The following is a 103964-nucleotide window of genomic DNA, read 5'->3' as shown; positions in this document are numbered from 1 at the left end:
CAAGCTCTCTGGCCAGAGTTTTCTTGGGGCGACCGTGTAAAAGCCCCTCGCAGGCTTGTTCTCTAATGGAGAGTGGGATGGACATGGTTTTGGGCTCCTTTGTGTCCAAAAAACCAATACCACTTCAGGCCGCACAGACGAAAAAGCCGCGGAACCCGGAGGGGCTTCGCGGCCTTTGAGGCGCCGTGCGGCATACGGACTGCGCCTCGAGAATTTGGTGGAGAAGAGGAGGATCGAACTTATCAATAAAATAAGTATGTTGTAAGGATTAAATTTGTCTTCCCATACTGATTTCCATACTAAAAACGTCAGTAGGGATTTACCCTAATCAAGCGTTTAAACGTCTTGCCTGCGCTCCTATTCTGCTCCTCGCGTTGACATTTTTGGTTGATGGCTAGAAAAAACCTCAAGAACCATCGAAACCCCCACGCGTCCGAAAAATTTGATGTTCGTCCGCGAAAAATTGCTCACCTGCACGGTCCCGGATCGGTCGACCGGGTTTTCGGATCCCCCCTTACCCTCGAGGCCTTGGCAACAGCGATATCGGTCGGCAAGTGCATGCCTCGAAATCTTTAGGAATTGCACGCGCAAAAATCTTTCTACGTGCACGGTCCCGAAACGAAGCGAGGGGAGTTCGGACCCGCCCCCTACCCTGCTGCTCTTGCAACGGACGCTGCGCGGGGGTTTTCAAGCTTTTTGCCCGGAGCTTCGAAGAATTGCCAAACGGATTGCGATAGGACATGTCGACGAAGCTCGGGCAGATGGTCGGTCTAGTCAGCATCGACCGGAGTGACGTCGGCCACTCTGGTCGAGGTTACGGACGCAACGGGAGAGCGCTGCCGCATCTCCTTCAGCTTGAGCAGCATGCCGAGCGTGCGCTCGAAGGTCCGGTTCAAGTGGGTTTCGTATCGTGATAAGGAATCCAAGTTTCCGTAGGCGACCGAATCCCCAAGAGCCTGCTGCCTGATTCTCGCGGCGTTGTTAATGATCTTCTCTTCTTCTTCGAGCGAGGTACGCAGCTCGCCTTCGAGGAAATCACTGACGGCCTCTTTGGATTCGCCGTCCCGGTCGTACTCGTACCAGAGCGCAAGACAACGCTCGTCGAAGCACTCCACGGCTTTTTCCGCAGCATGCTCCCCGCCCTTTGAGAGGATGTCCCGCGCCTCGTAGAGGCAGCTTAAGGAAATGGCAAAGGCCTTTACTTTTTTCTTGAAGTCTTCTTCCGAAAGTCCCACGATTTCCCGGATCGAATACCCCCGGTCGATCGGGATCCCTCCTATGCCGTCGAGGTGAAGCGAGAACGGCAGGGCGGAATTCGCCAAGCTCCGTTCCTGAGTGAGAGCGCGGTCGAGGCCGCAGTTGATCTTGGCCCGCTCGGCGCTGAGCACCCGCCGTTTCCTCCAGACGATCGACGCGAGCTCCTCGACGAGAATCCCCTCGGTGATGCCCTGCGGCTGGTACTCCGCCTGCAGCCCCCGCAGGAGCTCGTCGTATTCCCCGCGGGATTCGTGCGGCAGTATCAACTCCTTCGACAAGATGCCGTGCTTGACGGCATTCAGGCGCGAGGTCGCATATCCCGCGGAGCTTTGTTCATCCTTGCTGATGACGTCAGTCATTTCTTTGCTCTCCTTAGTTGCTGTTGCCATTTGATTTGTCCGCCTCCTTCGCGGCCGTCGGTTCGTAAACTTCGATTTCGTACGCGAGCTGCTTCCTGAAGGGCGAAGCCTTCACGAGCTTGTAGCCATCGACTTGGGTGCCCTCCTTCTGCTTCAGCCACCACCCCAAGCGCTTGCGGTTCAAGTTTCCGTACTGGTAGAACTCTTCTTCGAGAGCTTCCCGAAGGTCGCCGCTGTGCTGCTGCTCGGCATGATTGGCAATCATCCGGACCGTAATGGGGCTGTTGTGGAATTCGTCCCGGAGCGCAGCGAAAACCCGGCCGATATACATCCGCTCGGGGTCCTCCCGCATGCTTTCGAACATCCTTTGCGCCGGGTCATTTCGGCCGAGCCACAGGAGGGGCTGTCGGCACCAGTCAGACCATTGCGAAAAGGAGTTGACCGAGGGTACCGTCTCGCATTTCGGACATCTCGCCAGCCGCCAAGCGGCGATAATCGTCAGGGCGCAGCTGACCAACTTGCCCCGGTTGTCTCTTGCCTCATCGAGTAGATTTGGGCGGTTAAAGACATGATTCGCCGGGATTTCATCCTGTGGATTAAGATTGATCGTGACCACCCGCCGAGTCATATCCTGCACGGGCCCGACGTTGTTCCCGCTCGAAAGAAGCAGCGTCCGGGTGCTGACGTTCGCAGTCTTGCTGGAACCAAGAATGCGTCCGTTCATATAGGGCTCGGTAAGCGCGATGCAAAGGCTCTTGAAAGCGCGGATGTCTTCCGTTAGGTTGTCGAAGTTCAGGAGAGGAGGCGCCTCAAGGAACCGCGACAACAGGAACTTACGGCATTCCTCGTCGTCCTTTGGGAATGGCGAAGCGGGTGGATCGTCTGGCGTTGCGAAGACCGCGATCAGGCTAGAAAGATACGATTTGCCCGAGCCCGGGACGTGGGCCATGACGTGGTACATCGGAGCAATTCGAAGCTGCGGCCGCACCACGGCGGTCAGCATAGCAGACAGGGCGGCGCTCTTGTCGCACTTGGCCTCGAAGGGAAATTCTTCAAGAAAACTCTCAAGCATCTGGCAGGCGCGCTCAGCGTCCTCCTTTGTCGGATTCTCGATGATTTCGAACTGGGCCGGATCGAAGTCGCCGTAAATGCCATTGTCCGGGTTAAATCCCGGGGCCCCGCAAATGCTCCCGTTCGAGCTGATGACCGGTTGCCTCGAAATCCCGATTAGTTCGGGCAAGGCTGTCTGTTCGTGGTCATCGAGGATGGCGAGCAGGTACTTGGTCGGTGGGTCGCAGGGGACCTCGCATTTGCTTCGCCCGTCGTAATGCAGCCAGCGGGTCAGCCGGCACAGCTCGATAAGCAGGCTCTGCTGGGTGGCAAGAAGCAGCCGCACGCCGCCCTTTTCTTTCGATCGGACAATCGACGCCACTTGGCCGCCCCGCCTGAAGTATTTCCCGGTCTTCGCGAGCTCTTCCTCGGCGGCGAGCACGATGCGGTTGACTTCGCCCGGTCGCGTGGTGATTCTGGCCTTGAGGCATGCGTCCTCGGCATCCAGCCCGAGGAACTTCAGCAGGTCGTCGATATGCCTTTCGGCGCAGTGCCCGTGCATGCACTTGAATGAGCCGATCGGGTGGTTGTCGTCCGGCTCCCAGTAAGCGGCGCCCGAATCGATTTCGTCGGTGTGCTCGCTCTTCCACGGGCAGGAAATCTCATACTTGCCCTTGTCGATCTGTCGCCGGATAAGGCCGCGCTCTTGAAGTGCCTCGAGCACCGGATTAACGGCCTTTGCAGGGGCGTAGACGGCGTTCCCGGGTGCTTGTGGATCAGAGTGCCTCGAGGCTTCTCGGCGGGCTGTAATGGCCGTTTTGGGGGCTTCTTGAGGCGCTTCCGGAAGGGTGCTTCGGGAGCGGAGGTCCAGCCCTTGCCTGAGCTCCTCGACGGAGTATTTCCGGGCAGGTTCCCATATACGAAGAGCGCACGTAAATGGCGGGGTGTACTTGCCGTTTAGCCCAACAGGCAGCCGCATCAGGCGCGTCGCAGGGCCGGTCGCGCCGGGGTCGCTGAGGCCGGCTGCGATGATGGATTCCGTTAGGGCATCCGCGTCCGCAACCGCAGTGATGGGCTCGGACAAGATGAAGCCGATCTGGAAGTTCCCAGAGGACGTTTCCAATGCCCACGACGGGGCGAGCGTGATCCGATCGAAGGGAATTTGTGCCTTCTGTTTCTCGGGGTCAACGCGCTCCGTGACATCGTCGAGGACGACCGCGCACTGTGCGGCGAAGTTTGCTTTTTTCCTTGAGTACCGGCCGTCGGCGGGCTTGAAGGCCGATATCGTGAAGTAGTTGTTTGTTCCGGCGCTCTCCGGCGGCGTCTTTATGACTCCCCAGTTGCCATTGCCAGCAGGACTGCCAGCAAAACCAACATATAAGGGCTGGACATCAGCACCCACGTCGGGAGTGCTTCGAAGCGACGCAAAAACAGTCTCAAGGAATTCAGCATTGGAAATCTCGATGGGGGTAGGGGAGAGTTCACTCGCCGTCAGGCGGTATGGCGTTCTGTTTTCGGAGGTCATGCAGCACCTCCTGCGGCGAGGGCTTCCCGTGCGGCGATCTGATTGCGCACCAGCTCACGGATTTCGTCTTCGCTTTTGCCTGCGATACGGGCGAGATTGATGGCATCGATTTCACTTGCAGGCCAAGCGACGGAACGGAGGCCGAGGCGGACGGGCGGCGGGAGCAGCCCTTCGGCGATGTAGTGGTAGAAGGTCGACCGAGGAAGGCCGGTGGTGGCCTGAGCTTCTTTAGCTCGGATGAACTTGTAGGTCATCATGAGACTCCTTAGGAGTTGTTAAGTGATGACCCAATTGAGCTCTTGCCATACTATGGCAAGTCAATATGGCAAAATATTATTTTTAACTTATTGTTTTGTATTCAATTTTTTGAATTTTTGCTATACCTGCGTTTCTCGCGTCGCTTCCTTTCGGCTGTGACGATCCGTCGGACGTTGCTCGGGCTTTCGCCGTTTTCCTGCGCCATGTACTTGTAGCGGTCTTCCATTTTCGGAAACTGCTTTTTTAATTCCTCGAAACGCCTGTAGTATCGGGCGTATCGCTCCTCCGTGGGCTCTTCGGTACCTCTTGTGGCCGGAGCTAAGTTCCAGACTTCTTCCGCCAGCACTGTGAAGCGCGTCCCGGTCCAAGCAAGGGCCTCCGCCAGTGCGCACTTGTTGTCATCGATGCAGAGGGTTACCGGCGCCCCGGCCTCGATGCTGAGCCTGCTGCCCTTGAGATAGCACGCGAGGAACTCCCCGGGAGTTTCGTTGCGCTGGGGCTCGCGTCCGAGGGTATGGGCGACGAAGTCGGCAATCGAATGAAAATCCGGAACGCAGGCCTTGAGGTCATCTTTGGCGATGGGGATGACCGCAATGTCCTCGCGCCCGCAGTATCCGAACAGGTTTCCGGCCTCGTCCCGCTCGACGCTAAGCACGCAGCGTTCTGGGCAGTCTTCGGGGCACTCGAAGGTAGTCTGGTAGCCCGCGAGCTTTAATAATTTTTGCTCGAGGAGCGCGTGGACCTTGGCTTCGTCGAATTCCGACGCCAGCCGGTTAAGCTGCAGAGGGCGGGGCGAGGTCAGGTCGTCAATGTCATGGAAGAGATACGACAACAGCGCGTCAGTTGGTTTCTTCGGCATACTCGGCCTCAGCGTCCTGCGGCGGCTCCTCAAGCCCGTTTTCGATCAACAGCTCGTGCAGGGCTTCGTCCGACGGGTCGCTGTCGATGCGCTGCATGGGCCCCTCCTCGAGCCGGATCCGGCGCGTTCTAGGCGGTCGTCCGGGCAGCTGGTACTTCATGTAAAAGACGGCCGAGAAGAGCCGCAGGAAGCCTTCCCGGCCCTTGAACAGCAGCGCCAGCTGCCTGTACAGGTCGGCCATCCCGTCCTTGTTCTTGGGGGCGACGATGTTGATTTTTGTGCTCGGGTTCCGAGGATCGGAGAACTTGAGCTCCGAGAGCACGAAGGACTGTATCGGCCCAGTAGGGTCGAGGACGAAGTTGGGCGGCGTTGCCTGCAGCAGCTGCCTGATGTGGAAGTTTGACTGGGGTGCCTCCTTCGGCAGCCCCGGCATGCCGAGGATGTCGCGGCAGAAGGCGTCGTGGAGCGTTAAGCCCACTTTCCCGAAGCCCTCGACGTTGACGCGGAGGGTTCCCGCTTCCGGGTTGTAGATGAAGGCTAGGCGTCGGACCGGCCTGCGTGCATATTGCTGTATGTCGCCGTCCGTTGTCCATTCCTCAGATGATTCCAAGAAGTCTGAGAAAGTCGCGACAAGGATGCTGTTCTGGTTCGTGGAGTCGTATGCGGCGACGCGGCAGTAGCGCCCGCGCATTTGCCTAGCAAGGATCTTCCGGATGTCCTCGGCGAGGAGGCTGCGAGCGGCCTCGGACGAATTGACCGTCTGTTTCCAAATACCGGAGTACTGCTTCCAGCCCTTGGCCCGAGTGGAGTCGATCAGATAGCGGGTGCATGCCCGTTGGTAAATATAAGGGTCATGGATGAAAACCGAAAGCATGACCCCTTGAATTCCTGCGACGCGGTCAATGGGCAACCAGTCTGGGCGAGGGCCGAAGATCGAGGCCTGCAAGGCCGTTTCCCCGGCCTCTTCTCGAAAGCCGTTAATTTCATGGAAGACGACTTGAAGTTTTTTAAGTTCCGGATGATCTGCCCTTAATCGCTCCCATTCGTCCGTGCACTTGTCAGCCGAGCGCAAGGCTGCCAAGTTGGCATCGTTGACGTCGTATTTCGTAAGAGCTTGACGCAAGATGTCGTCGGGGATTTTCCTGCAGAAGCTATCCAGAACAAAAGTCGCCATAGACTTCCTTTTTGACGGTTTACGAAGAAAGGCGAGCAGTCAGCTCGTCCACCTGAGAGAACAGCTGCTCCACCTTCGCGACGATGCGGCGCTGCTCGGCGAGGGGCGGGAGGGGGACGCTCAGAGAGCCAAGAGTTTTTGCATTGATATTTGGTTGCCCTGTTCCTTTAGAGCCTGATGCAACTTGTTGCCAATAAAACGGGCTACCAAGGAAGCGCTGAATATAGACGGGCGAGGCTAAACGCTCGGAAACCCTAATGCGAAGTAGGTAAGAAGCAAAAACGGTTTTTTGGTTAACAAAATCGACCAAAAAGCTTTTCCCTATAGTCCCACCAGTTCGTGCGATTAAGATGTCGCCAGAATCTAACAAGAATTTGTTTTCCTTGTCTTTTTCTATTTTGCAGTACGGGACGGTATCCCAATTAACGCCGGCAGTTGTAATGTCAGTTATTCGAAGAAACTTGGCATTTCCTTCTGCAGACGCCGAGGCTGTATAGCCGTATTTAATAGGGGCGCTGCTTATTGCTGTGAGCTTTACCCACTTCCACTTCGCCGGTATCTCGAACGGCGCCACCTTCGGCGCCTCGCCGATCTGCTCGACCTCGGGCTCGTCGTCACGCTGCGGCACCAGCTTGCCCTGTATGGCCTTCTGCAGCACCGCGGCCTTGAACTGCTCCGGGAAGTCGTGCGTCAAGCGGCCGAGGCGCTCCTGAACGCGGGACAGCGGCTCCAGCAGTTCTTCGAGCTTCGCGACGATGCGGCGCTGCTCGGCGAGGGGCGGGAGGGGGACGCTCAGAGAGCCAAGAGTTTTTGCATTGATATTTGGTTGCCCTGTTCCTTTAGAGCCTGATGCAACTTGTTGCCAATAAAACGGGCTACCAAGGAAGCGCTGAATATAGACGGGCGAGGCTAAACGCTCGGAAACCCTAATGCGAAGTAGGTAAGAAGCAAAAACGGTTTTTTGGTTAACAAAATCGACCAAAAAGCTTTTCCCTATAGTCCCACCAGTTCGTGCGATTAAGATGTCGCCAGAATCTAACAAGAATTTGTTTTCCTTGTCTTTTTCTATTTTGCAGTACGGGACGGTATCCCAATTAACGCCGGCAGTTGTAATGTCAGTTATTCGAAGAAACTTGGCATTTCCTTCTGCAGACGCCGAGGCTGTATAGCCGTATTTAATAGGGGCGCTGCTTATTGCTGTGAGCTTTACCCACTTCCACTTCGCCGGTATCTCGAACGGCGCCACCTTCGGCGCCTCGCCGATCTGCTCGACCTCGGGCTCGTCGTCGCGCTGCGGCACCAGCTTGCCTCGAATCGCGAGGCTGATAAGGGCGCTTTTTACGGCTTCGATATTCATCAGTTGCCCTCCTGCGCGAGCACCTTTCGGATTTCGGCAAATGCAGCGTCCGCCTCGGCCTGACACTTTTTCCACTCTTCGCAGTAGTCGTCGAGGATTTCTTCGGGGGTCCGAGTGTCTTCTTCGGGCTTCGCATAGCCGCAGAGGTCGAGACTGAAGCCGTTTGCTTCGATCTCCTTCGCGGTGTAGAGGCGCGCCTTGTCGGCGCCGTCCTTCGTGAGTGGTTTCCGGTCGACCCACCACGCTTCAAGCCCTTTAAGGCTTTCCTTGGTCGCGGGGCGGGTCTTCGAGAACCGTTCGACTCCCTCAGGTGTATCGACGCGGTAGAACCACGTCTGCTCCGTCGGGTGCGTCCGGTCGAAAAACAGGACGTTCGTCCGGATCGAGGTGTAGGGGGCGAAAATGCCCTCCGGCAGCCGTACGACGGTATGCAGATTGAATTCCCGCAGAAGCTTCTTTTTGATTTCGGTCTTGTTGCCCGTGCCAAACAGCAGGCCGTCCGGGACGATTACGGCCGCCCGACCGTTCGTCTTCAGGCGCTCCATCATCAGCACGAGAAACAGGTCGGCAGTTTCGGAGCTCTTCAGGTCGGCGGGGAAATTGTTCTGGATGCTCGTCTTCTCGGTCCCGCCATACGGGGGGTTCATGAGAATGACATCCGCGAGCTCCTTCTGCTCAAAGGGGCTGTTGTCGAGGTCGTTGGCGAGCGAATTCCTGTGGTCGATGTTCGGGTTGACGATGCCTTCGAGGATCAGGTTCGTGCAGGCGAGCAGGTATGGCAGCGGCTTCTTTTCGACGCCGTAAATCGTCCGGTTGTCGATTTGGTCGCGGTCTTCGTTGGTCTTCGCCTGACGGCGCAGCACGTTCATTGCCGAGACAAGGAAACCGGCGGTGCCGCACGCTAGGTCGGCCACCCGGTCCCCGAGCGTCAAGTCAACGTGCTCCGCCATGAAGTTCGTCAGGATTCTGGGCGTGTAGTACTCGCCGGCGTTGCCGGCGCTCTGCAGGTCATGCAGGATGGCTTCGTAAACATTCCCGAAGTTCTTCGTCTGCACGGGGTCCGTGAAGTCGATTTCATTCAGGGTCTTCGCAACCTCAAAGATGAGGGAGCCGTCCTTCATGTAGTTGTGGACTTCCTGAAAGACGTCCCGCACCACGCTCTTGCGGCGCGGGGTTTCCGGGGTGATCGGCAGGGACTGAAGGGCCGGAAAAAGCTCGTTGTCGATGAAGTTCCGCAGCTCGTCGCCGATTCTCCCATCTTCGGTGACTCCCGTCAGGGCCCAGTTATGCCAACGAAACTGCTCCGGGATGATGGACTGGTAGGTCGGGTCAAGGGCTTCCCACTCCTGCTCGCGGTCGTCATAGGCCTTGAGGAAAAGCATCCACGTCAGCTGCTCGATGCGCTGGGCGTCGCCGCTGACGCCCGCGTCCTGCCGCATGATGTTCTGAACTCTCTTGACGAAATTCCCAAGCCCAAGATTCGTTGCCATGCCTGTTCCTAAAGAATGCCTTTAATTCGGTGCGTAGATGCTGCGGACCAGCCGCTTGACTGACTGGAGGTATCCGTTCCGTCCGCCAAAAGCTCGGAAGATTTTCACGATCCCTCCGTCGTCGCTGAAAACGGGGTTCTTAAGTACCTCAACGCTCTCGATCTGGGAAACCCCCTGCCGTGCGTACAGGTCGAGGAGTTTCTCCATGATCTTCTTGGCGGCGCCTTGGTACTGGTCGAGCAGCGTCCCGTCCTGCACTCGCTTCGCCCTGAGGCTGCGCGGGAAAATGTGCTTTTCTCCGTATGCGAGGTAGCAGATGATGTCGAACTCATCTGCGTCGGGCATGTGGAGGTTCTTGCGCAGCTCGTCGAGGAAAATGCCGTTTTCAAGCAGCACCCTGTCGATTTCCTTTTTCTCCTCGGCGCCGTTCCAGACCTCGAGGAACTTGTCTTTCGTGTCAAAGAGCTGCAGCAAGTTGCGACGCGTGTAGTCGATCAGCTTTTCCGTGATGAGCTTGCCGTTCCCGTCGAGATACTGGACCAGCTGCGAATCCACCCGGATATCGACGTCATGCACTTCGTAAATCAGGTGCGTGTCGTCCGAAGGCGGCAGCTTCGGTTCCGGAGGCTCCGAGTGTGGGTGGGGCTTCTTGTTCTTGTCGCCCTCGCTCGCGGGCGGGTCTTCCTGATCTGGGTTCCAGTCTGTCGATTCCACCGGTCCGTCGAAGTCGGCGTCGTTGAATAGGGCGGTTACCCCCCGGAAGTCGAGGATCGTGAAAAAAGTCTTCCCATGGGTCCGGTCAAGGCGAGTGCCGCGCCCGATGATCTGCTTGAACTCCGTCATCGAACGAATCGGGGCGTCGAGCACGATGAGCTTGACCGTCGTAGCGTCCACGCCGGTCGTCAGCAGCTTGCTCGTGGTGGCTACGACGGGATAGGCCTTCTTCGGGGAGGTGAAATTCTTCAGTTGCTTGACGCCCTCTTCGTCGTTTGCCGTCATCCGGACGGCCCACAGCGGATTCGCGGTCATCATGTCGCGGTTAAGCGAGCGCATTTCCTCGAGCATGACCCCGGCGTGGTGCTGCGTCGTGCAAAAGATGATGGTCCGGGACATCCGCCCGATATGCTCAAGGTACTTCGTGACGGTTTCGGCGACCGCATGCGTGCGGTTCCGGATTTCGATTCGGGTGCCGAAATCGGAAAGGGTGTACGTGCGTTGCGGGATCAGTTGCCCGTTGTCGTCAACCTCGCCCTCGCGGGGGGTCCAGCCGGTCTTGTCCTTGTCGAAGACGATGTTCACCACCTTGTACGGCGCGAGGAATCCGTCCTCGATACCCTGCTTCAAGGTGTAGGTGTATATGGGGTCGCCGAAGTAGGCCGCGTTGTCGGCGCCGTCCTTTTTGTTCGGCGTTGCCGTCAGGCCGATTTGCACTGCGCTTCTGAAGTATTCGAGGATTTCCCGCCATGAGCTTTCCTCGCGGGCGCTGCCCCGGTGGCACTCGTCGACTACGACAAGGTCGAAGAAGTCGCGGGGGACCTGCTTGAAGACGTCTAGCGTGGAATCGGCGTCCTTGTCCTCCTCCTCGACGCCGCGATTGCTTTTCTTCAGCTGCTGGTACAGCCCCATGTAGACTGCGGCGCCGGTATCAATCGTCCCGCGGGTGATTTTCCGGACAGTGTTCCCGAAGGGCGTGAAAGTCTTGTCGATCGCCTGATCAATGAGCTGGTTGCGGTCGGCGAGATACAGCACCCGCCTCGCAGCCTTGGCCTTCAGTAGCCGCCAGATGATCTGGAAGGAAACAAAGGTCTTGCCGGTCCCGGTTGCCATGACAAGAAGCACGCGACGACGCTTCCCGGACAGGACGGCGTCGACCGTGCGGTTGATTGCCACCATTTGGTAGTAGCGGGGCTTCCGGCCGTCGGTCGACGTGTAGTAGAGGGATTTTTCCTCTCGGCGCCGAACTTCGCCGCTATTGGGGATCCCGCGGGCGTCGCACCACTCGTCCCAAAGTGCCTCGGGCGTGGGGAACTCATCAAGCCTCAGGTGCTCGACGCTGTAAGTCGGATATAGCTTGACCTTTATGAATTCATCCCCTGCCGAAGCAAAGGCGAAGGGTACGTCAAGCGTTGCAGCGTACCGTGCGGCCTGATCTATACCGTCCTGAGCCGTTTTTCCGAAGCGTTTGGCCTCGATCACGGCAATCGGGCGGTTGTTTCCGTGCAGGAGGATGTAATCAGGCCGGTTGCGGGAGTCGTCCGGAGGGATGCTCTTCGCCTCGTTGGTGCCGGGGACAATCTGCATGCGGTCAGCCCGAAGACTGTATTCGAAAAGCATGTCCTCGGCCTTCCAGCCTTTTCCGGTCAGCGCAGGGGTGATGTACCTAGCCTTAGTGTCTTCTTCCGATAGGTATTTTGTCGTTCCCAAAACTCACCCCCTGCAGCAGGACATTTGCTTGCCGAAAAACCTCGGTACTGTCCAACAAGGTCTTACTACGTCTTTATACCCTTTTTACCCGAGTGGAGTATGGGTCTTGGAAAAGTATCGATTCCTTGTTGCGGGCAGGCGCCGCCCTGAAAAGTAGGCAACAGGCGGCCGTCGTCTCACAGGGAGGGGGTTTTGTTGTTTTTTTACCTTTTTCTCAGAGATTCAAAAAAACTGTCAGTGCTGTGTATGATCCCGTAGCTTATCCAAGTAGGAATAACAGTACTCACCCCAAGCCTCCACGATCGCCCGGCGTTCGTTTTCAAGAGGAGCCCGGTCGTAGGCGCCGTGGTAGGCGTCGTCCTTCGAGTGCAGCAGGCAGAGCTCTACAGCTTCCTGATCAAAGCGCCTGTTGTTCCCTAGGGCGTCGTCCTTGGCCCATGTCCGGAAGGTGGCTCGGGCGGTCCCGTGCTGCGTTATCCGCTGCGGTGAGCCCATCTTCCGGGACTTCACGGGGTCTATCCAGCCGATCCCGTCTTCGGCCTTCCGCTTCAGGTGTAAGCGCTTCAAAATCGCCCCGAGGGCTGCGTCCCCGAGGGCTGTGCCCCGGTTGCTGGGGAAGACCAAGTCGGACCCCGAGAGGTGCGGCAGCGATTCAAGCAGGGCGACGGCCCGCGAGGACAGGAAAATCGTGCGGTCCCGGTTCGGGCTTTTCATCTTGTCGTTGTCCAGCGGCACCCGCCAGATTCGCTCCTCTAAATTAAATTGCTTCCACTCGGCGAGCCGAACGGCCTTGGAGCGCGTTGCCGTAAGAAAGGAAAACTGAAGTGCTCGCGCGGAAGTCGACGGGGCGAGGGCGTCAAGCTCCGCCATCAGCCGCGGGAGCTCCTCTACGGAGCAGGCAGCGTAGTTCTGGCGCTCCTTCCGCCCGATCTTGTATGACTCCATGAGGACGCCGAGGGCGCCGTCCATGGAAGCGGGGTTGACCTGATTCTTACGCTTGTGGAGCGCGATCGCCCACCGGAGGATCTGTTTTATATAGGTCTTCGCCTTGTCGGCCGTGCGCGGGATGGTCTTCCAGATAGGCGCGAGGCATGCTCGGACATCCTCGGGCGTGATGTCCTCGATGTCCTTGTTGCCGAAGGCGGGGTAGACGTGCTTTTCAAGAACCTGCCGGGTGCTCGCCTCGCGGCGCTGGTTCCGGGCCCACTGCCCCTGCTGAATTTGCTCCGCCATCCACTCTTCGGCGATCTGCTTGAAGGTGACAGGGTTCAAGGCGCGTTCCTTCGCCTCGCGTTCCGCTATGGCCGCCGCGGCCTTCGCCTTCTTCTCGGCAATCGGGTCGACGCCCTGCTCGATCTTGTCCCGGGCTTCCCGGGCCAGCTTCCGCGCCAAGGCGAGAGACATCCGAGGGTAAGTCCCTAGTCCCAAGTCATGGCTCGCCCCCGCGATCTTGTAGCGGAGGATGTACCAGCCTATGCCGTGCCGCTTCCTGAGATACAGCCCCTTGACTCCGCCGAGAGAATGCGTCCCGTCGGGGAGAGCCTTCACGGCCACAGCCGTTAATTCCTTAGCGATTTTTGGCATTTAGTATGGAAAGAAGATGACCTAACTCCTTTCCCATTATATTTTCCATACTAAAAGCGTGGATTCCCCGGGAATTCCTTGGACTGTTTTGGAGCTTGTTTTAAGCTAAGTGATTGAAGATAAAAGAAATCCCAGACGTCATAAGACAGTCTGGGACTTAGATTTGGTGGAGAAGAGGAGGATCGAACTCCCGACCTCAGCGATGCGAACGCTGCGCTCTCCCAGCTGAGCTACTTCCCCGGTTTCTCATACGAGAGGTGATGTATTTTACACGTTGCCAGGAAAAAAGCAATTCCTGCTCCTGCGTCCTGAACTGTCCCCAGAAAGTGTCTCACCTTCTGGGGACAGTTCAGACAGTTCATCCTGCCCGGCTTATTTTTTCCAGACGCCTTTGCGAAGCACGACGCGGTAGCCGTCCGGATCCTCATAGGCGGCCGTCGACGGGTCTGCGTAGAGCTGGGGGTTGGTCACCTGCCGGAAGCCGTTTTCGAACATGCGGGCGAGCACCGCCTTCCACTCCTTGTCATCGGGAATGGAAAACACGATGAAGTGATTGAGCGTCGGGGCGCGCGGCACGTCCTCGGTCTCGCGCTTCTGGGAAAACTCCAGCTGGTAGGGCCAGTCCCTGTGGCCGCAGATCACGCCGTCCCATCCGTTTTGCTGCTCGTAGCGGTCGAGGATCTCGAAGCCCAGGCCCGAACAGTAGAAGGCGATCAGTTTCTCAAGGTTGTTGGTCGAACGCGACAGGCGCAGTTTTGGCACGGAATCCATGGAATCCTCCGAAAAAGAGAAGGGCTACGGAGACATTATGGACGGCGAATCACCGCAAGGCAAAGGCAGACCCGCCCGGCGCCGTTAAACTGGAAGCATGCCTAACGGGACTTTTTCCCCTTGAACAGCCAAAATGCAGCAGATTGATTTTCACTTCAACGTGGGCAGCCGCCTGCAGTACGCCTGCCTCTTCGTGCGCAAGGTCTGGAAGATGGGCAAGTCGGTGGCCGTCTGGAGCTCGGACTCCGCGCGGCTCGCGGACTTCAACCGCAGGCTCTGGGCCTTCGACGACCTGTCCTTCGTCCCTCATGCGATGGCCGGCTCGCAAGACGCGCAGGAGGCCAGGGTCGTGCTGAGCGAGGATCCCTCGCGGCTGCCCGACTCCGACGTGCTGCTGCTGCTCGACGAGTCGGTGCCTCCCGACTTCGAGCAGCTCTTCAGGAGGTTCGACCGCGTGGTGGACATCGTCTCCTCCGTGCCGGAGGAAACCGCCGCCGCACGCGCGCGCTATAAAATCTACCGAAAACTCAACTGCCCGCTGAAGGCTTACGACCAAGGAAGCCGCTGAAAGACATGACAGAACCTTATTCCTCCGCCCGCGTCATCCCGACGCTCTCGCGACCCATCGTGGCCTCCTGGAGCGAGCTCGAAGCCTGCTCGAGCCGGGCCGGGGCGCTGCCCGAGATGGAGCCCGCCGAACCCTCGCGCGAGCCGTCCCTGGAGCCCGCCCCAGCCCCGGAGCCGGACCCCGCGCCCCGCAGCGCGCAGCCTTCGGCCTCCTTCTTCCGCGTGCCTTCGTTCTCGGGCTCCGGGGCGGCCGAGCGCATTGAGCCGGCCCCCTTAAGCCCTCCTGCAGCGCAGCCCGCCGCGCACCCGGCCGCGCCGGCCGAGCGCGAGCCGGTCCGCTTCAGCGGACTGTCCCGGCGCGAGACCCCGCGGCCCGTGCGCTCGCTTTCGACCGAGGAGCTCATCGCCTACCTACAGCCCCGGATCCAGCGCTCGATTCTCGAGCAGCTCGACCCGGTGATCGAGCAGGCCGCCCGCTCGGCCGCAGCTTCGGCCGCCGACCGCATCCGCAACGACGTCTCCGGACGGCTTGACCTCATAGTGAAAAACGCCGTTTCCGAGGAAATCGCCCGGTATTTCAGAAACTGACGCCGCGCCAGGGCGGAAATGCGATAATTCCCCCTCATTACCCCTTTGGATTCAAGACATCTGATTTTCCAAGATGACATCTGCTAACACCTCTGAACTCGCCAAGAGCTTCGAGCCCGCCGACATCGAGGCCCGCTGGTACCCGGAATGGGAAAGGCGCGGCTACTTCCGCGCGGGCCTTGAAGCCGGCCGCCCGGCCTTCTCCATCCAGCTGCCCCCGCCCAACATCACGGGCATCCTGCACATGGGGCACGCCTTCAACCAGACCGTCATGGACACGCTCACCCGCTATCACCGCATGGCGGGCTACAACACGCTGTGGCTGCCGGGCACGGACCATGCGGGCATTTCCGCCCAGATCGTGGTCGAGCGCCAGCTCGAGAAGCAGGGCATCAACCCGAAGTCGCTCACCCGCGAGCAGTTCGTCGCCAAGGTGCTCGAATGGAAGAAGTTCTCCGGCGGCACCATCCTCAAGCAGATGCGCCGCCTCGGCGACTCGGTCGACTGGCAGCGCACCTACTTCACGATGGACGAGAAGCTCTCGCGGGTCGTGCGCGAGACGTTCGTGCGCCTGTACCGCGAGGGCTTGATCTACAAGGGCACCCGGCTGGTGAACTGGGACCCGAAGCTGCAGAGCGCGGTCTCCGACGTCGAGGTGGAGCCCGAGGAGGAAGACGGCTTCCTCTGGGAAATCCGCTACCCGGCCGCTGACGGCGGCCGCGACGTCGTCGTCGCGACGACGCGGCCGGAAACGCTCTTCGGCGACGAGGCGATCGCAGTGCACCCTGAAGACGAGCGCTACAAGGATCTCGTGGGCCACAAAGTGCATCTGCCGCTGTGCGGCCGCGACATCCCGGTGATCGCCGACGCCTACGTCGACCGTGAATTCGGCTCGGGCTGCGTGAAGATCACGCCGGCCCACGACTTCAACGACTTCGAGGTCGGCCGCCGCCACGGCCTGCGCTGCCTGTCGATCCTCACTAAGGACGCGAAGATCAACGAAAACGCCCCGGCCAAATACGTGGGCATGGACCGCTACGAGGCCCGCAAAGCGGTGCTCGCGGACCTGAAGGCGCAGGGGCTGCTGCTGGGCGAGAAGAAGATCCGCCACATGGTGCCGCGCGTTCCGCGCACCGGCGAGATCGTCGAGCCGATGCTCTCCGAGCAGTGGTACATGGCCATGAGCAAGCCCGCGGGCGAGCACTCCACCCATCCCGGTAAGAGCCTCGCGCAGATCGGCCTTGAGGCGATGGAATCGGGCGAGGTGAACATTTTCCCCGAGCAGTGGAGGAGCGTCTACCGCCACTGGCTCACCAACATCCAGGACTGGTGCCTGTCGAGGCAGCTGCTCTGGGGCCACCAGATCCCGGCCTGGTACGACGCAGACGGACACTGCTACGTCGCCGCCTCGCTCGAGGAGGCCCAGCGGCAGGCCGGCGAAGGCGTCGCGCTGCGCCAGGACCCCGACGTCCTCGACACCTGGTTCTCCTCGGCCATGGTGCCGTTTTCCACCCTGGGCTGGCCCGACCCCCAGGGAGACGACAAGAAGGCCTACGAGCTTTACCTGCCCTCGACGGTGCTCGTGACGGGCTACGACATCATCTTCTTCTGGGTCGCCCGCATGGTGATGATGACCAAGCACTTCACGGGGCGCGTGCCGTTCAGGAACGTCTACATGCATGGGCTCGTGCGCGACGCCGACGGCCACAAGATGAGCAAGAGCGAGGGCAACACGATCGATCCGCTCGACCTGATCCAGGGCATCGACCTTGAGGGGCTCATCAAGAAGAACACGATGGGGCTGCGGCGCCCGGAGAAGGCGCCCCAGGTGATCGCCAAGCTGAAGAAGAACTTCCCGAACGGCATGCAGGCCTACGGGGCGGACGCCCTGCGCTTCACGATGGCGGCCTACGCGACGCTCGGCCAGAACGTCAACTTCGACGTGAAGCGCTGCGAGGGCTACCGCAACTTCTGCAACAAGCTGTGGAACGCCACCCGCTACGTGCTGATGAACGTCGAGGGCCGGGACTGCGGCCTGCAGGGCGGAGAGATGAAGCCCGGCTTCATCGACCGGTGGATCGAGGGCGAGCTCTCGCGCACGATCCGCACGGTCATCAAGTCCTATGAGGGCTACCGCCTCGACCTCGCCGCGAACGCGATCTACTCCTTCGTCTGGGACGAGTTCTGCGACTGGTACCTCGAAGCGGCCAAGGTGCGGCTCACCTCCGGCAGCGAGGCCGAGCAGCGCGCCACCCGCAACACGCTCGCGCGGGTGCTCGAAGCGACGCTGAGGCTCGCCCACCCGATCATCCCCTTCATCACCGAAGAGCTCTGGCAGAAGGTCTCCGTCGCGGCCGGACGCCGGGACCCCGGCGAGACGACCTCCGTGATGGTGGCCCCGTACCCGAAGCCCGGAGACTTCGCGGAGTGCCCGCAGGCCGACCGCCGCATGGCCGTCACGAAGAAGATGGTGGAGGCCGTCCGCGCGCTGCGCAGCCAGATGCTGCTCGCGCCCTCGAAGCGCGTGCCTCTCGCGATCCAGGGCCCCAGGGACGAGGCCCGCGAGATCGCCCCGTACCTGAAGGGCCTCGCACGGCTCGAGTCGGTGGAGCTCGTCGACAGCATCGACAGCATCAATCCGGGCTCGATCGCCCCGGTTTCCATCGTCGAGGACTGGCACCTGATGCTCGTCATCAAAATCGACGTAGCCGCCGAGCACGACAGGCTCACGAAGGAAATCGCGCGGCTCGAGGGCGAAGTGCGCAAATGCCGCGCGAAGCTCGGCAACGAGCGCTTCGTCTCGAAGGCCCCCGCCGCGATCGTGCAGCAGGAGAAGACCCGGCTCGAGGACTTCTCCAAGGCGCTCGAGAAAAACCGCGAGCAGCTCTCGAAGCTCCCCGCGGCTTGAGGCGGGGCGAAGCCCGCCCGCGCAAGGGCTGATGCCCTTGCGCGGGCGCGCAGCCTCCGCCGCACGCGCTCGCAGCGCACCGGCCCCGGGGCTTTCCCCCGGGGTTTTGCTTTATCCCACTACTGAGGAACCCACCGCCATGCAGGTTGAAAAACTCCTGAAGCCCACCTGGATGATTCCCGTCGTCCCCGAAGGGGTCGTACTCAAAAACCATGTGCTTGCCGTGAGCGAAGGACGAATCGCGGCGATCGCCCCCGCTTCCGAGGCCGGGCAGTTCGAGGCCCGCGAGACCGTGGAGCTGCCCGGGGAGGTGCTGCTGCCGGGGCTGGTCAACCTGCACTCGCACGCGGCGATGAACCTGCTGCGCGGGCTCGGACCCGACCTGTGCCTCCAGGACTGGCTGCAGAAGAAGATCTGGCCCGCCGAGGGCCGCTGCATGGGGCCGGAGTTCGTCTACGAGGGCAGCCGGCTCGCCGGCGAGGAAATGGTCCAGTCGGGCGTCACCTGCACCAACGACCATTACTTCTTCCCGGCCGATGCCGCGCGGGGCCTCACAGAGGCCGGGATGCGCTGTGCGGTCTCGGCCTTCCTGATCGGCTTCCCCTCGGCCTGGGCGAAAACCGACGACGAATACCTGAAAAAAGCCGAGGAAGTGATCCAGCAGTTCCGGGGCAACCCCCGCGTGCACGTGACGGTGGCCCCCCACGCCCCCTATACGGTGGGCGACGAGTCCATGCGGGCGCTGGCCGGCCTGTCGGAACGCTACGGGCTGCCGGTGCACATTCACATCCATGAGACAGCCGCCGAGATCCGCGAATCAATGGAAAAATACGGCTGCCGCCCGATCGAAAGGCTCCGGCGGCTCGGCATCGTGAGCAGCCGCCTCATCTCCGTGCATTCGGTGCACCTGAACGACGAGGACATCGGCACCCTCGCGCGGGCCGGCGCCTCGGTGTGCCACTGCCCGAGCTCCAACCTGAAGCTCGCAAGCGGCTTCGCCCCTGTCGAGCGGATCATGAAGGCCGGCATCAATCTGGGCATCGGCACCGACGGAGCGGCCAGCAACGACAAGCTCGACATGCTCGCGGAGACCCGGCTTGCGGCCATGCTCGCCAAAGCCACGGCAGGCGACCCGACCGCCGCCCCGGTCCACAAGATGTTGTATGCGGCTACGATGGGCGGGGCGAAGGCGCTCGGCTGGGACAAGGAGATCGGCTCCCTCGAAGCTAGTAAAAATGCTGATGTTTTCAGCGTTCTTCTTGAGGAAATTACCAGTGTCCCGGTACTTGAACCGGCCGCGCAGTTGCTTTACAGTGCCGGTAGGGAAAATATTACCCATGTGTGGATAGATGGCCGGCTGGTTGTCGAAAAACAGCAAACCATCCGTTCCCTCTCGGGGATGTCCCGTAGTCGAGCACTCTCCATTGCCCATAAGTGGCAAAATACGGTAGAGCCATAGCTTGGAAGACAGGTCTTTCCTGTAAAAAGGAGAGCGGCTGTTTCCCGAGGATGCAGGCAGTGATCAGCGATAGGGTCGTACCCTGCTCATCTGCTTTTGGGATTATTAATGGTTCCCGGAGACGGGGGCCGAAAAAAAAGGAAAGAGGAAAAAATGAACACTTCCGCGAAGATTGGTGGTCTGCTGGCTGCCGTCATGCTCGCCGCTTCTGGTTCTGTCATGGCTGCTGAAACGGCAAATCCTTATGTCATTTCCAGCGACGGCAAGGTTGTGATGGATCCGTACGGCCTTTGCTGGCGCACCGGCTACTGGACCCCGGCTCTCGCCGAAGCCCAGGGCCTTAAAGGCTTTGGCTGCCAGTGCGACAAGGAAATCCTGAGCAAGGCTGCCTGCACCGCTCCGGCTCCGAAGGCTGCTCCGGCTCCGAAGGCTGCTCCCGCCCCGGCTCCTGCTCCCGCCCCGGCTCCTGCCGCCGCCCCGAAGCGTGAAAAGGTCACCCTCTCCGCCGACACCCTGTTCGACTTCGACAAGGCCACTCTGAAGCCCGCCGGAAAGGCGAAGCTCGATGAGCTGGTCTCCCGCCTCGCCGGCGTGGATCTCGAAGTGGTCAACTCCACCGGCTACACTGACCGCCTCGGCAAGGCCTCCTACAACCAGAAGCTGTCCGAGCGCCGCGCTAAAGCCGTGAAGGGCTACCTGGTCAGCAAGGGCGTGAGCGCCAACGTGATCAAGACCGCCGGCAAGGGCGAGGCTGATCCTGTTGTGAACTGCCCGAACCCCTCCAAGAAGGGCAAGATCAAGAACTTCAAGCAGCTCGTCAAGTGCCTGCAGCCGAACCGCCGTGCTGTGATCGAAGTGGTCGGCACCCGCGAGGCCAAGTAATCTCTCTCCTCCGCACGAGGATCTGAGATAAAAAAATCCGCTCCTTCATGGAGCGGATTTTTTATGCCCGTCTTTTCCCCGGCCGGCTCCGTCCGGCGCCCTCCCTGCAAAAATGCCCTCTTCTTCGACAAACTGCCGGTGCGTCCTGTTCGACATGGACGGCACCCTCGTGGATTCCGTCCGCGATCTTGCGGCGTCCGTCAACGTCCTGCGCCGTGCGAAAGGCCTTGAGGCCCTGCCGCCCGAAAAGTACCGGGCGGCGGCCTCGGAGGGGTCTGTCGCGCTGTTGCGCGCGGGGCTCGGAGTCACGCCCGCATCGCCCGGCTACGAACAGCTACGCCAGGCCTTCTTCGAAGACTACGAGCGCAGGTGCGCCGCAGCGCCCAGCCTCTTTCCCGGCATTGCGGAGCTCCTCGGGGCGCTCGAGCGCGCGGGGATTGCCTGGGGCGTGGTCACGAACAAGCCCGAGCCTTTCGCGCGCAAGATCGTCCGGGCGCTCAAGGCCTTTGAGCACTGCGGCTGCGTGGTGGGCGCCCGACCGGGGCTTCCTCCAAAGCCCGCCCCGGACGGAGTCCTGCTGGCTCTGAGCGGGCTCGGGGCAGAGCCCGCTCAGAGCGCGCTTTGCGGCGACGACCCCCGAGACCTCCTGGCGGCCCGCCGGGCGGGCGCGGCGCCCGTGTTCGCATCCTGGGGCTACTACGACGGCGGCCGCGCCGCAGTCGAGGAGCTCGCCCCCCTCGCGGTGCTCAGGGACCCGGCCGACCTCCTTAAAGTTTTATCCAAGATTTGAAACAATTCTTGTCCAGGCCGGCGATCGGAAGCGCCCCGAAGAGTCCGTTCTGACACCGCACGCCCCCAAAGGCATTAGACTTTTCTCAACTGCCGGCTCCGCGCATCCCGCGCCAGCCGGCCTCATCGGCATTTGCGAAAGGAAGGTTCGAGGATGAGGCTCAACCGGGTTTCAAAGGTTGCCATTGGCGTGGCGGCTGCGTACGGCATTTATTCAGCGCTGGGCTGGTGGGCGCTGCCGTCAGGCTTGAAGTGGGCGGCCTCCGGGCCTGTCTCGAATCTGCTCGGGCGCAAACTCTCGATCGGAGAAGTCCGCTTCAACCCCTGGACCGTAGAGCTCACGGCACGGGACATACGGCTGTCGGGCCGCTCGGAGGCCGACAAGCCGGTCACCATCGGCAGCCTCTACGCCAACGTGGCCGCCCTGTCCTCCATCACCCGCTTCGGAGTCGTGCTCGACGCCCTGTCGGTCGACCATCTGAGCGGCGCACTGAGCGTGGACGAAAACGGCGTCACGAACTTCCAGGACGTGATCGACAGCATTCACAAGCGCCTTCCGCCCCAGCCCGAAAAGCCCGGCGAGGAGCCTTTCCGATTCAGCCTCAACAACGTGAGGCTTTCGAATTCGGACTTCCGCATCTCGATCCCGTCCCACGGGGTCGATGAGCAGATCACGGAGATCAACCTTGGCATTCCCTTCATCGGCTCGATCGGCTCGGACCGCAACATCAACGTCCTGCCCGAGCTCAGGCTGAAGGCGAACGGCTCGGCCTTTGAGGCGCACGGCCGCTCGCTGCCCTTCAAGGACACCCGCGCCACGCAGATGCATTTCGACCTGAAGGACTACAGCCTGCCGCACCTCGCGCGCATGCTGCCGCTCAACGCGGCCGTGAGCAGCGGCTCCGTCACGGCGGCGGCCGACGTCACCTTCGCGCAGGGCACGGCCAAAACCCCGGGCACGATCCTGATCGACTTCAGCGCCGAGGCGAAGGACTTCGCCATGGCTCTCAACGGTGCGCCGGCGGCCAACTCGATTGCCTTCAGCTCGCTCAAGGTCGACTCGGCCGAGATCGACCTCATCAACCATAAGGCCGAGGTGAAGTCCGTGAGCCTCGAGTCGCCGTCCGTGCGGATGCAGCGGCTCGCCGACGGATCGCTCGACTGGAGCGGCCTCTTCAAAACCGCTTCCGCCAAGGCCGATGAAAAATCCGCGGAAGACGCAGAGGCTGAAAAGAAGAAGGGCGGCTCAGATTTCGCCTGGGTTGTCCGCAGCGCGGCGCTCGAAAAAGGCCGCTTCCTGCTGGAAGACCAGGCCGCGCACGGAGCCCGCATCGACGCGGACAGCCTTACGGCCGCCGCCACCAACATCACGATGAAGGAGGGAGAGACAACGCCTTTCGAGGTTTCCGCCAGGCTGCTGGGAGGATCCCTGCGGGCCAACGGCGGCATTGAGCTCGGGGCGCTGCGCGGCAAAGCCTCCGTCGACGCCCAGCGGCTCGCCCTTGGAAAACTTTCAGGCTATGCGCAGAACGCAGGCTGGAGCCTTGACGGACAGGCCACCCTGAAGACGAACCTCGACTTCGATCTGAGCTCAGAGCCCCTTTCGGTGCACGCTCAGGGCGACCTCGGCCTGAAGAAGGCCGCGCTCGCGCAAAACGGGGGCTCCTCCCTCGACATCCGCCTGGGATCGGCCCGGGCCGCGCAGTTTGACGCCGCCTATAAAAAAGACCTCAGCCTGAAATTCGCGAAGCTCGACCTCGGAGAAGGGCACTTCGCGCTGCCCGAAAGCGGCTTTTCGGTCGACACTTCGGCCGCGGCCCGCAACCTGGAACTCGGCTGGGCCGCGGAGTCCGGCCGGATTGATCTCAATGCTCGCTCGCTCGCCCTCACCACGCCCGAGCTGAAAGCCGGCACCTTTGAGGGCAGGCTCGATAAGTTCAATGCGGACAGCCTGCGGGCGGGCTGGGACGGCCGGACGGAGAACGCCACCGTCTCCGGAATGAAGCTCTCCGCGGAGGGCACCTCGCTCAAGGCAGGCTCCTTCAGCGCCACTGCGCGCGGCAGCGACGCCCAGAACCTGTCGGTTCTCTGGAAGGGAAAGGCCAAGACGCTCGGCGTCACCGCAAAGGCAGCCTCGGTCTCAGGCAGCAGCTTCAGCGCCTCGCCCGTTCAGGGAGGAACCGACCGGATCGGACTTGAGGGCCTGCGCGTCGCAGTCGACACGAATCCGAACGGCGCAGTCGACGTCGGCGCGGAGCGCGTGAACTCCCAGCCCTCGCACATCGAGGTGGCCGGGGACACGCCGGTCAAGGCGAGCCTGAGCTCGCTCACCGTTTCGGGCAGCTCCTTCAGGCTCGCCGACCGGATCACCTTCTCCGCGCCCGAAATCAGCGCCGACGGGGTGAAGTCCACGGTCGATCTGTTTGACTTCAACACCGAGCATGCGGTGTTGCGCGGCGCGGCCTTTGAAAAAGCCGCGGAGACTTCCCTCAGCCTTGACAGCGCCGACCTCGCCAAGGCCCAGGCGATCTCGCCGGTGAACGCCGCCCGCGTCTCCACGCTCTCCGACACGCTGTCCGTGCGGAAGTTCAACTGGCAGAGCGGCGCTTCGGGCCACCTCACGCTGGAATCGGCCTCGGCCCGCTCGAGCGCTTTCCAGGTCGAGGGCGGCGGCGCCCGGTTCGGGCGCGTGGATCTCGCCTCGGTCACGGGAGTCAACGCGCCGGCCAGCGGCACCGTGAACATCGGCCGCATCGCCATTGAAAAGCCCCGCTACAGCATCTCGCGCGATGCCAAGGGCAACCTCGACATCGATCCGCTTCTGGGCAAGAGGGGATCGGCCGAAAAGGCGAAGCAGACCCGGGAGGAAATCAAGAAGAAGGTCGCAGCCGAGGAAAAGCGCATCGGCCGCCAGCCCAACCAGCCGGTGAGAGTGGGCGAGTTCTCCATCAAGGACGGAGGCTTCACCTTCGTCGACAAGCTCGTGCGGCCGGCCGGGCAGTTCCGCTTCGGCAGCCTCAACGTAAGCGTGAAACCCGTGGTCTACGGGGGCGGCAACACGCCCTCCACCCTCACCGCGAGCGCCCTCATCAACGGCTCCTCAAAGCTCAGCATCACCGGCAGCGGCTCGCCCTTCGTCGACAAGGGCAAGCTCACCGCCAAGGGCACCCTCACGGCGGTTTCCATGCCGTTTTTCACACCCTACAGCGTCCACTACGTCTCCTACCCGATCCAGAAGGGCAACCTCAGCGTGAAAAGCGACATCACGATGACCGACAAGACGAAGATCAAGGCGGACAACCACGTCGTGATCGAGCAGCTCGGCTGGGGCCCGTACATCCCCAACGAGACCTCCATCAGCCTGCCGGTCACCCTGGCCACCTCGCTGCTCACTGACAGCAAGGGCAACATCGACTTCGATCTGCCGATTTCCGGCGACCTCGCTGATCCGCAGTTCTCGCTGAGCGACCTCGTGCTCACGGGGCTGAAGAACCTGATCATCAAGGTGGTCGCCTCGCCGGTGAACCTGCTCGCCTCGCTTGCGAACTTCAGCGCCAGCTCGTCTTCCAAGCCCGTCCTGGTGCCGTTCCTGTCGGGCCAGAGCAGGCTCACGGCCGACCAGCAGAGCACGGTCACCCAGATCGTGAAGGCCCTGAAGGAGCATCCTGACGCGAAGCTCGAGATCACGCCGCTCATCAACCAGAACGGCGACAGCGAGGCGCTTCACCAGAGAACCTACAACGGACTGCTGAAGGTCGCCCAGTCGACCATGCCTGAAAAAGAACGCAGCCGCGAAGCGGCCGTGCGGGCGCTTTTCGCGATGCAGTTCCCGAAAGAAGACCCGAAGGGATTGTCCGTGTCCGAGATGGAAAGCAGGCTCTACAAGGCGGTCGCTCCTGACCGCTCGAACATCGGGCGGCTCGCCGATGCGCGCTGCAGGCACATAGCCAGAGCCGTCTCGGAGGCCGGAATCAAGGAGAACCGGATCTTCATCACCGGCCCCGAGTTCGACAAGAAGTCAACGGTGGGAGGCGTGAAGCTGCGCTTCGTGCGCTGAAAAAACAGCCCTGCCTTCCGGGCGGGGGAAGCGCTTTTCCCTCCGCCCGAAGGGCTGTGCGGGAGGTCCTCAGCCCGCCGTGAAGGCGTCGCTGTAGATGCGGTCCGGGGCGATCCCGGCCGCCTTGAGCGCCGCCGTGGCGTCGGCCACAAGCCTGCCGCTGCCGCACATGTAGGCGTCGAACCCTGAGGCGTCAGGATGATCCGCGAGGAAAGCGTCCTGGACGTGGCCGCGCCGCCCGTCCCAGTCCGCTTCGCGGCTGAGCACGGGGCAGTAGTGGAACCAGTCGTGCTCGCGCTCCCAGCGGCGGCAGAGCTCGTCCATGTAGAGATCGGCCTTCGTGCGGCCTCCCCAGTAGAGGTAGACCTGGTGGGGCTTCGCGGCGGGCAGCCGGATGTAGTTCTCGATCATCGCCTTGGCCGGCGCAAAGCCCGTGCCCGTCATGAGGAAGGCCAGGTCGTGGTCGGTTCTCTTGTGCAGACGGAATTCGCCCGAGGGGGTCGTGACCCGGAGCATGTCGCCCGCCTTGAGGGGGCTTGCCGTGACGCCGAAGAACCGGTCGGTGAACCGACCTCCCTTCACGTGGCGGATGTGCAGCTCGATCACGCCCGCGACGTTGTCGCAGGCGATCGAGTAGCTGCGGCGCTCGTCGCCCTGCACGATGTCCACAAACTGCCCCGGCGTGAACACGACGGGGGCGCCTGCCGGGCGCAGCACGACGCGGATCACGTCGGGAGCGAGCCGCTCGCAGCTCTCCACCTTCATGTCGGACGCGGCGACCAGCCGCTTCCAGGCGATCTCTATCTCGGCATCGCTCAGCGCCGAGGACGAGCAGCAGAGAATGTTGGGGCCGGAGGCCGGGCGCCCTTCGCTCGAACCCGGGGCGTAGGCGAGAAACGACCCGGAGGCCACCTTAGCGCTGCAGGCCCCGCAGAAACCGCTGCCGCAGGCGTGCGGCAGCTCGATGCCGGCCCTTTCGGCCGCCTTGAGAATTCTCTCTCCCGGCTCAGCCGGGAAGGAAACGTCCGAACCCTTGATCCTGATAGTGTATGTCATCGTGTAATAAGTCCTGTTGTCTTGCCCGGCGGCGCAGCGATGCCCCTGCCGCCGGCCGGGCGTCCCCTCTTAGCATATCATTGTGTCTTAATTCCAAAGCGTCCCTGCGGCCCGGCGCGCCGTCTTCAGGGCATGAACGGCCGGCCAAGAGCCCGCCACGCACTCTTTCAGACAGAGGAGAATTCACATGAACGGTGTCGTTGAACAGCTTCAGGCTTCAGCCGCCGCCGCGGAAATCCGGCGGATGAAGTCCCTGCGCCCCCTCGTGCAGTGCATCACAAACGACGTGGTCCAGGAAGTGACTGCCAACGTGCTTCTGGCCTGCGGCATGTCGCCCGCCATGGTGCCGGGGCTGGAGGAGTGCGCCGAGTTCGCCCGCGGCGCGGCCGACGCGCTGCTTTGCAACGTGGGCACGCCGAACCGGGAGAACGTGCAGGCCATGAAGCTCGCCGCCGCGGCCGCCGCGGACGCGGGCAAGCCCTGGACTCTCGATCCGGTGGGGGCGGGCGGCACCGCCTGGCGCGACAAGGCGATCGAGGAGCTGATCGCGCTGCGCCCCACGGTCATCCGCGGAAACGGTTCTGAGATCCTCGCCGCCGCAGGGTTCGAACACCGCTACAAGGGAGTCGACTCGCTCGACTCCAGCGCCTCAGCCCTGGAGGCCGCGCAGACGCTCGCGGCTCGCTCCGGCTCCGTCGTCTGCGTGACCGGCGAGACGGACTACGTGACCGACGGCCGCCGGACGGTGTCGGTCTCGGGCGGCTGCGCCATGGTCACGCTCGTCGTGGGCACGGGCTGCGCGCTCTCGGCGATGACCGCAGGCTTTGCGGCCGGAGCGTCCGACCCTGTCACGAGCACCGCGACCTGCTGCCTGCTCGCCAAGCGCGCGGCAGAGCGCGCGGGGCAGACGGCCCGCGCGCCCGGATCCTTCCACAACGCCTACCTCGACGCGCTTTACCTGCTCTCGCCCGAGGAAGCGGCCGGGCTGATGAGCGCCTGAGGCAAGCGATGAACAGCGTGAACCTCGAACTCTATCTCGTCCTCGACCCGGTGCTGTGCGGTGGCGAAGATGGCATGATCCAAACCGCTCTTGAAGCCGTGCAGGGCGGCTGCACGATCGTGCAGCTGCGGGCCCCGGCCTGGAAAAAGCGCCGGATCGCCGAATGCGGGCGCGCGCTTCTGAAAGCCCTGGCACCCACGGGCACGCCGCTGATCGTCGACGACCACGTTGACGTCGCCCTCGCGATCGGAGCCCAGGGCGTGCACGTGGGCCAGCAGGATCTGCAGCCGCGGGACGCCAGACGGCTGATGGGGCCGCGCGCGATCATCGGATACTCCATCTCCAGCGGGCGCGAGCTGTCGCTTTGCACCCCGCTCGTGCAGGAGGGCGCCGTGGACTACCTCGGCATCGGCCCGGTCTGGGCCACCGCGACGAAGCCCGACGCGGCGGCTCCCCTCGGGCTTGCAGGCTTTACCGCGCTTGCCGCCCGCAGGCCCTGCCCCGCGGTCGCCATCGGAGCGGTGAACGCCGGCAATGCGGCCTCGCTTGCCGAGGCCGGCGCAGACGGCCTTGCCGTGGTCTCAGCCATCTGCGGGCAGCCCGACCCCAGGGCGGCCGCCGCTTCGCTGCTGCACGCCTTCCGGCAGGGGCTTTCCCGCTAAAATGAAGTAATTCGGGGCGCTGCAGGAAGCCGCCTGAAGGCTCCTGCCGCTCCCCTCCCCCCTTTCCGCAAGGACCGCAGGATCATGGCTTTTTTTTCTGGAAAAATTCCCGGCAGGCTGAAGTACCCCATCGAGACGGCCCGGACCGTCTGCCTCGTCAAGGCAGTCGAGACCTCGGAGGCCGGAAAGAAGTACTGGTCGCAGGAAGAAGCCTCGCAGGTCACGCGGGACCTGCTCTCGGAGACTTCCCGCTCGACGCCGCCCGCCCGCTTCATTGAAGAGCGCGCGCAGCTCGCCTACTCGCGCATGGCGAAAAAGTCGTACGCCCTGCGGACCATGAGATTCGGAGGAAGCCCGGCCCTGGGCTACCTCATCTCGGCGGCGATCATTCTCTGCGCCTACCTGATCGGCGCCTTTTCAGAGCGGTTCTTTTCCTCCGGCTCTGAGGTGAACCTCTTTTCTCCCGTTTATGCCGCGCTCTGCCTCTGGAGCCTTTTCATCTACGCGCTGATGATCATCTACGGCGCGCTCAGCCTCGCGCGCCGGCGGCACATGGAGCTGCCCCTGCGCACGCTGCCCGCGCGGCTCACCTCGGGGCTTGTCGCGCCGAGGCTGATCAGCTCGGGCCTACGGCGGGCGTTCCTTGCCGTCTGGGCGCCCGCCTGCCTGAGGCTCGCGCAGTTCCGGATCGCGCGGGTCTTCCATTGGGCTTTTCTCGCGCTTACGGCCGGAGTGGCCTCAAGTCTCATCGTGCGGGGGCTGAGCGGCACTTACGTCATCGGCTGGGAGCTGCCGCTGTTTGACAGCGCGCCCGACCGGGTCTGCGAGCTCTTCGGCCGCCTCTGGGGATGGATTCCCCAGGCGCTCAACCTGCCGCCCCTGCCGGACGTGGAGGGCGTGGCTGCCATGAGGCTCGACCGCATTGCGGCCGCCCCTGAAGCCGCCTCCCAGATCGCGCCCGCCTCGGCCTGGATGCCGCGGCTTTTCCTGCTGGCGCTTGTGCTGATCGTGATCCCGCGGCTTCTGCTGATCGCCTGGGACAGCGCGGCGCTGCGCCTGCTCAAGCGCCGCGTCGCCATTCCCGTGGATGACTATTTCCGCGCCCTTCTCGAACCTAGGGAGGAACCCGCCGGGGAGGCGGCCGCCTCCGAGCCCGCCCCGGAGTCTGCGGTCTCCGGCGGAAACGGCGCCGTCCAGGCTGACCAGACTTCTCCCGCCGCCGCACCGAAGGAAGAAGCCCCCGCGAAGCAGGAAGGCGGCTCCTGAAAAGCTTCTTTCAAAGGAAATCCACTTTCCCGAGACTCCGGCCCGCGCTCAAAGGGGCCGGAGATTTTTTATTGACCCGGCCCGTCTCTGGGAGCAGGGCTGCGGGCTGGGGCGGCGCTCAGCTCCGGAAGGATCCGAGGGTCCCAAGGCCGCCCCGTCCCCTTCCAGGGCGCCGCCCCGGGAATCCGCCCTCTTTAAAAAAGCTCCGGCGGCAGGCCCGGGCCGCAGAGCCGCCGCCTCCCTGCTGCAGTTCCGCCCGTGAGGAAGCAGGGCTCCAGGCAAAAGATCGGGTAGAGAGTGACCTCACGGTCACTCCCTCCCACACCGCATTGCCCCGGTGAGGGCTGCGGACATGCCGTTCGGCATCCGGCGGTTTTCAAACGTAAGAGGCGGGCTTACTGCATACGGCCTCTGCTGACTTCCTTGTCGATATGCCTTGGCCTCTCGACCGCGGCAGCCCTGCGGCATCGTCAAGGATCTCCCCAGGTCTCACACGTGCGCTTTGCTTCCTGCCTGCTGGATCTACGCCGGCTCCTTCCGTATCGATATGGGGTTAACAGAATGTGGCCTGCTCTCCCGGAGTCGCCGCCTCATATCCAGTTCCTGTTCGTCAGGCTGACGGTTTGCTATCGGCTTCCTTCATCAGTTTGTTACCTCCCTGACTCTGCCGAGTCGCTAGTCCTTCCCTCGATCGGGCGGACGGTGGACTTTCACCACTCACCACTGGTCACACGTGCGCTGCTGGGCGCACCACAAAAAAAATCCGGCCCCCCGGAAAAACCGGGAAAGCCGGATCAGGCACAGGCTCCGAAAACGCCCCTTTCCCCGGGCCCACCGAAACCGGCCGCGGGCGGAAGGGAAAGGCAGCGCCGTCCCTTTTAGGGCACCATCTCGGAAATCTGCTGCTTGCGGGGCTTGTGCACGAGGTCCTCGCGCTTCACCTTCAGATACATCGCAAGAGCAGCCGCCACGAACACGGAAGAGTAGACCGAGCAGCAGATGCCCACCGTCAGGGCGAGGGCGAAATAGTGCAGGGCCGGCCCGCCGAACAGGTACATCGAGATCGTCATGCACAGCGTCGAGGAGTGCGTGATCACCGTACGGGAGATCGTCGCCGTAATGGCCGAGTTGATCACCTCGATTGTGCTCGCCCGGCGCATGGTCCTGAAATGCTCGCGGACGCGGTCGAAAATAATCACCGACTCATTCACGGAATAGCCGAGCACTGCGAGGAGACTCGTAAGCACCTGCAGCGAAAACTCCCACTGGAAGAAGGCAAACAGGCCCAGCACAATCACAATGTCGTGCAGGTTGGCGATCACGGCCGAAACGGAGAACTTCCACTCGAAGCGGAAGGCGAGGTAAACCATGATGCCCAGCACGACAAGCGCAAGAGCGGTCGCCCCGTCGGTGGCGAGCTGCTGGCCCACCTGCGGCCCGACGAACTCGACGGAATGCTGCACCACGCCCGGGGTCTGCTCTGAGAGCACGGCCATCACCTGCTTGGCTTGCTCGCCGGAGCTCTCGCCCTTCTTAAGCGGGACGCGGATCAGCACGTCGCGCGCCGTCCCGTAGTTCTGGACGGAAGCTTCAGGGGAAATCTTCTCCACCAGCAGCTGCCGGACCTTGTCCGTGTCGGCCGCCGCAGGATAGGTCACCTCCATCGTCGTGCCGCCGGTGAACTCAATGGAGAAAGCGAGTCCGCGGGTGACGAGGAAGAAGACCGCGAGGCAGAACATAACGATCGAGAAGATATTCAGGTAAATCGAATACTTCATGAAGGGGATCGTTCTGTGGATCCGGAAAAATTCCATTTTGTCTCTCCTCCCTTACTGTCCGGAACCCGTGGTGCCGGCCGCGCCGGACTTCTTGGCGTCGGGGCGCCAGATTTCGCCCACATGGATCTTCTTCAGGTGCTTCTGGCGGCCGTAGATGAGGTTCACCAGGCCGCGGGATACGAACACGCCGGTGAAGATCGAGGTGATGATGCCCAGACAGTGCACGACGGCAAATCCGCGGATCGGGCCGGAGCCGAAGATGAGCAGCGCGATGCCGGCAATGAGCGACGTGACGTTCGAGTCAACGATGGTGCCGAAGGCGCGGTCGTAGCCTTCCTTAATGGCCACCTGCGGGGTCTTCCACGCGCGCAGCTCCTCGCGGATGCGCTCGTTGATCAGCACGTTCGCGTCGACTGCCATGCCGATGGAAAGCGCGAGGGCGCCAATGCCCGGCAGCGTGAGCGTCGCCTGCATGAGCGACAGGATCGCGATGATGAGCAGCACGTTGAAGAACAGGCAGAAGGCGGAAATCAGACCGAAGACCTGATAGTAGAGCGCCATGAATATCGCGACGACGATGAAGCCGTAGACCGACGAGCGGAAGCCCGCCTCAATATTGGCCTGCCCGAGGCTCGGACCCACGAGGCGCTCCTCGACGATCTCCATCGGGGCCGCAAGGGATCCGGCGCGCAGCAGCAGCGCCGTGTCGGTCGCCTCGATCGTGGTCATGGCCCCGGAGATCTGCACGTGCCCGCCGCCGATTTCCTGGCGGATCACAGGCGCGGTCACCACCTGTCCGTGACCCTTCTCAAAGAGAATGATCGCCATACGCTTGCCGACGTTGTCGCGGGTCACTTCCTTGAAGATGCGGGCGCCCTTGTTGTCGAGCGTGAGGTTCACGGTCGGCTCCTGGGTCTGCGGGTCGAAGCCCGGCTGGGCGTCCTGGAGGTTTTCGCCGGTGAGCACCACGCGGCGGCGCACGAGCACTTGGTGGTTCTCGCGGTCGCTGAAGAGCTCGTCACCGAAGGGGACGGTGCCGGAGGCCATCTGAGTGTAGGCTTCCGGCGTGTCGTCCACCATGCGGATTTCAAGGGTCGCGGTGCGTCCGAGGATGTCCTTCGCCTTGGCGGTGTCCTGCACGCCCGGCAGCTCGACCACGATGCCGGTGGCGCCCTGCTGGGCGATCACCGGCTCGGCCACGCCGAGCTCATTGATTCGATTGCGCAGCGTTCCGATGTTCTGCTTGATGGCGTAGTCCTGGACGTCGCGGATCGCCTTCTCGGACATTGTCGCGCGGACGACGTAGTCGCTGCCGTCGCGGCCGGCGGTGAAGGTCATGTCAGGCTGCGAGAGGCGCATCTGGTCGTAGCCGCGGTCGCGCTGAGCCTCGTCGGCGAACTTCACGACGATCTCGCTGCCGCGCCGGTCGATTCCCGTCTGGCGGATGTCCTTGTCGCGCAGCAGCGTGCGCAGGTCGGCCGCATTGGACTCGACGCGCTTTTCGATGGCCGCCTTCATGTCAACTTCGAGGCGGAAGTGCACGCCGCCGCGCAGGTCGAGGCCGAGGTAGGTGGGCTTGCCGCCGATCGCCGCGAGCCAGTCGGGCGTGTTCGGCACGAGATTCAGGGCAATCACGTAATCCGCGTTGCTCGGGTCGGGATTGAGCGCCTTCTCGAGCGCCTCGCGGCCCTTGAGCTGCAGCTCCGTGTCGGTCACGCCGAACTTCACACGCACGCTGGAGCTCACCTGCTGCGAGCCCTCTTCGAACTTAACGCTCTCAGTCTTGATGCCTGCCGCTTTGAGCGCCGCTTCGACCTGCGTCATCGTCTGGGCCGTCACCTTCACGGTTGCCTTTCCGGAGGAGACCTGGATGGCAGGCGACTCGCCGAAGAAATTGGGCAGCGTGTAGAGAATGCCGATGACGAGGGCGAACAGGATGACAATGTATTTCCAGATTGGATAACGATTCATCTTGACTACCCCAAATCCGGCGCGGGGCGCGCCGAACCTGAAAAAAACAGAGCAGGCGAACCCGGGGCGGATTCACCTGCAGCCGGGGCTGCCGCCCCGTACCGGGGCCGGAACCCCGGCCTGTCCTTGAGCTTGGGAAGAGTTCTGAGGCTCAGAACTTCACCGTGCCCTTGGGCAGGACGTTGGCCACGGTCTGACGCGACAGCTGCAGCGTCACGGCCTTGCCGTCGACCTCAGCGATCTGGATCTTGATGTTCGCGTTGTCGAGCGCCGTCACCTTGCCCATGAGGCCGCCGGCGGTCATCACCTCGTCGCCCGTCTTGAGCCCTTCCACCATCTTCTGGTGCTCCTTGGCGCGCTTCTGCTGCGGCCGGATCAGGAACAGCCAGAAAACGACGATGATGAGGATGAGGGGCACGAACTGCATCGCGGCAGCGGCGGCGCCGCCCGCAGCGGCATCGGCCGCCAAGGCATCGGTAATGAAAAGCATGAATACTCCGGTTTTAAATGGGCAGCCCGCCCCCCAATGGAGGACGCGCGGGCCGCAGAAAAAAATAATCTGCTGATTATAAAAGAAGGAGTGGCGGGATGCAGGAAGACCGCGCACTCCCTGCGGCCGAGGACTCAGTCGATCCCGCGGCTGCGGTCCTCGTAGAACTTCGCCTTCCACTGCTCGAAGCACCCCTTGTCGAGCGCATCGCGCATCTCCTGCATCAGCGTGAGGTAGAAGTGCAGGTTGTGGATGGTGTTGAGCCGAGCCCCCAGGATTTCGCCCGCCTTGTGCAGATGGTGCAGGTACGAGCGGTCAAAATGCCGGCACGTGTAGCAGCCGCATCCCTCGTCAAGAGGCTTGAGGTCGGCCGCGTAGCGCGCGTTCTTGATCTTGATGTCCCCGTAGCGCGTGAAGAGCCAGCCGTTGCGGGCATTGCGCGTCGGCATCACGCAGTCGAACATGTCGATGCCGTTGGAGACCCCTTCGACCAGGTCCTCGGGGGTGCCCACTCCCATCAGGTAGCGGGGACGGTCCTCGGGCAACTGGTGCACGATCTCGGACTCGATCCGGTTCATGACCTCCTTGGGCTCCCCCACCGAGAGGCCGCCCACAGCGTAGCCGTCGAATCCGATGTCGGTCAGCCCCTGGAGCGACTCCTCGCGCAGCTTCTCGTACATGCCGCCCTGCACGATGCCGAACAGGGCGTTGGGATTGCCGAGCCGCCGGAACTCATCGCGGCAGCGCCGCGCCCAGCGCAGCGACATCCGCATGGAGTCGGCCGCCTCGCGCTCGGTGGCCGGGCGGCCGTCGATCTCGTAGGGCGTGCACTCGTCGAGCTGCATCACGATGTCAGAATTGAGGCAGGTCTGGATCCTCATCGACTCTTCGGGCGAGAGGAAAAGTCTGCGGCCGTCAATCGGGGAGGCGAACTTCACGCCCTCCTCGGTGATCTTGCGCAGCCCCTTGAGAGAAAACACCTGGAAGCCGCCCGAATCCGTGAGGATCGGCCGGTCCCAGTGCATGAAGCGGTGCAGCCCGCGGTGCAGCCCGATCACATCGAGGCCGGGCCGCAGCCACAGGTGGAAGGTGTTGCCGAGGATGATCTGGGCTCCGTTGTCAAGGAGCTCCTCGGGCGTCATGGACTTCACCGTGCCGCAGGTGCCGACCGGCATGAAGATCGGGGTCTGCACCACGCCGTGGTTGAGGGTGAGCTCGCCGCGCCGGGCCTTGCCCGAGCGCGCGAGGACTTTAAAGGATAATCCCATGTGCGGGTGCTCCGTTAAGAGGCCTGAGGCGCGTTTTCGAGGAACATGGCATCGCCGTACGAGAAGAAGCGGTAGCGCTGCTCGATCGCATGGCGGTAGGCCGAGAGGATGCGCTCGCGCCCGGCGATGGCCGACACCAGCATGACGAGCGTCGACTTCGGGAGATGGAAGTTCGTGATCAGCGCATCGATCGTGCTGAAGCGGTAGCCCGGCGTGATGAAAAGCGTCGTGTCGCGGGAGCCCGGCCGGATGCGGCCCGGGGCCACCGCCGCAGCTTCCAGCGTACGCAGCGAGGTCGTGCCGACGGCCACCACGCGGCGCCCCTCGGCTTTCGCGCGGTTTACTTTTTCGGCCACCTCCTCGCTCACCGAGTACCACTCGGAGTGCATCTTGTGCTCGGAGATTTTCTCCTCGCGCACCGGCTGGAAGGTCCCCGCGCCAACATGCAGCGTCACGTAGGCCTCCTCGACGCCCTTCGCGCGGATCTCCTCGAGCAGCTCCTTCGTGAAATGCAGGCCGGCGGTCGGTGCGGCAACGGCGCCCGGGATTTTCGCGTAAACGGTCTGATACGTCGACTCGTCGGCCGCGTTCGCGTCGCGCTCGATGTAGGGCGGCAGCGGCGTCTTGCCGAACCGGTCGAGGCAGGACAGCACCGCCTCAGGGAACTCGAGCTCGAAGAACTCGCCCTCGCGCCCGAGCACCTTCACCTCGAGCCGCTCCCCCCGGGGGTTTTCAAAAACAACGGACGAGCCGGGCTTGGGCGACTTGCTCGCGCGGATCATCGCGATCGCGCTTTTCTCGCCCGTCACGCGCTCGATCAGGGCCTCGATCGCCCCGCCCGTCGCCTTGTGGCCGCGGAGCCGGGCCTTGATCACGAAGGTGTTGTTCATGACCATGAGGTCGCCGGGGCGCAGCAGCTTCACGATGTCGTGGAAAACCAGGTCCTCGAGGCCCCCCTGCGGAATCACATGCAGCAGCCTGCATTCATCGCGGTTTTCAAGGGGATACTGTGCAATAAGCTCCTGGGGGAGCTCGAAATCGAAGTCGGAAAGATATTGTTCGGTCATGGCTTGACTGGCCAGAGGTAAGGAAAGGGGGCTCATTATAAACGGAAGGAAGGCGGAAGGCCTTGCCGCCTCCCTGCCGTTTTGGCATAATCCAGAACCTGCTCCCGCCCGGGTGGCGAAACGGTAGACGCAGCGGATTCAAAATCCGCCGGTTAACAGCCGTGAGGGTTCGAGTCCCTCTCCGGGCACCATATTTCTAATAAAATCAAAAGTTTAAATAGTTTTTGATTTTCTCCTTTCCTCCCCGCCGCAGGCCAGAGGCCTCCTCCCTTAAAGGTGCGCCGCAGCCCGCCTCCGAAAAACGTCTCCGGCCCAGCCCCCGCTCCAGGAGTTTTTCCGCGCGGCCCACGGGCCGCGCAGGCCGCCCTACAGGAACTGGGCCCCGATGATCCCCATCAGCATGAGCGGGATATTAAACACGAGAAAGGTGGGCACGCAGGTGTCCCAGATGTGGTCGTGCTGGCCGTCCGCGTTCAGGCCGCTCGTGGGCCCGAGCGTGCTGTCCGAAGCGGGGCTGCCCGCGTCACCCAGGGCTCCTGCGGCGGTCATCAGCAGCACGGTGGCCGGCAGAGAAAAGCCCACGGCCGCGCAAAGCGGCACGTAGATCACGGCCAGGATCGGAACGGTACCGAAGGAGGTGCCGATGCCCATCGTCACGATGAGACCGATCACGGTGATGATCACGGCCGCGAGAATTCTGCTCGAGCCGATGAAGGGCACCACGCCCTCGATGAGCTCCTTCACCGCGCCCGTCTCCTTGAGCACCGCGGCGTAGCCGCCCGCGATCAGCATCACAAAGGCGATGAGGCCCATCATCGAAATGCCGCTGTCGATCCGGGAGTCAAGCTCGCTGAAGCGGAAGGCCTTGCCCACCATCATCACGGTAAGGCCGAGCAGCGCCGCAAGCGGCAGCGACTCGAGCGTCACCTGCACCACGACAGCGAGCAGGATCGCGGCGAGCGTGACCCAGTGCTTCGCGGTGAGCCTGCCGCCGCGAGAGGCTTCCGCGAGCGTGGCGTCGAGCGGCGCGTCGCGGTAGGCGCGGGGCCGCCGGTAGAGCACGAACACTGCGAAGAGCAGCCCCGCGAGCATGGACAGCCCGAGCAGCCAGGCCACCGATGCGACGTCCGAGACTGTGGTCTTCATGCCGCTCGAGGTCATGCTGTCGGCGACGATGCCCTGGAAGATGAGCCCGAAGCCCACGGGCAGCGAAATATAGGGCGCGGTGAGCCCAAAGCCGAGCGAGCAGGCGATCGCGCGCCGGTCGAGCTTCATTTTGTTCATCAGCGCGAGCAGCGGCGGAATGAGCAGCGGGATGAAGGCGATGTGCACCGGCACCACGTTCTGCGACAGGCAGGAGATGAAGGCGATCGTGAGGCAGAACGCGACGGGCCGGTGCGCCATGTGCCGCCCCAGCCAGTCGACAAGCAGCTGCATGAGGCCGGTCTTCGCGATGGAAACGGCGAACGTGCCGAGAAGAATGTAGGAGAGAGCAGTCGTCGCGTTGCCCGAAAAGCCGTTGGCGAGCACCGTCATCGTCTTGGTGAGCCCGAGGCCTCCCGCAACGCCCGCCGCGATCGCAGCGATGAGCAGCGAGATGAGAACGTTCACTTTGGCGAGACAGAGCGCGCAAAGCAGGACGACGGAGAGAATGATCGGATTGAGGACGAGGTCCATCAGCAGCTCCCGTTTGTGAAGAAATGTATCTCAAGCATACCCGAAGGCTCCCCCTTTCAGCATCAGGCCGGAGGCGGCAGCTGCTGCGGGCGGGCGTCTGAGGCGAGGGGGAACCAGAGCGTGATCCGGGCTCCGCCCTCAGGAAGGTTCTCGGCCCGAATGCGTCCGCGGTGAGCCTCGACCGTGAGGCTCGCGAGCGTGAGCCCGAGCCCGGCCTGCTCGGCGCCCTCAAGCGCCTCAGCATCGGTGCCCTCGCTGTTGATCAGCCGCAGCAGGAACTCAGGCAGCCCGCGGCCGTGGTCCCGCACGGAGAACTCGACCCCGCCCGAGGCGCGCTGCACGGAGACGGCCACCGCGGTGCCGCGCGGGGAGAACTTGTCGGCGTTGTCTATCAGGCACTCGAGCGCCCGCCGCACCAGCATCGGCTCGAGCTCCAGCTCGGGAACCTCGTCCCGCACCACGGTCTCTATCGTCTTGCCGTAGCCCTGGGCCCAGGCCCGGCGCGCCACCTCGTTGAGCAGCTCCGGCACTGAAACTCGCTCGGTGCGCAGCTTCACGTTGCCCGCCTGCAGCCTGGAGAGCTCCTTCAGGTTGCCGGTGAGCCTCTGGAGCATCGAGGCCTGGGAGCGGATCGCCGCCGCCCCTTCCTTTTCATAGGATGTCCCCGGAGGCGCCTTGAGGATGCGCTCCGCGGTCTTCGCGATCAGGGCAACGGGCCGCGAGAGATCCTGGATCACCGCTCCGATCAGAGCGGCCCTCGTGCGCTCGGCCTCGCCCTTCACGAGGGCGTCGCGGGCGATGCCGGCGTAGTCGATGCGCTCGAGCGTCTGCGCGATCTGCGCGGCGCAGGCGTCAAGCAGCCGCTTGTTGTCGGGGTCGGAGAAAAGAAAGGCGCCCGAGGGGCGTATCGCGAGCACGCCCCAGCTTTTCTTCGAGGCGAGCAGCGGCACGGTCCGTTCGGGCGAGGCCGACAGGGTCTGGGTGCCCAGGCCCGCCTCCTTGCCGTGGTCGAAGCTCCACTGCGCGACCTCGATATCCGCGTCGCCCGCCGAGTCGACGTAGGCGAGCTCCCCGGTCCGGTCGGGCAGCGCGAGCCTGATGTCGGACTTGAGCAGCGGCGACAGGTGCGTCCTCACCACCTTCGAGACCTGCCCGGGGGTGAGCGCGGTGGCGAGCTCGCGCGCGAGCCCCGCCACCGCGGAGCTTCGGAAGTCGCGCGTGCAGGCGAGATCCGCCTCGCGCCGCAGCCTCTCGGACATGTGCCCGACCCAGACCGCGGTGAGCAGCACCAGCCCGAAGGTGAAGAGGTACTGGGGATTGTTCGCCGTGAACTCAAAGACCGGGGGCATGTAGAAGTAGTCAAAGCAGAAGCCCGCCGCCACCACGGCCCAGACGGCCGGGCCGATGCCCCACAGGGCCGAGACGAACACGGCGAGCAGGAACACGACGATGATGACGTTGGCGGGCTCGAACACGGTGAGCAGCGCTGCGGCCGCGGCCATGTCGACCGCGCAGGCGAGCGTCGCCCAAAGGTAGTTCACCGGCGGGACCCCGCCCGAGGCGAGCAGCTCTGAGCGCCTGCGCTCCCTCGGGGTCTCGAGGGCGATCTGCACGATGTCGAGGTCCGGGTAGGAGCGCAGCAGCCGATCCGCGAGGCCCGGCTTGAAAAGCGAGCAGATCGTGCGCGCCCTCGCCCCGAGCACGACCTTGGTGACATTGCGCTTTCTCGCGTACCGGGCGATGAGCCCGGCCTGATCGCTGCCCGAGAGCACCGTGGTCTCGGCCCCGAGCTGCGCGGCGAGGTTGAGGTTGTCGAAGCTCCTTTTTCGCAGCTTCATGTCCGAGGCGGCCGGATCCTCCACATGCACCGCGATCCACTCGGCCTTCATCCGGTTCGCCATCCGCGCGGCCTCGCGCACTACGCGCGCGCTTTCCTCGCTCGAGCCCACGGCAACCAGAATCCGCTCCTGGGCCTCCCAGACCCGGTCGATCGAGCGCTCCTCGCGCCACGCCCTCATCTGCGCGTCGACGCGGTCGGCGGTGCGGCGCAGCGCGAGCTCGCGCAGCGCGATGATGTTGCCCTCGCGAAAAAAGCCCTTCGCCGCCCTTTCCGCGACGTTGGGCATGTAAATCTTGCCCTCGGCGAGCCGCCGCAACAGCTCCGCGGCGGGCAGGTCGACCAGCTTCACCTCCCAGGCTTCGTCAAACACCCAGTCCGGCACCGTCTCCCGGACCTTGATGCCGGTGATACCCGCCACAACGTCGTTCAGGCTCTCGAGGTGCTGGACATTGAGCGCGGTGTAGACGTCGATGCCCTCGTCGAGCAGCTCCTCGACATCCTGCCAGCGCTTCCGGTGGCGGCTGCCCGGCAGGTTCGTGTGCGCGAGCTCGTCGAGCACGAGCAGCGCCGGGCGGCGCCTGAGCGCGGCCTGCATGTCGAATTCGTGGAGGCTGCTGCGGCCGGGCAGGCTGCGCTTCGGCAGGATTTCGAACCCCTCGAGCAGCGCCGTCGTCTCGGGCCGGCCGTGCGTCTCGGCCAGCCCCACCACGACATCCACCCCGGCCTTGAGCCGCTCCTTCGCCTCCTGCAGCATGGCGTAGGTCTTGCCCACGCCCGCGCTGGCGCCAAAAAAGATCTTGAGGCGGCCTCGGCTCCTGTCCTTCTCCTCCTTTTGCAGGGAGGCCAGCAGTGCGTCCGGGTCGGGCCTTTTGTCGCGCTCTTTATCGTCCATAGCGTCAGCTCCTCTTCGGTTGGGGCGGGATGCGGTCCGGGGCGGTTCAGCGCCTCGCGGCGCCCCGCTTCGTCCTGCCCCGCGCGGCCTTGCCGCGGGCGGGCTCCGCGGCGGGGTAGAGCCGGTCGAGCTCCAGGTTGATCCGCAGCACGTTCACCCGCTTTTCTCCCAGGAAGTGCAGCAGCGGCTTTTCCGTACAGTCCTTCACGAGCCGGCGGATCTTTGCGGGCGGAACGCGCCTTGCGCGGGCGACGCGCTGAACCTGCCAGAGCGCGGCCTCGACGGTGATGTGGGGGTCGAGCCCCGAGCCCGAGGCGGTGACCAGGTCCTGGGGCACGGGGCCTTTCTCGCCGGGATTGGCCCTGCGCTGGTCGGCGGCGCGCTCCTGCACCTTCTCGAGCAGCCACACGCTCGCGGGCCCCTCGTTGCTGCCGCCCGAGACCATGGCGTTGTTCGCCCCGCCGGGACTGGCACTCGGGCGCCCGTGGAAATAGCGCGCCTCGCTCCAGTCCTGCGCGATCAGGGCGCTGCCCACCGCAACGCCGTTTCTGTAGACGAGCGAGCCGTTCGCCTGCTCCGGGAACCAGTACTGGGCCGCCACGGTGACGAGAACCGGATAGAGGACGCCGCAGACCGCTCCGAGCATCAGGAAGGACAGGAGCGCGTTTTTCAAAGCCTTCAGCATGCTTTCGTGTCCCTCCCGCTCATCAGTAAAGCCCCATGTAAAAGAGCGCGAGGTCGATCGCCTTGATCAGGACGAAGGGCACGGCAAGGCCCCCCAGGCCGAAGACGATCACGTTGCGGCGCAGCAGCCTGATGGGAGAGGCCGCGCGCGTCGAGACCCCGCGGATCGCCACCGGGATCAGCAGGAACATGACCAGCGCGTTGAAGATCACCGTCGAGAGCACCGCGCTCACGGGCGAGGCGAGATGCAGGAAGTTGAGCACCTCGAGCTCCGGATAGGTCACGGAAAACGCAGCCGGAATGATCGCGAAGTACTCGGCGATCACATTGCTCACGGCGAATATCGTGATCGCTCCGCGGGTGAGCATCATCTGCTTGCCGATGTCGATGATGTCGAGCAGCTTCGTAGGGTTGGAGTCGAGGTCGATCATGTTGCCCGCCTCCTTGGCCGCCTGGGTGCCGTTGCCCATCGCCACCGCCACGTCGGCCATCGCGAGCGCCGGCGCGTCGTTGGTGCCGTCGCCGCTCATGGCGACGAGCCTGCCTTCGGACTGCAGGCGGCGGATGATGGTGAGCTTGTCCTCGGGGTTCGCATCCCCGATGAAATCGTCGACGCCCGCCTCAGCGGCGATGGCTGCGGCGGTGTACTTGTTGTCGCCGGTGAGCATCACCGTGCGGATGCCCATCTCGCGCAGGCGCTTGAAACGGTCGCGGATTCCCCTTTTCACCACGTCCTTGAGCTCCACGATGCCGAGCACCCGGTCGTTGTCGGACACGATAAGCGGGGTGGACCCGCGCCGGGCGGCGGAGATCGACTTCTGAGCGATCTCGGGCGGCACCGCGGCGCCCATGCCCTGCAGCCACTGCGCTATGGCGTCCATCGAGCCCTTGCGGATCCTGCTGCCCTCGAAGTCAATGCCCGACATGCGCGTCTGGGCGCTGAAGGCGAAGAATTTCGCGCCCTTGTAAAAATTAACGTCGTGCTTCACGTTGTAGCGCTCGCGCGCGAGCCTCACGATCGAGTGCCCCTCCGGCGTCTCATCGGCAATCGAGGCGGCCGCCGCGGCCTCCGCCAGCTCAAGCACGGTCACCCCGGGACTGGGAAGAAAGGCGATCGCCTCGCGGTTTCCCACCGTGATCGTCCCGGTCTTGTCGAGCAGCAGCACGTCCACGTCACCCGAAGCCTCCACCGCCCGGCCCGACATCGCGATGACGTTCGCCTTCATCATGCGGCTCATGCCCGCCACGCCGATGGTCGAGAGCAGTCCCGCGATCGTGGTCGGAATCACGCAGACAAGGAAGGCGACCGCAGTGATGACCCGCACCGGCAGCCCGTGCCCCCCGTGATTCGTCGCGTAGAAGGAAAAGGGCACCAGAGTCGAGCAGGACAGCAGCAGGATCACCGTCATCGAGGTAAGCAGGATCGTGAGCGCGACCTCGTTGGGGGTGCGCCTTCTGCTTGAGCCGTCCACCATCGAGATCATCTTGTCGAGGAACGAGTCGCCCTGGTCGACGCTCACGCGCGCGATCAGCCGGTCGGAGAGCACCCGGGTGCCGCCCACGACGAGGTTCGAGCCCTCGCAGGGCTCGCGCACGACCGGGGCGGACTCGCCGGTCACTGCAGACTCGTCGACTGCGGCGACGCCTTCGATCACCTCCGCGTCGGCCGGGATGATGTCCCCGGGCTCGATGAGCAGCAGGTCGCCCTTCTTCAGGTTCTCCGCGAGCACGAGCTCAGGCGAGGCCGCCTCGGAGACCGAGCGGATGCGCTTGGCGAGGATCTCGCTGCGGGTGCCGCGCAGGGCGGTGGCCTGCGCCCGCCCGCGCTCCTCGGCGAGCGCCTCGGAGAAATTCCCGAGCCAGATGATGATCCAGAGCCAGACCGCGAGCGAGAACGCGAAGAAGGTCTCGCTCAGATGCCCCTCGGGCACGGGGGTGGGGAAGATCCACTCGTAGACGGCGAGGATCGTGACCACCACGGCCGCCGTCCAGACGACGAACATGACCGGGTTGCGCATGACTGCCACGGGGTTGAGCCTGTAGAGGGCGAGCCCGAGGCACTGGAGCACAAGCTTCGGAGTGAAAAGCCGCCTTCGCAGCAGCCTGGCGGCATCGCGGCCTTCTTCCTGCATCGCCTCAGGCTCCTCCCCAGAAAAGCCGGATGCCCTCGACCACCGGCCCGAGCGAGAGCGCGGGCAGGTAGGTGATGATCGAGATCACCACGGCGACCAGGATAAAAATGAGGGAGAAGACCGGGCCGTCGGTGCTGATGCCCTGGGCGGAATGGGTCACCCGGGGCTTGGAGGCCATGTTGCCCGCCACGGCGAGCAGCGCGGTCATCGTGAAAAGGCGGCTCACCCACATGCAGATGCCGAGCGCCGTGTTGTAGAAAGGCGAGTTCGCCGCGAGCCCGCCGAAGGCGGCCCCGTTGTTGTTCGAAACCGAGGAGAAGGCAAAGAGGATCTCGGTGAAACCGTGCGGCCCGGAGGACGTCACGGCATTCGTGCCGGCCTCGGTCACGCAGGCCACCGCGGTGCCGATGAGCGTGCAGATCGCCGGCACGAGTAGCGCCACGCACACCATCTTCATGTCGTAGGCGTCGATCTTCTTGCCGATGTAGCGGGGCGTGCGCCCGATGAGCATGCCCAGCACAAAAACCGCGACGATGGCGAGCCCGAGCATCGTGTAAAGGCCGGAGCGGGCGCCTCCGAAGACCACGTCGCCCAGCTCGATCAGCCAGAGCACGACCCCGCCGCCCAGCGGCAGCATCGAATCGTAGGAGCCGGCGGCGGAACCCGCGGAGCTAGCCGCCGAGGTCGCGGAAAAAAGCGAGGTGAGCATCGCCCCGAGCCGCACCTCCTTGCCCTCCATGTTTCCGAAGCCGGGCGAGACGCCCTGCGCGACGATGAGGGGATTCGCGCGCCCCTCCGACCAGGCGATGAGCAGGAACGCCGCGGTGAAAACGAGCGCCATGCCGAAAAGGATGGAAAAGCCCTCGCGCACGTTGCCCGTCATGCGCCCGTAGGCGAACACAAGGCTGCTCGCCATGAGCAGCATCATGACGATCTGCACGAGGCAGATGAAGGCGGTGGGCGTTGCGAACGGGTGGGCGGAGTTCGCGTTGAAGAAGCTTCCGCCGGTCACGGTGAGCAGCCGCAGTGCCTCCTGCGAGGCTGCGGGGCCCGCCGCGATGTGCTGCGTCGCCCCCTCGAGCGTCTTCAGGGTGATCATGGCCTGGTCGGTCTGCACGCAGCCCTGGGAGACGAAAAGCAGCGAGACGAGAAACGCCGAGGGCACCATGAGCCAGAGCACGCAGCGCACCATGTCCTGCCAGGCGTTGCCAAGCGAGGGCTCGCGGCTCTGCACGAGACCCCGCGCGAAGGCAAACGCGGCGACTACGCCGATCGAGGACGACAGGAACACGAGCACCGTGAGCCCCACGGTCTGCGAGAGCAGGCTCATCGTGCTCTCGCCCGCAAAGGACTGCCAGGTCGTGCTCGTGGAGAAGGACACCGCCGCGTTGAAGGCAAGGTCGGGCGAGAGCCCCGGATAGTGCAGGGGATTGAGAGGCAGGAGGTCCTGGAAGCGGAAGATGAGGTAGGCGGCCACCGTTCCCACGACGGTGAGCGCGATGAGCGACAAGCAGTACTCGTGCCAGTCCATCGGCCTGCGCCCGCTCTCGCCCAGCGGAAAGAGAAAGACGCCTTCCACGCGGCGCATCCAGGCAAAGCGGCCCGCGAGCCTGCCGCTGAACACCGCGTCCATGTACAGGCCGAGAGGCACGCTCGCGGTGAAGATCACCGCGAAGACCCCGAGCAGCAGGAAGACCGCGGAAAGTTTCATCAGTCAAGCAACTCCGCGTTGAACAACACGGCAAGGAGGTAGATCAGCACGAACACTGCGGCGATGCCCCCCAGCCACAGAATCCAGGCAGGATCAGTCATCTGCGCCCCCTGTACCTGCGGCAAATGCCGAGAAAAACCAGCGCGAGCCACACCAGGGCGGCGAAAAGCGCCGCGTAGAGAATGTCGCCCATCAGCCCCCCTCCCCCCGGCCGCCGCTGCCGAGCCGCTCGATCCGCTGCTGCGACACGGCCCCGAGGAAATTCCGGGCAGGGCCGCGGCCGGGGATCACGGCTTCGGGATCGAGCTCGAGCAGCGGCTCGAGCACGAAGGCCCGCTCGTGCATCCTCGGGTGCGGCACGACCAGCTCCGGCGCGAGGCTGATCTGAAGCTCTCCGTAGAGCTCGAGGTCCAGGTCGATCGTCCGCGGCGCGTTGTGCACTCCGGGCGGCCTCACGCGCCCGAGCTCACGCTCGATCTTCTGCAGGCCGTGCAGCAGCTCCAGCGGCAGGAGCGTCGTCTCGACCAGGGCCGCCGCGTTCGTGTAATCGGGGCCCCCGGCGTCCACCGGAGCGCTGCGGTAGAGGCTGCTCATCCGGACCGAGATCACGCCCGGCAGCGCCGCGATCCGGCGCGCCGCCTCCCGAAGCGCCGCGGGCGCGTCGCCGAGGTTCGCGCCGAGCCCAATGCAGGCCGTCACAGGCGAGCGCTCTGTCATCGCCTCAGCCCTCCCTCACATCCGGATCGGCCTTGGCAGGCCGGTAGGGACGCTGCTGGCGCGTGAGCTTCCGGTCGGATTCCGGCGGCACGAAAAACGTTGTCGGAGCCTCGGGGGCCTTCGCGCGGCTGCGGCGGCGCCTCGGGCCGCGGAAGCGCCTGCGGCCCTCGCCCGCATCCTCGGAGTCCTCGCCCTGCGGGCGCGGGATCGGCCCCTGGCCGGGCTGCGGATTGAGGGCGAGGGAGGCGGCCTCAGAGGGCTGCAGGGGCGCGGCCCGCCGCTTTGCGGAGCCGGCCCTGCGGGCCTCCTTTTCGGCTGCCGCGACCAGCGCGTGGCGCTCCTGCTCGTCCGCCTCGTAGAAGTTCTTCCACCACTGCACGACCTCGACCGGGACCTGACCGATCTGTGCGCGCAGCATCATGAAGTCGTAGGCCGCGCGGTACTTGGGGTGCTCGACCAACCCGAAGGGCGCCTTGCCGTAGCGGCGCTCGAAGCGGTACTGCAGCATCCAGATGAGGCGGATGTCGGCGATGTAGCGGCGCTGGATCGTGAGGTTTTGACACTGGCTGTCAAGCACGAGCCCGCTGGCATCGTAGAGCGCCTGGGGGCGGCTCTCGCCCTTCGCGATGAAGGAGTTCCAGCGCTTGAGCATCTGCGGCCACAGCAGCGTCGCAAAAAGGAAGGCGGGCGAGGTTTTCTTGCCCGCATTGATGCGCTCGTCGGTGCGCTGGAGGGCGAGCATCAGAAACTTCTCGCCCTCGGAGGCGGTATCCATCAGGTCGAGCACCGGCAGCAGCCCGTGGTGCAGCCCCTCGCGCTTGAACTCCCTGATGCAGGCCAGAGCGTGGCCGCTCGTGAGCAGCTTGATGATTTCGTCAAAAAGCCGCGCGTCGGGCACGTTCTTGAGCAGCGGGGCCATCTTCGGGATGGGGCGCCGCGTCTCCTCGTCGATGCGGAAGCCGAGCTTCGAGGCGATGCGCACCGCCCGCATCATCCTCACCGGATCCTCGCGATAGCGCACTTCGGGGTCGCCGATGATGCGCAGGCACTTCGCGCGCAGATCCTCGTAGCCGTTGTGGTAATCGAGAATCTCCTGGGTGGCGGGGTTGTAGTAGAGCGAGTTGATCGTGAAGTCGCGGCGGGCCGCGTCCTCCCACATCTCGCCGTAGATGTTGTCGGAGATCACGCGCCCGTTCTCGTCCTTGCGCACGCCCTGGGTGTCGAGCGAGCGGAAGGTCGCGCATTCGATCACCTCGCGGCCGAAAATCACATGCACGAGCTTGAAGCGCCGGCCGATGATGATCGCGCGCCGCTCGCAGGCCTTCACCTGCTCGGGCGTCGCGTCGGTGGCGACGTCGAAGTCCTTCGGCGTCACCCCGAGCAGCATGTCCCGAACCGCGCCGCCGACGATGTAGGCCTTGAAGCCGCGCCGCTGCAGCGCCTCGCAGGTCCGGATCGCCTGCCAGGCGACAAGCTTCGGGTCGATGCCGTGGACCGAGGCCGGAATAATCCTCGGAGTCTTCTGAACCTGCGTGCCGGCCGTAACGCCGAGCATGTTCCTTACCTTGCGTACAAAAGTCTGAAAAACTGCCATTTCTTTATTTTCATCAAGAACCCGCCCTTCAGCTCGAAGGCTGCGGGCGGGCGTCATCCTGGCCTTCCTCCGCGCGCTTCGGGGCAAAGCACTGGCGCACGAGCGCGCGGGTGACGCGCCGGGAAGTCTTCAGCGCGTAGCGCTCCACCTCAAACACCGCCTCGGTGAGCGTGCCCATGTCGCGCGGCAGGTGCAGCAGCAGCCACTGCCGGGCGTCGTCCGGCAGCTCAATTCTGCTGTCGCGGGCGATCTTGGCAAGCGCCCGGTCCTTCTGCTCGTCGGTGAGCGGCCGCACCTGGAACACGAGCCCCCAGGACAGCCTCGAGAGCACGTCCGGGCGGCCCTTCATCTGGGAGGGCGGGCGGCTGCCCGCCGTGACGAGGCAGTAGTCCGGAACCCCGCCGCTGCCGGGGTGCGCGTGCACCTCGTTCATGAGATCGAAGAGCTGCTGCTGCTCCGGCTCGGAGAGCGCGTCGACGTCGTCGACCGTGTAGATGCGCCTGCCGGGCGCGAACCGGGGCACCCGTTTGAATCCCGCAAGGGGATCGATCGCGTGCAGAAGGTGCGTGCGGCCCACGCCGGCCCCGCCCCAGATGTAAATGAACTGGGCGGAAGGCCGGGCGTTCTCGACTGCGGAAAGCACGGCGACGAGCTCAGCGTTGTCGCCTACGGCGAAATTGCCAAGACTCGGCGCCGGCCGGATCTGCAGATCCAGTGTGAGCTGCTCTTGTGCCATTTAAAGCGGTCGGACCTCGGTGAGCCGCGCCGCGCTGACAAACAGGCGGTCTGAAACTGACTTCACGGAAAGCCTAGACTAGAATCTTTAGAATAATGTAACTGCGCAGGATGAAGTTTACCGCGCTCCTCTTTTCTCATGTTTCTCTGAGACCGCACTCATGACACAACTTTCGTACGATGCCGCCGGCGTTTCCATCGACAACGGCGATGAACTGGTCGAACGCATCAAGCCTTTCGCGAAACGCACCCTGATTCCGGGAGTCCTTGGCTCCATCGGGGGCTTCGGCGCGCTTTTTGAAATCAGCAGAGACTACAGGGAGCCGGTGCTCGTGACCGGCACGGACGGCGTCGGCACGAAGCTGATGCTCGCGTTCCGGCTGAACCGCCACGACACCGTGGGCCAGGATCTGGTCGCCATGAGCGTGAACGACGTGCTGGTGCAGGGAGCGAAGAACGTCTTTTTCCTCGACTACTTCTCCTGCGGGAAGCTCGACGTCGACATCGCCGAGCGCGTGGTGAAGGGCGTCGCCAGGGGCTGCGAGCTCGCGGGCTGCGCGCTCATCGGCGGGGAAACGGCCGAAATGCCGGGCATGTATCCCGAGGGCGAGTACGACCTCGCGGGCTTCGCCGTGGGCGTGGTGGAGAAGTCCAGGATCATCGACGGCTCGGCCGTGAAGCCGGGCGACGCCGTGCTCGGGCTGGCCTCCTCCGGCCCGCACAGCAACGGCTTTTCCCTCATCCGCAAGGTGGTCGAGGTGAGCGGCGCGGACTGGAACATGCCCTTTGACGGAGCGACCCTCGCCGACCGGCTGATGGAGCCCACACGCATTTACTGCAAATCCGTCATGAAGGTGCTCGAACAGGTGCCGGTGCACGCGATGGCCCACATCACGGGCGGCGGCCTCGTGGAAAACGTTCCGCGCGTCATCCCGCAGCACAGCCAGGTGGTGATCCACCGCGACGCCTGGAAGCGGCCGGCGATCTTCGACTGGCTGCAGCAGCAGGGCGGCATCGCCGACGATGAGATGCTGCGCGTCTTCAACAACGGCATCGGCATGGTGGTGGTCGTCCCCGCTGAGGCCAAGGACGCCGCTCAGGCCGCTTTCGAACGCGAAGGCGAAAAGGTCTACGAGCTGGGCGAAGTCGTCCCCCGCCGCGATCCGAAGGATCCCGGCTGCGTCGTGATCTGACCCCCGCCCGGGGCGAAAAAGGCGCTGTCCCCAGATGCGGGGGAGAAGCGCCGTCCGAGCCGAAGGCCTGCAGGGACGCCGTCCCTCTAGAGAGCCTTCGGCTTTTCTTTGACCGCAGCCGCGGGCAGCCCCCAGGGCTGGCCGGCCAGCATTGCGGCGGCCTCCCGCCCCGACTCTTTCACGCAGGGATCAAAGACGGCTGAGACGGGCATGGAGCGCAGCCAGGTGATCTGCCGCTTGGCCAGCTGGCGCGTCGCGGCAACAGCCTTTTCACGGAACTGCCGCTCGGAGACGCCTCCTCTGAGGAACTCGAGGGCCTGGCGGTAGCCGACCGAGCGCATGGCGGGGCTGTCCGGATCAAACCCGGGCAGAGCGGTGAGCCTCTTCACTTCCTGCAGGAACCCCCCGGCAAGCATCGCATCGAACCGCCGCGCGATCCTCTCGTGCAGCCAGGCCCGGTCGGAGGGGATGAGGGCGGCCGTGAAAAAAGAAAACGGCGCTTTTTTCGGGGGGTGCTCGGCAAGCAGCTCGGTCATCGTCCTGCCCGTCATCCGGTAAAGCTCGAGGGCCCTGCTGATCCTCTGGCTGTCCAGGGGCTTGAGCCGCGCGGCCGCCGCGGGATCGACCCGGGCGAGCTCGGCGTGCATCGCCTCCCAGCCGCGCCGCGCGCCTTCCCGGAGAACCTCCCCGCGCACCTGCGGGTCCGTGCCCGGCAGGTCCGAGAGCCCGCGCAGCAGCGCATTCGCATAGAGCATGGTGCCGCCCGCGAGCACCGGCAGCCGCCCCCTCGCGCGGATCTCCGGCACCAGCCGGCAGACGTCGGCAAAGAAATCGGCCACGCTGTAGGGCTCGCCGATGTCGCGGATGTCGATCAGGTGGTGGACCACGGCGAGGCGCTCCCCGCGCGTAGGCTTGGCGGTGCCGACGTCCATGCCGCGGTAGACCAGAGCCGAGTCGATGGAAACAATCTCGGCGGGCAGCCGGCGGGCGAGCTCGAGCGCGAGCGCGGTCTTCCCGCTGGCGGTGGGCCCGAGGATCATCAGAGCATCAAAGGCCATCAACGCCCCCGCAGGAAAAGTCGGTCCAGATCGGCCAGCGAGAGCTGCACCCAGGTGGGGCGCCCGTGGTTGCACTCGTCGGCGCGCTCGGTCTTCTCCATCGAGCGCAGGAGGCTGTTCATTTCCTCGCGGGTGAGCAGCCGGTGCGCCCGCACCGCCCCGTGGCAGGCCATCGTGGAGAGGATCTCGTTGCGGTGCTCCTCGAGCAGCCTCGTGCCCCCGTAGCGCCGGAAGTCCGCGAGCACCTCGCGGATCAGCCCGGGGCCCTCCTCATCGATGCCCTGGGAGATTACCGCCGGGACGCTGCGCAGCTTCAGGTGCTCGGGCGACGCGGCCGAGACGTCGAGCCCGAGGGTGCGCAGATCCTGCGCATGCTCCTCAAAGGTCGCCATGTCGACCGGGTCCACGGAAAAAACGAGCGGGATGAGCAGCTGCTGCACGGGCATGCGCGAGGCATCCATCTGGGCCTTGAGCCGCTCGTAGCAGATGCGCTCGTGCGCGGCGTGCATGTCGACGATCACGAGCCCCTCGCGGTTTTCCGCGAGGACATAAATGCCGCCCACCTGGGCGAGGGCCTCGCCGAGCGGATAGGGGTTGTCCCGGGTCGCAAGCCCCCCGCCGCCGCCCGCCTCAGGGCCGGGCTGCGCGGGGGCGGCCTCCGGGGCGCCGCCCGCGGGGGGAGCGAGCGTTTCAAACTCGTCGGGAACGCGCTCCGTCCCGGCCCCGCCGCCGGGATCAAAGAGCCTGAGGCAGCCCATTCCGGGAACCGGGGGCCTGCGCCGGTCATAGCCCGGGGCGGCCGCGCGCGAGACCTGCCTTGAGGCGCGGAAGGCTGGAGCCGCTTCCGCAGCCCCGGCCGGCCGGGAAAAGAACTCGGCCGCGCGCGGCAAGTCCTGCGCCTCGGGCTTCGGGCTCTCCCCGGAGAGCGACTCCGGGGCCTGGCCTCCGGACATCGCCGGAGCGAGCGCGGCCTCCACCGCATGGAAGACGAACTGGTGGACGCGCTGGCTCTCGCGGAAGCGCACCTCGTTTTTGGTCGGATGGACGTTCACGTCGACCTGCGAGGGATCCACCTCGAGAAAGAGGCAGAAGGAGGGCTGCGCGCCGTTGTAGAGCACGTCGCTGTAGCCCTGGCGCAGGGCGTGCAGGAGCATCCGGTCGCGGATGCAGCGCCCGTTGACGAAGAAGTACTGGGCGTCGCTGCGCGAGCGCGCGGCGGTCGGCAGCCCCGCCCAGCCGCTCACCTTCAGTCCCTCTGACTCGGCGAACACCTCGCGCGAGGCCTGGGCGAAATCGTGCGGCAGGATCGCGTTCGCGCGCTCCCGCGCAGACTGCGCGGGCAGCACCGACACGGCGCGCCCGTTGGCGAAGAAGCGCATCTCGACGCCGGGGTGGGAGAGAGCTGCGTGCTCGAACTCGCGCAGGCAGTGCGCGGTCTCCGTCGCCTCCGATTTGAGAAACTTGCGCCGGGCCGGAGTCTTGAAGAACAGATCCGTCACCTCGACCCGCGTGCCCGTCTCCCCGGAGGCGGGCTGAACGCCCTCCGGACCGATGCTCCAGGCGTGATCCGCCCCGGGCACGCGGCTCGTGAGCACCAGCCCCGCGATCGAGGCGATCGAGGCGAGGGCCTCGCCGCGGAAGCCCAGGCTCGCAACGGACTCGAGCTCCAGAAGGCTGTGGATCTTGCTCGTCGCGTGGCGCCGCAGCGCCAGGGGCAGCTCCTCCTTCGGGATTCCACAGCCGTTGTCCGACACCGCGATCCTGCGCAGTCCCCCGCCCTCGATCCGCACCTCGATGCGGCCGGCCCCCGCGTCGATCGCATTCTCGACGAGCTCCTTCACGACGGAGGCGGGCCGCTCCACCACCTCGCCCGCAGCGATCTGGCTGATCAGCTGGTCGGAGAGCTCCGCGATCGGCCTGCGGGCCACGCTCTTTTCTTCTGGCATTCGTCACTTTCCTCGAGTCGGCGGTAACGGGTTATTGACCGCTTCCTTGTTATCATATGGAAATCTGCGGAATCCATCCGCCCTTTTCTCTGTTCGTTCTCTATGGATTTAGCGAGCATCGGCCAGCTGTTTACCGATATGAACGGGTTCCTTGCGAACCTTGCCGACAGCCACGGTCTCACCATTTACGCGGTCATCTGCCTGATCTTTTACCTGGAGACGGGAGTCTTCGTCTTTTCGTTCCTGCCGGGGGACTCGCTGCTGTTCGTCGCGGGCACGGTCGCCGCGGCCGGCACCTCCAGCCCCTTCGGACTCATCCTTGCGGTGGTGATCGGGGCGGTGATCGGCAACACCCAGGCCTACACCTTCGGGCGCTGGTTCGGGGGCAAAATCTACACCCACAACTTCCGCTTCCTGAACCGCGAGAAGCTTTTCAAGGCGGCCGCCTTCTACGAAAAGCACGGCGGGAAAACCGTCTTCCTCGGTCGCTTCCTGCCCATCGTGCGCGCCTTCGTGCCGATCATCGCGGGGGCGGCGGGCATGACCTCCGCGCGGTTTGAATGCTATTCGTTCAGCGGAGCCGTCGCCTGGGCGGTGAGCATCATCGGGGCGGGCTACCTTTTCGGCAACATCCCCATCGTCCGCGACAACCTCACGGTGATCGTGATCATCGGCGTCGCAGGCGCCTTCTGCGGACCGATTTTCGTCGCCTGGCTGCTGCAGCAGCTCAAAAAATTCGAGCGGCGCGGCGCCGCTCAGGCGCGCAAGGACTAAGCGCGCCGCGCCCTTCCCACTCCCCGGCCGAGGAGTGAAAACGGTCCGGCCCCGCCGCGCGGGGCCGCCTCTTGCTCAGAGCTTCACCGGATCGTCGGCCCTCGCCTCGAGCGCCGCCACCGCCGGCAGAGTCTTCCCCTCAAGGAATTCGAGGAACGCACCGCCGCCCGTGGAAATGTAGGAGACCTTGTCGGCAACGCCGAAGGAGCGAACCGCGGAAATCGTGTCGCCTCCCCCCACGATCGAGAAGGCGCCCTGGGCGGTGGCCGCCGCAACGGATTCAGCGAGCGCCTTCGTGCCGCCCGCAAAAGGCTCCATTTCGAACACGCCCACCGGGCCGTTCCACACGATCGTTCTGGCGGCGCGGACTTCGCGGTCGAGCGCGCGGCGCGACTCGGGCCCGATGTCAAGGATCATCTCGTCGTCGGCCACCTCGCCCACCGCGCAGGTGCGGTACGGGCCTTCGGGCGAAAAGCTCTTGGAGACCACCACATCGACGGGCAGCGGCATTTCGGCCCCCTTCGACTTCAGCGTCTCGAGCACCATCAGGCACTCCGGCACGAGGTCGGGCTCGGCCAGCGACCTGCCGATCGCTGCGCCGCGGGCGAGCAGGAACGTGTTGGCGATGCCCCCGCCCACCACAAGCCGGTCGACCCGGCCGGCGAGGTGGTTGAGGATCGTCAGCTTGGTGGAGACCTTGGAGCCGGCCACGATCGCCATCAGGGGATGGCGCGCTTCTTCGACCGCGCGGGTGAGCGCGTCGATTTCCCGGGCGAGCAGCGGCCCGGCGCAGGCGACCTTCGCGACCCGCGCGACGCCCTCGGTTGAAGCCTGGGCACGGTGCGCGGTGCCGAACGCGTCGTTCACATAGACGTCGCAGAGCGAGGCATAGCGCCGCGCGAGCTCCGGGTCATTCTTCTTTTCGCCCTTGTTGCAGCGGCAGTTCTCAAGGAGAACGATCTCGCCGGGCTTTACCTCGACTCCGTCGAGCCAGTCGCGCACGAGCGGCACCCTGCGGCCGAGCAGCTCCGAGAGCCGCGCGGCGACGTGCTCGAGGCTGTCCTCGGGCCTGAGGCTGCCCTCGGTCGGGCGGCCCCGGTGGCTCATCACCATCACGGCCGCGCCCGCTTCGAGCGCCATGCGGTAGGCGGGCAGAGAAGCACGCAGACGCGTGTCGTCAGTCACGTTTCCCGCCTCGTCGTGAGGGGCGTTGAGGTCGCTTCGGATCAGGACGCGGCGGCCTTTGAGCACGCCGGACCCGGCCAGTTCTTCGAGTGTTTTGACCCGCATGGATCACTCCCGTAAAAATGTGGGAAGAAAAAGGAATCAAGCGGGAGGCGGCGGGCCTCCCCTTGCAGGCGCGTCTATTGTAAAAGCCGCACCGTCAAATGGACAGGGCGCCCAGCAGCTCAGCGCGCCCGGCCGGCCTTCCAGCCGCCTTCAGGCTCTGCCGCCCGCGGCGGCAGCCCCGGGCGGGCCTTCCGCGGACGAATGACCGCCGCGCAGATCGCCCTCAGCAGCACCACCTCGTCATCGCTCGGCGCGGCGCGGTCAAAAAGCGTGCGCAGCCGCTCCATGATCCGATGCGGGTCGCCCGGGGCGGTCATCCCGACCGCTTCAAGCGCCCGCTCCAGGTGTCCCATGAAGCCGTCCATCGCCTCGGCCGAGGCGGGGGCGGCGCGCCGGAAGCGCTTTTCCCAGGGCAACAGCGTCCCGCCTTCGCCTGAAGCGAGCCGCAGGGCGCGCCTCATCTCATAGGCGCAGACCTGCACGGCCTGCGCGAGGTTGAGGCTCGTCATCGACTCCGAGGCGGGGATGGCGGCGATGCCCTGGCAGAGCAGCACTTCGCTGTTCGCAAGCCCGTCGCGCTCGGTGCCGAACACAAAGGCGATGTCGCCCGCGGCCCCGGGATCGGCGAGCATCCGGGCCGAGGACCGGGCCGCTTCCTCGAGCCCGCAGATCGGCGGGCCGTACTCCCGGTCGTAACCCGAAAGCGCCCAGGCGAAGCGCACGCCCTCGAGCGCCTCGCTCAGGGTATCGGTCCGGCGACTCGAGCGCAGGACGTCGAGCGCCTGGGTGGAAAGACGCACCGCATCCGGGTCCTCGCGGTAGTCCCGCACCCGGGGATTCGACACCCAGAGGCTGCCGAAGCCCATGGTTTTCACCGCGCGGGCGGCAGCGCCGATATTGGCGGGAATGCTGGGATCGGCGAGCACGAAGCGCACGCGCGAAAAGGAATCCTTCATCTGCTTGAGACTTCAAAGGGGAAAAAATCAGGGAAAAAGCAGGCGCGGCCCGCCCCTCCGCTGGAGAAGAGGGCCGTCCGGGCGGCCCCGGGGCCTTTCCCCCGGGCCACAGAGCGCCTTACTTTGCTAGGGCCATCGCGCGGGCGGTGTCGAGCATGCGGCAGGAGAAGCCCCACTCGTTGTCGTACCAGGAACCGACTTTCACGAAGTTCGAGCGTCCGCCGATCACGCGCGTGAGCGTCGCGTCGAAAGTCGAGGAGACGTGCGTGTGGCAGAAGTCGCAGGAGACCAGCATTTCGTCGCTGTAAGCGAGCACGCCCTTGTAGTCGGGCTTCGAGGCCTCATCCTTCATGATGGCGTTGACTTCCTCGGGGGTCGTCTCCCGGGCCGCCTCGAAAGTGAGGTCGACGAAGGACACGTCCATCGTGGGCACGCGCATCGCGAACCCATCCAGCTTCCCGGCGAGCTCGGGCAGCACCACGCCGATCGCCTTCGCGGCCCCGGTCTTGGTCGGGATCATCGAGGCGATCGCAGAGCGGGCGCGGCGGATGTCCTTGTGGTTGCGGTCGAGCAGCACCTGGTCGTTGGTCACCGCGTGGACGGTGGTCATGAGGCCGTGGACGATGCCAAGCCTGCGGTTGAGAGCCTTCGCGAGAGGCGCGAGGCCGTTGGTCGTGCACGAGCCGTTCGAGACGACCTTCATGTCGGGCGTGAGAATGCCCTCGTTCACGCCGAACACCACCATCGCGTCCGCGTCCTTGCTAGGCGCGGAGATCAGCACCTTTTTCGCACCGGTCTTGAGATGGACGCCGGCGGTGTCGCGCGTGCGGAACTTACCGGTGCACTCGAGCACCACGTCGACGCCGCACGAGCCCCAGTCGATCTCCTCGGGGTTGTAGGTCGAGAAGGTGCGGATGCGGTCGCCGTTCACGACGAGGTCGCGCCCGTCGGCCACCTCGACTTCGGCGTTGAACAGGCCATGCGTCGAATCGTGGCGCAGCAGCAGCCGGTTGGTTTCAATCGGGCCGGTCGCATTCACCGCCACCACCTTCACGTCATCCCAGAGCTTCTCCTCGTAGAGGGCGCGCAGCGCGCAGCGGCCGATTCGGCCGAATCCGTTGATGCCAAGGCGAATTGTCATTTAAGGTTCCTTTAGTCCTTTCGTGTACTTTCCAGGAGTTGAATCGTTAGTCCTTCAGCGCAGGAGATCCTTCACGCGGGCCACGCCGTTTTCGACCGTGAAGCCGAAGAGCGGCCACAGGGCCGAGGCCGGAGCCGAAGCCCCGAAGCGGTCGATGCCGATCGAGCTGCCGCGCCCGCCGAGATAGCGGGCCCAGCCGGCCGTGACGCCGGCCTCAATGGTGAGCACCGGCAGCCCCTCGGGCAGCACGCTCCTTCTCCAGACCTCGTCCTGCGCGTCGAAGCGCTCGGTGCACGGCATGGAGACCAGCCGGACGGGGATCCCCTCCTCGGCGAGCTTTGCCTGGATGTCGGCCGCGAGCTGGACCTCGGTGCCGGTCGCGACGATCACGGCGCGCGCCCCTTCGGCGTCCCGCAGCACGTAGCCGCCGCGCCTGATGCTCTCGGCGCAGTCGCCCTGCTCATGCATGAAGCGGGCGCCCTGGCGCGAGAAGATGAGGGCGCTCGGGCCGTCTTTCTTCGCGATCGCGCATCCCCAGGCCACCGCCGCCTCAACCGTGTCGCAGGGCCTCCAGACGTCCAGCCCCGGGATGAGCCTCAGGCTCGCCGTCTGCTCAACCGGCTGGTGGGTCGGCCCGTCCTCTCCCACGCCGATCGAGTCGTGAGTGTAGACGAAGATCGAGCGGATCTTCATGAGCGCGGCCATGCGGATCGCGTTCTTCGCATAGTCGGAGAACGTGAGGAAGGTGGCCCCGAAGGGAATGAGCCCCCCGTAGAGGGCGATGCCGTTCATGATGGCCGACATCGCGAACTCGCGCACCCCGTAGGAGATGTGCCGCCCGGAGAGGTGGTCGGCCGAGAAAGACTCGACCCCGGCCCAGTTGGTCAGATTCGAGCCGGTGAGGTCCGCGGAGCCTCCGAGCATCTCGGGCACGTGCGGGCAGATGGCGGAAAGCGCCTTCTGGCTCGCCTTGCGGGTGGCGACGGTCTCGGCGGCCTGCTGCGCCCCGGAGACGGCCGCGCGCACCACTTCGGCGTAGTCCGCGGGCAGGTCGCCGGCGATGCGGCGGCGCAGCTCCGCGGCGAGCTCCGGATAAGCCTTCTCGTAGCGCGCGAACATCTCGTCGTAGGCCGCCTCGAGCCGGGCTCCGGCCGGACGCGCGTCAAAGGCCCTGTAGACATCCTCGGGGATCTCGAAGGGGCCGTACTCCCAGCCGATCGCCCGGCGGGTTGCGGCGATCTCCTCCCCGCCCATAGGCGAGCCGTGCACTTTGTTCGTGCCCTCGAGCTTCGGGGCGCCCTTGCCGATCGTGGTGCGGCAGATGATGAGCGTCGGCCTCTCCTCCTGCGACTCGGCCTCGGACAGCGCCCGGTCGACCGCGTCGATGTCGTGACCGTCGATCGGCCCGATCACCTTCCAGCCGTAGGCCTCGAATCGCTTCTTCGTATCATCGCGGAACCACCCCGAGACGTTTCCATCAATCGAAATTCCGTTGTCGTCGTACAGCGCGATGAGGCGCCCCAGGCGCCAGACGCCCGCAAGCGAGCAGGCCTCGTGGCTGATGCCCTCCATCATGCACCCGTCGCCGAGGAACACGTAGGTGCGGTTGCTGATGACGGGGAAGCCCGGGCGGTTGAATTCCGCGCCGAGGATCTTCTCGGCAAGCGCCATGCCCACGCCGTTGGCAATGCCCTGCCCGAGCGGTCCCGTGCTCGTCTCCACGCCGGGGGTCACGCCGTATTCAGGATGGCCCGGAGTGCGCGAGCCAAGCTGCCGGAAGGCGCGGATGTCGTCCATCGACAGGTCGTAGCCCGTGAGGTGCAGCAGCGCGTACTGCAGCATGGAGCCGTGCCCGTTCGAGAGGATGAACCGGTCGCGTCCCAGCCACTTCGGATCGGCGGGATTGTGCCGCAGATGCCGCGTCCAGAGCGCCACGGCGATGTCGGCCATGCCGAGGGGCATGCCGGGGTGACCCGATTTCGCTTTCTGGACGGCATCCATGGCAAGGGCGCGGATCGCGGAGGCGAGCCGCTGCGGGGAAACTGAAGAGTTGGGCATTTTTGTATGCTAAGGATTCTGAGAGGTGAATTAATATTGCGATCGGGGGAAACGGCGGCGAGCCGCGCCCCGTCCCCTGGAATTTTAATGTCTTTCGGCGGCCTCTAGCGGCAGAAGGCGCCCCGGGGTTCCAGGGCGGCAACCGCCGGGAAAAGGAGTTTTCAACTTGACCACCCCTCGTTTTTACGTGCCCGGGCCCTGGGCCGAAGGCCGCATCGAGCTGCCGGAAAAGGCCTCGCACCATGCGATGATTGTTCTTCGGCTGCGCTCCGGCGACCGGGCGGAAGTCTTTGACGGCCGCGGCAGGCGCGTGGAGGGCTCCCTGGAATTCAGCAGCGGGGGCACCGCGCTGCTCGACCCGAAGCCGCTCGAGCGCAGCCTCGAGTCCCCGCTGCGGCTCACGCTCGCCCAGGCCTTCGTTTCTCCCGAGAAGCTCGACTGGATCGTTGAGAAGGCCGTCGAGATCGGCGCGGCCGAAATCGACCTTTTCCCGGCCCGGCGCTGCGTGACGCGGCTCTCGGGCGAAAAACTCAGAAAGCGCCTTGAAAAGCTGGAGACGTGCGCCATTGCGGCCTGCGAGCAGTGCGGCCGCAGCGTGCTGCCGCCGGTGAAGGCGTGGCCCAGCCTCGAGGCCATGCTCTCGGGGGTGCGCGCCGAAAGGCGCTTCATCCTCGCCCCGTCGGCCGGGTGCGCGCCCGCGCTTTCGGGCGCATCTTCGGCCGCCTTCGCCGTCGGCCCCGAGGGAGGATTCGAAGACTCGGAGCTGCTCGCGGCCGACAGCCTCGGGTGGGAGCGCGCCCTGCTCGGCCCGAGGATCCTGCGCACGGAGACCGCAGGGCTCGCGGCGCTCGCGGCGGCCAACGCGGTCGCGGGCGACTACCTCCTCTGAGGCCAGCTCGGCGCCAGCCTTTATTCAGGGCCGGCGCTTTTCCCTTGCGGTGAGGATCCGCTCGATCACGGCGCCAAGGGTCCAGTCGTAGCCGAGCGACATCAGGCCCGAGACCGCCGCCGCGGCGAGGCTGACGGCTCCGGCCGGGGCGACCTTCGCGCTGAAGTCCTCGAAGACCGCTACGAGCTTCGGCGAGTTAAGGCTCAGGTCGGTGAGATCGAGCAGGATGAGGCTCACGGAGTAGGAAAAAAGCCAGGGCGCGAAGCCCGCCAGGCTCACCACGAGCAGCGCGGCAAAGAATTTCTTGGGCGGCCGGTTGAGCGCGATGGTGGGGTCGAGCACATAGGGCCCGGCGTTTCGAAGCGATTCCTTCCACAGCCCGATCACCAGCCCGACCAAGAAGCAGATGGCGCACAGCCCCGCCACAAGCAGCGTCATCCCGGCAATCGCGCGCAGCAGCCCGTGCATCGCGAGCAGGGGCGCCGCAACGAGAAAGAGCGCGAGCGGAAAGAGCCCCCAGCGCAGCGCGGTGCCCGCCGCGCCGCGGCCGCCCAGGCGCATCAGGCGCCGCGCCACGTAGGCGCACAGCCCGATTCCCATGGCAAGCCCGAAAGCGACGATAAGCGTGCGAACCCACATGGGCGTCTCTCCTGTTTCCTGCCGTGCGGCGGCTATTCCCGGATCCGGTGCAGCACCTCGTAGTCGTCGGAGGTGTACCAGTACTCGCCGCTGGTCGCGACGCTGCCCTTCTTGCCGAGGCCGGCTACGATGCGGCGCTTGCCCGTCCCCTTCACTCCGGGGGTGGGAACGATATAGAGGCGGTAGTACCCGCGCCGCTTGATGGGGAGCTTCTTCTGCCGGTTGCGAAAGACAAGGCCGTCGTCTTTGTACTCGAAGGGGCCGCCCGCCTTGATGGCCGCGAGCTTCGCCCGCGCCTCCGGGGGCAGGTCCTTCACCGAAATCTCCTCGGCGGCGCCCCAGAGGCTTCCCCAGCGGCCTTTTTCAGACACGCCGGGCGAAAAGACGATGGCGGCGATCGCAATGGTGAGAAGGACTGCGAGAACGCCGGCTCCGAAAAGAGAGCGGGACCTGTCGAGCAGTTTCTTCAGCATAGCGGCTCTTCCTTGGGCGCCGGCGGGAGCTCGGGGCTGCGGCGTTTACCCGCCGCTCGCCTTCAGCCTCCCGTCACCTCCGAGAGCCAGTTGCGGAACTCGGTGAAGGTGCCGGAGATCTTGTCGCCGAAACTCTCAGCAGGCCGGCGCGAGTGATGAAGGCTCACCGCCTCGGAGACGTCGCCCTGCGCGGCGAGCTTCATGCGGCTGTGCTCGCGCGTCACTTTGTTGCCGTATCCCTGGTCGTGCGAGAGCAGAGCCCCGCCCATATAGAGCTTGAGCGCCCGCGGCAGCGACCCGGTGCGGTCGATCAGCTCGCGCAGCAACTCGCTGCCCACCTGCAGGTTCGTCTCAATGTCGAACACGCCGCCGCTTTTTTTCTTGAAGCGGCTCGCGTGGACCTTCGGCACCACCTGCATCAGCCCGCTCGCGCCGGAGCTGCGGTTGCGTGCGTTGGGATTGAAGGCGGACTCGGCCGCCGTAATGGAAAGGATGAGCAGCGGATCGAGGTTGTTGCGCCGCCCGGCCTCGATTGCGCCGTCGATGATGCGCTCGATCTGGTCGCGCGGAACCTTGTAGGCGCGCGCCACGTAATCGGCGAGGTGGCTGCGGTAGGTCGCGGGTTCTTCCGCAGCGGCGGCCGCCTCGGCCTGAGGCGCTTTCTGGATTTCAGCGTCCGCCGCGGAAGCGGCTGAGGCGGAAATGCAGAAAATCCCTCCGGCCAGCACGACAAGCGTCTGACGAAGATGGAAAGTGAGCGATGAAAAGAGGTTTCTCGAGTTATGTCTCATAAGGCTTCTTCGCGTCAGGCGCGCCGCACAGTCTGCTGCGGCACCGCTGCCTGCCGGGGCTTTCTTCCTGCCTCGGGGCGGGCGCCGCCGCGCGCCGGATCGCTGTTTTTTCTGGTTTACCGTCCTTTCGCCCGGTTCATCCGGGACACAAAAAGCACTGCAGGGCCGCCGCTTCGGGAGGCCCCTGAGGGTTTAGTTTAATCTATTCGGCCGCAGGCACCCGGCCGCGCGCCGGAGAAATACCTCTTAGGGAATAATCCCCGGGCGCCGCTTCAGCGGAAGAAGAGGGTTGCGAGCGACAGGAAAATGAGGAAGCCGCCCGAGTCGGTCATGAACGTGAGCAGCACCGAGCCGCCCATCGCGGGGTCGCGCCCGAGGGCCCGAAGCACGAGCGGCACGGCAGCCCCCACGATCGCGCCGAGGATGATGTTGAGCATCATCGCGAGGAACATCACGAAGCCGAGCATCATGCCCTGGCCGGAATCGCGGTACAGGAACCACACGAGCAGCCCCGAGATGACGCCCCACATGATGCCGTTGATCAAGGCGACCAGGGTCTCGCGGCGCAGCACGTCAGGAATGTTGCTCGCCGTCACCTGCCCCATCGCCATTGACCTCACGAGCAGGGTGAGCGTCTGGTTGCCGGAGTTGCCCGCCATGCCCGCCACGATGGGCATCAGAGCGGCGAGCGCCACCACCCTCGAGATCGTGCCGTCGAAGGCGCTGATCACGCGCGAGGCGATGAAGGCCGTGCAGAGGTTCACGCCCAGCCAGAGCCAGCGCGAGCGCGCGGTCTCCCAGACGCTGCTGAAGATGTCCTGGTCATCGTCGAGGCCCACGGCGCCGAAGGCGTCCTCCTGGCTCTCCTCGCGTATGACGTCGACCACCTCGTCGACGGTGAGGCGGCCCACCAGCCGGCTCGCCTCGTCGACCACGGCGGCGGAGACGAGGTCGTAGCGCTCGAAGGCCTGGGCGGCGTCGCTTTCGCTGTCAAGCGGCGAGAGCGTGAGCACGTCCTTCTGCATCACGTCCTTCACGACCTTGGAGGGACTGTTCACGAGGATGCGCGACAGGGAAAGTGTGCCGCGGAAATGTCCCCCGCGGTCGACCACGAACACCTTGTCGGTGTGGTCGGGCAGCGCCTTATAGCGCCGCAGCTGCTCGAGCACCGATCCCAGGGTCGCGTCCTCGCGCACCGTGACCAGCTCGAAGTCCATGCGGGCGCCGACGCTGTCCTCCGGATAGGACATGGCCGCCCGCAGCTGCGAGCGCTCCTCCATCGACAGCCCTTCCTGAACCTCGGCAGAAACATCGGGAGGCAGGTCGGGCACCAGGTCCGCGATCTCGTCGGTGTCGAGCGTCTCCACCGCATCGACGAGCTCGTCGCGGTTCATGGCCTCGATCAGGGTCTCGCGGACGCCCTCGTTGACTTCGATCAGGATTTCGCCGTCGCGGTCGCTGCCGACGAAATTCCAGAGTGCGAGGCGCTCGTCAAGCGGCAGGGCCTCCAGCACCCAGGCTATGTCCGAAGGATGCAGCCGCTCGCAGATCGCCCTGAGCTCGCGGGCCGCCTCCGGCGTGACGGGAACCGCCTCGGAGCGCTCGGCGTCATCGTGCTGGCGCTGCCGCCCGCTTTTCTCCTCCTGGTCCTCGAGCTCGTCAAAAATCTGCTGTACCCGCGCGAGCGCGTTGCTCGCGTCGTCAGGATCGCGCATGGGGCTTGAGGGAGCCGCAGCAGCCGCGGCAGGCTCTTCTTTGTGCTGTTTTTTTTCTTCCTCGACCATGTCTGTGCGAGCTCCGCTCATTTCGGCACTCCGGTGTTGGTGAGCACGATTGTACCCGCAAGAGGCCCGCAGCACCGAACGGCGGCCCGGATCCGCGGGCTTTCAGCGCGCGAGGTTTTCCCCGCCGGCCCGCAGGGGCGTGCGCTGCATGTAATACTCGATGCGGGCGGCCTTGCGCCTGATGAACGCCGAGCCCCGGTGGACCTGGTAGTAGCGCGGCCGCGGCAGGATCGCCGCGAGAAACGCCGCCTGAGCTTCGGTCAGGGCCGAGGCGCTGCAGCCGAAGTAGTACTTTGCGGCCGACTGCACGCCGAAGATCCCCTCGCCGAACTCGGCGGTGTTCAGATACACCTCGAGGATCCGGCTCTTGGGCCACAGGCGGTCGAGCGCGAGCGATATCAGGATCTCCCGGGCCTTGCGGATATAGCTGTGCTCATGGGTGAGAAAGACGTTCTTCACCACCTGCTGCGTGATGGTGGAGGCGCCCCCGCCGCGCCCCTTTTCGAGGTGCTTTTCCATCTCGAGCTCGAGGGCGTCCCAGTCGACCCCGTCGTGGTGGAGGAACTTCTGGTCCTCGGAGGCGATGACCGCGCGCTTGATGTTCGGCCCCATGCGCGACAGCGGTATCCATTCATGCCGGAAGGGAACGCGCCGGCCCTCCGCGGCGATCCGGGCGCGCTCGAGCTTCATGTAGGGCGTCATCGTGGGATTGACCCACCGGTAGGCGGCCGCCTCCCCCAGAATGAAGATGTGCCAGAGCAGCGCCGCGGCCGCAAGCGCGAGCAGCGCGTTCCTTGCGGGATGCCTCAGGAAGGCCCGCAGCGCCCCGGTCACGGCCGGGCCGCAGCCGCCGAGGCCGCGCGGTTTTCAAGCAGGGAGCGGATCTCGCCGTAAGTCGAGCCGGTGTCGGGCCTCACCCCGCGCCAGTCCGCGTAGCTCTCCGCAGCCTGCTCGATGAGCATGCCCAGCCCGTCGACCGCCTTTCGGGCGCCCGACTTCAGCGCGAGCTCCATAAAAGGCGTGGGCCGCGCCGCATAGACGAGGTCGTAGGCGAGCGAGGCCTCAGCGAAGGCCGCCTTCGGCACCGGAGGGGCCAGGTTGGACAGACTCGTCGAAGTGGCGTTGATGATGAGGTCGAAGTGCTCGGCCGCGGTCTCCTCGTAGGCGATGGCGTCGATCCCGAAGCTGCTCGCGAGCGCCTCGGCGCGCTCCATCGTGCGGTTGGCGACCGCGATCCACTTCGGGTTGAGTTCGAGCAGCGACGGCAGCAGTCCCCTCACGCCGCCCCCGGCTCCGAGCACGAGAATGCTCGAGCCTTCGATCGGAAAGCCGAAGCGGCCCGTCACGTCCGCGACGAAGCCCGCGCCGTCCGTGTTGTCTCCTGTCACGCGGCTGCCGAAAATAAGGGTGTTGACCGCGCCGCAGCCTCTCGCCCGCACGGTGAGCCGCTCGGCGTACTTGTACGCCTCCATCTTGAAGGGCAGCGTGATGTTGCAGCCCTTGTAGCCCTGCTCGATCAGCGAGTCGACGAAGTCGGAAAAGCCCCCGATCGGCACCTCGAGCTTCTCGTAGACGATGCTCTCGCCCAGACTGCGGGCAAAGCTGCGGTGAATTTCCGGCGACAGGCTGTGCGCAATGGGATTGCCCAGCACTGCGTAGCGATCGGGCTTTTTCATGATCTCTCCTTGAACAGTACTCAGGACTCCTGCGCCGCTGCCCTCCAGGGCGGCCCGCGGCGCCTCGTGCCGTTTTCCTCCCTTTCTATCACAAGAAGAGGCCGCGGGCCAGCCTCCTCCTGCGGCAGGCGGGCAGCCGCAGGACGAGCCTTCAGGGCCGGGGGTCGGCCTGCGGCGCCGGCGCGTCCCCGGACTCCTGCTCCTGCGGAGCCTGCGGCAGCTGCTCCTGCTCTTGCTCCTGCTCGGGATCCTCCTCCGGGTCCCCGAGCTCCTCCCTGCCGCCGCGCACCTCCCGCAGCTTCACCTCGAGCACAAGGTCGACGTAGTCGAGCGCGACCACATCGAGCATCACCCGCTGACCGCGCTCGAGCTCTGGCAGCCCCGGCACGCGCTGCATGAACGGCAGCCCGTCGATGCGCACGAGGTCGTCCTTCACCACCGCAGCCTCGATGCTGCGCAGCCCCTCCTGCTCGATCCAGCGCAGCGACCAGTACCGCTCCATGCGGATCTGGAAGGACTTGTAGCTCTCGTAGATCGTCTCGAAGGTCTCGACGATGGAGAAGAAGTCCGCGTCGTTGCGCTCATAGGGGGGCTTCTCGCCCATGACGACAGCGATGATCTGCTGCTGGTTCACGAGGTCGACGTAGCGCCTGAGCGGCGAGGTGCACCACGAGTAGCGCGCCACCCCCAGCCCGTCGTGGGGGCCGCCCGTGGTGCTCATGCGCACCCGGCCCATCCTCTGGCTGCGGTAGATGCCGGCCGTCTCGTGCTCCTCAAGCCAGGCTCCCCAGGTGCTGTTGGCGAAGATCATCGACTCGCCCACGAGAAGGTCGAGAGGTTCGCCGCGGCGGCGGCCCTTCACGTGGATCACCGCGTCCTCGCCCTCGCCCTCGAGATCGAAGTACCAGTCAACCTTGCCGCGGGGCTCGGGCCGCCCGCGCACCTTCTCGCGCTCGGCCTGCAGGTGCCTGGCGAAGCGCCACAGGTACGTGATGTCGGCGGCGTGCGGAATGGTGAGGCCGCCCGACTCGATCGCCTCCTCGGTCACCTGCCCGTCCCACTGGTCGTAGCGCAGATTCACGTCCATGCGCACCCGCTCAAGCCGCGTGTCGGTTGAAAGCACGCTGAAGGTCGCGTCATCGACCACCGCGTAAAGCGACAGACACGGCGAGATCTTCCCCTCGTCGAGCGAGAAGGCCTTCACCCAGCTCTCGGGCAACATCGTGGTCTTCAGCCCCGGGGCGTAGACCGTGGACATCCGGCCGCGCACAAACTGGTCCATCGCGTCGCCGCGCTTCATCCCGAGGGAAGGGGCCGCGATGTGGATGCCGACGCGCGTGCGCCCGTTGCCGAGCGGCGTCACGGACGTCGCGTCGTCGATCTCCGTGGTGGAGGAGTCATCGATCGAAAACGGCACCGCGTCCGACAGCGGCAGCTCCGCCCAGTCGTTCTGCGGGGGCTGCGGGAGATCGTCCGGAAAGCCTGCGCCTTCGGGGAAGTTCTCCTCGTAGAAGGAGCGAACGTGCCACTGCCAGGGCGAGCCGATCGCCTTGACCGACAGTAGCAGCTTGAGCGGCGTGCGGCGGGTCTCCGCGGCGGCGTCGCAAAGCGCTTTCCACTCGATGCTGTTCTTGTCGGGGTGCACGAGCAGCCCCACAGGGTCGGCGGCAATCTCGGGGGGCACGCGCCCCGCGATCAGCTCCCCGGTGATCTCGCGGCGCCGCTCTTCCTGCCGGCGCCTGCGCTCCAGGGCCTCGAGCGCGCGCTTGAGCGTCTCCTCGGGAGCCGGGCGGAAGCGCCCGCGGCCCTTGCGGTAGAAGTAGACGGGATTGTTGAAGAGGGCGAGCAGCAGCGCCGCGCGCTCCACCGGCGAGGGCTCCGCGCCGTAGTACTCCCGGGCGAGATCCTCGTAGGCGAACTCCTCCTGCGGAGCCACCTCCCAGAGAAACGAGGGATCGAGCTCCGAGGCCTTCGCCTGGGCCTGCTCCATGAACTGGGCGGGCGCGGGCGAGGCGAACTCAAAATAGACCTTCGCCTGCTTCACCTTGGTGCGCCGCCCGGTCGGGAGCTCCACCTGGTAGGTGTTCTTGTCTGCAGAAAGGACGGCGCCCGCCTTGAATGAACCGTTGTCGTCGAAAAAAAGATTCGTCATAAAAAGAAGCTGTGTGAAAGCAAATGAAGCCGGCCGGCCTCAGGCGGCCGCCGGTCCGCTGCAGCAGAAGTCGGTCACAGCCTCGCAGTAATCTGCGAACGCGCTGATCCGGTGGTCCCCGCCGGGGATGAGGACGCGGGTCGCCTCGCGGTACTTCGCGTCCGCTTCGCGCCAGTCAAGCGTTTCGTCGGCGGTGGAAAGCAGCACGAGGTAGCGCTCGGGCCTGGTCACCTCCGGGACGTCGAGCTCGCGCAACTGCCGCACGAAGTCCGGCGTGACGTTGACCGTCCGGTCTCCCGCCACGGTCGGCTGCTCGCCCATGTAGTCCTTCACGAACTCCCAGGGCCTCACGGCCGGGTTGAGCAGCACCGCCCTGCAGCCCCGCTTCTCGGCGAGCCAGGCGGCGTAGAACCCGCCCAGGCTCGATCCGACGACGGCGAGGGACCGGGCCGGGATCCCCTCGGTGAGCTGCAGCAGGAGCGAGGCAGCCTGCGCGGGCCCGATGTTCAGATCCGGGGCGAGGAACGCCGCCCGGCGCCGCTCGTGCGCGGCGGCGAGCATCCGCCCCTTCACCGAGCGCGGCGAAGACAGGAACCCGTGGAGATAAATGGTCGTCACTTCGCGCTCTCCCGAGCCTTGAGCGCGGCCAGAAGCCGGCCGTGGATGCCGCCGAACCCGCCGTTGCTCATCACAAGCATCCGGTCGCCGGGCTTCGCCCAGGCGACCGCCTCCCGCACGAGGGGTTCCAAGTCGTGGTACACATGCGCCTTCGCTCCCAGCGGCGCGAGCGCCTCGGCCACGTCCCAGTGCACGGCGGGGCCCGCATAGCAGTAGACCTGGTCCGCGTCGGAGAGCGACCCAGGCAGCTGCGCGCGCAGCGTCCCCATCTTCATCGTGTTCGAGCGCGGTTCGAGGATCGCGATGAGACGCCCCGAGGCCCGGCCCATCCGTCCCCTGAGCGCGGCGATCGTCTCGCGGATGGCGGTCGGGTGATGCGCGAAGTCGTCGATCACGACGACCCCGTGCTCCGTGCCCTTCACCTCGAGCCGGCGCTTCACCCCGGCGAACTGCGGCATCGCCTCGAGCGCCTCTCGCGGCGAGACTCCGGCGCTGCGCGCCGCGGCAAGGGCCGCCAGCGTATTGAGCGCGTTGTGCCGCCCGAGCAGCGGCGAGCGCAGCACCCCGAGGCTCTCGCCGCGCAGGGCCACCTCACCGTCCTCGGAAATCGTCCATCCGGAGGGCGTGTCGAACCACTCAAGGCGGCTCCAGCAGCCCATGCCGATGACCTTCTTCAGGGTCTCGGAGCGGCCGTTGGCCACGATGAGCGCGTTGGAGGCCATGGTGCGCACGAGGTGGTGGAAGCTCTTTTCGATCGCCTCGACGCTGTCGAATATGTCCGCGTGGTCGTACTCGAGGTTGTTGAGGACCGCGGTCTTCGGCCTGTAGTGGACGAACTTGCTGCGCTTGTCGAAAAAGCACGTGTCGTACTCGTCGCCCTCGATGACGAAATAGGGGCTCTGCGGGCTGAGCCGGGCGCTGTGCCCGAAATTGCCGGGCACTCCGCCGATCAGGAACCCGGGCTTCTTTCCGGCCGACTCCAGCATCCAGGCAAGGATCGAGCTCGTTGTGGTCTTCCCGTGGGTTCCCGCCACGGTGAGCACGTGTCGTCCCTGCAGGATGTGCTCGCTGATCCACTGCGGCCCCGAAGTGTAGGGCAGCCCCGCGTCCAGGATCGCCTCGAGCAGCGGATTGCCGCGCGATATGGCGTTTCCGATCACCCAGAGGTCGGGCTTTACGGCGAGCTGATCCGCGCCGTAGCCTTCGTAGAGGCGGATGCCCGCCTCCTTGAGCTGATCGCTCATCGGGGGATAAACGCCTGCGTCGCAGCCGGTTACGGTGTGGCCGGCCTGTGCGGCGAGCTGCGCCACTCCGCCCATGAAGGTTCCGCAGATGCCGAGGATGTGGATATGCATGTTGACTCCCAAAGCTGCCGGCCGGCGCGCGGCGCTCGTTTTCTGCGCCTTTTGTTCCGGCCGGGGCTATGTATTGTAGCCGCTCGCCCCGCCGGGCTGCCGGGGAGCGGAGCTCATTTTTCTCCCCGTCCCGCCGGGCCCGGGGCTACGGGAAAAAAACGCTACACTGCGCACGCGGCACCCGCCGCGCGGTTATATAAAAGAAGGAAGACCGAGATGAGAACCGAAGAAGCTGCCGCCTGGGCGGCGAGGCTGATCGTGGACGAGCACTGCCCCTGGCCACTGATGCGCTCGAGGCTCGCCGAAGATCTGCCCGAGGGCGTCCCGCTGCCGCCCTCGGCGGCGATCGAGTCGGCGGTCCGCGAGCACCTCGCTCTTTTCTGCCCGGAGCACGCGAAGCTGCTCGGAGCGCTGCGGGCCGAGGCCCTCAGCCTGATGCTGCGGCTCCGGGAGGCGGGGCTCGAAACGTGGCTTGCGGGGGCGGTGCTCAACGGCGCGGCCACCGAGGACTCCAACATCGTGCTCGAGTGCTTCACGGACAATCCGAAGGAGGCAGAGGCGGCGGCATTCGCCGCAGGAATCGCCTGGGAGCCCGTCGATTCGGTCTCGCCGCCCGCCCTGCGCAGCGAGGAAACCCTCGGGTGGCTGCACCCGATCCGCCGCGGCAGCGTTCTCGCCTCCCTGCTGCCGCGCTGCCGGGCCCTGGGCGTGACGCTCGATGTCCTGCCCGAGGCGAGCCGCGCCCTCAACCCCCGGCGGCGCCCGCCGGACGCCCGGCAGCTGCCGGCCGAAGCCGCGGGGCGGGCTGACGCCGAAGCCCTCGCCCGCCTCATCCGGGATTCCCGCGCGGATTAACCCATATGCAGGGTGCGCTCCCGCGGCACGGTCTGCGCACGCTTCGATACAATGCAACCGGCCGAGATTTGCCGACCGTTGCGTGTTTTTTCGAAGCAATTGGCTAAAATTGCAGCTAAGTCCGCGCCAGCCGCTCGCCCGAAGCCGTCTTCAGGTGAAGCCGCCGCCGGAGTTTTAACGAATTTATCCATGCAGTTGTTCTCTTTTGCCGGGGAAAAGCCGGCAGAAGAAAACCGGGCGCCCGTCCGGGGCCCGAAAGACTGGGGGATCTATGGATCTGCGAAAAATCAAAACCCTGATTGATCTTGTGAAGGAAAGCGGCGTAGCCGAGCTTGAGGTGAATGAAGGCGAGGACCATCTTCGGATCGTCAACGCCCCGGGCACGGCAGGGAAGACCTCGGCTTCGGCGACGCTTGTCGCGGCTGAGCCCTCGAGCGCCGAGGCTGAGGCCGCGCCCGCCGCCCCTGAGCCCAAGCCGGCCGCCCCCGAGCCGCGCAAGACCATCACCAGCCCGATGGTGGGCACCTTCTACCGGGCGCCCTCGCCCGATGCGAAGCCTTTCGTGCAGGTGGGCGACAGCGTCTCCAAGGGCGCCACCGTCTGCATCATCGAGGCGATGAAACTGCTCAACGAAATCGAGGCCGAACAGGACTGCGTCATCAAGGAAGTGCTGGTGGAGAACGGTCAGCCGGTCGAATACGGACAGCCCCTTTTTGTCATCGAGTAAGCGCCCATGTTCGGAAAAATTCTGATCGCCAACCGCGGGGAGATTGCGTTGCGAATCCAGCGCGCCTGCCGCGAGCTCGGCATCAAGACCGTGGTCGTGCACTCCATGGCCGACGCCGAGGCGAAGTACGTGAGGCTCGCCGACGAAAGCGTCTGCATCGGGCCGGCCCCCTCTTCCCAGTCCTACCTCAACATTCCCGCCATCATCAGCGCCGCTGAGGTGACCGATGCGGAGGCCATCCACCCCGGCTACGGCTTTCTCGCCGAGAATGCCGACTTCGCGGAGCGGGTCGAGCAGTCGGGCTTCGCCTTCATCGGCCCGCGCCCCGAGACGATCCGCCTCATGGGCGACAAAATCACGGCCAAGAAGGCGATGAAGGAGGCCGGCGTGCCCTGCGTGCCCGGCAGCGACGGCGCCCTCCCGGACGATCCCGACGAAATCCGCAGGATCGCGCGCGAGGTGGGCTACCCCTGCTTCATCAAGGCCAGCGGAGGCGGCGGCGGACGCGGCATGCGGGTCGTCCGCAGCGAGGCCGCGCTCATCAATTCCGTCAACCTCACGCGCCAGGAGGCGAAGGCCGCTTTCGGCAACCCCGAGGTCTACCTTGAGAAATACCTCGAGAACCCCCGGCACATCGAGATTCAGGTCCTCTGCGACAACTTCAGGAACGCGGTCTACCTGGGCGAGCGCGACTGCTCGATGCAGCGCCGCAACCAGAAGATCATGGAGGAGGCCCCGGCCATCGGCATTCCCCGCCGCGTGATCGACCGGCTCGGCAAGCGCTGCGTCGAGGCCTGCCGCCGCATCGGCTACCGCGGGGCCGGCACCTTCGAGTTCCTCTACGAAAACGGCAGCTTCTACTTCATTGAAATGAACACGCGCGTCCAGGTGGAGCACCCGGTCACCGAAATGGTCACCGGAGTGGACATCGTGGCCGCCCAGATCCGCATCGCTTCGGGCGAAAAGCTCACCCTGAGGCAGCGGGACATCCAGATCAACGGCCATGCGATCGAGTGCCGCATCAACGCCGAGGATCCCTACACGTTCGTGCCCTCGCCTGGCCGGGTGACGGCATGGCACCTGCCGGGCGGCCCCGGCATCCGCATCGACACGCACATCTTCGCGGGCTACACGGTGCCGCCGTACTACGACTCGCTCATCGCGAAGATCATCGCCCACGGCCACACCCGCGAGCAGGCGCTTGCGAGAATGCGCATCGCGCTGTCGGAGTTCGCCGCCGAGGGCATCCGCACCAACGTGCGGCTGCAGCGCGACATCACCTCCGATGAAATGGTGCGCCTCGGGGGCGTGAGCATCCACTACCTCGAGGAAAAGCTGAAGCAGCGCCAGCCCTAACCGTCCAGAGAGAGGCCGAAGATGAAGGAAATCACTCTGCTTGCCGACCGTGACAGCGCCGAGAAAATCGGCGACATGATGATGGAGGCGGGCGCGAGCAGCTACACGACGCGCGACGCCGACGAGGGAACGCCAGCCGAAAAGCCCCTTTTCGGCGAGCCGGGCCTCGAGCCCGACGTTCCCGCCTGGGAGCACTCGCTGCTGTCGATCCTTGTCGACGACGGCTTCGACTGGGAAACGGCCCTCGCGATCGCCGCGAAGTCGCTTCAGATCGAACCCCCGGCCGTCAAGAGCGTGGAGACCGTCCCCGAGGTCGACTGGGTGCGCGTGACCCAGGCCCAGTTCAAGCCGATTCGCGCCTCCCGCCGCCTCTGGATCGTGCCCTCCTGGGACACGCCGCCTGAGCCCGGGGCCCTCAATATGAGGCTCGATCCCGGCGTCGCCTTCGGCACCGGCAGCCACCCCACGACGCACCTGTGCATCCAGTGGCTCGACGAGCACCTGAGCCGCGGCGCCTCGGTGCTCGACTACGGCTGCGGCACCGGCGTTCTCGCCATCGCCGCCTCCATGTTCGGCGCGGGCAGCGTCGAGGGCTGCGACATCGATCCGCTCGCGGTCGAGGCCTCGCGCTTCAACGCGAAGAACAACGGAGTCGCCGGGAACTTCTGCCTGCCGGAGGGCATCCCGCGCGAGCGCCGCTACGACGTCGTTGTCGCCAACATTCTCTGCAACCCCCTCATCAGCCTCGCCCCGGTGCTCTGCGGGCACGTGGCAAGGGGAGGATTCCTGGTGCTCTCGGGCATTCTCTCCGATCAGGTCGACCGCATCGCCGAGGCTTACCGCCGGGCCGATCCCGCGATCCGGCTCGAGCGCTGGCGCGAGGAAGAGGGCTGGAACGTCATCTGCGCACGCGCGTCCTAGCGACTCTGCGAGCGGCTATGTCTTAGAATTTCGCTCATGGCATACATCACCCGCTGTCCGACCTGTGGCTGCATTTACGAAATCTCTGTGGAGGAACTGCACAGAGGGGGCGGCTATTGCCGCTGCGGCGTCTGCCAGTGCGAGTTCGACGCGAAGGAGTCGCTGCGGGAAATCGACCCGAAGGTCCTCAGGTCGCTCTTAAACCGCGCAGCTGCTCCGGCCGCGCAGCCGCCCGAGCCCCCGGCGCCCCCGCCGCCTGCGGCGCCCGCCGCAGCTCCGCAGCAAGCCCCGCTTCGCGCCTCCCCTGCGGCCGCTCCCCAGAACTTCACCGTCTTCACGCCGAAAAGAGCCTTTCCGGACGGCGACCGCAGACGGGGCCTTCCCTGGGGCTTCTGGGCCGCCGGCAGCGCGGTGCTGCTGCTTGTGCTCGCCTGGCAGCTGCTGTCGCTTTTCGGCCCGGCCCTGAGCCGCCACGTCCCCGGGCTTTTGTCCCTGCGCCAGAGCGTCTGCACGGCGCTGCCCTGCCCGGGGCCGGGCAGCGACAAGGCCAACCCCTACGCCATCGAGGACTTCGCCCTCAGGCCCCAGTCGTATGACCGGTACGAAATTTCCTTCACGCTCGTGAACAACGGCGCCGGCAACGAGCGCCTGCCCGTGATTGAAGTGTCTTTTTCCGATGACAAGGGGCTGATCACCACGCGCAGATACCTGAAGCCGAGCGAATACGCGGGGCAGAACGCTCAGGGTTCCATCGCCGGCGCGGGTTCCGTCCCGGTCCGCTTCAGCTTCAGCCTGGCCGGCGACCGCCCGGTCTCCTGCCAGGTCAAGGCCCTCGACTGAAACGGGCGCCGGACTCCGCCCCGCTTTTTTTGCTCCCCCGCGGATTTTCAGCGGGGCCGGCCCTGCGGCCGCAGCCGAGGCCCCTCCGCCGGCACGGGGCCGTGGAAGCCGCCTCTGCCGGCGCTTCTTTTTTAAGGATTGGACCATGACCGCCGTCCTCATTTCCGGCTCTATCGCCTACGACACCGTGTGCCGCCTCGAGGGCCGCTTCGAGAACCTGATCCTGCCGCGCGACATCGCGCACCTCAACCTCACGTTCCTCGCCTCCTCCATGACCCGCAGCTTCGGGGGCTGCGCCCCCAACATCGCCTGGTCGCTGAAGGCGCTCGGGGGCGAGCCCGTGATTCTCTCCGCGGTCGGGCGCGACGGAGAAGAATACCTGCAGCACCTCAGGCGCGCCGGCATCGACACCTCCTCGATCGGGGTTTTCGGCGACGAATGGACCTCGCAGGTCTTCATCACCACCGACTCGGGCGGCAACCAGCTCGCCACGTTCGTGCCCGGAGCCATGCAGAGGGCGCACGAGGTCGCGCTTCCTGCCGGCCTGAAGAGCATGCTCGTGCATATCGCGCCGGGAGGGCTCGAGGCGATGCGGCAGCTTGCCGCACGCTGCCGCGAAGACTCGGTGCCCTACGTGTTCGACCCGGGGCAGGCGACCTCGCAGCTTGAAGCCGGGGATCTCCGCGAGATCGAGTCAGGGGCCTGCCTCACCTGCCTGTCGGAGTACGAGGCGGCGCTGCTTGAGAAACGACTGGGAATAAGTCTCGAGAAAAAAGCCTCGCAGGAGGGGCGGCGCTATCTCGTCACCTACGGGGCCGGAGGCTGCGCAATGCTGCGGCCCGAGGGAAAGCTTTCCATTCCCGCCGTGCCGGCGAAAATCGCCTCGGGCACGGTGGGCGCGGGCGACGCCTTCCGCGGAGGCCTGCTTTTCGGGATGACCCGGGGACTTTCCGACCCCGAGTGCCTGAAGCTCGGGGCGCTGATGTCCGCCTTCCGGCTGGAAGGCTCGGGCGCGCAGGGCTGGCGTCCCTCGCAGCAGGAGATCCGGGAGCGCTACGGACAGGCCTGGGGCGAGCCCTTTCCTGTGCCGCCCGAAGGAGGCAGGCCGCGCTGTGAGACGGCCGGCGTCCTTCTCAGCGCACGTCCACCGGGTCGAAGGTGAGCGACACCTCTCCGGGCATCACCACCCCCGGCACCGAGGGGAAGCGGCTGCACTTCGCAATGGCGCGCTCCACCGCGGCGTCATAGCCTGCAAGGCCTGAGGCCTTCAGCTTCTGCGGCGAGCCGATCTGATCGCCGCTCGGCATCAGCCGCACGCGGTAGACGGCCTGATACTGGCCCCGGCGCACGCCCGAGGGCACGCTGAAGATGATGTTCGGGCGGATGCAGGCCCGCACCTTCGCGATGAAGCCCGCCCGGGCCGAGCCCGACAGATTCTGGAACTGAGCGGTCCGGTCGCCCGTGGGAGTGCCCGCGGAGCGGTTCGAGGCGGCTCCGCCCATCGTCCGGGCGAGCTCCTGGGAGCGCACCCGGGCCGCAGCCATGCGGGCGGCCTCCTGGGTGCGGACCTTCGCTGCGGCCTGAGCCTGGGCGGCGGCCCGGGCCTGAGCGGCCTTCTGCACCTCTTCGGCGGCCCTGCGCTTCGCCTCGGCCGCCTTCTTCGCCTCATCGGCCTTCTTCTGGAGCTCCTGCTGGCGCTTCTGCTCCTGCTGGCGCTTCTGCTCCTGCTGGCGCTTCTGCTCCTGCAGCTGCTTTTCCTTCAGCTTTTCCTGCCTGCGGCGCTCCTCGGCCTGCACAATGTCGGCCTTGCGCTGCTCTTCAGCCAGATCTTTCTGGAGCGGCTGGGGCCGGGGCTTTGCCGCCGCAGCGCTCTGCTCGCGCGGGGCTGGGCTCGGAGCCGGCGCGGGCTCGGGCGCGGGGCTCGGAGCGGGCGGCTCGACGGCCGGCCCTCCGTTTGGATTCGTCCCGGTCGTAGGCGTCTCAGCCCAGAGCTCGACCATGACGTCCTCGTCCTGAGTCTTCCACTGGAAGGCGAAAAACAGCGCAACAAACAGCAGCGCGTGCACGCCGACCGCGCAGACGAGCGCCCGCCTGAAGTCCCTGCGACGGGCTTCGCTTTCGGGCGTCCAGCTCAAGGGGCGGGTCCTCTTTTCTTTCATCACGCTTTACTTCCCGGCGTCAACCTGCAGCGCGAGCCCGACCCGCTCGACGTTCGCCTTCTGCAGGCTCTTCATCACCGCAATCACGCGGTCGTACTTCACGTCGCGGTCAGCCGAGATCACCACGGGCACGGGCTGCCCCGCGGCAGACTCCGCCCTGCGGACGGCGTCAACCAGGGCGGGCATGTCCGTGTCATTCACGCGGCCTCCCTCCTTCATCGACAGCGACCCGTCGGCCTTCACAATGACGGAGATGACCCGGTCGGGGGCCTTCGAGGCCTTCGCCACGGTGGGGAGATTGACGACCGAGGGCTCCACGAACGGGGCGGAGACCATCAGAATGACCACAAGCACCAGCATCACGTCGATGTAAGGCACGACGTTGATTTCCGCCATGACGCGGCGGCGGGTGTTGCTGTCGGGGCGCAGTGAACTCATGGCCGTCAGCTCCTCTGCCGCTCAAGGATGTTGAGGAACTCCTCCGTGAAGGCGTCGAACCGGTTGAAAAGCCGGTTGGTGTGGGTCGCGTAAAAGTTGTAGGCGGCCACGGCCGGAATGGCGGCGAAAAGGCCGATGGCCGTGGCGACCAGCGCTTCGGCGATGCCCGGGGCCACAACGGCGAGGGAGACGTTGGTGAGGTTGGACAGCCCCGTGAAGGCGTTCATCACGCCCCAGACCGTGCCGAACAGCCCGATGTAGGGAGACACCGAGCCGATCGAGGCTAGCACGGAAAGGCCGTTTTCCAGGCTGTCCATCTCACGCTGGTAGACCGCTCTCATCGCGCGCTTCACGCCGTCGAGCACGTGCGCGGCGTCGATCCCGCGCTCCCGCAGCTTCGCGAATTCGCTCATTCCGGCCGCGAAGATCTTTTCCTCCGGGCCGCTTTTGTCGCGGCGCATCTGCGCCCCCTCGTAGAGCTTTGAGAGCTCCGCACCGCCCCAGAACCTGCGCTCGAAGTCATCGGTCGCCTTCTGGGCGCGCCGCACCTGGAACCATTTCTGGAAAATCAGGGTCCAGCTCACCACCGACAGGGCGATCAGAATGAAAAGCACCACCTTCACCACCAGGGAGGCGTGCAGGATCAGCGTAATGATGGACAGATTTGCGTTCGGCGTCATTTCAGGGCCTGTCTATGGGCATGCAGGGGCTCGGTCAGCTCCGGCAGCATCGCATTGTAAAAAGGTTTGGGAAAAGGGCGGGGGGCCTTGGAGGCGGGATCCACGAAGGCGCAGCGCACCGCCCCTTCGGTGAGCAGCTCCTCGCCGCGCCAGATGTCCTGCTCGAGCTCGCAGGTGGCATGGCGCATCCGCACAAGCCTCGAGCGCACGACGAGCTCATCCTCCAGCACGGCCGGCCGGCGGAAGCTGATCGAGAGATCCACCACCACGATCACTCCGTCGGCGGCCATCTCAGTCTGGGAAAGGCCCAGGCTGCGGATCGCCTCGCTTCGCGCCCGTTCCATGAACTTGATGTAGTTCGCATGGTAAACCACGCCCCCCGCATCGGTGTCCTCCCACTGGACGCGGACCGGGTAGGTGAACTGCTTGTCAGATGCCATTGCGCACCCCGGAAAATCCTTCTGCTTGAGAAAGTGCGCTCAGTATAGGACGGAGCGGATCCCTGCGGAGCGCGGTTAACAATAAGAAACCTTTCTGTCCGTACCGCGGCCGCAGGCTCCGCGGAGCACGGGGGCGCCCGAGGCGCAGAGGCGGGCCGCTCAGGCGGCGGACCGCTAAACTAGAGAGCCGTCAGCCTAGAAACCCCGGTTCACAGGAAAAAGCAACTTCTCATGGCTCAGTCCCTTCGCGCCCGCTTTCAACGCCTTGCCAGGCCGGCCGCCCTCGCGGCCGCCTGCGCGGCGCTTGCGCTCGCCGTCTCCTGTAGCGCTCCGGTGAATTCTCCGCGCCCGGGCGAGTCGGGGCTCGAGAACACGCTCTACTCGCCCTTTTCCGGCCGCAGCCCCAAAACGCTCGACCCGGCGGTCTCCTACTCCTCGGACGAAACCGCCTACACCTACAGCATCTACGAGCCGCCCTACCAGTACCACTACCTGAAGCGGCCCTACGAGGTGGTGCCCCGGTCGGCCGCCGAAGTGCGCCCCCCGCAGTACTACGACGCCTCGGGCCGCAGGCTGCCCGGGAACGCTCCTCCGGCCCTCATCGCCGAGAGCCGCTACGTCATCCCGATCAAGAAGGGCATCCTGTTCGCGCCCCATCCCTGCTTCGCGCAGGGCCCCGGCGGGGAGCTGCTCTACGCGAACCTGCCCGAGAAGGACGCCGCGAAGCTCAAAAGCCCGCTGGAGCTGCCCGGGCGCGGAACGCGCGAGCTCACGGCCGAGGACTTTGTCTACGGAATCAAGCGGATCGCCTCCCGGCGGGTCGTGAGCCCCGCCTTTTCGGTGCTTGCAGACCACATCATCGGGCTGCGTGAAATGAACCGGGCGATCTCCCGGGAGGAAGACCGCCTGACCAGGCAGACCGGGCGGCGCCCCCGCTTCCTTGACCTGCGGCGGATCGCCTTTCCCGGCGGCGGCGTGAAGGCGCTTGACCGCTACACGCTCGAGATCCGCGTCAAGGGCAAATACCCGCAGTTCAAGTACTGGCTCACCATGACCTTTTTCGCGCCGATGCCCTGGGAGGCCGAGCTTTTCTACTCGAACCCGGGCTTTGCCGAGAACAGCATCGGGCTGGCCTGGTGGCCGGTCGGAACCGGCCCCTACATGATGGAACGCTTCGAGGAAAACCGCCTGCACAGCATGGTGCGCAATCCCAACTTCCGGGGCGAGCCCTACCCCTGCGAGGGCGAGCCCGGTGACCGCGAGGCGGGGCTGCTCGCCGACTGCGGCAGACCCACGCCCTTCATCGACCGGATCGTCTTCACGATCGAGAAAGAGGCGATCCCGCTGAAGACCAAGTTCCTGCAGGGCTACTACGACAGCCCCGCCATCGACCGCTCCGACACCGGTCAGGGGTTCCTCATCGAGGCCGCGGACTCGCCCGAGAAGTCCCGCGAATACGAGAGCAAGAAAATCCGCTTCCCGCGCTCGCCCGACCTCTCCAACTGGTATCTGGGCTTCAACATGCTCGACCCCGTGGTGGGCGCGGGCCGCACGCCGGAGCAAGCCGCGCGGCACCGGGCGCTGCGCCAGGCCATCTCCATTGCAATCGACTGGGAGGAGGCGATCTCCATTTTCCAGAAGGATCAGGCGCTCGCCCTGATGGGGCCGCTGCCGCCGGGGCTGCGGGCGGGGCAGCCCGCCGGCCAGCCGGAGATCAACCCCGTCGTCTACAGGCGCGGCGCGGGAGGACGCCCCGTGCGCAGGACGCTCGGGGAGGCGCGGGCCCTGATGGCCCGGGCGGGCTACCCGGGCGGACGAGACTCGGCCACGGGCCGCCCGCTCGTGCTCGCCCTGGACTACCAGCAGGCGGCTTCGGGCAGCCGCCAGCTCCTTGACTGGTACCGCAAGCAGTTTGCCAAGCTGGGCATCCAGCTCGAGATCCGGGCGACCGACTACAACCGCTTCCAGGACAAGATGATCCGGGGCGCCGCGCAGATCTTCCTCTGGGGATGGAGCGCGGACTATCCCGACCCCGAGAACTTCCTGTTCCTGCTCTACGGCCCCAATGCCAAGGCGGTGACGGGCGGCAGCGGGGAAAACGCCGCCAACTACCGCTCGGCGGCCTACGACCGCCTCTTCGAGGCGATGCGCTTCGAGGACGACGGCCCGCGCAAGGACGCCCTGGTCGCAGCCATGGTGCGGACCGTCCAGGAAGACGCGCCCTGGAGCTTCGGCTACACGCCGCTTTCCGCCGCCGCTTATCATCAGTGGGTGCTCAACGCAAAGCCCTCCTCCATGATCCGCAACACGCTCCCCTACCTGCGGCTCGACACCGCGCTGCGGGCCCGCCGGATCAGGGAATGGAACCGCCCGGTGTGGTGGCCCCTCCTGATCCTCGCCGCAGCCGCAGCCGCGGCCGCAGTCTCCGCGGCGCGGCTCGTGCACCGCCGCTCCGAACGGCTGGGCCGGGAGACTCGCCCATGATCCGATACCTGGCACGCCGGCTGGTCTACGGCTTCTTTATCCTGCTCGGCGTGAACCTCATCACCTTCGTGCTCTTTTTCGCAGTGAACACGCCCGACGACATGGCCCGGCTCGCCATCGGAGGCCGGTACGTGAGCGCCGAGGCGATCGCCGGCTGGAAGTCGGCCCACGGCTACGACAAGCCGCTTTTCTGGAACGACGCCGAGCAGGGCCTGGCCCGCGCCACCCGGACCATTTTCTGGGAGCGCTCCGTGCCGCTGCTGCGCTTTGACTTCGGCTCGAGCGACCGCGGCCGCAGCATCAACCGGGAAATCGCCGAGCGGGCCGGCCCGTCGCTCGCTCTCGCGCTGCCCACATTCCTGCTCTCGGTGGGGGCCACGACGTCGCTCGCGCTGCTGCTCGTGCTTTTCCGCCGCACCCGGGCCGAACGGCGGGGGCTTGTCGCCTGCGTTTTCCTCATGTCGGTATCGAGCCTCTTTTACATCATCTTCGGGCAGTGGCTCTTCGCACGCGTGCTACGTCTGGTTCCCATCTCGGGCTTCGGCAGCGGCTGGCACCTCGCTGTGTTCCTCATCCTGCCGGTCGCGATCGGGGTGCTGTCGCGGCTCGGCTCCGACACGCTGTTCTACCGCACCATGTTCCTCGAGGAAATCGGCCGGGACTATGTCCGAACCGCCCAGGCCAAGGGCCTGTCGGAGATGCGGGTGCTGTTCACGCACGTACTCCGCAACGCCATGCTGCCCATCATCACGTCTACCGTGGCCGCGATTCCGCTGCTTTTCATGGGATCGCTCGTGATGGAAAGCTTCTTCGGCATCCCGGGCCTGGGCAGCTACACGATCGATGCGATCAACGAGCAGGACTTCTCCATCGTCCGCGCCATGGTCTTTCTCGGCACCGCGCTTTACATCGCGGGGCTCATCCTCACCGACATCGCCTACACCCTGGCCGACCCCCGGGTGAGGCTGGAGTGAGCAGGGAGGAGGCAATGCCGCTTTTTGTTTTCCTGCCGACCGACGCCGTGATGTGGCTGCTTGTCGCGGGCCTCCTCCTCGCGGTTTTTTCCGCACGCCGCAGCCCCCGCGCGCGGCAGCGCTGGGGCGAGGTGTTCTCGGGCCGCACGGCACAGGCGTGCGCAGTCGTGCTCGCGTTCTTTCTGGCCATCGCCCTGGCCGACTCCGTGCACTTCCGTGCGAGGCTGCCCGCCCAGGGGGCGGGCGGCCCCGTTTATGCAGCGGCCGCCGAGTCGCTGCTCGACCACTCGCTCGGCTCCTGGATCGCGGGCCGCGAGCGAAGCTACTCCTCGCCCTTCTCAAGCCGCGAGTTCGACCGCTCGTCTGACCCCGCCTCGGGCTCCGTCCGCCGCTTCCGCCAGCCGCTGCGCGGCGTCACCCCCCGGGCCTTCAGCGGCTCCGGGCGCCGCGCCGACCTCCTGCGCCGGGGGGCCTGCGGGCTGCTGGCCGGAGCGCTTCTCGGAGGGCTTGTCCTTCTCATCCCCGCGGCCGTCTCCGCCAGGCGCCGGAAGAGCTCCCTCGCGCAGGCCGCCCGCGCTCTGCTGGGCTCGCGCGGCGGCTTCATCGCCGCCTCGGCGCTGCTGCTCGCGGGCAGCGCCCTCGTCCTCGCCTTCTGGGGCGGCTACCACCCGCTCGGCACCGACAGGACCGGCAACGACGTGCTCTACCAGGCGCTCAAGAGCCTCCGGACCGCCTTCGCCCTCGGCACCCTCGCCACGCTCGCGATGCTGCCCTTCGCGCTTGTGCTGGGCATCGCCGCGGGCTACTTCAAAGGCTGGGTGGACGACCTGGTACAGTACGTCTACACCACGATCTCCTCCATTCCCTCCGTGCTCCTGATCGCGGCCTGCGTGCTGATGATCCAGGTCTTCATCGACCGGCGCCCTGACCTCCTTCCGACCTCGCTCGAGCGCGCCGATGCGAAACTCTTTTTCATCGCGGTCATCATCGGCGTGACGAGCTGGGCGCCGCTTGCAAGGCTGCTGCGCGCCGAAACCCTCAAGCTCTCCGGTCTCGACTTCATTACGGCCTCGGTCGCCTGCGGCACGCCGGCCTGGAAGATCATGGCGCGGCACCTCCTGCCCAACGTGCTGCACATCGTGCTCATCGTCTCAGTCATCGGATTTTCCGACATCGTCCTCTACGAAGCCGTGCTGTCCTACATCGGGGTGGGCGTCGACCCCTCGATGAACTCCTTCGGGTCCATGATCAACGCGGCCCGCAGCGAAATGTCGCGCACCCCGGCCGTCTGGTGGAATCTCGCCGCGGCCTTCATGTTCATGGTCGCGATCGTGCTGAGCGCGAACCTCCTCGCCTCGGCGGTCCGGGACGCCTTCGACCCGAGGACGGCAAAGGGAGGCCGCAGATGACGCAGCAGCCGCTTCTCGAAGTGAGGAACCTCACGGTGAGCATCGCCGCCGCGGACCGCCGCGTCACGCCGGTCGACGGCGTGAGCTTTTCGCTGCACCGCGGCGAAACCCTCGCGCTCGTGGGCGAGTCCGGCTGCGGCAAGTCACTCACCGCCTTGTCGGTCATGAGGCTGCTGCCGGAAGCGGCCGTGATCACAAGCGGCGAGGTGAGGCTCGCGGGCGAAGACCTCCTCGCCCTGCCCGAATACCGCATGCAGGACGTGCGCGGACGCCGGATCGGCCTGGTGTTTCAGGAACCCTCCACCTCGCTCAACCCTGTGATGACGGTCGGGAACCAGATCGGCGAGGTTCTGCGCCGGCACTTCCGGCTCACCCGCTCCGAGGCCCGCCGCGGCGCCGTCAAGTGGCTCGGGCGCGTGGGGATCCCGGAGCCGGAGCGCCGGGCGGCGGCCTATCCCTTCGAACTCTCGGGCGGGCAGAAGCAGCGCTGCATGATCGCCATGGCGCTCGCGGGCAGACCCGACGTGCTCATAGCCGACGAGCCTACGACGGCGCTCGACGTGACGCTGCAGCGCCAGATCCTCGACCTCCTCCTGCGCCTGAAGCGCGAGACCGGCCTCGCGCTGCTGCTGATCACCCACGACCTCTCCGTGGTGAGGCAGACCGCCGACCGGGTGGCCCTCATGTATGCGGGGCAGATCGTGGAGAAAGCCCCCGCCGATGAGTTCTTCGCGAACCCGCGCCATCCTTACGCGCGGCAGCTTCTCAGGGCCATGCCGAACCTCTCCGCCCGCGGCTCTCCGCTCGAGGGCATTCCCGGGACCGTGCCGGTGCTCGACCACGAATTCCGGGGCTGCCGGTTCGCGCCGCGCTGCCTGTGGGAGCAGCAGCGGTGCCGCAGCGAGCGGCCGCGTCTCCTGCCGTCCGGCCCGGGGCGCTGGTGCGCCTGCCTGAGGCCGGAGCTGCCGGAGGCGACGGGCGGGGCCGCGGACATCCGCGCGGTGCAGGGGGACGGGCCGGAAAAATCTCCCCCCGAGCCCGTCCTTGAAGTCTCGGAGTGCCGGGTCGCCTTCCCGCTGCGGCGCCGCTTTCCGGATTTCAGATCCCGCGCCTTCAGGGCGGTGGACGGCGTCTCGCTGCGCCTCTGCCGGGGCGAGACGCTTGCGCTCGTGGGCGAGTCCGGCAGCGGCAAGACCACTCTGGGGAAGGCCGTCCTGAGGCTGCTTCCCTCCCGGGCCCGGATCTCGGGCTCGGTCCGGATCGGAGGCTGCGAGGTGCTCGAAGCGCGGGGCCGGGCGCTGCTGGCGCTGCGGCGCCGCGCGCAGATGGTTTTCCAGGACCCCTACTCCTCGCTCGACCCGAGGATGACGGTCGAGGAGACGCTGCTCGAGGCGCTCGTGAATCTGAGGCCGGATCTCGATGCGGACGCGCGGCGCGCGAGGATGCGGCGCCTTCTTGACCTCGTGGGACTCGGGGAGACGGCTCTCGCGCGCTACCCCCACGAATTCTCGGGCGGCCAGCGCCAGCGCATCTCGATCGCCCGCGCGCTCGCCCCGGGGCCGCAGCTGCTGGTCTGCGACGAGCCCACCTCCGCGCTCGACGTTTCCGTGCAGGCCCAGATACTCAACCTTCTGTCCGACATCCGGCGCGAGACTTCGACCGCCTGTCTGCTCATCACGCACAACTTCGGAGTGGTCGAGTACACGGCCGACAGGATATGCGTCATGAAAAGCGGCCGGATCGTGGAGTCGGGCGAGGCGAGGGACGTGCTCGAGCACCCCTGCGACGACTACACGAAGGCGCTGCTCGCGGCCGTCCCGTCCATCGGGAGGCGCTCCTGAGAAGAAGGACCTGCGCGCAGGATGGTCTTCAGAAGAGGGTTTTCTGGGCGGCCGGACGCGGCTCAAAGCCGAAGTGCCGGTAGGCCGCCTCGGTGGCCATGCGCCCGCGGGGCGTTCTGAGGACGAAGCCCTGCTGGATGAGATAAGGCTCCACCACGAATTCAAGCGTGTCGCCGTCCTCGCCCACCGCCGCGGCGAGATTGTCGATGCCGACAGGGCCGCCGGAGAATTTTTCTATGATGGCGCGCAGGAACCGCTGGTCGATCCCGTCGAGCCCGAGCTCGTCCACCCCGAGCAGCGCGAGAGCTTCGGAGGCGATTTCGCGGGTGATGACGCCCCCGTGCCTCACCTCGGCGTAGTCGCGGACCCGGCGCAGGAGCCTGTTGGCGATGCGCGGCGTGCCGCGGCTGCGGCGCGCGATCTCGGCGGCCCCCTCGGGCTCAATTTTCACCTTGAGCAGGGCGGCCGAGCGGTTCACAATCCGGGCGAGCTCCTCGGCGCTGTAGAACTGCAGCTGGTTGATGATCCCGAAGCGCGCCCTCAGGGGGCTTGTGAGCATACCGGTGCGGGTTGTCGCCCCGATGAGCGTGAAAGGCTGCAGGTCGAGCTTGATCGAGCGGGCCGCCGGGCCCTCCCCGATCATGATGTCGATCTGGAAATCCTCGAGCGCCGGATAGAGGATTTCCTCCACCACGTGCGAAAGGCGGTGGATCTCGTCGATGAAGAGAATGTCGCCGCGCTCAAGGTTGGTGAGGATGGCGGCGAGGTCCCCCGGCCTCTCGAGCACGGGGCCCGAGGTCTGCCGCAGGTCCACGCCCATTTCGTGTGCGATGATGTGCGCGAGCGTCGTTTTGCCCAGCCCCGGAGGCCCGAAGAGCAGCAGGTGGTCGAGCGGTTCTCCTCTTTTCTTGGCCGCCTCGATGAAGATGGAGAGCTGACTGCGCACCGACTCCTGGCCCACGTAGTCCTTGAGGGTTTTCGGCCGCAGCGCCCGGTCCACGTTCTCCTCGTTCGGAGAGGCGCTCGTAGCGGTCACAATGCGTTCAACGTTTTCCATAAAGCGATCCGTCCTGGAGGAGGCAAGGTTACACTTTCGAGCGCAGGGCGAGCCGTATGCCCTCGGCCGCGCTCACGCCCTTGGGCAGTCTTCTTGCGGCGGCCGCGGCGTCGCGCTCGCTGTAGCCCAGGGCGATGAGGCCGGCCGCCACGTCGGCCTGGACGCTGCCGGGCGCCGGCCCTTCCGGGGACGAGCCGGGCAGCCCCGGGGCGAGGCCGTCAAGCTTGCCCTTGAGCTCCAGCACGAGCCTTGCCGCGGTTTTCTTTCCGATGCCCGGCACCCGCGTGAGCAGGTCCGCCTCGCCCGCGGCGACCGCGGCGGCGAGATCCGCGACCGACAGGCTCGAAAGCACCGCAAGCGCCGTCTTGGCGCCGATGCCGCTCACCTTGACGAGGGTCTGGAAGGCCGCCTTCTCTTCCCGCGTGAGAAACCCGTAGAGCAGAATGGCGTCCTCGCGCACCTGCATCTGCACGTAAAGAGTGGCGCTCTTTCCCGTCGCGGGCAGCGCCGCAAGCGTCGACATCGGCACCGCGAGCTCGTAGCCCACGCCGCCCACGTCGAGAACTATGCCGGTAGTCTGGCGGTCGGCAACCACGCCCTTCAGCATCGCGATCATGGCTTTCTCTCCTCCATGCCTGTGATTTTCTGCGTCCAGGCCCGCCGCGCCGCCCTCGCTCCGCCGCAGGAGGTCGAGCGCGCCGCCCCGATCGAGGTCTTCGCTGCGCCCGCGGCCTCCACCATCCGGGCGGCCTGCGCGGCGCAGAGCGCGCAGGCGAGCGCATCGGCCGCATCGGCCTGCGGCGTCTCGGGCAGCGAAAAGACCATGACCATCATCGCGCGTATCTGGCTTTTCTGCGCGCGCCCCGAGCCCGTCACGGCCTGCTTGATCTCGGTCGGCGTGAACTCGGCCACCCGCAGCCCCGCGCAGGCCGCGCTCGCAAGCGCGGCGCCGCGAGCCTGCCCGAGCAGCAGCGTGGAGTTCGGGTTCACGTTCACAAACACCTTCTCGCAGGCCGCCATGTCAGGCGTGGTCTCGGCGATGATCTCCTGCAGCCGCCGGTAAATGACGGCCAGCCGCTGCGCGAGTTCGGACTTCGGGACGCGGATGACGCCCGCGGTCACCAGCCTTGCCTCGCCGGCGGCCGCGTCAATGACGCCGAAGCCCGTCCGGTTGAGCCCGGGGTCAATGCCTAGAATTCTCATGAAACGGCGCGCTCCATCAGAGGCGGGGCTCACCAGGGCCTGCCGCCCATGCCGGGAAAGCCCCCGCCCCCGAAGGGCATGCGGCCGCCGGCCATGCGAAGCAGCCGCGAGAGCCCGCCCTTTTTCATGCGCTTCATCACCTCCGTCATCTGCTCGTACTGCTTGAGCAGCTTGTTCACTTCCTGCACGGGCAGCCCCGCGCCGGCGGCGATGCGCTTCTTGCGGCTCGCCTTGATGAGGTCCGGATGGCGCCTCTCCTGCGGAGTCATCGAGTCGATGATGCCGATGGTGCGCCGGATCATCCGGTCAGCATCCTCGTCGGAAACGTTCGCCTTGGCGGCCGCCTCCTGCATCGAGGCCGGCAGCTTGTCGATCAGGCTCGAGACGCTGCCCATCGAGCGCATCTGCACCATCTGGTCGCGGAAATCGTTGAGGTCCATGCGCCCGTTCCTGCGCATGCGCTCGGCCACCTTGCGGGCCTTTTCCGCATCGATCGAGCTCGTCACGTCCTTCACGAGGGAGACGATGTCGCCCATGCCGAGGATGCGGCCGGCCATCGCCTCGGGATTGAACTCGTCGAAGCCCCCGAGTTTCTCGCCCGTCCCCACGAACTTGATCGGCAGGCCGGTCACCTCGCGGACGGAGAGCGCCGCGCCGCCCCTCGAGTCGCCGTCAAGCTTCGTGAGCACGATGCCGGTGAGCGGCAGCCGCTCGTTGAAGACCCGGGCGGTGTTCACCGCGTCCTGGCCTGTCATGGCGTCGACCACGAAATAGGTCTCGATCGGATGCAGGAAAGCCGAAAGGTCGGAGACCTCCTGCATCATCTTCTCGTCGATCGACAGCCGGCCGGCCGTGTCGACGATCAGCACGTCCGCAAAATGCAGCTTCGCGTAGTCGAGGGCGGCCCGCGCAATATCAAGGGGCTTCTGCTCGGTGGTGCTCGGGAACCAGTCGGCGCCGGCCTGCTCGGAGACCATCTTCAGCTGCTCGATGGCGGCCGGCCGGTAGACGTCGGCCGACACGGTGACGACCTTCTTTTTCATGCTGTCCTTCAGCCACTTCGCAAGCTTCCCCGCGGTGGTCGTCTTGCCCGCGCCCTGCAGGCCTGCCAGCAGGATCACAGCCGGGGGCGTGCAGGCGAGGTTGATCCTGCGCTGCTTCTCGGGCAGGTCTCCGCCAATCACGGCGGTGAGCTCCTGCTGCACGATCCCGACGAGAGCCTGGCCCGGGTTGAGGCTGCCGACGACCTCCTGGCCGAGGGCTTTCTCCTTGATGCGGTTCGTCAGGGTCCGCACGACCGGCAGCGCCACATCGGCTTCAAGCAGCGCCAGCCGCACCTCGCGCAGCATCTCTTTGGAGTTTGCCTCGGTAATGCGGGCCTGGCCGCGCATCGTCTTGACCACTTTGGCCAGACGCTGGGTAAGAGTATCAAGCATGGTGATGAATCAAAGGCTTTATTTGAAGGAAGGCGCCTGGGGGAAAAGCCGCACGGCCCTCCCGTCCTGGGAATGAGGCCCGGCCAGCGCCCTGCACGTGATGTGCATTCTAAAGGTTCGCAGCGCCTTTAGGCAGGCCCTCAGGCGGGGCCCGCCGCCGCGCCGCCGCGAGCCTCGGAGCGGCGCCGGCAAATAGCCTACAATGAGCCCAAAGCAACTTTTCGATGCTCCTGCCGAGGCGGTCCGGCTGTCCTCGCCGCAGGGCACCTCCACACGATGATGACAGGCACTCTTCTGACGGTTTTGGCGGCCCTCGCATACGCCGGCTGCGGCGCAGTCGCGCTCAGCTCGCTGTGGAAGCGCGGCGGACGGGCTCCGGCCTGGCTTCTTGCCGGCATTCTCGCGACTCTCGTCCTCCACTCGGCGGGCGTGAGCCGGCAGATCTTCCACGATGGCGGCATCTTCTTCGGGTTCGGCCCGGCGGTCTCCGCTTCCATGCTCTTCGCGGTGGCGATTCTCTCGATCGTCTCCTGCTTTCAGCGCATCGGCCCGGTGTTCGGCATTGTCCTGATCGCGGCGGCCGCCGCGGCGCTGCTGCCGGCCGCATTTCCGGGCGAGCCGATGAACGCCGCGCTGTGGACGCCGCTTTTCCGCGTCCATCTCAGCCTCGGGCTGATCACCTACGGGCTGCTCGCCACGGCGATCATCCAGGCGGTGCTGATGCAGCTGCAGGACAGCCGCTTCCGCCGCTCGCCCGATCCCGTCCCGCAGCGCGGGATTCTTTCGAACCTGCCGTCCATCCTTTCGATGGAAAAGGTTCTCTTCTATATACTCTGGACGGGTTTTGCGACGCTCACCGCGCTGCTGATCACGGGCTTTTTCGTCACGCAGGAAGCCTATGGCGTGTGGCTGCACTTCGACCACAAGACATTCCTCACCTGGGCGAGCTGGCTGTGCTGCGCGGTGCTGCTGGCCGGTCACAGGCTGCTCGGCTGGCGGGGCTCCACCGCGCTCAAGTGGTGCTGGATCCTCTGCGCGGTCTACCTTGTCGCCTACCTGGGCTACACCTTCCTCATTGAAGTCTTTATCGACTGAGCGGAGCTATTTATGGGCTTAATCAGGCTTCTCCCCTGGATCATTCTCATCGTCATCGCATTCGTTTTCCTGTCGCGCAAAAAACGGGAGCGGGAGCGCTCGGCCATGGAGGAGGAGCTCAAGGCCATGCGCCGTCAGCTCAACGCCCGCCAGGGCCCCGCGGAGGGTGGTGCCTCCGAAGAGATGGCGCGCTGCCCGCACTGCGGCACTTATTTCCTGCGGCGCGACGGCGTCATTAAAAACGGCCGCCTCTACTGCAGCCGCTCCTGCGCGAGAAAGGACGCCTGAGCCATGCGCGAGCCGCTTCTGAGGCAGCCCCGCTTCGAGATCGGGCCCGAAGGCTGGGCGCTCGGGGCGCTTGCGATGCCGAGCCTGCACTTCGACCTCCGGCCTGACCCCCTGGACGTGAGCCTCATCGTCGTGCACAACATCACACTGCCGCCCGGGCGCTTCGGCACGGGCTGCGTCCAGCGCTTCTTCACAGGCCGGCTGGGGCTCAACGAGGACCCGAGCTTTGAGTCCCTCAGGGGGCTGCGGGTCGCCTCGCATTTCTTCATTGAACGCTCGGGGCTCGTCATCCAGTTCCTGTCCTGCGCGGTGCGGGGCTGGCATGCGGGCCGCTCCTGCTTTGAAGGCAGGCCGCGCTGCAATGACTTCTCCGTCGGCATTGAGCTCGAGGGCACCGACTTCGAGCCCTTCGAGGACATCCAGTACGAGTCCCTCGCCGCCGTCATGGAAGCGCTCGCCCGCCGCTACCCGATCCGGGCTGCCGCCGGCCACAGCAACATCGCCCCCGGGCGCAAAACCGATCCCGGCCCTTACTTCGACTGGAGCCGCGTGATGACGCGCGCCCTGCTCGAGCGCGGCGTTGCCTTTCCCTTCGCCGCCGGAGCCGGAAAGGCCCCGGACGCCGCCCCTGCGCGCGTCCCTTTAACATCAGCCGGGGAGGGCCGCCCCTCCTGACCGGATGACTCTATATACTGAACGTCATGAACCTGATCTCACATCTGCTCGGCTATGTCGTGGATCTGCTCGCAGCACTGCTCGGCTCGGTGCTGCTGCTGAGAGCCTGGGTCTACACGCTTGCCATCCCCACCTCCGACCCGATCGCCAAATTCTGTGAAGTCCTCACCGACTGGCTCGTGCAGCCCGTGGTTCGAAGCACGGGCGGACGCATCGGGCGCTGGCACTGGCCCGCACTGCTGTGCGCCTTCGCAGTGGCGATCCTGTCGTCCATCCTCTCGAGGCTTCTGTTCGGCGTGCCCATGTCGCTGCTCGGGCTCTTCGTCTCGCCCTTCGCGCTTCTGGGCCGCTGGGCCACCGAGCTCGTGCTCTGGGGAACCGTGATCTGGGCGGTGCTCACCTGGCTGCGCTCGCCCTCGCCGGTGATCCGCACGCTGGGGTTCCTGGTCGAGCCCTTCCTGCGCCCGATCCGCAGGGTGATTCCGCCGGTCAAGGGCGTGGACCTCTCGCCGGTCTTCGTGTTCATTCTCTGCCAGCTGGTCCTTATCCTGATCACACCGCTGGCCCGCGGCATCGTCTGACGCCCGCGAAACGGCGCAGCGCGCCCCCGCCAGAACCGCTTTGGCTCCCCCTTTTTCCCGCCGCTCCTGCCGGGCAGGAAAAAAGCGCCTCTTCCTCCTGGGGACAGTTCAGACAGTTCAAAGAGACGCTTTTTTCTTTTTCCTGAAAAGGGACGGGCCGGAGCGGCCCGCTCCCCTTCCAGCGGCCTCAGGCCCGCGCGGCCTTCAGCTTTTCCAGGATGAAGGCGGCCGCGTTTTCCAGCCTCACCATCTCCCGCTTGTCCAGGCTGCGGCGGCTCGTGTACTCGACCTCGCCGTTCTTCAGTCCCCGGTCTCCAACCACAATGCGATGCGGCACGCCGATCAGCTCCCAGTCGGCGAACATCGGGCCCGGACGCATGTCGCGGTCGTCGAGGATCACATCGACCCCGGCCTTCTGCAGCTCGTCGTGCAGACGGTCGCAGGCTTCGCGCACGGCTTCGCTGCGGCGGTAGCCCATCGGGCAGATCACCACCTCGAACGGTGCGATCGCCTCCGGCCATATGATTCCCTTGTCATCGTGGTTCTGCTCGATCGCGGCGCCCGCCACACGGGAAATGCCGATGCCGTAGCAGCCCATTTCAAGGGGCTGCGGATGGCCCTGCTCGTCGAGATAGGTGGCCCCCATCGCCGAGGAGTACTTGGTGCCGAGGTAAAAGACGTGCCCCACCTCGATGCCGCGCTGCAGCTTGAGCGTGCCCTGGCCGTCGGGCGAGGGATCGCCCTCGACCACGTTCCTCAGGTCCGCGAACTGCGGCTCGGGGAAGTCGCGGCCGAAGTTCACGCCGCGCAGGTGGAAGCCCTCTTCGTTCGCGCCCACCACGAAGTCGCTCATGCAGCGGACCGACAGGTCGCCGTAGACCTTCACCTTCTGCGGATCGAGGCCGACAGGCCCCAGATAGCCCGGCTTGCTGCCGAAGGCTTCGAGGATCTCGGCCTCGGTGGCGAAGCGGAAGCCGTCCTTCAGCTCAGGCAGCTTCCCGACCTTCACTTCGTTCAGGCTGTGGTCGCCGCGCAGCAGCACGAGAACGATCCGGGCAGGCAGGCTCCGCCCGGCCTCGTCGGTGCGGTCGGCCGCGAGCACCACGGACTTGACGGAGCGGGTGAGCGGCAGCCCGAGCAGCGCCGTCACGGACTCGCACTTGTCGCAGCCCGGGGTCGGCACCTTCTGCAGCGTCTCCTTCGGGGCCTGGCGCTCGGCCGCGGGCGGCAGCGCCTCGGCGAGCTCGATGTTGGCGGCGTAGCCCGAGCCCGTGCTGTAGGCGATGAGGTCCTCGCCCGTGTCGGCAATCACCTGGAATTCGTTGGAGCGCGAGCCGCCGATCGAACCCGTGTCCGCAGCGACCGGGCGGAAAACCAAGCCCGTGCGGCTGAAGATGCGGCAGTAGGCGTCGAACATCTTCTTGTAGCTCTCGCCCGCCTTCTGCGCGTCCCGGTCAAAGGAATAGGCGTCCTTCATAATGAACTCGCGGCCGCGCATCAGCCCGAAGCGGGGGCGCCGCTCGTCGCGGAACTTCGTCTGGATCTGGTAGAAGTTCACCGGCAGCTGCCTCCAGGAGGTGATCTCCTGGCGCGCGAAGTCCGTAATCACTTCCTCGGAGGTCGGCTGGATCACGAAGTCGCGGTCATGCCGGTCCTTGAAGCGCAGCAGCTCGGGGCCGTACTTCTCCCAGCGCCCGGACTCCTTCCAGAGCTCGGCGGGCTGCACGATCGGCATGAGCATCTCGATGGAGCCCGCGCGGTCCATTTCCTCGCGAACGATGTTCTCAATTTTGCGGATCACCCGCAGGCCCATCGGCATGTACGTGTAGACGCCGGCAGCCAGCTTCTTGATCATGCCCGCGCGGATCATGAGCTTCTGGCTCGCGATGTCCGCGTCGGCCGGAGCTTCCTTCAGTGTTGAGATAAAAAATTGTTGAGCTCGCATGGAACTTCCAGTCAGATAAGCGGCCGCACGCGCCCAGGACAGGCCCGGCGGTCCGAAACTAAACGAAAAAGCATTCTAAAACGAAGTCAGCCGGCTTCGAAACCGGCGGGCTTGGTCACGACGAGATTGTCGCGGTGGATGAGCTCGGGCTGCTCCATGTAGCCGAGGATCGCCTCGATCTCCTCGGTGTGCCGCCCGGCGATCCTCAGGGCATCGGCGCTCGGGTAGGCGGTGAGCCCCCGGGCGATCTCCTCGCCCTCGGGAGAAAGCACGGCGATCACGTCGCCGCGCTTGAAGTCGCCCCGCACCTCCTTTACTCCGACGGGCAGCAGGCTCGTGTGGCCGTCGATCAGCGCGCGGGCCGCTCCACGGTCGAGGACCACCGCGCCGGACAGATTGAGGTGGTCGGCAATCCAGGCCTTGCGCGCGAGAATCTTCGGCGTCTCCGGCACCAGCTCAGTGCCGAGGGGCTCGCCCGCGGCCAGCCTGCGAAGCGGCTCCTTTTCGCGCCCCGAGACGATGATCGTCGCAGCCCCGGTGCGGGCTGCGCGCTTCGCCGCGAGAACCTTAGTAATCATGCCGCCCTTGGACAGGGAGCTTGCGGCCCCGCCGGCCATCTTCTCGAGCGTCGGGTCGCCCGCCCGGGCCCGGGCGATGAAGACTGCGCCGGGGTTCCTGCGCGGGTCGGCGCTGTAGAGCCCCTTCTGGTCGGTGAGGATCACGAGCAGGTCAGCCTCGGTCAGGTTGGCGACCACCGAGCCCAGCGTGTCGTTGTCCCCCACCTTGATCTCGTCGGTCACGACGGTGTCGTTTTCGTTGATCACGGGCACGACGCCGAACTTGAGCAGCGTGAGCAGCGCCCCCCTCGCGTTCAGGTAGCGCGTGCGGTCGTTGAGGTCCCCGCCGGTGAGCAGCACGAGGGCGGATTTAATCCCGCGCTTTTCGAACTCGTGCTCATAGGCCTGCGCGAGGCTCATCTGCCCCACGGCAGCCGCGGCCTGCAGTCGGCTCACATCGGTCGGTCTTTCGGACCAGCCGAGGCGCAGGATTCCCTCGGCGATCGCCCCGGAGGAGACAAGGAGCACCTCGCGGCCGTCGCGCACGAGAGCGGACAGATCGTCGGCAAGCGCGGCGATTGCCTGAAAATCAAGCCCCCGCCCGTCATTTGTGATCAGGGCCGAGCCCACTTTCACCACAATGCGCTTCGCGTCCGCCGCGACGGAGCGGGCCGCTGCTGCTGATTCGCCTGCCATGATGCGTTCCCCCCTTTTTTCCTGTTTCCGTTTGCCCTGCCGCGGCGCTGCGCCGGACAGCGCCCCTCAGGCTTCATCCCCGGCGGAGGCGGCGCCGCCTTCAGAGTCCTCCCGGTGCTGGGCAAAACGAGGATCGGCCGCGTCCTGCGCCGCCTTCTTCTCAGCCCGCCGCGCCTCGTCGAGGAACTGCGCAATGGCCATCACGACCTCCCGCGTACCTTCCCTCGAGGCGGCAGACATGACGAAGAACGGCCGCCCGGCCCCCTCCCCGTCCTGCAGAGCCTCGCGCAGCTCGGCCACCCGCGCCTGCCTGTCAGACTGCGGCACCAGATCGAGCTTGTTGAGCACGACCCAGCGCGGCTTGGCGGCAAGCGACGCACTGTATTTCCCGAGCTCGCTCACAAGCGCACGGGCCTTGGCAACCGGGTCGCTGCCGTCGAGCGGGGCCATATCGATCACGTGCAGCAACAGCTTCGTGCGCTCCAGGTGCCGCAGAAACTCGTGGCCCAGCCCCGCGCCTTCGGCCGCCCCTTCGATCAGGCCTGGAATGTCGGCGATCACGAAGCTGTTCTCGTGCTCGATGCGCACGACCCCGAGGTGCGGCGACATCGTGGTGAAAGGATAGTCGGCGATCTTCGGGCGGGCGTTGGACACGGCCGTGATGAAGGTCGACTTCCCGGCGTTCGGGTAGCCGAGCAACCCCACATCGGCGAGCACCTTGAGCTCAAGGTGCAGGCTGTGGTGCACGCCGGGCTCGCCGAGCGTGTACTGCCTGGGCGCGCGGTTCGTCGCGCTCTTGAAGTGCAGGTTGCCGAGGCCTCCGCGGCCGCCCGCGGCGATCAGGGCCTTCTTCCCGTTCTCGGAGAGGTCGGCAAGGACCTCGCCCGACTCCTCGTCAGTGATCACCGTGCCCACGGGCATCCGCAGCACGATGTCCCGGCCGGCCTTGCCGTAGCAGTCCGACCCCATGCCGTTTTCGCCGTTCGGGGCCTGGTACCTGCGGGTGTAGCGGTAATCGATGAGGGTATTCAGGTTTTCATCGGCCACCGCCCAGACCGAGCCGCCGCGGCCGCCGTCGCCGCCGTTGGGGCCTCCGCGGGGAATGAATTTTTCGCGGCGAAAGGACGCCGAACCGTTGCCGCCCTTGCCGCCCTGAACTTCAATCTTCGCTTCGTCGATGAATTTCACAGCGAAATCCGTCCTAATGTGAGCCGGGGCTTCGCCCGGAATCTAAAAAAGCCCTGCCGCCAGAGACGACAGGGCTTTTGCTGAAAATTGCCAGACTGCCCGCCTCAGGCGGCAAGCGGGACAACCTTCACAAACTGCTGGTTGCGGGGACCCTTCACCTCAAATTCGACGGTGCCCGAAGCAGTCGCGAACAGCGTGTGGTCGCGGCCCATCATGACGTTGTCGCCGGCGTGGAATTCAGTGCCGCGCTGACGCACGATGATGGAGCCGGCGGAAATCACCTGGCTGCCGAAAACCTTGACGCCCATGCGATGAGCCTTGGAGTCGCGTCCGTTGCGGGTCGAGCCGCCGCCCTTCTTGTGTGCCATTTTTTTCTATTCCTCTAGAAAAAATTCAATGAATTAAGCTGCGATTTTTTCGATCTTCAGCTCGACGTAGTTCTGGCGATGGCCGGCGCTCTTCTTGGAGTGCTTGCGCTTGCGGAACTGGAAAATGCGGACCTTGTCGGCGCGGCCCTCGGAGACCACGGAAGCGGTCACGGAAGCGCCTTCGACGAGAGGAGCGCCCACCTTGAGCTCCTTGCCCTCGCCCACGGCGAGAACCTCGGAGAGCGTGACGGTATCGCCGACCTTGGCGCCCAGAGTCTCAACCTTGAGCAGGTCGCCTTCGGAGACGCGGTACTGCTTGCCGCCGGTCTTGATGATTGCGTACATTCTTTTCCCCAGTGTTTCACTCAGCCGGCAGCTGCGCGCTCTGGCGGGCCCCGGAACTGTGAAACCTTCTTGTGTCAAAAACAGGCTCCTTGGGAAGCAAGGAACCTGACCTGTGTGGCTCATCCTGTCTTGGGCAGGATGAGCAGAATATTATCTTCTGTTTTCCCCATAAAGTCAAATAAATTCCCGGGCTTTCATTCCGCGCCCGGAAGGCGGCCGGTTTCCCGCGGGCGGCGGAAAATTTGACATTCCCGTGGGAAGGAGTATTATGGTTGCCCTCGGTGTTGGAAACGACGGCTTTCCCCGCATGGGAACCCGCCGAATCAGCCGGCTCGGGGTGTGACTCAGCCTGGTAGAGTGTCACGTTCGGGACGTGAAAGTCGGAGGTTCGAATCCTCTCACCCCGACCAGATTTCGAAAAGCGCGCGGTGCGTCAAAGCTCCGCGCGCTTTTTCTTTCTGCCTTCCCCGCGGCCTCCCGCACATGCCTTCGCCTGCTGCTCGCGCGCGCCCTCCATGCGCGTTATTCTCCTGTTTGCCGAAAAGCGCAGGAGCGGCCTTCTGCGCAGGCACCGAAACACTGGAGGGCATAAAAGTTCATGCAGACCGACCGCCGATGGATTCTGGGCCTCACCGGAGGGATCGCCTCGGGCAAGACGACCGTGTCGAACTGGCTCGCCGCCGCGGGCTGCGCGGTGGCCGACGCTGACGAAGAATCGAGGGCCGTCACCGCCGCGGGCGGCGAAGCGATGCCGGAGCTCGAGCGAGAGTTCGGGCGGGCCTGCCTGCGGCCGGACGGCAGCCTCGACCGCCGGGCGATGCGCCGCATCGTCTTTTCCGACCCGCAGGCGCGCCGCAGGCTCGAGGCCGTGATCCATCCGCTCGTGCGGCGGCGGCTGATCGAGCGGCTCGCCGGCGGCGGCAGCGCCCCGTACTGCGTGCTCGTGGTGCCGCTGCTGCCTTCCATCCTGGAGCTGCGTCCTCTGCTGAACCGCCTGCTCGTGGTGGACATTCCCGAATCCCTGCAGGTTGAGCGCCTCATGAGGCGCAGCGGCCTTGCGCGCGGCGAAGCCCTCTCGATCCTTGCCGCGCAGTCGCTTCGCTCCGAGCGGCTCGAGGCGGCCGACGACGTGCTGGAAAACTGCGGCAGCCAGCCCGAGCTCTTCCGGGGGCTGGAGAGCCTGCACGAGCACTACTGCGCCATGGCCCGGCGCTTCATGGAGAACTGTGCGGCATGACAGAAAGCAAGGGAAAAACTGAAACGTTCTCAGTCCGCTGCCCGATCTGCGGCAGGAAGGTCCCGTGGGGGCCGCAGAGCCCGTGGCGGCCCTTCTGCTCCGAGCGCTGCAGGCTCATCGACCTGGGCGAGTGGGGCAGCGACGCCTACCGCATCGAGGGCCGGCCCGGAAGCGCAGACCTGCTTGACGAAGGCGACGCAAAAAAAGAGCGCTAGAAGCGCCTAAAACCTTCTCCACAGGCCGTGCCAGCCCTGCTCGAGGGCGGCCTCGAGCGCCTCCTGCGAGAAATCTCCGGAAGGCTTGAGGACCGGCAGCGCGCAGCCGGCGGGACCCGCCTCGCCGCCGCGCTCCGCAAAGACGAAGTCCGCGCCGGACGGGGCCTCCTCGAACCGTCCGCAGAGCGCACCGCGGAACGGCCCTCCCCGGTCAGTGACGAGCAGGGCGTCCGCGGGAAGAAAGCCGCGCGCGAGGCGCAGCTCGGCCCCGGAGGCCTCGCCGCCCGGAAGGAAAAGCAGCCGCGCGCCCGCTTCAAGCGCCCTGCGCGCCCTCTCGGGCAGGTTTGCGTCGCCTTCAAGCAGCGCCGCTCTCAAGGGCAGCCTCGCCCACCCCGCGATCACATCATCCATGGGCAGCAGCTTCCCGCCTGGCAGCCTCCCCCGCTCGTAAAAGCCGAAGCGCTGCCCCTCCAGCCCCCGCGGCTCCCCGCGCCAGCGCCAGCAGCGCCGGAAATGAAGCCGCACGAGCGCGTGCGGGTAATCCATCATCCGCACGAACCAGGGGTAGGAGCGCAGAACCTCCACGCCGAGCTCTTCCTCGAGCTCGCGCCTGAGGGCGCGCTCGGGGTCCTCGCCCGGCTCGAGCTTTCCGCCGGGAAACTCCCAGAATCCGGCGCAGGGCTTGCCCTCGGGCCTCGAGCCCATCAGGACCCGCCCCCGGCCGTCAATCAGAACCCCCACCGCGACATCCACCGGCTCGCGGCCGCCGAAACCCGCGCCGCTCATGGCAGGGGCCTGCCCCGCGCGACGCAGGCGGCCGCGGCCCGGGCGAACTGCTGGGCGACGCGGCCCGATCGGGAGCCTCGGCCCAGCGCGAACTGCAGGGCCGAGACGCGCATCTCCGGGGAGGCCGCCCGCTGCTCGGGCACGCCCAGCTCGCGCAGCCACAGCCCGACGATGTCAAGGTACTCGTCCTGCGAGAAGGGATAGAAGGACAGCCACAGCCCGAAGCGTTCGGACAGGGACAGCTGCTCCTCGATCGTCTCGGCGGGATGCAGCAGCCCGTCCGCGTCGAGGCTCGAGTCGAGGTTGTCGGCGGCGCGCTCGGGCATCAGGTGCCTGCGGTTCGAGGTCGCGTAGACGAGCGTATTGCCGCTGCCGCCCGCGATGGAGCCGTCGAGCGCAGCCTTGAGCGCCCTGTAGCCGCCCTCGCCCTGCTCGAAAGTGAGGTCGTCGCAGAAAAGGATGAAGCGCTCCGGGCGCCCGGCCACAACCTTCACGATGTCGGGCAGGTCGGTGAGGAAGTCGCGGCTCACCTCGATCAGCCGCAGACCCTCTGCGCGGTAGGCCATGAGGCAGGCGCGGATGAGCGAGCTCTTGCCCGAGCCGCGCGCCCCCGTGAGCAGCACGTTGTTTGCGGGCAGCCCCCGCACGAAGCTCTCCGTGTTGCTGAAGAGCAGCTCCTTCTGGCGCTGCACGTGCAGCAGCTCTCCGCCGCTGATCAGGGCGGGGCAGCGCACGGCTTCGAGCCGCCCCGCGGTCATCCCGAGATAAGGGCGGCGCTCCCAGCGGAAGGCGCTCTGCGACCAGTCGACATCGCCGGGATCAGGCGGCAGCAGCGCGTCCAGCCGGTCGATGAGCCTCGACAGTTTCTTTTCCAGTTCTCCGTTCATGAGGCTTGCCCTCCTTTTCCCGGTTCTTCAAGGCTGCCGATGGCGGCGGCGGCCGTCGACAAAACAAGGGCCCTCAGGCTCTCAAAGGGAGAGCTGCCTGCGCAGCGCCTCCCGGAGCCGGGCTTTCCCGTGGCCAGGGCAAAGGCAAACCGCACCTCCGCGAACTCTTCGCGAAGATCCCCGGCGATCCGCTCGAGCTCTCCGGCCCCAAGCCCCGCGTCGGTCGCCGCCGCGACCGCCGTCCCTCTGTCCAGGCGGAAGGCGAAGGCGTTCACGACAACGGGCGAAAACTCCACAAAGCAGCGGCGCGACTCGCCCCGCCCCGCCAAAGCGCCGAGTCCCGCGGCCTCCAGCGCCCCGAGCCCCGACCGCTCCGTGTCTTCCCGCCAGTCGGGGGCGCCCGCCTCCGAGCGCGCGCCCGTGCCCGCGTAAAGCACCAGGGTGTGCTTTTTCGGCTCCGGACGCCCCGGCCGCGCCCAGGCGAGCACCCGGAGGGCGCGCACGCGGGCGTCCGGGACGAGCAGCCCGCAGTCCCGCGAGACAGACCAGCCGGCCCGCCCCCGCGGGAACTGAAGCCTGAAGCCGCCCGCCCGGCCCGAGGCCGTCAGGCCCCGAATAGCGTTGAGATCCGCCCACTGCTGTGCCATGTCTGCCCGCTCCATTGATAAAAATAAAGCCCGGCCGGCCTCCGGATTCCGAAAGGCTCCTGCCGGGCGCCGCCCTGGGGGCCGGGGCGGCCTGCGGCCGCTCCGCTCCCTGCGCTTTTCAGCTCAGCCTGCCGTGGCAGTCCTTGAATTTCTTGCCGGAGCCGCACGGGCAGGGGTCGTTGCGGCCCACGTGCTCGAAAATTGCGGGATCGAGCTCGCGGGGCTCGCTGCCGCTCAGGCTCGCGGGCTCGGGCTCGGTCACGGACGAAGGCTCGGGCTGCGCCGCCTGGGCGGCCGCGGCCTGACGCTGCGCCTCCGCCGTTGTGGCGCTGCTCGCCGCCTCGGCCTCCTCCGGCATCTGGATCTGCACCTGCATCAGCACGCGGATCACGCCCTCGCGGGTGATGTCGAGCAGGTCCTTGAACATTTCGAAGGCCTCGCGCTTGTACTCCTGCTTGGGCTGCTTCTGGGCGTAGCCGCGCAGGAAGATGCCCTGGCGCAGCAGGTCGAGGCTGCTGATGTGCTGGCGCCAGGTCTGGTCGAGCACCTGCAGCAGCACGGAGCGCGCGAACGCGTTCCAGGCGTCCGCCCCCACGAGCTCCACCTTCGCGTTGTAGACCTTGTCGGCCTCCTCGATCACCTTCTGCACGAGGTCGTCGTCAATGCGCGACTCGTCCTCCTCCATCCAGCGCCTGGCGTCGAAGTCGACCGCCCATTCGCCGCGCAGCGCCGAGGTGAGGCCCTCGAGATCCCACTGGTCCTCAACGGTCTCCGGGGGCACATAGCGGCGCACGAGGTCGCTGTAGAAGCCGTGGCGCATCTCCGCCAGGCTCTCGGTGAGGTCCTTCGAATCGAGGATCTCGTTGCGCACCTTGTAGATCTCGTGGCGCTGGTCATTCTGCACGTCGTCGAACTCGAGCAGCTGCTTGCGAATGTCGTAGTTGCGCGCCTCGACCTTGCGCTGGGCGTTCTCGATCATGCGCGAGAGCATCCGGCTCTCGATCGGCACGCCTTCCTCGAGCTTGAGCCTCTCGGCCATCGACTTCATGCGGTCGCCGCCGAAAATGCGCAGCAGGTTGTCTTCCATCGACAGGTAGAACGCGGAGCTGCCCGGGTCGCCCTGGCGGCCGGAGCGGCCGCGCAGCTGGTTGTCGATGCGGCGCGACTCGTGGCGCTCGGAGCCAATGATGCGCAGGCCCCCGTTTTTCACCACCTCGTCGTGCAGCTTCTGCCACTGCGCCTTTTCCTTTTCGATCTGGGCCGCCTTCTGCTCCTCGGTGAGGCTGTCGTCGTGCGTGATCGCTTCGATGCGGTTGCTGATGCTGCCGCCCAGCACGATGTCGGTGCCGCGGCCGGCCATGTTGGTGGCGATCGTCACCATGCCGGGACGCCCGGCTTCGGCGACGACCAGAGCCTCCTTCTCGTGCTGCTTGGCGTTGAGCACGTTGTGCGGGATGCCCGCCTTGTCCATGAGCTTGCTGATGATCTCCGAGTTGTCGATCGAGGTCGTGCCCACGAGCACCGGCTGCCTGCGCTTGTAGCAGTCCTCGACGTCCTTCAGGATCGCAGCGTACTTCTCGCGCTCGGTCTTGAAGACCCGGTCCTGCTCGTCGCGGCGGATCATCGGGCGGTTGGTCGGAATCACGACCGTCTCGAGCCCGTAGATGTCCTGGAACTCATAGGCCTCGGTGTCGGCCGTGCCCGTCATGCCCGCGAGCTTGTCGTACATGCGGAAGTAGTTCTGGAAGGTGATGGAGGCCATCGTCTGGGTCTCCTGCTGGATCTTCACCCCTTCCTTCGCCTCGATCGCCTGATGGATGCCGTCGCTCCAGCGCCGGCCGGGCATGAGACGCCCCGTGAACTCGTCGACGATGATCACCTCGCCGTTCTGCACCACGTAGTGCTGATCCCGGTTGAAAAGCGTGTGGGCCTTGAGCGCCGCGAGCAGGTGATGCATCAGCATGATGTTCTGCGGCGAGTAGAGGCTGCGGCCGTTCTTGATGAGGCCGCGCTCGGTGAAGATGCGCTCGACCGTTTCGTGGCCCTGGTCGGAGAGGTAAACCTGGTGGGCCTTCTCGTCAACCCAGTAGTCGCCCGGCTCCTTCTCGCCCTTCTGCCGGGTGAGCAGCGCCGGAATCGCGTCCATCTCGCGGTAGAGCTCGACGTTGTCCTCGGCCGGACCGGAAATGATCAGCGGGGTTCTCGCCTCGTCGATCAGGATGGAGTCCACCTCGTCGACGATCGCATAGTTGAGCGGCCTCTGGCGGCGGTTGCCCGGCTCGTACTCCATGTTGTCGCGCAGGTAGTCGAAGCCGAACTCGTTGTTCGTGCCGTAAGTGATGTCGCAGGCGTAGGCGTCGCGCTTCACGGCGGGATCCTGCTCGCCCGAGAGAATCACCCCCACGCTAAGGCCGAGCCACTTGTAGAGGCGCCCCATCCAGCGGGCGTCGCGCGAGGCAAGGTAGTCGTTCACGGTCACCACGTGCACGCCCCGGCCGGTGAGCGCGTTCAGGTACACGGCAAGCGTCGCAGTGAGCGTCTTGCCTTCTCCCGTGCGCATTTCGGCGATCTTGCCGTCGTGCAGCACCATGCCGCCGATCAGCTGCACGTCGAAATGCCTCATGCCCATCACGCGCACCGAGGCTTCGCGCACCACGGCAAACGCCTCCGGCAGCAGGCTGTCGAGCGTCTCGCCCCGGTCGAGGCGGGCCCGGAACTCCCCGGTCTTCGCCTTGAGCTCCTCGTCGGAGAGCTTCTTCATCGAGGGTTCTAGCGCGTTGATCTGGGCGCAGCGGCGGCGGTAGGCCTTGACGAGGCGCTGGTTGCGGCTGCCGAAAATTTTTGTGAGAAATCCGTCGAACATATCATCCCTTGCGCCTGCGGCGCCGGCCCTGTGCCTTCCCCGCTTGATGCCCGCGGGAAGGGGGTTGCGCAGGCGTGAAGCCATACACTGGAAACCGTTCAAGCCCGGGAGCGCGCACCGCCCCCCGAGATTAAGCGAAAACAAGAATAGAGGATTATCGCACAGTCGGACAGGCGGGCGGGCGCCCCGAAAGGGGAAAAGAACCCCGCCCTGCCCTATACTTGCCGCTGCGGGAAGAGGAGGGCCGCCCCTTTCCGCATGCGCACCGGCGGCCCGCAGGAGCAAAGCCAGAACATCATGACTGCCGCACCCAAAGGCGGACCGGCGCTGCGCCGCCCGTTCCGCTACCTCAGCGCGAGCCGGGGCCTCGGCTCCAGGCTGCGCGCCGCGCAGGAAGTCTCCCGGGTCGTTGAGGAAGCCTGCGCCGGGCGGCGCCTGCGCGTCAGATTTTCCGGCCCGGGCCAGGCCGTGCTCCTCGAAGGCGGGGCGCTGCGGCTGGTCGTGCGCACCCCCTCCGAGGCCTACCAGATCCGCAACGTCATGCCCACCATCCGCGCCGCGCTCGAGCACGCCTTCGGCGGAGCCGTCCGTTCGGTCTCGGTTTCGGTGAACCCCACGCTGCACGACCCCCTGCCCTCGGGCGGCGACGCCCCGCAGGGCGAGCCCCGGCTCCCCAGCCCGGGGGCGGCCAGAGAGGCTCTTGAAAAAGCAAAGCGGCTTCCCGAAGGAAGCCGCATCCGCGAGTCGCTCGAAAACCTGGCCCGCTCGCTCGGGGAATAAAGCCCGGCTTTTCAGGCCAGAGCCCCGGAGGGCTTGAAGACAAAGTCGACGGGGGCTTTCTGCGCCTCCTCGAAGGTGACGAGCTCCCAGGCCCCCTGTTCGGCCAGCAGCGCCCGCAGCAGCCGGTTGTTGAGCGCGTGCCCCGACTTGTGGGCCGTGTACGCGGCCAGCAGCGGATGTCCCAGCACATAGAGGTCGCCCATCGCGTCGAGGATCTTGTGCTTCACAAATTCGTCGCGGCTGCGCAGCCCGTCGCTGTTGAGCACCCGGTAGTCGTCCATCACGACGGCGTTCTCGAGCGTGCCGCCCTGGGCGAGGCCCATCGAGCGCAGGAACTCCACGTCGTTCACGAACCCGAAGGTGCGGGCCCGGGACACGTCCTTCACATAGGAATCCTTCGAGAAATCCACCCGGGCGCGCTGAATCGTCGCGTCGATGGCGGGATGGTGGAAGCTGATGGAAAAGTCGAGCGTGAAGCCGAAATGCGGTTCGAGCCTCGCGCTCTTGTCGCCGTCCTTCACCTCGACCGTCTTCAGCACGCACACAAAACGCTTCGGCGCGTTCTGCTCGACGATGCCGGCGGCATGGATCAGGAAAACGAAGCTCGCCGCGGAGCCGTCCATCACCGGGATCTCCGGGGCGTCGACCTCCACCAGGCAGTTGTCGATCCCCAGGCCGTTGAAGGCGCTCATCAGGTGCTCGATCGTGCTCACCCGGGCGCTGCCCACATTGACAGTGGTGGCCAGCCTGGTGTCGTTCACGTTCTCAGGCCTGGCGGGGATGTCCGGCGCGCCCTTGAGATCCGTTCTCCGGAAAACGATGCCCGTGTTCTCAGGCGCGGGACGGAGAACCATGCGGATGCGACGCCCGCTGTGCAGTCCGATCCCCACCGTCGAGACCGGCTCCTTTAGCGTTCTCTGCTTAAGCATTTTTAGCTGCGTTTCAAGGCCGGCGCTTCGGGCCCTTTAAAGGCTGAAGACCTCGGCGCCTCGGGCGCCGGCAAAAGATTCTGGATCCGCTATTTTAGCGGAATCGCCGCTTCAGTGATGCGGCTTATTGCGGCTGAAGGCCGGCGTTTCCATGCTCCTGAGCATTTCCTCGCTGAAAAAGCCCTGGCTCCAGACATTCACTTCAAGGGGCTTGTCCTCCGGGCGCCCGCCCGGTTCGGCCGCCGCGCTCTCGGCGGGCTTTTCGGGCTTGGGCTTGGCCTTAGGCTCGGGCCGAGCGCTCTCCGCCTTCGGAGACTCCCAGGCAAAGCCGGGGGCCGCCGCGGCGGCGGGAGCACCGCCCGCCGGGGACT

Annotated in this window: 89 protein-coding genes, 3 tRNA genes and 1 pseudogene (1 of these 93 cut by a window edge); 32 read left to right on the top strand and 61 right to left on the bottom strand. The window is 65.6% G+C overall.

The genetic code is table 11. The features are described from left to right. Positions 1-770 precede the first annotated feature (770 nt). The 11 genes from MAF45_RS07850 to MAF45_RS07800 form a co-directional block, all read right to left on the bottom strand. Positions 771-1616, bottom strand: a complete 846-nt coding sequence (locus tag MAF45_RS07850; protein ID WP_237979083.1) for a hypothetical protein — start codon at positions 1614-1616, stop codon at positions 771-773. Positions 1617-1629: 13 nt separating this feature from the next. Next, positions 1630-4068 carry a hypothetical protein gene (locus MAF45_RS07845; protein ID WP_237979082.1) on the bottom strand — a complete coding sequence of 813 codons (2439 nt, stop codon included), beginning with the start codon at positions 4066-4068 and terminating at the stop codon, positions 1630-1632. 119 nt (positions 4069-4187) lie between these two features. Further along, positions 4188-4448, bottom strand: coding sequence for a helix-turn-helix transcriptional regulator (locus MAF45_RS07840; protein WP_237979081.1), 261 nt, complete (start codon positions 4446-4448; stop codon positions 4188-4190). Between the two features lie 101 nt (positions 4449-4549). Further along, positions 4550-5308 (bottom strand): hypothetical protein, encoded by a 759-nt coding sequence (locus MAF45_RS07835; protein WP_237979080.1) that lies wholly within the window; start codon positions 5306-5308, stop codon positions 4550-4552. Beyond that, positions 5289-6482, bottom strand: a complete 1194-nt coding sequence (locus MAF45_RS07830) for a hypothetical protein (protein WP_237979079.1) — start codon at positions 6480-6482, stop codon at positions 5289-5291. Before MAF45_RS07830 ends, MAF45_RS07835 begins: the two co-directional genes overlap by 20 nt. Positions 6483-6501: 19 nt before the next feature. Continuing rightward, positions 6502-7839, bottom strand: coding sequence for a restriction endonuclease subunit S (locus MAF45_RS07825; RefSeq protein WP_237979078.1), 1338 nt, complete (start codon positions 7837-7839; stop codon positions 6502-6504). Continuing rightward, positions 7839-9329 (bottom strand): type I restriction-modification system subunit M, encoded by a 1491-nt coding sequence (locus tag MAF45_RS07820; RefSeq protein WP_237979077.1) that lies wholly within the window; start codon positions 9327-9329, stop codon positions 7839-7841. Before MAF45_RS07820 ends, MAF45_RS07825 begins: the two co-directional genes overlap by 1 nt. A gap of 21 nt (positions 9330-9350) precedes the next feature. Continuing rightward, a complete protein-coding gene (gene hsdR / locus MAF45_RS07815) occupies positions 9351-11753 on the bottom strand; it encodes an EcoAI/FtnUII family type I restriction enzme subunit R (protein ID WP_237979076.1) in 2403 nt (800 codons plus the stop codon). Between the two features lie 234 nt (positions 11754-11987). Further along, on the bottom strand, positions 11988-13337 hold the full coding sequence (locus tag MAF45_RS07810) for a tyrosine-type recombinase/integrase (protein ID WP_237979075.1): 1350 nt from the start codon (positions 13335-13337) through the stop codon (positions 11988-11990). A 164-nt stretch (positions 13338-13501) separates the two neighbouring features. Further along, positions 13502-13577 (bottom strand) — tRNA-Ala (locus MAF45_RS07805). A gap of 132 nt (positions 13578-13709) precedes the next feature. After that, complete coding sequence (locus tag MAF45_RS07800; protein WP_237979074.1) at positions 13710-14108, bottom strand: VOC family protein; 399 nt, start codon at positions 14106-14108, stop codon at positions 13710-13712. Positions 14109-14241: 133 nt separating this feature from the next. Here MAF45_RS07800 and MAF45_RS07795 point away from each other — a divergent pair, with 133 nt between their 5' ends. From MAF45_RS07795 to MAF45_RS07765, 7 genes are all read left to right on the top strand, one after another. Further along, on the top strand, positions 14242-14676 hold the full coding sequence (locus tag MAF45_RS07795) for a DNA polymerase III subunit chi (RefSeq protein ID WP_237979073.1): 435 nt from the start codon (positions 14242-14244) through the stop codon (positions 14674-14676). A gap of 5 nt (positions 14677-14681) precedes the next feature. Further along, positions 14682-15263 carry a hypothetical protein gene (locus tag MAF45_RS07790; protein ID WP_237979072.1) on the top strand — a complete coding sequence of 194 codons (582 nt, stop codon included), beginning with the start codon at positions 14682-14684 and terminating at the stop codon, positions 15261-15263. A 73-nt stretch (positions 15264-15336) separates the two neighbouring features. After that, a complete protein-coding gene (locus MAF45_RS07785) occupies positions 15337-18171 on the top strand; it encodes a valine--tRNA ligase (RefSeq protein WP_237979071.1) in 2835 nt (944 codons plus the stop codon). A gap of 139 nt (positions 18172-18310) precedes the next feature. Further along, complete coding sequence (locus tag MAF45_RS07780) at positions 18311-19630, top strand: TRZ/ATZ family hydrolase (RefSeq protein WP_237979070.1); 1320 nt, start codon at positions 18311-18313, stop codon at positions 19628-19630. Positions 19631-19783: 153 nt separating this feature from the next. Then, complete coding sequence (locus tag MAF45_RS07775) at positions 19784-20512, top strand: OmpA family protein (protein ID WP_237979069.1); 729 nt, start codon at positions 19784-19786, stop codon at positions 20510-20512. Between the two features lie 112 nt (positions 20513-20624). Then, positions 20625-21302, top strand: a complete 678-nt coding sequence (locus MAF45_RS07770; protein ID WP_237979068.1) for an HAD family hydrolase — start codon at positions 20625-20627, stop codon at positions 21300-21302. Positions 21303-21455: 153 nt separating this feature from the next. Then, positions 21456-25358, top strand: coding sequence for a DUF748 domain-containing protein (locus MAF45_RS07765; protein WP_237979067.1), 3903 nt, complete (start codon positions 21456-21458; stop codon positions 25356-25358). 69 nt (positions 25359-25427) lie between these two features. Here the strand turns inward: MAF45_RS07765 and MAF45_RS07760 are convergent, their stop codons facing one another. Next, entirely contained in the window at positions 25428-26414 is a 987-nt protein-coding gene (locus tag MAF45_RS07760) for a 2Fe-2S iron-sulfur cluster-binding protein (protein WP_237979066.1), read from the bottom strand. A gap of 187 nt (positions 26415-26601) precedes the next feature. Between MAF45_RS07760 and thiM the strand changes: the two genes are divergently transcribed. The 3 genes from thiM to MAF45_RS07745 all read left to right on the top strand — a co-directional run bounded on the left by thiM (position 26602) and on the right by MAF45_RS07745 (position 29342). Further along, complete coding sequence (gene thiM / locus MAF45_RS07755; protein ID WP_237979065.1) at positions 26602-27414, top strand: hydroxyethylthiazole kinase; 813 nt, start codon at positions 26602-26604, stop codon at positions 27412-27414. 8 nt (positions 27415-27422) lie between these two features. Further along, on the top strand, positions 27423-28076 hold the full coding sequence (thiE, locus tag MAF45_RS07750; protein WP_237979064.1) for a thiamine phosphate synthase: 654 nt from the start codon (positions 27423-27425) through the stop codon (positions 28074-28076). A gap of 84 nt (positions 28077-28160) precedes the next feature. After that, positions 28161-29342 carry a DUF2868 domain-containing protein gene (locus MAF45_RS07745; protein ID WP_237979063.1) on the top strand — a complete coding sequence of 394 codons (1182 nt, stop codon included), beginning with the start codon at positions 28161-28163 and terminating at the stop codon, positions 29340-29342. A gap of 878 nt (positions 29343-30220) precedes the next feature. Here the strand turns inward: MAF45_RS07745 and secF are convergent. The 5 genes from secF to queA form a co-directional block, all read right to left on the bottom strand. Next, a complete protein-coding gene (gene secF, locus MAF45_RS07740) occupies positions 30221-31156 on the bottom strand; it encodes a protein translocase subunit SecF (RefSeq protein ID WP_237979062.1) in 936 nt (311 codons plus the stop codon). A gap of 15 nt (positions 31157-31171) precedes the next feature. Further along, complete coding sequence (gene secD / locus MAF45_RS07735) at positions 31172-33091, bottom strand: protein translocase subunit SecD (protein WP_237979061.1); 1920 nt, start codon at positions 33089-33091, stop codon at positions 31172-31174. Between the two features lie 151 nt (positions 33092-33242). After that, positions 33243-33581, bottom strand: coding sequence for a preprotein translocase subunit YajC (yajC, locus tag MAF45_RS07730; protein WP_237979060.1), 339 nt, complete (start codon positions 33579-33581; stop codon positions 33243-33245). Positions 33582-33715: 134 nt separating this feature from the next. Then, complete coding sequence (gene tgt, locus MAF45_RS07725) at positions 33716-34849, bottom strand: tRNA guanosine(34) transglycosylase Tgt (RefSeq protein ID WP_237979059.1); 1134 nt, start codon at positions 34847-34849, stop codon at positions 33716-33718. Between the two features lie 14 nt (positions 34850-34863). After that, a complete protein-coding gene (gene queA / locus MAF45_RS07720; RefSeq protein ID WP_237979058.1) occupies positions 34864-35916 on the bottom strand; it encodes a tRNA preQ1(34) S-adenosylmethionine ribosyltransferase-isomerase QueA in 1053 nt (350 codons plus the stop codon). Between the two features lie 106 nt (positions 35917-36022). On the opposite strand from queA, the gene MAF45_RS07715 reads away from it, so the two are divergent. After that, a tRNA-Leu gene (locus MAF45_RS07715) sits at positions 36023-36107 on the top strand. 175 nt (positions 36108-36282) lie between these two features. Here the strand turns inward: MAF45_RS07715 and MAF45_RS07710 are convergent. From MAF45_RS07710 to MAF45_RS07670, 9 genes are all read right to left on the bottom strand, one after another. Further along, on the bottom strand, positions 36283-37593 hold the full coding sequence (locus MAF45_RS07710; RefSeq protein WP_237979057.1) for a Na+/H+ antiporter family protein: 1311 nt from the start codon (positions 37591-37593) through the stop codon (positions 36283-36285). A gap of 62 nt (positions 37594-37655) precedes the next feature. Further along, positions 37656-40325, bottom strand: a complete 2670-nt coding sequence (locus MAF45_RS07705) for a DUF4118 domain-containing protein (RefSeq protein ID WP_237979056.1) — start codon at positions 40323-40325, stop codon at positions 37656-37658. A gap of 46 nt (positions 40326-40371) precedes the next feature. Continuing rightward, positions 40372-41010 (bottom strand): potassium-transporting ATPase subunit KdpC, encoded by a 639-nt coding sequence (kdpC, locus tag MAF45_RS07700; RefSeq protein WP_237979055.1) that lies wholly within the window; start codon positions 41008-41010, stop codon positions 40372-40374. 22 nt (positions 41011-41032) lie between these two features. Beyond that, a complete protein-coding gene (gene kdpB, locus MAF45_RS07695) occupies positions 41033-43141 on the bottom strand; it encodes a potassium-transporting ATPase subunit KdpB (RefSeq protein WP_237979054.1) in 2109 nt (702 codons plus the stop codon). A gap of 4 nt (positions 43142-43145) precedes the next feature. Continuing rightward, the gene (gene kdpA / locus MAF45_RS07690) at positions 43146-44852 is read right to left on the bottom strand and encodes a potassium-transporting ATPase subunit KdpA (protein ID WP_237979053.1); all 1707 of its coding nucleotides are present in this window, start codon (positions 44850-44852) and stop codon (positions 43146-43148) included. Continuing rightward, positions 44852-44953: a potassium-transporting ATPase subunit F gene (locus MAF45_RS07685; protein ID WP_237979052.1), complete on the bottom strand. Its 102-nt coding sequence runs from the start codon at positions 44951-44953 to the stop codon at positions 44852-44854. The genes kdpA and MAF45_RS07685 overlap by 1 nt, the downstream gene beginning before the upstream one ends. Positions 44954-45044: 91 nt before the next feature. Next, entirely contained in the window at positions 45045-45569 is a 525-nt protein-coding gene (folK, locus tag MAF45_RS07680) for a 2-amino-4-hydroxy-6-hydroxymethyldihydropteridine diphosphokinase (protein WP_237979051.1), read from the bottom strand. A gap of 4 nt (positions 45570-45573) precedes the next feature. Then, entirely contained in the window at positions 45574-47163 is a 1590-nt protein-coding gene (gene pcnB / locus MAF45_RS07675) for a polynucleotide adenylyltransferase PcnB (RefSeq protein ID WP_237979050.1), read from the bottom strand. 28 nt (positions 47164-47191) lie between these two features. After that, positions 47192-47899: an HdaA/DnaA family protein gene (locus MAF45_RS07670; protein ID WP_237979049.1), complete on the bottom strand. Its 708-nt coding sequence runs from the start codon at positions 47897-47899 to the stop codon at positions 47192-47194. A 160-nt stretch (positions 47900-48059) separates the two neighbouring features. Between MAF45_RS07670 and purM the strand changes: the two genes are divergently transcribed. Beyond that, a complete protein-coding gene (purM, locus tag MAF45_RS07665) occupies positions 48060-49091 on the top strand; it encodes a phosphoribosylformylglycinamidine cyclo-ligase (protein ID WP_237979048.1) in 1032 nt (343 codons plus the stop codon). Positions 49092-49177: 86 nt separating this feature from the next. On the opposite strand, the gene miaA is transcribed toward purM, so the two are convergent. Together miaA and mutL are read right to left on the bottom strand one after the other, a co-directional pair. Next, a complete protein-coding gene (gene miaA / locus MAF45_RS07660; protein ID WP_237979047.1) occupies positions 49178-50149 on the bottom strand; it encodes a tRNA (adenosine(37)-N6)-dimethylallyltransferase MiaA in 972 nt (323 codons plus the stop codon). Continuing rightward, entirely contained in the window at positions 50149-52095 is a 1947-nt protein-coding gene (gene mutL / locus MAF45_RS07655; RefSeq protein ID WP_237979046.1) for a DNA mismatch repair endonuclease MutL, read from the bottom strand. The genes miaA and mutL overlap by 1 nt, the downstream gene beginning before the upstream one ends. A gap of 102 nt (positions 52096-52197) precedes the next feature. Here mutL and MAF45_RS07650 point away from each other — a divergent pair, with 102 nt between their 5' ends. Continuing rightward, complete coding sequence (locus MAF45_RS07650; protein ID WP_237979045.1) at positions 52198-52869, top strand: VTT domain-containing protein; 672 nt, start codon at positions 52198-52200, stop codon at positions 52867-52869. Positions 52870-52944: 75 nt separating this feature from the next. Here the strand turns inward: MAF45_RS07650 and MAF45_RS07645 are convergent, their stop codons facing one another. The 4 genes from MAF45_RS07645 to tkt all read right to left on the bottom strand — a co-directional run bounded on the left by MAF45_RS07645 (position 52945) and on the right by tkt (position 58314). Beyond that, positions 52945-54159 (bottom strand): phosphoglycerate kinase, encoded by a 1215-nt coding sequence (locus MAF45_RS07645; protein ID WP_237979044.1) that lies wholly within the window; start codon positions 54157-54159, stop codon positions 52945-52947. A 119-nt stretch (positions 54160-54278) separates the two neighbouring features. Continuing rightward, entirely contained in the window at positions 54279-55115 is an 837-nt protein-coding gene (locus tag MAF45_RS07640) for an RNA methyltransferase (RefSeq protein WP_237979043.1), read from the bottom strand. Positions 55116-55233: 118 nt separating this feature from the next. Then, positions 55234-56256 carry a type I glyceraldehyde-3-phosphate dehydrogenase gene (gene gap / locus MAF45_RS07635; RefSeq protein WP_237979042.1) on the bottom strand — a complete coding sequence of 341 codons (1023 nt, stop codon included), beginning with the start codon at positions 56254-56256 and terminating at the stop codon, positions 55234-55236. A gap of 54 nt (positions 56257-56310) precedes the next feature. Continuing rightward, positions 56311-58314: a transketolase gene (tkt, locus tag MAF45_RS07630; protein WP_237979041.1), complete on the bottom strand. Its 2004-nt coding sequence runs from the start codon at positions 58312-58314 to the stop codon at positions 56311-56313. 166 nt (positions 58315-58480) lie between these two features. On the opposite strand from tkt, the gene MAF45_RS07625 reads away from it, so the two are divergent. Next, the gene (locus MAF45_RS07625; protein WP_237979040.1) at positions 58481-59203 is read left to right on the top strand and encodes a 16S rRNA (uracil(1498)-N(3))-methyltransferase; all 723 of its coding nucleotides are present in this window, start codon (positions 58481-58483) and stop codon (positions 59201-59203) included. Positions 59204-59227: 24 nt separating this feature from the next. Here the strand turns inward: MAF45_RS07625 and MAF45_RS07620 are convergent, their stop codons facing one another. From MAF45_RS07620 to mpl, 9 genes are all read right to left on the bottom strand, one after another. Beyond that, on the bottom strand, positions 59228-59842 hold the full coding sequence (locus MAF45_RS07620) for a hypothetical protein (protein ID WP_237979039.1): 615 nt from the start codon (positions 59840-59842) through the stop codon (positions 59228-59230). Positions 59843-59874: 32 nt separating this feature from the next. Beyond that, positions 59875-60315 carry a guanyl-specific ribonuclease gene (locus MAF45_RS07615; RefSeq protein WP_237979038.1) on the bottom strand — a complete coding sequence of 147 codons (441 nt, stop codon included), beginning with the start codon at positions 60313-60315 and terminating at the stop codon, positions 59875-59877. A gap of 62 nt (positions 60316-60377) precedes the next feature. Then, entirely contained in the window at positions 60378-61106 is a 729-nt protein-coding gene (locus MAF45_RS07610) for a transglycosylase SLT domain-containing protein (protein ID WP_237979037.1), read from the bottom strand. Positions 61107-61378: 272 nt separating this feature from the next. Continuing rightward, a complete protein-coding gene (mgtE, locus tag MAF45_RS07605; RefSeq protein WP_370659314.1) occupies positions 61379-62911 on the bottom strand; it encodes a magnesium transporter in 1533 nt (510 codons plus the stop codon). An 81-nt stretch (positions 62912-62992) separates the two neighbouring features. Continuing rightward, positions 62993-63724, bottom strand: a complete 732-nt coding sequence (mtgA, locus tag MAF45_RS07600; protein ID WP_237979036.1) for a monofunctional biosynthetic peptidoglycan transglycosylase — start codon at positions 63722-63724, stop codon at positions 62993-62995. After that, the gene (gene aroE, locus MAF45_RS07595; protein ID WP_237979035.1) at positions 63721-64566 is read right to left on the bottom strand and encodes a shikimate dehydrogenase; all 846 of its coding nucleotides are present in this window, start codon (positions 64564-64566) and stop codon (positions 63721-63723) included. The genes mtgA and aroE overlap by 4 nt, the downstream gene beginning before the upstream one ends. Positions 64567-64717: 151 nt before the next feature. Next, on the bottom strand, positions 64718-66718 hold the full coding sequence (locus tag MAF45_RS07590) for a ribonuclease catalytic domain-containing protein (protein ID WP_237979034.1): 2001 nt from the start codon (positions 66716-66718) through the stop codon (positions 64718-64720). A 39-nt stretch (positions 66719-66757) separates the two neighbouring features. Beyond that, entirely contained in the window at positions 66758-67336 is a 579-nt protein-coding gene (locus MAF45_RS07585) for a YqiA/YcfP family alpha/beta fold hydrolase (protein ID WP_237979033.1), read from the bottom strand. Continuing rightward, complete coding sequence (mpl, locus tag MAF45_RS07580) at positions 67333-68691, bottom strand: UDP-N-acetylmuramate:L-alanyl-gamma-D-glutamyl-meso-diaminopimelate ligase (RefSeq protein ID WP_237979032.1); 1359 nt, start codon at positions 68689-68691, stop codon at positions 67333-67335. The genes MAF45_RS07585 and mpl overlap by 4 nt, the downstream gene beginning before the upstream one ends. Positions 68692-68907: 216 nt before the next feature. On the opposite strand from mpl, the gene MAF45_RS07575 reads away from it, so the two are divergent. After that, positions 68908-69546: a hypothetical protein gene (locus MAF45_RS07575; RefSeq protein WP_237979031.1), complete on the top strand. Its 639-nt coding sequence runs from the start codon at positions 68908-68910 to the stop codon at positions 69544-69546. On the opposite strand, the gene MAF45_RS07570 is transcribed toward MAF45_RS07575, so the two are convergent. Continuing rightward, a complete protein-coding gene (locus MAF45_RS07570) occupies positions 69543-69737 on the bottom strand; it encodes a hypothetical protein (protein WP_237979030.1) in 195 nt (64 codons plus the stop codon). The two genes, MAF45_RS07575 and MAF45_RS07570, sit on opposite strands and share 4 nt — an antisense overlap. A gap of 80 nt (positions 69738-69817) precedes the next feature. Here MAF45_RS07570 and accB point away from each other — a divergent pair, with 80 nt between their 5' ends. The 5 genes from accB (at position 69818) to MAF45_RS07545 (ending at position 74552) form a co-directional block, all read left to right on the top strand. Then, complete coding sequence (gene accB / locus MAF45_RS07565) at positions 69818-70273, top strand: acetyl-CoA carboxylase biotin carboxyl carrier protein (RefSeq protein ID WP_237979029.1); 456 nt, start codon at positions 69818-69820, stop codon at positions 70271-70273. A gap of 6 nt (positions 70274-70279) precedes the next feature. Next, positions 70280-71629 (top strand): acetyl-CoA carboxylase biotin carboxylase subunit, encoded by a 1350-nt coding sequence (gene accC / locus MAF45_RS07560; RefSeq protein WP_237979028.1) that lies wholly within the window; start codon positions 70280-70282, stop codon positions 71627-71629. Between the two features lie 21 nt (positions 71630-71650). After that, positions 71651-72550: a 50S ribosomal protein L11 methyltransferase gene (prmA, locus tag MAF45_RS07555; protein ID WP_237979027.1), complete on the top strand. Its 900-nt coding sequence runs from the start codon at positions 71651-71653 to the stop codon at positions 72548-72550. A 36-nt stretch (positions 72551-72586) separates the two neighbouring features. Continuing rightward, the gene (locus tag MAF45_RS07550; protein WP_237979026.1) at positions 72587-73390 is read left to right on the top strand and encodes a zinc-ribbon and DUF3426 domain-containing protein; all 804 of its coding nucleotides are present in this window, start codon (positions 72587-72589) and stop codon (positions 73388-73390) included. 145 nt (positions 73391-73535) lie between these two features. Next, a complete protein-coding gene (locus tag MAF45_RS07545) occupies positions 73536-74552 on the top strand; it encodes a carbohydrate kinase family protein (RefSeq protein WP_237979025.1) in 1017 nt (338 codons plus the stop codon). On the opposite strand, the gene tolA is transcribed toward MAF45_RS07545, so the two are convergent. The 4 genes from tolA to MAF45_RS07525 are packed head-to-tail and all read right to left on the bottom strand — an operon-like array spanning position 74524 to position 77107. After that, a complete protein-coding gene (gene tolA, locus MAF45_RS07540) occupies positions 74524-75549 on the bottom strand; it encodes a cell envelope integrity protein TolA (protein WP_237979024.1) in 1026 nt (341 codons plus the stop codon). The two genes, MAF45_RS07545 and tolA, sit on opposite strands and share 29 nt — an antisense overlap. A gap of 6 nt (positions 75550-75555) precedes the next feature. Next, positions 75556-75987 carry a biopolymer transporter ExbD gene (locus tag MAF45_RS07535; RefSeq protein WP_237979023.1) on the bottom strand — a complete coding sequence of 144 codons (432 nt, stop codon included), beginning with the start codon at positions 75985-75987 and terminating at the stop codon, positions 75556-75558. Between the two features lie 5 nt (positions 75988-75992). Then, a complete protein-coding gene (gene tolQ / locus MAF45_RS07530; RefSeq protein WP_237979022.1) occupies positions 75993-76667 on the bottom strand; it encodes a protein TolQ in 675 nt (224 codons plus the stop codon). Beyond that, entirely contained in the window at positions 76664-77107 is a 444-nt protein-coding gene (locus MAF45_RS07525; RefSeq protein WP_237979021.1) for a YbgC/FadM family acyl-CoA thioesterase, read from the bottom strand. The genes tolQ and MAF45_RS07525 overlap by 4 nt, the downstream gene beginning before the upstream one ends. Before the next feature lie 231 nt (positions 77108-77338). Here MAF45_RS07525 and MAF45_RS07520 point away from each other — a divergent pair, with 231 nt between their 5' ends. Genes MAF45_RS07520 through MAF45_RS07505 form a run of 4 tightly spaced genes read left to right on the top strand, consistent with a single transcriptional unit; the run spans position 77339 to position 83815 of the window. Then, a complete protein-coding gene (locus MAF45_RS07520) occupies positions 77339-79591 on the top strand; it encodes an ABC transporter substrate-binding protein (RefSeq protein WP_237979020.1) in 2253 nt (750 codons plus the stop codon). After that, positions 79588-80565 (top strand): ABC transporter permease, encoded by a 978-nt coding sequence (locus tag MAF45_RS07515; RefSeq protein ID WP_237979019.1) that lies wholly within the window; start codon positions 79588-79590, stop codon positions 80563-80565. Before MAF45_RS07520 ends, MAF45_RS07515 begins: the two co-directional genes overlap by 4 nt. Positions 80566-80579: 14 nt before the next feature. Further along, positions 80580-81974: an ABC transporter permease gene (locus MAF45_RS07510; protein ID WP_237979018.1), complete on the top strand. Its 1395-nt coding sequence runs from the start codon at positions 80580-80582 to the stop codon at positions 81972-81974. Next, positions 81971-83815 (top strand): ABC transporter ATP-binding protein, encoded by a 1845-nt coding sequence (locus MAF45_RS07505; RefSeq protein ID WP_237979017.1) that lies wholly within the window; start codon positions 81971-81973, stop codon positions 83813-83815. Before MAF45_RS07510 ends, MAF45_RS07505 begins: the two co-directional genes overlap by 4 nt. Before the next feature lie 28 nt (positions 83816-83843). On the opposite strand, the gene ruvB is transcribed toward MAF45_RS07505, so the two are convergent. The 4 genes from ruvB to ffh are packed head-to-tail and all read right to left on the bottom strand — an operon-like array spanning position 83844 to position 87511. Next, positions 83844-84872: a Holliday junction branch migration DNA helicase RuvB gene (gene ruvB, locus MAF45_RS07500; RefSeq protein WP_237979016.1), complete on the bottom strand. Its 1029-nt coding sequence runs from the start codon at positions 84870-84872 to the stop codon at positions 83844-83846. A 28-nt stretch (positions 84873-84900) separates the two neighbouring features. Then, on the bottom strand, positions 84901-85488 hold the full coding sequence (gene ruvA, locus MAF45_RS07495) for a Holliday junction branch migration protein RuvA (protein WP_237979015.1): 588 nt from the start codon (positions 85486-85488) through the stop codon (positions 84901-84903). After that, positions 85485-86075, bottom strand: coding sequence for a crossover junction endodeoxyribonuclease RuvC (ruvC, locus tag MAF45_RS07490; RefSeq protein ID WP_237979014.1), 591 nt, complete (start codon positions 86073-86075; stop codon positions 85485-85487). Before ruvC ends, ruvA begins: the two co-directional genes overlap by 4 nt. A gap of 29 nt (positions 86076-86104) precedes the next feature. Then, complete coding sequence (ffh, locus tag MAF45_RS07485; protein ID WP_237979013.1) at positions 86105-87511, bottom strand: signal recognition particle protein; 1407 nt, start codon at positions 87509-87511, stop codon at positions 86105-86107. 276 nt (positions 87512-87787) lie between these two features. Here ffh and MAF45_RS07480 point away from each other — a divergent pair, with 276 nt between their 5' ends. Genes MAF45_RS07480 through MAF45_RS07465 form a run of 4 tightly spaced genes read left to right on the top strand, consistent with a single transcriptional unit; the run spans position 87788 to position 90150 of the window. Further along, on the top strand, positions 87788-88606 hold the full coding sequence (locus MAF45_RS07480; RefSeq protein ID WP_237979012.1) for a cytochrome C assembly family protein: 819 nt from the start codon (positions 87788-87790) through the stop codon (positions 88604-88606). 12 nt (positions 88607-88618) lie between these two features. Beyond that, the gene (locus MAF45_RS07475) at positions 88619-88894 is read left to right on the top strand and encodes a PP0621 family protein (RefSeq protein WP_237979011.1); all 276 of its coding nucleotides are present in this window, start codon (positions 88619-88621) and stop codon (positions 88892-88894) included. Between the two features lie 3 nt (positions 88895-88897). Further along, on the top strand, positions 88898-89569 hold the full coding sequence (ampD, locus tag MAF45_RS07470) for a 1,6-anhydro-N-acetylmuramyl-L-alanine amidase AmpD (protein WP_237979010.1): 672 nt from the start codon (positions 88898-88900) through the stop codon (positions 89567-89569). 26 nt (positions 89570-89595) lie between these two features. Further along, positions 89596-90150, top strand: a complete 555-nt coding sequence (locus MAF45_RS07465) for a YggT family protein (RefSeq protein ID WP_237979009.1) — start codon at positions 89596-89598, stop codon at positions 90148-90150. Positions 90151-90337: 187 nt separating this feature from the next. Here the strand turns inward: MAF45_RS07465 and MAF45_RS07460 are convergent, their stop codons facing one another. The 5 genes from MAF45_RS07460 to rplU all read right to left on the bottom strand — a co-directional run bounded on the left by MAF45_RS07460 (position 90338) and on the right by rplU (position 95249). After that, positions 90338-92095 carry a proline--tRNA ligase gene (locus MAF45_RS07460; protein WP_237979008.1) on the bottom strand — a complete coding sequence of 586 codons (1758 nt, stop codon included), beginning with the start codon at positions 92093-92095 and terminating at the stop codon, positions 90338-90340. 86 nt (positions 92096-92181) lie between these two features. Continuing rightward, complete coding sequence (proB, locus tag MAF45_RS07455) at positions 92182-93348, bottom strand: glutamate 5-kinase (RefSeq protein ID WP_237979007.1); 1167 nt, start codon at positions 93346-93348, stop codon at positions 92182-92184. A gap of 66 nt (positions 93349-93414) precedes the next feature. Beyond that, the gene (gene obgE / locus MAF45_RS07450) at positions 93415-94536 is read right to left on the bottom strand and encodes a GTPase ObgE (RefSeq protein ID WP_237979006.1); all 1122 of its coding nucleotides are present in this window, start codon (positions 94534-94536) and stop codon (positions 93415-93417) included. A 104-nt stretch (positions 94537-94640) separates the two neighbouring features. Then, positions 94641-94904 (bottom strand): 50S ribosomal protein L27, encoded by a 264-nt coding sequence (rpmA, locus tag MAF45_RS07445; protein ID WP_237979005.1) that lies wholly within the window; start codon positions 94902-94904, stop codon positions 94641-94643. A 33-nt stretch (positions 94905-94937) separates the two neighbouring features. Continuing rightward, positions 94938-95249, bottom strand: coding sequence for a 50S ribosomal protein L21 (rplU, locus tag MAF45_RS07440; RefSeq protein ID WP_237979004.1), 312 nt, complete (start codon positions 95247-95249; stop codon positions 94938-94940). A gap of 333 nt (positions 95250-95582) precedes the next feature. Between rplU and MAF45_RS07435 the strand changes: the two genes are divergently transcribed. The 3 genes from MAF45_RS07435 to MAF45_RS07425 all read left to right on the top strand — a co-directional run bounded on the left by MAF45_RS07435 (position 95583) and on the right by MAF45_RS07425 (position 96701). Beyond that, a tRNA-Pro gene (locus MAF45_RS07435) sits at positions 95583-95659 on the top strand. A gap of 188 nt (positions 95660-95847) precedes the next feature. Continuing rightward, positions 95848-96486 carry a dephospho-CoA kinase gene (gene coaE / locus MAF45_RS07430; RefSeq protein WP_237979003.1) on the top strand — a complete coding sequence of 213 codons (639 nt, stop codon included), beginning with the start codon at positions 95848-95850 and terminating at the stop codon, positions 96484-96486. Continuing rightward, positions 96483-96701 (top strand): DNA gyrase inhibitor YacG, encoded by a 219-nt coding sequence (locus tag MAF45_RS07425; protein WP_237979002.1) that lies wholly within the window; start codon positions 96483-96485, stop codon positions 96699-96701. The genes coaE and MAF45_RS07425 overlap by 4 nt, the downstream gene beginning before the upstream one ends. A 6-nt stretch (positions 96702-96707) precedes the next feature. On the opposite strand, the gene MAF45_RS07420 is transcribed toward MAF45_RS07425, so the two are convergent. The 4 genes from MAF45_RS07420 to secA form a co-directional block, all read right to left on the bottom strand. Then, on the bottom strand, positions 96708-97487 hold the full coding sequence (locus MAF45_RS07420; RefSeq protein ID WP_237979001.1) for an NUDIX domain-containing protein: 780 nt from the start codon (positions 97485-97487) through the stop codon (positions 96708-96710). Further along, entirely contained in the window at positions 97484-98374 is an 891-nt protein-coding gene (locus MAF45_RS07415) for an ATP-binding protein (protein ID WP_237979000.1), read from the bottom strand. Before MAF45_RS07415 ends, MAF45_RS07420 begins: the two co-directional genes overlap by 4 nt. Further along, complete coding sequence (locus MAF45_RS07410) at positions 98371-99021, bottom strand: hypothetical protein (protein WP_237978999.1); 651 nt, start codon at positions 99019-99021, stop codon at positions 98371-98373. The genes MAF45_RS07415 and MAF45_RS07410 overlap by 4 nt, the downstream gene beginning before the upstream one ends. Positions 99022-99139: 118 nt before the next feature. After that, positions 99140-101884, bottom strand: a complete 2745-nt coding sequence (gene secA, locus MAF45_RS07405; protein WP_237978998.1) for a preprotein translocase subunit SecA — start codon at positions 101882-101884, stop codon at positions 99140-99142. A gap of 297 nt (positions 101885-102181) precedes the next feature. Here secA and MAF45_RS07400 point away from each other — a divergent pair, with 297 nt between their 5' ends. Further along, on the top strand, positions 102182-102664 hold the full coding sequence (locus tag MAF45_RS07400; RefSeq protein WP_237978997.1) for a hypothetical protein: 483 nt from the start codon (positions 102182-102184) through the stop codon (positions 102662-102664). An 11-nt stretch (positions 102665-102675) separates the two neighbouring features. On the opposite strand, the gene lpxC is transcribed toward MAF45_RS07400, so the two are convergent. Both lpxC and ftsZ read right to left on the bottom strand, forming a co-directional pair. Then, positions 102676-103593 carry a UDP-3-O-acyl-N-acetylglucosamine deacetylase gene (gene lpxC, locus MAF45_RS07395; RefSeq protein ID WP_237978996.1) on the bottom strand — a complete coding sequence of 306 codons (918 nt, stop codon included), beginning with the start codon at positions 103591-103593 and terminating at the stop codon, positions 102676-102678. Between the two features lie 369 nt (positions 103594-103962). Beyond that, positions 103963-103964 (bottom strand): annotated as a pseudogene (gene ftsZ, locus MAF45_RS07390) (cell division protein FtsZ); its annotated part runs 1168 nt beyond the window's last position; the annotation flags it as partial.

The organism is Mesosutterella porci (genome assembly GCF_022134585.1).
Classification (GTDB): Bacteria; Pseudomonadota; Gammaproteobacteria; order Burkholderiales; family Burkholderiaceae_F; genus Mesosutterella; species Mesosutterella porci.
Note: the sequence above shows the minus strand (reverse complement) of the source record. Positions and strands in the feature narration are given on the sequence as shown.

Excerpts from the sequence above, each read along its gene's own strand:
- MAF45_RS07850 (WP_237979083.1), bottom strand. The coding sequence starts at position 1,616 with ATGACTGACGTCATCAGCAAGGATGAACAAAGCTCCGCGGGATATGCG.
- MAF45_RS07840 (WP_237979081.1), bottom strand. The coding sequence starts at position 4,448 with ATGATGACCTACAAGTTCATCCGAGCTAAAGAAGCTCAGGCCACCACC.
- MAF45_RS07835 (WP_237979080.1), bottom strand. The coding sequence starts at position 5,308 with ATGCCGAAGAAACCAACTGACGCGCTGTTGTCGTATCTCTTCCATGAC.
- MAF45_RS07830 (WP_237979079.1), bottom strand. The coding sequence starts at position 6,482 with ATGGCGACTTTTGTTCTGGATAGCTTCTGCAGGAAAATCCCCGACGAC.
- MAF45_RS07825 (WP_237979078.1), bottom strand. The coding sequence starts at position 7,839 with ATGAATATCGAAGCCGTAAAAAGCGCCCTTATCAGCCTCGCGATTCGA.
- MAF45_RS07820 (WP_237979077.1), bottom strand. The coding sequence starts at position 9,329 with ATGGCAACGAATCTTGGGCTTGGGAATTTCGTCAAGAGAGTTCAGAAC.
- MAF45_RS07810 (WP_237979075.1), bottom strand. The coding sequence starts at position 13,337 with ATGCCAAAAATCGCTAAGGAATTAACGGCTGTGGCCGTGAAGGCTCTC.
- MAF45_RS07800 (WP_237979074.1), bottom strand. The coding sequence starts at position 14,108 with ATGGATTCCGTGCCAAAACTGCGCCTGTCGCGTTCGACCAACAACCTT.
- MAF45_RS07795 (WP_237979073.1), top strand. The coding sequence starts at position 14,242 with ATGCAGCAGATTGATTTTCACTTCAACGTGGGCAGCCGCCTGCAGTAC.
- MAF45_RS07790 (WP_237979072.1), top strand. The coding sequence starts at position 14,682 with ATGACAGAACCTTATTCCTCCGCCCGCGTCATCCCGACGCTCTCGCGA.
- MAF45_RS07785 (WP_237979071.1), top strand. The coding sequence starts at position 15,337 with ATGACATCTGCTAACACCTCTGAACTCGCCAAGAGCTTCGAGCCCGCC.
- MAF45_RS07780 (WP_237979070.1), top strand. The coding sequence starts at position 18,311 with ATGCAGGTTGAAAAACTCCTGAAGCCCACCTGGATGATTCCCGTCGTC.
- MAF45_RS07775 (WP_237979069.1), top strand. The coding sequence starts at position 19,784 with ATGAACACTTCCGCGAAGATTGGTGGTCTGCTGGCTGCCGTCATGCTC.
- MAF45_RS07770 (WP_237979068.1), top strand. The coding sequence starts at position 20,625 with ATGCCCTCTTCTTCGACAAACTGCCGGTGCGTCCTGTTCGACATGGAC.
- MAF45_RS07765 (WP_237979067.1), top strand. The coding sequence starts at position 21,456 with ATGAGGCTCAACCGGGTTTCAAAGGTTGCCATTGGCGTGGCGGCTGCG.
- MAF45_RS07760 (WP_237979066.1), bottom strand. The coding sequence starts at position 26,414 with ATGACATACACTATCAGGATCAAGGGTTCGGACGTTTCCTTCCCGGCT.
- thiM (WP_237979065.1), top strand. The coding sequence starts at position 26,602 with ATGAACGGTGTCGTTGAACAGCTTCAGGCTTCAGCCGCCGCCGCGGAA.
- thiE (WP_237979064.1), top strand. The coding sequence starts at position 27,423 with ATGAACAGCGTGAACCTCGAACTCTATCTCGTCCTCGACCCGGTGCTG.
- MAF45_RS07745 (WP_237979063.1), top strand. The coding sequence starts at position 28,161 with ATGGCTTTTTTTTCTGGAAAAATTCCCGGCAGGCTGAAGTACCCCATC.
- secF (WP_237979062.1), bottom strand. The coding sequence starts at position 31,156 with ATGGAATTTTTCCGGATCCACAGAACGATCCCCTTCATGAAGTATTCG.
- secD (WP_237979061.1), bottom strand. The coding sequence starts at position 33,091 with ATGAATCGTTATCCAATCTGGAAATACATTGTCATCCTGTTCGCCCTC.
- yajC (WP_237979060.1), bottom strand. The coding sequence starts at position 33,581 with ATGCTTTTCATTACCGATGCCTTGGCGGCCGATGCCGCTGCGGGCGGC.
- tgt (WP_237979059.1), bottom strand. The coding sequence starts at position 34,849 with ATGGGATTATCCTTTAAAGTCCTCGCGCGCTCGGGCAAGGCCCGGCGC.
- queA (WP_237979058.1), bottom strand. The coding sequence starts at position 35,916 with ATGACCGAACAATATCTTTCCGACTTCGATTTCGAGCTCCCCCAGGAG.
- MAF45_RS07710 (WP_237979057.1), bottom strand. The coding sequence starts at position 37,593 with ATGGACCTCGTCCTCAATCCGATCATTCTCTCCGTCGTCCTGCTTTGC.
- MAF45_RS07705 (WP_237979056.1), bottom strand. The coding sequence starts at position 40,325 with ATGGACGATAAAGAGCGCGACAAAAGGCCCGACCCGGACGCACTGCTG.
- kdpC (WP_237979055.1), bottom strand. The coding sequence starts at position 41,010 with ATGCTGAAGGCTTTGAAAAACGCGCTCCTGTCCTTCCTGATGCTCGGA.
- kdpB (WP_237979054.1), bottom strand. The coding sequence starts at position 43,141 with ATGCAGGAAGAAGGCCGCGATGCCGCCAGGCTGCTGCGAAGGCGGCTT.
- kdpA (WP_237979053.1), bottom strand. The coding sequence starts at position 44,852 with ATGAAACTTTCCGCGGTCTTCCTGCTGCTCGGGGTCTTCGCGGTGATC.
- MAF45_RS07685 (WP_237979052.1), bottom strand. The coding sequence starts at position 44,953 with ATGACTGATCCTGCCTGGATTCTGTGGCTGGGGGGCATCGCCGCAGTG.
- folK (WP_237979051.1), bottom strand. The coding sequence starts at position 45,569 with ATGACAGAGCGCTCGCCTGTGACGGCCTGCATTGGGCTCGGCGCGAAC.
- pcnB (WP_237979050.1), bottom strand. The coding sequence starts at position 47,163 with ATGGCAGTTTTTCAGACTTTTGTACGCAAGGTAAGGAACATGCTCGGC.
- MAF45_RS07670 (WP_237979049.1), bottom strand. The coding sequence starts at position 47,899 with ATGGCACAAGAGCAGCTCACACTGGATCTGCAGATCCGGCCGGCGCCG.
- purM (WP_237979048.1), top strand. The coding sequence starts at position 48,060 with ATGACACAACTTTCGTACGATGCCGCCGGCGTTTCCATCGACAACGGC.
- miaA (WP_237979047.1), bottom strand. The coding sequence starts at position 50,149 with ATGGCCTTTGATGCTCTGATGATCCTCGGGCCCACCGCCAGCGGGAAG.
- mutL (WP_237979046.1), bottom strand. The coding sequence starts at position 52,095 with ATGCCAGAAGAAAAGAGCGTGGCCCGCAGGCCGATCGCGGAGCTCTCC.
- MAF45_RS07650 (WP_237979045.1), top strand. The coding sequence starts at position 52,198 with ATGGATTTAGCGAGCATCGGCCAGCTGTTTACCGATATGAACGGGTTC.
- MAF45_RS07645 (WP_237979044.1), bottom strand. The coding sequence starts at position 54,159 with ATGCGGGTCAAAACACTCGAAGAACTGGCCGGGTCCGGCGTGCTCAAA.
- MAF45_RS07640 (WP_237979043.1), bottom strand. The coding sequence starts at position 55,115 with ATGAAGGATTCCTTTTCGCGCGTGCGCTTCGTGCTCGCCGATCCCAGC.
- gap (WP_237979042.1), bottom strand. The coding sequence starts at position 56,256 with ATGACAATTCGCCTTGGCATCAACGGATTCGGCCGAATCGGCCGCTGC.
- tkt (WP_237979041.1), bottom strand. The coding sequence starts at position 58,314 with ATGCCCAACTCTTCAGTTTCCCCGCAGCGGCTCGCCTCCGCGATCCGC.
- MAF45_RS07620 (WP_237979039.1), bottom strand. The coding sequence starts at position 59,842 with ATGTGGGTTCGCACGCTTATCGTCGCTTTCGGGCTTGCCATGGGAATC.
- MAF45_RS07615 (WP_237979038.1), bottom strand. The coding sequence starts at position 60,315 with ATGCTGAAGAAACTGCTCGACAGGTCCCGCTCTCTTTTCGGAGCCGGC.
- MAF45_RS07610 (WP_237979037.1), bottom strand. The coding sequence starts at position 61,106 with ATGAGACATAACTCGAGAAACCTCTTTTCATCGCTCACTTTCCATCTT.
- mgtE (WP_370659314.1), bottom strand. The coding sequence starts at position 62,911 with ATGAGCGGAGCTCGCACAGACATGGTCGAGGAAGAAAAAAAACAGCAC.
- aroE (WP_237979035.1), bottom strand. The coding sequence starts at position 64,566 with ATGAAAAAGCCCGATCGCTACGCAGTGCTGGGCAATCCCATTGCGCAC.
- MAF45_RS07590 (WP_237979034.1), bottom strand. The coding sequence starts at position 66,718 with ATGACGAATCTTTTTTTCGACGACAACGGTTCATTCAAGGCGGGCGCC.
- mpl (WP_237979032.1), bottom strand. The coding sequence starts at position 68,691 with ATGCATATCCACATCCTCGGCATCTGCGGAACCTTCATGGGCGGAGTG.
- MAF45_RS07575 (WP_237979031.1), top strand. The coding sequence starts at position 68,908 with ATGAGAACCGAAGAAGCTGCCGCCTGGGCGGCGAGGCTGATCGTGGAC.
- MAF45_RS07570 (WP_237979030.1), bottom strand. The coding sequence starts at position 69,737 with ATGGATAAATTCGTTAAAACTCCGGCGGCGGCTTCACCTGAAGACGGC.
- accB (WP_237979029.1), top strand. The coding sequence starts at position 69,818 with ATGGATCTGCGAAAAATCAAAACCCTGATTGATCTTGTGAAGGAAAGC.
- accC (WP_237979028.1), top strand. The coding sequence starts at position 70,280 with ATGTTCGGAAAAATTCTGATCGCCAACCGCGGGGAGATTGCGTTGCGA.
- prmA (WP_237979027.1), top strand. The coding sequence starts at position 71,651 with ATGAAGGAAATCACTCTGCTTGCCGACCGTGACAGCGCCGAGAAAATC.
- MAF45_RS07550 (WP_237979026.1), top strand. The coding sequence starts at position 72,587 with ATGGCATACATCACCCGCTGTCCGACCTGTGGCTGCATTTACGAAATC.
- MAF45_RS07545 (WP_237979025.1), top strand. The coding sequence starts at position 73,536 with ATGACCGCCGTCCTCATTTCCGGCTCTATCGCCTACGACACCGTGTGC.
- tolA (WP_237979024.1), bottom strand. The coding sequence starts at position 75,549 with ATGAAAGAAAAGAGGACCCGCCCCTTGAGCTGGACGCCCGAAAGCGAA.
- MAF45_RS07535 (WP_237979023.1), bottom strand. The coding sequence starts at position 75,987 with ATGAGTTCACTGCGCCCCGACAGCAACACCCGCCGCCGCGTCATGGCG.
- tolQ (WP_237979022.1), bottom strand. The coding sequence starts at position 76,667 with ATGACGCCGAACGCAAATCTGTCCATCATTACGCTGATCCTGCACGCC.
- MAF45_RS07525 (WP_237979021.1), bottom strand. The coding sequence starts at position 77,107 with ATGGCATCTGACAAGCAGTTCACCTACCCGGTCCGCGTCCAGTGGGAG.
- MAF45_RS07520 (WP_237979020.1), top strand. The coding sequence starts at position 77,339 with ATGGCTCAGTCCCTTCGCGCCCGCTTTCAACGCCTTGCCAGGCCGGCC.
- MAF45_RS07515 (WP_237979019.1), top strand. The coding sequence starts at position 79,588 with ATGATCCGATACCTGGCACGCCGGCTGGTCTACGGCTTCTTTATCCTG.
- MAF45_RS07510 (WP_237979018.1), top strand. The coding sequence starts at position 80,580 with ATGCCGCTTTTTGTTTTCCTGCCGACCGACGCCGTGATGTGGCTGCTT.
- MAF45_RS07505 (WP_237979017.1), top strand. The coding sequence starts at position 81,971 with ATGACGCAGCAGCCGCTTCTCGAAGTGAGGAACCTCACGGTGAGCATC.
- ruvB (WP_237979016.1), bottom strand. The coding sequence starts at position 84,872 with ATGGAAAACGTTGAACGCATTGTGACCGCTACGAGCGCCTCTCCGAAC.
- ruvA (WP_237979015.1), bottom strand. The coding sequence starts at position 85,488 with ATGATCGCGATGCTGAAGGGCGTGGTTGCCGACCGCCAGACTACCGGC.
- ruvC (WP_237979014.1), bottom strand. The coding sequence starts at position 86,075 with ATGAGAATTCTAGGCATTGACCCCGGGCTCAACCGGACGGGCTTCGGC.
- ffh (WP_237979013.1), bottom strand. The coding sequence starts at position 87,511 with ATGCTTGATACTCTTACCCAGCGTCTGGCCAAAGTGGTCAAGACGATG.
- MAF45_RS07480 (WP_237979012.1), top strand. The coding sequence starts at position 87,788 with ATGATGACAGGCACTCTTCTGACGGTTTTGGCGGCCCTCGCATACGCC.
- MAF45_RS07475 (WP_237979011.1), top strand. The coding sequence starts at position 88,619 with ATGGGCTTAATCAGGCTTCTCCCCTGGATCATTCTCATCGTCATCGCA.
- ampD (WP_237979010.1), top strand. The coding sequence starts at position 88,898 with ATGCGCGAGCCGCTTCTGAGGCAGCCCCGCTTCGAGATCGGGCCCGAA.
- MAF45_RS07465 (WP_237979009.1), top strand. The coding sequence starts at position 89,596 with ATGAACCTGATCTCACATCTGCTCGGCTATGTCGTGGATCTGCTCGCA.
- MAF45_RS07460 (WP_237979008.1), bottom strand. The coding sequence starts at position 92,095 with ATGCGAGCTCAACAATTTTTTATCTCAACACTGAAGGAAGCTCCGGCC.
- proB (WP_237979007.1), bottom strand. The coding sequence starts at position 93,348 with ATGGCAGGCGAATCAGCAGCAGCGGCCCGCTCCGTCGCGGCGGACGCG.
- rpmA (WP_237979005.1), bottom strand. The coding sequence starts at position 94,904 with ATGGCACACAAGAAGGGCGGCGGCTCGACCCGCAACGGACGCGACTCC.
- rplU (WP_237979004.1), bottom strand. The coding sequence starts at position 95,249 with ATGTACGCAATCATCAAGACCGGCGGCAAGCAGTACCGCGTCTCCGAA.
- coaE (WP_237979003.1), top strand. The coding sequence starts at position 95,848 with ATGCAGACCGACCGCCGATGGATTCTGGGCCTCACCGGAGGGATCGCC.
- MAF45_RS07425 (WP_237979002.1), top strand. The coding sequence starts at position 96,483 with ATGACAGAAAGCAAGGGAAAAACTGAAACGTTCTCAGTCCGCTGCCCG.
- MAF45_RS07420 (WP_237979001.1), bottom strand. The coding sequence starts at position 97,487 with ATGAGCGGCGCGGGTTTCGGCGGCCGCGAGCCGGTGGATGTCGCGGTG.
- MAF45_RS07415 (WP_237979000.1), bottom strand. The coding sequence starts at position 98,374 with ATGAACGGAGAACTGGAAAAGAAACTGTCGAGGCTCATCGACCGGCTG.
- MAF45_RS07410 (WP_237978999.1), bottom strand. The coding sequence starts at position 99,021 with ATGGCACAGCAGTGGGCGGATCTCAACGCTATTCGGGGCCTGACGGCC.
- secA (WP_237978998.1), bottom strand. The coding sequence starts at position 101,884 with ATGTTCGACGGATTTCTCACAAAAATTTTCGGCAGCCGCAACCAGCGC.
- MAF45_RS07400 (WP_237978997.1), top strand. The coding sequence starts at position 102,182 with ATGACTGCCGCACCCAAAGGCGGACCGGCGCTGCGCCGCCCGTTCCGC.
- lpxC (WP_237978996.1), bottom strand. The coding sequence starts at position 103,593 with ATGCTTAAGCAGAGAACGCTAAAGGAGCCGGTCTCGACGGTGGGGATC.